This window comes from Pseudomonas sp. D3-27, from assembly GCF_051132165.1.
GTDB lineage: Bacteria > Pseudomonadota > Gammaproteobacteria > Pseudomonadales > Pseudomonadaceae > Aquipseudomonas.
On the sequence record NZ_CP071667.1, the window covers coordinates 3,138,952 to 3,254,294 of the forward strand.

78 protein-coding genes and 1 pseudogene (2 of these 79 only partly in view) are annotated in these 115,343 nt (G+C 61.7%); 34 read left to right on the forward strand and 45 right to left on the reverse strand.

The window, feature by feature from the left end; genetic code table 11:
• Positions 1 to 462 carry the 3' portion of a TIM barrel protein gene (locus tag J3P92_RS14235; RefSeq protein ID WP_434647729.1) on the forward strand. 330 nt of this gene lie to the left of the window's left edge, so only the last 462 of its 792 coding nucleotides appear in the window; the start codon falls outside the window, past its left edge; the stop codon is at positions 460 to 462.
• 59 nt (positions 463 to 521) lie between these two features.
• Positions 522 to 1,448 (forward strand): sugar ABC transporter substrate-binding protein, encoded by a 927-nt coding sequence (locus J3P92_RS14240; protein WP_420763727.1) that lies wholly within the window; start codon positions 522 to 524, stop codon positions 1,446 to 1,448.
• Positions 1,449 to 1,602: 154 nt separating this feature from the next.
• Here the strand turns inward: J3P92_RS14240 and J3P92_RS14245 are convergent, their stop codons facing one another.
• Together J3P92_RS14245 and J3P92_RS14250 are read right to left on the reverse strand one after the other, a co-directional pair.
• A complete protein-coding gene (locus J3P92_RS14245) occupies positions 1,603 to 3,033 on the reverse strand; it encodes a diaminobutyrate--2-oxoglutarate transaminase (protein ID WP_420763726.1) in 1,431 nt (476 codons plus the stop codon).
• 48 nt (positions 3,034 to 3,081) lie between these two features.
• The gene (locus J3P92_RS14250) at positions 3,082 to 3,285 is read right to left on the reverse strand and encodes an MbtH family protein (RefSeq protein WP_420763725.1); all 204 of its coding nucleotides are present in this window, start codon (positions 3,283 to 3,285) and stop codon (positions 3,082 to 3,084) included.
• A 199-nt stretch (positions 3,286 to 3,484) separates the two neighbouring features.
• On the opposite strand from J3P92_RS14250, the gene fhuF reads away from it, so the two are divergent.
• The gene (gene fhuF, locus J3P92_RS14255; protein WP_434606037.1) at positions 3,485 to 4,213 is read left to right on the forward strand and encodes a siderophore-iron reductase FhuF; all 729 of its coding nucleotides are present in this window, start codon (positions 3,485 to 3,487) and stop codon (positions 4,211 to 4,213) included.
• 18 nt (positions 4,214 to 4,231) lie between these two features.
• Here fhuF and J3P92_RS14260 read toward each other — a convergent pair whose 3' ends face one another.
• From J3P92_RS14260 to J3P92_RS14305, 10 genes are all read right to left on the reverse strand, one after another.
• Positions 4,232 to 5,875 (reverse strand): cyclic peptide export ABC transporter, encoded by a 1,644-nt coding sequence (locus tag J3P92_RS14260; RefSeq protein WP_420763723.1) that lies wholly within the window; start codon positions 5,873 to 5,875, stop codon positions 4,232 to 4,234.
• A complete protein-coding gene (locus tag J3P92_RS14265) occupies positions 5,872 to 9,654 on the reverse strand; it encodes a non-ribosomal peptide synthetase (protein WP_434647733.1) in 3,783 nt (1,260 codons plus the stop codon). The genes J3P92_RS14260 and J3P92_RS14265 overlap by 4 nt, the downstream gene beginning before the upstream one ends.
• The gene (locus J3P92_RS14270; RefSeq protein WP_434647736.1) at positions 9,651 to 18,668 is read right to left on the reverse strand and encodes an amino acid adenylation domain-containing protein; all 9,018 of its coding nucleotides are present in this window, start codon (positions 18,666 to 18,668) and stop codon (positions 9,651 to 9,653) included. Before J3P92_RS14270 ends, J3P92_RS14265 begins: the two co-directional genes overlap by 4 nt.
• An 11-nt stretch (positions 18,669 to 18,679) precedes the next feature.
• Positions 18,680 to 28,144, reverse strand: a complete 9,465-nt coding sequence (locus J3P92_RS14275) for an amino acid adenylation domain-containing protein (RefSeq protein WP_434647739.1) — start codon at positions 28,142 to 28,144, stop codon at positions 18,680 to 18,682.
• A gap of 41 nt (positions 28,145 to 28,185) precedes the next feature.
• On the reverse strand, positions 28,186 to 33,000 hold the full coding sequence (locus J3P92_RS14280) for an amino acid adenylation domain-containing protein (RefSeq protein ID WP_434647741.1): 4,815 nt from the start codon (positions 32,998 to 33,000) through the stop codon (positions 28,186 to 28,188).
• A gap of 70 nt (positions 33,001 to 33,070) precedes the next feature.
• Positions 33,071 to 34,024, reverse strand: a complete 954-nt coding sequence (locus tag J3P92_RS14285; RefSeq protein ID WP_434564112.1) for a TauD/TfdA family dioxygenase — start codon at positions 34,022 to 34,024, stop codon at positions 33,071 to 33,073.
• Positions 34,025 to 34,181: 157 nt separating this feature from the next.
• Positions 34,182 to 35,111, reverse strand: a complete 930-nt coding sequence (locus tag J3P92_RS14290) for an iron-siderophore ABC transporter substrate-binding protein (protein ID WP_434647744.1) — start codon at positions 35,109 to 35,111, stop codon at positions 34,182 to 34,184.
• A 63-nt stretch (positions 35,112 to 35,174) separates the two neighbouring features.
• Complete coding sequence (locus J3P92_RS14295) at positions 35,175 to 36,224, reverse strand: FecCD family ABC transporter permease (RefSeq protein ID WP_420763717.1); 1,050 nt, start codon at positions 36,222 to 36,224, stop codon at positions 35,175 to 35,177.
• Positions 36,221 to 37,204 carry a FecCD family ABC transporter permease gene (locus tag J3P92_RS14300; RefSeq protein WP_434647747.1) on the reverse strand — a complete coding sequence of 328 codons (984 nt, stop codon included), beginning with the start codon at positions 37,202 to 37,204 and terminating at the stop codon, positions 36,221 to 36,223. Before J3P92_RS14300 ends, J3P92_RS14295 begins: the two co-directional genes overlap by 4 nt.
• Positions 37,201 to 38,004, reverse strand: coding sequence for an ABC transporter ATP-binding protein (locus J3P92_RS14305; protein ID WP_420763715.1), 804 nt, complete (start codon positions 38,002 to 38,004; stop codon positions 37,201 to 37,203). The genes J3P92_RS14300 and J3P92_RS14305 overlap by 4 nt, the downstream gene beginning before the upstream one ends.
• A 289-nt stretch (positions 38,005 to 38,293) precedes the next feature.
• Here J3P92_RS14305 and J3P92_RS14310 point away from each other — a divergent pair, with 289 nt between their 5' ends.
• Positions 38,294 to 40,504: a TonB-dependent siderophore receptor gene (locus J3P92_RS14310; RefSeq protein ID WP_434647750.1), complete on the forward strand. Its 2,211-nt coding sequence runs from the start codon at positions 38,294 to 38,296 to the stop codon at positions 40,502 to 40,504.
• Positions 40,505 to 40,697: 193 nt separating this feature from the next.
• Entirely contained in the window at positions 40,698 to 41,912 is a 1,215-nt protein-coding gene (locus J3P92_RS14315) for a multidrug effflux MFS transporter (RefSeq protein WP_434559181.1), read from the forward strand.
• 7 nt (positions 41,913 to 41,919) lie between these two features.
• On the opposite strand, the gene fabF is transcribed toward J3P92_RS14315, so the two are convergent.
• From fabF to J3P92_RS14330, 3 genes are read right to left on the reverse strand one after another with little or no spacing between them, the layout of a single operon-like run.
• Positions 41,920 to 43,218: a beta-ketoacyl-ACP synthase II gene (fabF, locus tag J3P92_RS14320; RefSeq protein WP_434647752.1), complete on the reverse strand. Its 1,299-nt coding sequence runs from the start codon at positions 43,216 to 43,218 to the stop codon at positions 41,920 to 41,922.
• A complete protein-coding gene (locus J3P92_RS14325; protein ID WP_434647755.1) occupies positions 43,215 to 46,277 on the reverse strand; it encodes an efflux RND transporter permease subunit in 3,063 nt (1,020 codons plus the stop codon). The genes fabF and J3P92_RS14325 overlap by 4 nt, the downstream gene beginning before the upstream one ends.
• Positions 46,274 to 47,383, reverse strand: coding sequence for an efflux RND transporter periplasmic adaptor subunit (locus J3P92_RS14330; RefSeq protein WP_434647758.1), 1,110 nt, complete (start codon positions 47,381 to 47,383; stop codon positions 46,274 to 46,276). The genes J3P92_RS14325 and J3P92_RS14330 overlap by 4 nt, the downstream gene beginning before the upstream one ends.
• Positions 47,384 to 47,594: 211 nt before the next feature.
• On the opposite strand from J3P92_RS14330, the gene J3P92_RS14335 reads away from it, so the two are divergent.
• The gene (locus J3P92_RS14335; RefSeq protein WP_434647760.1) at positions 47,595 to 49,055 is read left to right on the forward strand and encodes an efflux transporter outer membrane subunit; all 1,461 of its coding nucleotides are present in this window, start codon (positions 47,595 to 47,597) and stop codon (positions 49,053 to 49,055) included.
• A 53-nt stretch (positions 49,056 to 49,108) separates the two neighbouring features.
• On the opposite strand, the gene J3P92_RS14340 is transcribed toward J3P92_RS14335, so the two are convergent.
• Positions 49,109 to 49,729, reverse strand: a complete 621-nt coding sequence (locus tag J3P92_RS14340) for a TetR/AcrR family transcriptional regulator (RefSeq protein ID WP_434647763.1) — start codon at positions 49,727 to 49,729, stop codon at positions 49,109 to 49,111.
• 88 nt (positions 49,730 to 49,817) lie between these two features.
• Positions 49,818 to 50,774, reverse strand: coding sequence for a threonine dehydratase (locus J3P92_RS14345; protein ID WP_434647766.1), 957 nt, complete (start codon positions 50,772 to 50,774; stop codon positions 49,818 to 49,820).
• Positions 50,775 to 50,877: 103 nt separating this feature from the next.
• Between J3P92_RS14345 and J3P92_RS14350 the strand changes: the two genes are divergently transcribed.
• The 3 genes from J3P92_RS14350 (at position 50,878) to J3P92_RS14360 (ending at position 53,775) form a co-directional block, all read left to right on the forward strand.
• On the forward strand, positions 50,878 to 51,690 hold the full coding sequence (locus J3P92_RS14350) for a helix-turn-helix transcriptional regulator (protein WP_434647769.1): 813 nt from the start codon (positions 50,878 to 50,880) through the stop codon (positions 51,688 to 51,690).
• A gap of 168 nt (positions 51,691 to 51,858) precedes the next feature.
• Positions 51,859 to 52,818: a response regulator gene (locus tag J3P92_RS14355; protein ID WP_434651126.1), complete on the forward strand. Its 960-nt coding sequence runs from the start codon at positions 51,859 to 51,861 to the stop codon at positions 52,816 to 52,818.
• A 3-nt stretch (positions 52,819 to 52,821) separates the two neighbouring features.
• Entirely contained in the window at positions 52,822 to 53,775 is a 954-nt protein-coding gene (locus J3P92_RS14360; RefSeq protein ID WP_434606072.1) for a diguanylate cyclase, read from the forward strand.
• Positions 53,776 to 53,898: 123 nt separating this feature from the next.
• Here J3P92_RS14360 and J3P92_RS14365 read toward each other — a convergent pair whose 3' ends face one another.
• A complete protein-coding gene (locus J3P92_RS14365; protein ID WP_420763703.1) occupies positions 53,899 to 54,324 on the reverse strand; it encodes a VOC family protein in 426 nt (141 codons plus the stop codon).
• Positions 54,325 to 54,440: 116 nt separating this feature from the next.
• Between J3P92_RS14365 and J3P92_RS14370 the strand changes: the two genes are divergently transcribed.
• Positions 54,441 to 55,367 (forward strand): LysR substrate-binding domain-containing protein, encoded by a 927-nt coding sequence (locus J3P92_RS14370; protein ID WP_434647772.1) that lies wholly within the window; start codon positions 54,441 to 54,443, stop codon positions 55,365 to 55,367.
• 12 nt (positions 55,368 to 55,379) lie between these two features.
• On the opposite strand, the gene J3P92_RS14375 is transcribed toward J3P92_RS14370, so the two are convergent.
• From J3P92_RS14375 to J3P92_RS14390, 4 genes are all read right to left on the reverse strand, one after another.
• Complete coding sequence (locus J3P92_RS14375) at positions 55,380 to 56,228, reverse strand: ureidoglycolate lyase (protein WP_434647775.1); 849 nt, start codon at positions 56,226 to 56,228, stop codon at positions 55,380 to 55,382.
• A gap of 25 nt (positions 56,229 to 56,253) precedes the next feature.
• Complete coding sequence (locus J3P92_RS14380) at positions 56,254 to 56,994, reverse strand: SDR family oxidoreductase (RefSeq protein ID WP_434559201.1); 741 nt, start codon at positions 56,992 to 56,994, stop codon at positions 56,254 to 56,256.
• Positions 56,991 to 58,373, reverse strand: coding sequence for an MFS transporter (locus tag J3P92_RS14385; RefSeq protein ID WP_434647777.1), 1,383 nt, complete (start codon positions 58,371 to 58,373; stop codon positions 56,991 to 56,993). The genes J3P92_RS14380 and J3P92_RS14385 overlap by 4 nt, the downstream gene beginning before the upstream one ends.
• Positions 58,374 to 58,618: 245 nt before the next feature.
• Positions 58,619 to 59,557, reverse strand: a complete 939-nt coding sequence (locus J3P92_RS14390; protein ID WP_434559205.1) for a LysR family transcriptional regulator — start codon at positions 59,555 to 59,557, stop codon at positions 58,619 to 58,621.
• A 114-nt stretch (positions 59,558 to 59,671) separates the two neighbouring features.
• Between J3P92_RS14390 and J3P92_RS14395 the strand changes: the two genes are divergently transcribed.
• Positions 59,672 to 60,853, forward strand: coding sequence for a fumarylacetoacetate hydrolase family protein (locus J3P92_RS14395; RefSeq protein WP_434647780.1), 1,182 nt, complete (start codon positions 59,672 to 59,674; stop codon positions 60,851 to 60,853).
• Between the two features lie 46 nt (positions 60,854 to 60,899).
• The gene (locus J3P92_RS14400) at positions 60,900 to 62,684 is read left to right on the forward strand and encodes an IlvD/Edd family dehydratase (RefSeq protein ID WP_434559209.1); all 1,785 of its coding nucleotides are present in this window, start codon (positions 60,900 to 60,902) and stop codon (positions 62,682 to 62,684) included.
• 57 nt (positions 62,685 to 62,741) lie between these two features.
• Here the strand turns inward: J3P92_RS14400 and J3P92_RS14405 are convergent, their stop codons facing one another.
• Entirely contained in the window at positions 62,742 to 64,478 is a 1,737-nt protein-coding gene (locus tag J3P92_RS14405) for an OPT family oligopeptide transporter (protein ID WP_434606085.1), read from the reverse strand.
• Between the two features lie 228 nt (positions 64,479 to 64,706).
• Here J3P92_RS14405 and J3P92_RS14410 point away from each other — a divergent pair, with 228 nt between their 5' ends.
• The 4 genes from J3P92_RS14410 to J3P92_RS14425 all read left to right on the forward strand — a co-directional run bounded on the left by J3P92_RS14410 (position 64,707) and on the right by J3P92_RS14425 (position 68,194).
• Positions 64,707 to 65,477: a substrate-binding periplasmic protein gene (locus J3P92_RS14410; RefSeq protein WP_434606088.1), complete on the forward strand. Its 771-nt coding sequence runs from the start codon at positions 64,707 to 64,709 to the stop codon at positions 65,475 to 65,477.
• Position 65,478: 1 nt separating this feature from the next.
• Positions 65,479 to 66,822: a GGDEF domain-containing protein gene (locus J3P92_RS14415; RefSeq protein ID WP_434647783.1), complete on the forward strand. Its 1,344-nt coding sequence runs from the start codon at positions 65,479 to 65,481 to the stop codon at positions 66,820 to 66,822.
• 23 nt (positions 66,823 to 66,845) lie between these two features.
• Entirely contained in the window at positions 66,846 to 67,580 is a 735-nt protein-coding gene (locus J3P92_RS14420; protein ID WP_434647786.1) for a substrate-binding periplasmic protein, read from the forward strand.
• An 83-nt stretch (positions 67,581 to 67,663) separates the two neighbouring features.
• The gene (locus tag J3P92_RS14425; protein ID WP_434647789.1) at positions 67,664 to 68,194 is read left to right on the forward strand and encodes a cupin domain-containing protein; all 531 of its coding nucleotides are present in this window, start codon (positions 67,664 to 67,666) and stop codon (positions 68,192 to 68,194) included.
• Between the two features lie 23 nt (positions 68,195 to 68,217).
• Here the strand turns inward: J3P92_RS14425 and J3P92_RS14430 are convergent, their stop codons facing one another.
• The 8 genes from J3P92_RS14430 to J3P92_RS14465 all read right to left on the reverse strand — a co-directional run bounded on the left by J3P92_RS14430 (position 68,218) and on the right by J3P92_RS14465 (position 78,245).
• Complete coding sequence (locus J3P92_RS14430; RefSeq protein WP_434711734.1) at positions 68,218 to 69,126, reverse strand: hypothetical protein; 909 nt, start codon at positions 69,124 to 69,126, stop codon at positions 68,218 to 68,220.
• Positions 69,123 to 69,818 carry a hypothetical protein gene (locus J3P92_RS14435; RefSeq protein ID WP_434647794.1) on the reverse strand — a complete coding sequence of 232 codons (696 nt, stop codon included), beginning with the start codon at positions 69,816 to 69,818 and terminating at the stop codon, positions 69,123 to 69,125. Before J3P92_RS14435 ends, J3P92_RS14430 begins: the two co-directional genes overlap by 4 nt.
• Positions 69,819 to 69,938: 120 nt before the next feature.
• Positions 69,939 to 72,005 (reverse strand): maltose alpha-D-glucosyltransferase, encoded by a 2,067-nt coding sequence (gene treS / locus J3P92_RS14440; RefSeq protein ID WP_434647797.1) that lies wholly within the window; start codon positions 72,003 to 72,005, stop codon positions 69,939 to 69,941.
• 180 nt (positions 72,006 to 72,185) lie between these two features.
• Positions 72,186 to 73,439 carry a lipase family protein gene (locus J3P92_RS14445; RefSeq protein ID WP_434647800.1) on the reverse strand — a complete coding sequence of 418 codons (1,254 nt, stop codon included), beginning with the start codon at positions 73,437 to 73,439 and terminating at the stop codon, positions 72,186 to 72,188.
• Positions 73,436 to 74,419: an alpha/beta hydrolase gene (locus J3P92_RS14450; RefSeq protein WP_434647802.1), complete on the reverse strand. Its 984-nt coding sequence runs from the start codon at positions 74,417 to 74,419 to the stop codon at positions 73,436 to 73,438. The genes J3P92_RS14445 and J3P92_RS14450 overlap by 4 nt, the downstream gene beginning before the upstream one ends.
• Complete coding sequence (locus tag J3P92_RS14455; RefSeq protein ID WP_434647804.1) at positions 74,416 to 75,444, reverse strand: phosphoglycerate dehydrogenase; 1,029 nt, start codon at positions 75,442 to 75,444, stop codon at positions 74,416 to 74,418. Before J3P92_RS14455 ends, J3P92_RS14450 begins: the two co-directional genes overlap by 4 nt.
• Positions 75,445 to 75,474: 30 nt before the next feature.
• Positions 75,475 to 76,872 (reverse strand): OprD family outer membrane porin, encoded by a 1,398-nt coding sequence (locus J3P92_RS14460; protein ID WP_434647807.1) that lies wholly within the window; start codon positions 76,870 to 76,872, stop codon positions 75,475 to 75,477.
• 83 nt (positions 76,873 to 76,955) lie between these two features.
• The gene (locus tag J3P92_RS14465; RefSeq protein WP_434651128.1) at positions 76,956 to 78,245 is read right to left on the reverse strand and encodes a CitMHS family transporter; all 1,290 of its coding nucleotides are present in this window, start codon (positions 78,243 to 78,245) and stop codon (positions 76,956 to 76,958) included.
• A gap of 259 nt (positions 78,246 to 78,504) precedes the next feature.
• On the opposite strand from J3P92_RS14465, the gene J3P92_RS14470 reads away from it, so the two are divergent.
• Complete coding sequence (locus J3P92_RS14470; RefSeq protein ID WP_434559231.1) at positions 78,505 to 79,710, forward strand: citrate synthase; 1,206 nt, start codon at positions 78,505 to 78,507, stop codon at positions 79,708 to 79,710.
• Positions 79,711 to 79,751: 41 nt separating this feature from the next.
• Here the strand turns inward: J3P92_RS14470 and J3P92_RS14475 are convergent, their stop codons facing one another.
• The 3 genes from J3P92_RS14475 to J3P92_RS14485 all read right to left on the reverse strand — a co-directional run bounded on the left by J3P92_RS14475 (position 79,752) and on the right by J3P92_RS14485 (position 82,921).
• Positions 79,752 to 81,125 carry an MmgE/PrpD family protein gene (locus tag J3P92_RS14475; RefSeq protein WP_434647809.1) on the reverse strand — a complete coding sequence of 458 codons (1,374 nt, stop codon included), beginning with the start codon at positions 81,123 to 81,125 and terminating at the stop codon, positions 79,752 to 79,754.
• 75 nt (positions 81,126 to 81,200) lie between these two features.
• Positions 81,201 to 81,509, reverse strand: coding sequence for a DUF4387 domain-containing protein (locus tag J3P92_RS14480; protein ID WP_420763680.1), 309 nt, complete (start codon positions 81,507 to 81,509; stop codon positions 81,201 to 81,203).
• The gene (locus tag J3P92_RS14485; RefSeq protein ID WP_434647812.1) at positions 81,506 to 82,921 is read right to left on the reverse strand and encodes an acyclic terpene utilization AtuA family protein; all 1,416 of its coding nucleotides are present in this window, start codon (positions 82,919 to 82,921) and stop codon (positions 81,506 to 81,508) included. Before J3P92_RS14485 ends, J3P92_RS14480 begins: the two co-directional genes overlap by 4 nt.
• A 405-nt stretch (positions 82,922 to 83,326) precedes the next feature.
• Here J3P92_RS14485 and J3P92_RS14490 point away from each other — a divergent pair, with 405 nt between their 5' ends.
• Positions 83,327 to 83,680, forward strand: a complete 354-nt coding sequence (locus tag J3P92_RS14490; protein ID WP_420763678.1) for a hypothetical protein — start codon at positions 83,327 to 83,329, stop codon at positions 83,678 to 83,680.
• 19 nt (positions 83,681 to 83,699) lie between these two features.
• Here the strand turns inward: J3P92_RS14490 and J3P92_RS14495 are convergent, their stop codons facing one another.
• Positions 83,700 to 84,575, reverse strand: coding sequence for a LysR family transcriptional regulator (locus tag J3P92_RS14495; RefSeq protein WP_434606115.1), 876 nt, complete (start codon positions 84,573 to 84,575; stop codon positions 83,700 to 83,702).
• Between the two features lie 117 nt (positions 84,576 to 84,692).
• Here J3P92_RS14495 and J3P92_RS14500 point away from each other — a divergent pair, with 117 nt between their 5' ends.
• The 3 genes from J3P92_RS14500 to J3P92_RS14510 all read left to right on the forward strand — a co-directional run bounded on the left by J3P92_RS14500 (position 84,693) and on the right by J3P92_RS14510 (position 88,865).
• A complete protein-coding gene (locus tag J3P92_RS14500; protein WP_434559239.1) occupies positions 84,693 to 85,562 on the forward strand; it encodes an NmrA/HSCARG family protein in 870 nt (289 codons plus the stop codon).
• A gap of 113 nt (positions 85,563 to 85,675) precedes the next feature.
• Positions 85,676 to 87,037, forward strand: coding sequence for a chromate efflux transporter (chrA, locus tag J3P92_RS14505; protein ID WP_434647815.1), 1,362 nt, complete (start codon positions 85,676 to 85,678; stop codon positions 87,035 to 87,037).
• Positions 87,038 to 87,308: 271 nt separating this feature from the next.
• Positions 87,309 to 88,865, forward strand: a complete 1,557-nt coding sequence (locus J3P92_RS14510) for a TerC family protein (RefSeq protein ID WP_434647817.1) — start codon at positions 87,309 to 87,311, stop codon at positions 88,863 to 88,865.
• Between the two features lie 93 nt (positions 88,866 to 88,958).
• Here the strand turns inward: J3P92_RS14510 and J3P92_RS14515 are convergent, their stop codons facing one another.
• Positions 88,959 to 89,861 (reverse strand): LysR substrate-binding domain-containing protein, encoded by a 903-nt coding sequence (locus J3P92_RS14515; RefSeq protein ID WP_434651129.1) that lies wholly within the window; start codon positions 89,859 to 89,861, stop codon positions 88,959 to 88,961.
• 27 nt (positions 89,862 to 89,888) lie between these two features.
• Positions 89,889 to 90,461: a TetR/AcrR family transcriptional regulator gene (locus tag J3P92_RS14520; protein ID WP_434559245.1), complete on the reverse strand. Its 573-nt coding sequence runs from the start codon at positions 90,459 to 90,461 to the stop codon at positions 89,889 to 89,891.
• A 116-nt stretch (positions 90,462 to 90,577) separates the two neighbouring features.
• Between J3P92_RS14520 and J3P92_RS14525 the strand changes: the two genes are divergently transcribed.
• Positions 90,578 to 92,014, forward strand: coding sequence for an amidase (locus J3P92_RS14525; protein ID WP_434647819.1), 1,437 nt, complete (start codon positions 90,578 to 90,580; stop codon positions 92,012 to 92,014).
• A 101-nt stretch (positions 92,015 to 92,115) separates the two neighbouring features.
• Here J3P92_RS14525 and J3P92_RS14530 read toward each other — a convergent pair whose 3' ends face one another.
• The 3 genes from J3P92_RS14530 to J3P92_RS14540 all read right to left on the reverse strand — a co-directional run bounded on the left by J3P92_RS14530 (position 92,116) and on the right by J3P92_RS14540 (position 93,456).
• Positions 92,116 to 92,523, reverse strand: a complete 408-nt coding sequence (locus J3P92_RS14530; protein ID WP_420763671.1) for a VOC family protein — start codon at positions 92,521 to 92,523, stop codon at positions 92,116 to 92,118.
• 23 nt (positions 92,524 to 92,546) lie between these two features.
• Positions 92,547 to 92,972, reverse strand: a complete 426-nt coding sequence (locus J3P92_RS14535; protein WP_434647822.1) for a YciI family protein — start codon at positions 92,970 to 92,972, stop codon at positions 92,547 to 92,549.
• A gap of 97 nt (positions 92,973 to 93,069) precedes the next feature.
• Positions 93,070 to 93,456: a hypothetical protein gene (locus tag J3P92_RS14540; RefSeq protein WP_434711736.1), complete on the reverse strand. Its 387-nt coding sequence runs from the start codon at positions 93,454 to 93,456 to the stop codon at positions 93,070 to 93,072.
• A gap of 210 nt (positions 93,457 to 93,666) precedes the next feature.
• Here J3P92_RS14540 and J3P92_RS14545 point away from each other — a divergent pair, with 210 nt between their 5' ends.
• Positions 93,667 to 94,614 (forward strand): glycosyltransferase family 2 protein, encoded by a 948-nt coding sequence (locus J3P92_RS14545; protein WP_434647828.1) that lies wholly within the window; start codon positions 93,667 to 93,669, stop codon positions 94,612 to 94,614.
• Between the two features lie 25 nt (positions 94,615 to 94,639).
• Positions 94,640 to 95,476: an NAD-dependent epimerase/dehydratase family protein gene (locus J3P92_RS14550; protein ID WP_434647831.1), complete on the forward strand. Its 837-nt coding sequence runs from the start codon at positions 94,640 to 94,642 to the stop codon at positions 95,474 to 95,476.
• On the opposite strand, the gene J3P92_RS14555 is transcribed toward J3P92_RS14550, so the two are convergent.
• The 4 genes and pseudogenes from J3P92_RS14555 to J3P92_RS14570 form a co-directional block, all read right to left on the reverse strand.
• Positions 95,443 to 97,602, reverse strand: coding sequence for a glycosyltransferase (locus tag J3P92_RS14555; RefSeq protein ID WP_434647834.1), 2,160 nt, complete (start codon positions 97,600 to 97,602; stop codon positions 95,443 to 95,445). The genes J3P92_RS14550 and J3P92_RS14555 overlap by 34 nt on opposite strands.
• Positions 97,595 to 98,281, reverse strand: coding sequence for a 2OG-Fe(II) oxygenase (locus J3P92_RS14560; RefSeq protein WP_434647836.1), 687 nt, complete (start codon positions 98,279 to 98,281; stop codon positions 97,595 to 97,597). The genes J3P92_RS14555 and J3P92_RS14560 overlap by 8 nt, the downstream gene beginning before the upstream one ends.
• Positions 98,275 to 99,711 (reverse strand): polysaccharide pyruvyl transferase family protein, encoded by a 1,437-nt coding sequence (locus J3P92_RS14565; RefSeq protein ID WP_434651131.1) that lies wholly within the window; start codon positions 99,709 to 99,711, stop codon positions 98,275 to 98,277. The genes J3P92_RS14560 and J3P92_RS14565 overlap by 7 nt, the downstream gene beginning before the upstream one ends.
• A 30-nt stretch (positions 99,712 to 99,741) precedes the next feature.
• Positions 99,742 to 100,998: pseudogene (locus J3P92_RS14570) on the reverse strand (ABC transporter ATP-binding protein); the annotation flags it as partial.
• Between the two features lie 181 nt (positions 100,999 to 101,179).
• Between J3P92_RS14570 and J3P92_RS14575 the strand changes: the two are divergent.
• The 10 genes from J3P92_RS14575 (at position 101,180) to J3P92_RS14620 (ending at position 114,482) form a co-directional block, all read left to right on the forward strand.
• Positions 101,180 to 101,998, forward strand: coding sequence for an ABC transporter permease (locus tag J3P92_RS14575; protein WP_420763665.1), 819 nt, complete (start codon positions 101,180 to 101,182; stop codon positions 101,996 to 101,998).
• 122 nt (positions 101,999 to 102,120) lie between these two features.
• Positions 102,121 to 104,595, forward strand: a complete 2,475-nt coding sequence (locus J3P92_RS14580) for a glycosyltransferase (protein ID WP_434647840.1) — start codon at positions 102,121 to 102,123, stop codon at positions 104,593 to 104,595.
• Positions 104,596 to 104,882: 287 nt separating this feature from the next.
• The gene (locus J3P92_RS14585) at positions 104,883 to 107,192 is read left to right on the forward strand and encodes a phospholipid carrier-dependent glycosyltransferase (protein ID WP_434647843.1); all 2,310 of its coding nucleotides are present in this window, start codon (positions 104,883 to 104,885) and stop codon (positions 107,190 to 107,192) included.
• Between the two features lie 12 nt (positions 107,193 to 107,204).
• Positions 107,205 to 108,227 carry a glycosyltransferase family 2 protein gene (locus J3P92_RS14590; protein ID WP_434647844.1) on the forward strand — a complete coding sequence of 341 codons (1,023 nt, stop codon included), beginning with the start codon at positions 107,205 to 107,207 and terminating at the stop codon, positions 108,225 to 108,227.
• Positions 108,228 to 108,319: 92 nt separating this feature from the next.
• Complete coding sequence (locus J3P92_RS14595) at positions 108,320 to 109,006, forward strand: class I SAM-dependent methyltransferase (protein ID WP_434647846.1); 687 nt, start codon at positions 108,320 to 108,322, stop codon at positions 109,004 to 109,006.
• Positions 109,003 to 109,404, forward strand: coding sequence for a GtrA family protein (locus J3P92_RS14600; protein ID WP_434647848.1), 402 nt, complete (start codon positions 109,003 to 109,005; stop codon positions 109,402 to 109,404). Before J3P92_RS14595 ends, J3P92_RS14600 begins: the two co-directional genes overlap by 4 nt.
• Before the next feature lie 3 nt (positions 109,405 to 109,407).
• Complete coding sequence (locus J3P92_RS14605) at positions 109,408 to 110,682, forward strand: NAD-dependent epimerase/dehydratase family protein (protein ID WP_434647849.1); 1,275 nt, start codon at positions 109,408 to 109,410, stop codon at positions 110,680 to 110,682.
• A complete protein-coding gene (locus J3P92_RS14610; protein ID WP_434647851.1) occupies positions 110,672 to 112,258 on the forward strand; it encodes an FAD-dependent oxidoreductase in 1,587 nt (528 codons plus the stop codon). Before J3P92_RS14605 ends, J3P92_RS14610 begins: the two co-directional genes overlap by 11 nt.
• The gene (gene wecB / locus J3P92_RS14615; protein WP_434647854.1) at positions 112,255 to 113,364 is read left to right on the forward strand and encodes a non-hydrolyzing UDP-N-acetylglucosamine 2-epimerase; all 1,110 of its coding nucleotides are present in this window, start codon (positions 112,255 to 112,257) and stop codon (positions 113,362 to 113,364) included. Before J3P92_RS14610 ends, wecB begins: the two co-directional genes overlap by 4 nt.
• Entirely contained in the window at positions 113,355 to 114,482 is a 1,128-nt protein-coding gene (locus J3P92_RS14620) for a glycosyl transferase (protein WP_434647857.1), read from the forward strand. The genes wecB and J3P92_RS14620 overlap by 10 nt, the downstream gene beginning before the upstream one ends.
• Before the next feature lie 66 nt (positions 114,483 to 114,548).
• Here J3P92_RS14620 and J3P92_RS14625 read toward each other — a convergent pair whose 3' ends face one another.
• On the reverse strand, positions 114,549 to 115,343 hold the 3' portion of the coding sequence (locus J3P92_RS14625) for a LysR substrate-binding domain-containing protein (protein ID WP_420763655.1). 123 nt of this gene lie beyond the right edge of the window; only the last 795 of its 918 coding nucleotides appear in the window; the start codon falls outside the window, past its right edge; the stop codon is at positions 114,549 to 114,551.

A 115,343-nucleotide genomic window follows, 5' to 3' on the forward strand; every position in this document is an offset into this window, starting at 1 on the left:
GTGACCCAGGCCACCGGCCGCATGTGGTTGAGCGCCTGCAAGACCCTGGAAAAAATCGCCCGCCTGGGGGAAGACGCCGGCCGTGTGTTCCTGCTGGAAAACCTGAACACCGAAGTCGACCATCCGGGCACGCCTTTCGCTCGCGCCGACGACACCCTGGCGCTGATCGAAGCCGTAGGCAGCCCGCATCTGAAAATGAACCTGGACCTCTATCACGCGCAGATCGGCGAAGGAAACCTGACCGAACTGATCCAGCGCGCCGGCGGCGCCATCGGTGAAATCCAAGTCGCCGATGTGCCTGGCCGCATGGAGCCCGGCACTGGCGAAATCAATTATCCGGCGATTGCCAGGGCGTTGTCCGGCATGGGATACAGCGGTGTAGTCGGCCTCGAAGGTTGGGCCAGCGGAGACAGCGAGCGGGCGCTTGAGCGATTCAGGCGGGCCTTCACGCTGGATGGGTAAGGCCCGTGCAGAACATTTATTGATGACGTTCACTCCATAACAACAAAAGGAAAACCATCATGCGTCGTTGCACACTGCTGTTCGCCACGCTGCTCCTGCTCTTCAGCCAATGGGCCGCCGCCGACTATCGCATCGGCGTCAGCATCGCCAGGGTCGACGATAACTTCATGACCTATGTGCGTAACGGCCTGGACGAGGCCGCCAAGAAGGACAACGTCCAGATCCAGTTCGAGGACGCCCAGGGCGATGTGGTTCGCCAGCTCAACCAGGTCCAGGGCTTCATCAACCAGAAAGTGGACGCGGTCATCGTCCTGCCGGTCGACACCTCCGCCACCGCCAATATCACCCGTGCCGCAGTCGAGGCGAAGACGCCACTGGTCTACGTCAATCGGCACCCGGACGAGCGTACGCTGCCCAAAGGGGTGGTCACGGTGGCGTCCAATGACATCGAGGCTGGCCAATTGCAGATGCGTTACCTCGCCGAAAAGCTCGGCGGCAAAGGCAACCTGGCGATCATCATGGGTGACCTCGCGCAAAACGCTACCCACGACCGCACCGAAGGGGTCAAGCAAGTGCTCAAGGACTTTCCCGGCATCAAGATCGTCGAGCAGCAGAGTGCCGAGTGGCAACGCAACAAGAGCATGGACCTGACCAGCAACTGGTTGCTCGCCGGCAGCCGGTTCGATGCCATCGTCGCCAACAATGACGAGATGGCCATCGGTGCGGCCATGGCCTTGCAACAATCCGGCAAGGCCAAGGGCGAGGTTGCGATTGTCGGAATTGACGGCTTGCCGGACGGCCTGGCGGCGATCAAGCGCGGGATGCTAGTCGCCTCGGTATTCCAGGACCCTAAGGCCCAGGCGACCAGCGCGGTGCAGGCAGCCATCAAGATGATCAAGGGCGAGCCGGTCGAGACAGAAGTCTGGGTGCCCTTCCAGTTGATCAAGCCTGAACAACTGGCGGTGTTCGAGCAGCGTTACAAGTAGCAGTAATCACCTGAGAAAAATGATGGCTCCGTGGCGAGGGAGCTTGCTCCCGCTCGGTTGCGTAGCAGCCGCAAGATTTTGGGGCCGCTGCGCCCGAAGCGTCGGACCGACCCAGCGGGAGCAAGCTCCCTCGCCACGAGTGAACAGCGCTGGATCAAGCGATGTGCAACGCTCGGCCCTTGGTCTCGGCGAGGGCGTTGTTCAATGCAACACGGAACAGTTCGACCAGCACATCAATCTCGTCGGCCTGGATGATCAGCGGCGGCAGGAATCGCACCACGGCGCCGTGACGCCCGCCCAGTTCCAGGATGACACCCAGGCGCAGGCATTGGCGCTGGATGGCCTGGGCCAATGCGGTGTCCGCCGGAGGAACACGGCTGTCGCTCGGGGTGTCGCTGACGACTTCCACGCCCACCATCAACCCCCGACCGCGCACCTGGCCCAGGCAAGGGTAGTCGCCCTGCAACTGGCGCAGTTGCTCCATCAGGCGCTGCCCCATGGCATCGGCATGTTCTGGCAGGTTTTCGCTGATGATATGGCGCAATGTCGCGGCACCTGCAGCCATCGCCATCTGGTTGCCACGGAACGTGCCGGCATGGGAACCGGGCTTCCAGGTGTCCAGCTCTTCGCGATAGACCATCACCGCCAGTGGCAGGCCGCCACCGATGGCTTTGGACAGCACCAGAATGTCTGGCTCGATATCGGCATGCTGGAAAGCGAACAGCTTGCCGGTACGACCCAGGCCGGTCTGCACTTCGTCGATGATCAGGGCCACGCCGTACTTGCGAGTCAATTGGCGCAAGCCCTGGAGCCAGCGTACCGGTGCCGGGATCACCCCGCCCTCGCCCTGCACCACCTCCACGACCACTGCCGCCGGCGGCAACACGCCCGATTCCGGGTCGCTCAGCAGTTGTTCGATGAAGTGCAGCCCGGCATCGATGCCAGCTTCACCACCGATGCCGAACGGACAACGGTAGTCGTAAGGGTACGGCAGGAATTGCACGTCGGCCATCAGCGAGCCCAGCGCCTGTTTCGGCCCCAGGTTGCCCATCAGGCTCAATGTCCCCAGGGTCATGCCATGATAGCCGCCGGAGAACGTCAGGATCGGCTTACGCCCGGTGGCGATTCTCGCCAGTTTCAGGGCCGCCTCGATGCCATCTGCACCCGTCGGCCCGCAAAACTGTATGCGCGCGTGACGCGCGAAGTTTTCCGGCATGGCATTGAAAAGGTCCTCGACAAAGCGATCCTTGACCGGCGTCGTCAGGTCCAGGGTGTGCAAGGGCAAGCCGGAATCGAGCGTCTGGCGCATCGCCGCAATGGCCACCGGGTGGTTATGGCCCAGCGCCAAGGTTCCCGCGCCGGCGAGACAGTCCATGAACAATTGCCCCTGCGTGTCGCGAACATAAAGGCCGTGAGCCTCTTGCAGGGCCAGCGGGATGCGTCGCGGGTATGAACGCGCATTCGATTCCCGGGCCGCCTGGCGTTGCAGGTACGGATTGGTATTCAGTTCGCGAGGCGCCTGTTGGCGGAACTGCTCCAGCGTGAAGGTGGCGCTGGATGATGAGCGGGGCTGGACACTTTCCATTTTGACTCCCTGAGATGAGAACGCTGTCGTGGGCGATCAGCCCTGTCCTTATGCCTGCATTGCCTGGCGCAGGCTCAGTGGGCGCATGTCGGTCCAGACTTTCTCGATGTAGGCCAGGCACTCTTCCTTGCTGCCCTGCATGTCTACGGTGCGCCAGCCATCGGGCACACTGCGGTAGTCCGGCCAGATCGAGTACTGCTCCTCTTCGTTGACGACAACCAGAAACCGCGTATCCGGGCTATCCAAACTCATTGCTTGCTCCTTGACTGGCATGACGGGAAAGATCGCTACGATACAATACTAATAGTATCGATTCTCATTAATATTTTATAAATCTTACATGGCTTGCCTGCTTCAACACCCACGAGCAGTCGCAAGACGGTGGTGCGCTGTTTATACTTCGCCCCTTCTGGACGATAACGTCTCTCAATTCGCGGTCACGGATGAGTCAATGATTCCCAGCCTTGCTCCGCTGTTCACCGGGCCGCTCGCGGCCTTCGAAGAAAAACTGCAACTGCGCAGCCACTCGCCCACCGTTCTGTCGGTGGAACTGTTCTTCCAGCGCGAGACGTTCAGTCAGTTCGTCGACGAGCTGCTGGCGCGCTACAAGACCGATGAACGCCTGGCCCTGGTGTCGCTGTGGTCCAAGTGGTATTTCAGTACCTTCCTCGCGCCGGTGATGGGCGCCAACCTGTTGCTGCAACGGGACCTGCCAGTCGCTCTGAACGATGTTGGGTTGAAACTCGGCGACGACGCCAGGCCACAGGCCTTACATGTTCGCGACGCCGGGCAACCACTGCCCGAATGCACAGCCTTTGAACGGTTCCATACGCTGGTCGAACAACACCTGGAACCGGTCATCGACACGCTGGCCAGTGTCAGCCGCGCATCGCCCCGCTTGTTCTGGAGCAATGCCGGCAACACCTTCGAATTCGTCACCACGCGGATCGACCTGCATCCGCTGGCCAATCCCGAGAGCACCCTGCCCGCCCGGCAAATCCTCACTGCCCGCCTGCGCCCCGATGGTCGGCGCAACCCGCTGTTCGCCCCCGTGCGTTACCACGATATCGGCGAGGAAGAGCCGCAGCGCCTGCGGCGAATCTGCTGCATTCGGTATCGCCTTCCCAGCGTCGGCTATTGCAGCAGTTGCCCCCTCGATGAATGCAAGCGGCAGCATTGAAGCGTCTGATCGCGCCGATCATTTTGCCAATTGAAAGGGATTCTCCGTCGCCCGGTCGTAATCGACGAGGTGGCCGTAGTCGAGACGATAGACCCGGTCCGCCACGTCGAAATAACGGTCGTCATGAGTGATCGCGATGACCGTCTTGCCGGCCGCTTTGAGCTCGGGCAGCAATTCGTTGTAGAACACATGGCGGAACACCGGGTCCTGGTCGGCCGCCCACTCGTCCAGCAGGAACACTTCACGGCCTTCCATCATCAGCAACAGTAAGGCCAGGCGCTTGCGCTGGCCCTGGGACAACGCGGTGGTGGACAGGCGTCCAGCGGCGAATTCAACCTTGTGGGCCAGCCCCAGGCGCTCCAGATAATGGTCCACCCGAGCCTCCAGCCCTTCATGGTCGCCCGCCTCGCCCAACACATCGGCGAACAGATAGAAGTCGGCAAAGATCGCGGCGAAGTGCTCGCGATGCCATTCGCTGGTGCTGGCATCGAGCACCACGCCGTTGAGTGAAACTTCCCCGCAAGCGGGCACATAGAGCCCGGTCAGCAGCTTGGCCAGGGTCGACTTGCCACTGCCGTTGCCCCCCACAATGAAGATCAACTCGCCGCGCCGGATCGTCAGGTCGATCGGTCCCAATTCAAAGGCAAATTCCTCGTTCTTGCCGGCATACCGGTAATGCACGTTCGACAGACGCAGATCACGAAACGGCTGCGCTGCTTGCGCGGACGCCTTGAACTCTACCGTCTCGCCCAGTGCCAGGGCATCAATGGCCTGTAAAGCGACATGACCACGAATGACAGCGGGAATAGCGTCGAGGATCATCGAGATCGGCGTGCGCAGGAACATGATCGCCAAGACGTAGCCCACCACCACCTGCTGGCTCAGCAATCCCAGCCCCTGGCCGAGGAAAAACAGCGTGCCGATCAGCACGAACACCAGCAACGTCGTCCAGTTCAGGTTGACGGCCCATAAGGTGTCAGCGCGTACCGATGCGTCCAGCGACGCCCGGGCGATGGGTTCGAGCTTGCGTTGATAGAGCAAATGCCGACGCTCCCGGCTCAGGCCCAGTTCGCAACGCCCCTGGATGGCGGCTTCGAACTGCTCGGTGAGTTGGTCGTCCTGCTGCCGGACCGCCTGCATCAAGGTCTTGACCTTGCGCCCGAGCAGCACGTCGAGGCCGACGCCAGCGGCGATTACTGCCAGCGTCAGGCCGAAGAACGGCAGGCTCAACCACGCCATATAGGCCAGCCCCGCCAACAGCAGCAAGCCGTTGTACAAGGAAATCGGCAATTGCTTGAAGGCCGTGGCGACGGTGGTCACGTCCTTGGTCAGGGCGTTGTAGATGCGTGGGCTGCCCAACCGTTCGATGCGTTCCAGCGCGGTGCCCAGCACCTTGCCCACCAGCCGCAAGCGCAGCTGGTACACCAGCCGATGGCCGATCTGCACCAGCAGCCATTGCGCGGTGACCCCGCTGATGAACAACAGCACCAGCAGGCCACCGAACAGCAGCAAGCCCTGGCCGAGGTCATTGAGACCTTGTTCCAGGCAGCGGTTGATGTAGCCGATCAGGCCGATACTGGTGGCCGCGCTCAGGGCACTGCTCAGCACCGCTAGGAAAATGCGCCATCGCGCGTTGTGCAGCAGTTCTCTCAATAACATCATGGGACCGACACCACCTTGGCAGAGGTTTGCAACAGTAAAGGCAGCAGGTTTTCGACCAGTCGCGGCTCGCCGAGCATCTCATGATGCCCCACGTCCAGCGTCCACTGGCTAACCGGTTGGCGCGCGTGGACTTGCCATTGTGCGCGCAAGTCGCCGTGGGCATTGCCGCGCCACAACCAGACTGGCACGTCAACGGTTGGCAAGGCCTGCTCGTACAAACGGGTCTTGATCGCGCGATATCGCGCCATCAGCGCCAGCAGTTCACCATCCGCCGCTTTCCATTGCAGGTGCCCGCGCACCTGTTCATCGTCGAGCAGCCGGGCGACACCCTCGGCATAGTCGAGGCCGGCCAACAGGCCCGTCAACCGTTCCCGTAGCGACTCGCCGATCGGCTGGCCGTGGCTGCGGCAATAAAACGCGAAATCGGCAATCAACTGGCCCGCTTCGTCGCCCTCGCCGGCCAGGCTGCGCTGAGCATCGTGATCGAGCAACACCAGGCCTTCGACGCTGAAGCCGCTGGCTTGCAGATGCGGCACCAGCAACAAGGCCAGGCGCGCGGCCAGGCTCCAGCCCAACAACACCATCGGTCGCTGTTTGAGCTGGACCGGGATACTCGCCACGTATTGCTGCAACAGCGCATCCATATCGCCGTGGGCCCAGTCATTTTCAAGGGCGGCCAGGCCAAAGACGGCCACTTCGCCGCGCAGGTTTTCCACTAGCGGCTGGTAAGCCTGCAGGTGCCCTTGCGCACCATGCACCGCCAGCAAGGCCGGTGCGTGCGGATCGGCGTCGCTCAAGATCTTAAAGGGGCCGCTGCCGATATCGTCCAGGTCCTGCACCAGATCACGCACCGTATGCCGCTCGAACAACAGATTGGTCGGCAGGTTGAGGCCCAACCGTTCACGGATCAGCGACACCACTTTGATCGCCGCCAGCGAATGCCCGCCAACGTTGAAGAAATTGTCCGTTACGCCGAGGTCATCGACCCCCAGCACGTCACACCAGATCGCAAGGACCACCGTCTCCAGCTCCCCCTCCGGCTTCACCCGCGTATTCTGCAATCGCTGCCGGGCCCGTTCGAGCAGGTGCTTACGATCGAGCTTGCCGTTGCTGTTCAGAGGCATGGCCTTCAACGCAAAGATTCCGCTGGGCAGCATGTAATCCGGCAATTGACGAGCCAAGCTGGCGCGCAACGGATCCGTCCCCTGGAACTGAACATCGTCCGTGACTACAAATGCCAGCAACCGCCCGAGATCGCCTTCGCCATCCAGCAGCACAGCGGCTTGCAAGACGCCCGGCTGGGCGAGCATCGCCTGCTCGACCTCCGCCAGCTCAAGGCGAAACCCACGAATTTTCACCTGCTGGTCATTGCGCCCCAGAATGCGCAGGGCCCCATCGGCCTGGCGTAAGACCAAGTCACCGGTGCGGTACAGGCGATTGCCGCTGGCAGGATCTACACCGAAGGCCTCGCCACCGACATTGCCGACGTATCCCCTGCCGACACTGGCGCCACTGATGTACAACTCGCCAGCCTGGCCGGGCGGCACTGGCCGTTGCTGCTCGTCAAGCAGATGAATACGGTTGGCACCCAACACTTGATTCAACGCACAACCAGTCACGCCCTGCGCAAGATCAATGGCTCGCCACAACACCCCGACGGTGGTTTCGGTCGGGCCATAGTGGTTATACAGTCGGCAGGCCGGCTCGGCCTGGGCCAAGCGTGTCAGCAACGCCTCGCCAATCGGTTCCCCGCCCAATACCAGCACCTGGCGAGGCAGTACGCCGACGGCTTGCTCGCCCATCAAGGCTTCGAGGTGCGATGGGACGATTTTCAGCACGTCGAGGGGATAACGCCTTAGCTCCTCGGCAAAGGCCTGGGCGTCGGTCACCGTCGACTGCGCCAGCACATGCACACAACCGCCCTGCAGCCACGCCGGGAACAACACGGTATTGCCCAGGTCCGCGAGCAGCGACGACACCAACCCATAATGCCCGCCCTCGGGCAGTTGCAGTGCACGGGTTACTTGGGTGACGTAATGGCGCAATTGCCCTTGTTCGATCTGCACCCCTTTTGGCTTGCCGCTGGTGCCCGAGGTGTAGAGCACGTAGGCCAGGTCTTGCGCGGTGCCGGAGTGCGATGTAGCTGACACAAGCCCGTTGCTTGCCTGGGACCAGCACAGCGTCCGGGCCGACGTGTCAGGCAAGAGGCCCTCCAAGTGCAGGAGCAACGCAGGTTGGGCGTCATCGAGTACCGCAGCCAGCCGCAGCGGCGGCTGTTGGGGATCCAAAGGCAGATACGCGGCACCGACCTTGAAACAAGCGAGCATCGCAACCAGCATCTGCGCGCCGCGTGGCAGATACAGCCCCACCACGTCGCCGCGGCCCACGCCCGCCTGATCCAGGCTGCCGGCGACGCGGTCACTCAAGGCATCGAGTTCAGCGTATGAGAGAAATTGGTCGGCATACCGCAGCGCCGGGCGATCCGGGTGTGCCTGGGCGTGCCGGCGCAGGGCAACGATGATGTCAAGGTCCGCTCCGAGGTCAGGACGCGGCGAGGACACCAGCGACTCCTCGGGCAGACACGCATCCATGCTATCGATAAGCTCATTGGGCGACTGCATCAGTTGGCCGAGCCAATGCTTGACACGCTTGAGCAGCGCCTGCATCTGCTCCTCGCGATACACCCCGCAATCATACGCCAACGCCAGCTCGCCATTGCCCTGGGTGTGGAGGGTCATCTGAAGTTGCAGCTCGATCGGCGTGTCAAACGAGAGCCACTGCAACGCGTCCGGTTGCGGCACTTGCAGAACCTGCAATCCTGCCTGGAAACTGGCTCGCCACTCTGGCAACAACTGCGCCTGGCCGACGTATTCCTGCCAGTCGACGGCACTCTCCAGTTGCCGGGCCATTTGCCGGGCCAGGTTGACCAGGGTGCTGTGCTCGGACATTTGCATCACCATCGGCAACGTCTGTTCGAACACACCAAACGCGCCGGTCAGTTCCTCGTAGTTATCTCGAGGGTCATGCTGCAAACCCAGTTGGCCCTGCCGTTGGCCATTGAGCCTGCCGAGCAATGAGCCCCAGGCCGCCAAGACCAACTGCTCCTCAGCGATACCTTCCTGCTCGGCCAGGGCGGTCAGCCCCGTCACCTCGCTTTGCGCCAACTCCTGACGGACGACGGCATGACGGCCACTGGCGATGCCATAACGTTCGACCAGGCGCATGCCCGGGATGTCCTGCAAGGCCAGGTTGCGCCAGAACTGTGCGCCCTGCTCAGCGTCTTCATCCAGTTGCAGGCCGTTGATCCACTCGACGTAGTCCACGTACTGCATGGGCTCGTCATCCAGCGGCGCGGCGCGGCCCAGCAAATGCTCGCGCAACTGGACCAGGCTGCGCGCGTCCAGCGAGTAGGCCGGGACCGCCAGCAACAATTGATCATCGAGCAGCCAAGCCAGCACGTCGGGCTGTTCGGCCTGGCAGCGACGCCGCGCCTCTTCCAGCCAATCCTGCTCATCGTGACCGTCGGTTGCGCGCCCCTGGCGCCAGTCAAGGCGCAATGCCTGAGGTTCGATCACCCTTTGGCGCAGCCCGGTGGCGCCCAGTGGCCGCTCATAGCGCAAGCGCAGCGCTTGATGCTGCGCCAGGCTGTCGCGCAAGCGTTGCTCGACGATGCCTTCGGGAACGCCTGTCAGCACCATGCGCACCCAGCGCCAGGCGTGTGGGTTGGCCTGGGCCAGTTGTTTCTGCTGGGGTGAAAGCGTGAGTCCAAGGTCCATCATGGGGTCAACTCTTCAAGTGTCTCTTCGGTCTGCGCCGGCGCGGCCATGACTTGGTGGCGGGCATAGATTTCCCCCATGGCGACGACGATTTTGCGCTCGCCCTCGAACGGATCCCGAGCATGGGCCGCTAGCATGTTATCGAGCATCACCACGTCGCCCTGTTGCCAGTCGAAGCGCACGGCACAACGGTCGTAGGCGGCATTGATGGCATCGATAGCCGCTGGTTCGAGCTCCGAGCCGTCCCCATAAAACACTTGCCTGGGCATTGCCGATTCGCCGTCGCGCAGGAATTGCTCGCGAACATCCTCATCGAGCAATGCCGGGTGGTACAGCTGGATCTGGTTGAAGAAGCTTTCTTCGCCCGTCAACGGGTGCAGGATCACCGCCGGGCACACCTGCCGGGTGTGCAGGTCATTGGCGCCGCGCCACTGGAACTCGATGTTGCTCTCACGACAGATCCGCTCGACGTCGGCTCGGTCCTCGGTCTGGAAGAAGTGCTGCCAACTAACGTCCAGGCTGGTGCTGAAATTGCGCACGTACATTAGTTGTTTGCTTCGTAGGTTCGCCTGCAACCACGTCGGCAATTCGCGGTAGACCTGGCGACTGTCAACGATTGGCGTCGCGCCCCCGGACGTCGCGGGCGTCTCGCAGTAGAACCACTGCCGACGTGGCCAGCGGTGCTGATGCGCGCTTTCGTTATGGAACAGGATCATCCGGTCCTTGGGGTATGGCGTGGACTTGTAGATGTTCTTGCCGCCTTCCTCTTTCGGCAGGTCACCGTATTGCCCGTACAGCTGCGGGCACAGCGCCTGGCAGAACGCCTCGAAATCCGCCGGCGTCGGCAGGTCGAAGCCACGGAACAGGATGCCGCCATGCTCGCGTAACCAGTGCTCGACCTTGTCGCGGTTGGCTTGCGCCCAGATGGCCGGGGCCAGTTCGCGGTCACGCAACGAAACCAGCAACGGGAATGCCGAGTCCGCTCGTAGCGGCCGGGCCTCGATGGGCTCACGGGTAGCCGCCGATCCGCCCTGGCGCATCTTGCCCAATTTGCTCATTTTGCGTTGCAGCGGGTTGTCCGTGGACATTGCAGCAGCTCCCTTCACAGTCGGCATCAAGGTATCGATAGGGGTTTGCGGCGCGGCGAGCGCGCGCTCCAGCAGTAACTCGAAAGCATCGCGCAAGCGTTCGATGGTGGCCGGACGGAACAGGCTGGTGCGGTACACCCAGCGCAGGCTGAGCGCGTCGCGGTCTTCGCTGGCGAACAGCGCCATGTCGAACTTGGAGTGGTGCTGCTCGCCCGTCAACGGCTCGACCTGCAGATCGCCCAGTTGGCGCTGCTGACGCGGCGTGTTGTCGAGCACGAAGAGTGTCTGCAACAGTGGATGCACATTGGCCACCCGCGGCAATTCCAGGCACTCGACCACGCGTTCGAACGGCGTGTCCTGCCAGGCGAATGCTTGCAGGCATAACTCGCGGACTTGCATGGCCTGCTCATGGAAGCTCAGTTCCGGTTGCACGCGGATGCGCAAGGCCAGCAGGTTGACGAAGAAGCCGATCAGCGATTCGGTGGCCGGATGGTCGCGGTTCGCCACGTCCGTTCCAATCACCAGGTCGCGGCCTTGTGTCTCACGTTGCAGCACGGCTGCATAACACGTCAGCAGCACCATGAACGGCGACGTGCCGCTGTCCTGGGCAAAGGTTTTCAACCGGCCCACCGTGGCGGGCGACAATTGGAAATCCACCGCCGCCCCGGCACCGCTATCACGCTCCGGACGCGGGAAATCGAATGGCAATGGCACCTGCGCGGGAATCCCCGCCAGGGTCCTTCGCCAGAACTCCAAGCCTTCCCGTTGACGCAACTGGACCGCCGCCGAACCTTGCCAAACGGCGTAGTCGACGTATTGGATCGGCAGCGCTTCCTGGGTTGGCAGCACGCCGGTGCTGTAGGCCTCGTAACCTTCGATCAGCTCATCGACCAACACCGCGCCGGACCAACCGTCGGAGGCAATGTGGTGCATGACCATTTGCAGTACATGCTCCTGTTCGCCGAGGCGATACAGGACCACCCGAAGGGGCGCTTCGCTGCCGAGGTCGAACGGTCGCAGCGCCATGTCCCGGGCATCGAGTGACCACTTCGATTCGCTCGACGCCAGGCGTTGCAAAGCCACCGCCAATTGCGGGTGGATTCGCTGGCGCAACTCGCCGCCGCACTGGTGATAGGTGGTGCGCAGGATGGCATGTCGATTCACCAACCGTTGCAACGAACGCTCCAGGGCTTGGTTATCCAGTTCCCCACGCAAGCGCACGTTGCTACTCATGTTGAAGCTGCTGTCGACCTCATCCAGTTGTTGCATCAACCAGACCCGTTGCTGCGCCGAGGACAAGGGTTGATCGATGCCTTGGTCAACCACCGGAATCGTCACCGACGCCAGATCCTGCTCAGCGGCGAGGCCCTCGATTCGCTCGGCCAGTCGCGCCAGCACCGGTGTTTCGAACAGCCAGCGCAATGGCACCTCGAAGCCCTGTTCCCGCAGGCGCCCGCGTACCTGGGCCGCCATCAGGGAGTGCCCACCCAATTGGAAGAAATGTCCGTCGGGTGGGACGTCCCGCACGTTCAGCACCGAGGCCCAGATCTGCGCCAGCATCCCCTCGCCGGCCGACAGCGGGCGCCCGGTTGCTGGCGCGCTGCCGACAACCGATTGCAAGCGCGGCAGTTGTCTGCGATCGACCTTGCCATTGCTGTTGAGCGGCAGTTGCTCAAGCGCCTGCAGGTGCGTCGGCACCATGTAGACCGGCAAGCGCGCCTGCAAATAGTCTCGAACAGCTGCCTCACCAGGTGCATCGTCAGGATTCGCCACCCAGAATCCGGCCAACTGCTCGCCTTGCACGGCCACCACCGTTTGCAGCACTTGAGGATGGCTGAGCAGGACGGCTTCGATTTCCCCCAGTTCGATGCGATAGCCACGCAACTTGATCTGGTCGTCGGTGCGTCCGAGGTAGTACAGCTGGCCGTCGGGCTGCCAGCGCGCCAGATCGCCGGTGCGGTACAAGCGACCACCGTTACCGAACGGGTCGGCAATGAAGCGCTCAGCGGTCAGCCCCGGCTGCCCGGCATAACCCCGGGCCAGTCCGTCACCGGCGATATAGAGTTCACCGACGCAGCCTGGCGGCACTTCACACAGGTATTCATCGAGAACATGGCAGCGGGTGTTGAGCAACGGCCGGCCTATCGGGGCGACGGGCAATTGAAGTGTGTCGATCGGCGTCTGGGTCGACCACACCGTGGTCTCGGTCGGGCCGTAGACATTGATCAAGCGCGCCACGTGCTGCTTCAGCTCGCTGGCCAGCTCCTTCGGCACCGCCTCGCCGCCGGCCAGGGCCACTCGCCCTTCCAACACCCGGCGATCGCCTTGCAACAACATCGCCCAGGTGGCGGGCGTGGCCTGGATCAGGTCAACGGACCGTTCGTCAATCAAGCGTGCAAGCAGCAGCGGATCCTGGCGCTCGTCCTCGTCCGCCAGGACCACCGAGCCGCCACGCACCAGCGGCAGGCAGAGCTCCAGGCCACAAATGTCGAAAGTGACAGTGGTCAAGGCCAGGTAACGCTGCACGTTATCCAAGGGCAGCGCCTGCTCCATGGCGAGCAGGAAATTGGAAAAGTTACCGCGGCTGATCTGCACGCCCTTGGGTTGCCCGGTCGACCCCGAGGTGTAGAGGGTGTAGGCCAGTTGCCCGAGGTGCGTCGCCAATCCAGGCGCCTGGGCGGGAAATTGCGCCAATGGCAGATCTGCCCACAGGCAAACACGTAGGTCGGCAGGCCAATCCCCTGTCGTCGAATCGCAAAGCAGCATATGTGGCTGCGCCCGGTTGAGCACTTGCGCCTGGCGGGCCGGTGGATGGGCGCGGTCGAGTGGCAAATAGGCGGCACCGGCCTTCTGGATGCCCAACATGCACACCAACAGGCGTTCATCCCGAGGCAGGCAGAAGGCAACCAACGATTCAGGCCCGACGCCCTGGGCCAGCAACCAATGAGCCAAGCGGTTAGCCTGGGCCTCCAGCGCGGCATAGCTCAATTGGCGGTCGGCGCAATAGACGGCGATGCACTCGGGATGCACAGCGGCTTGCACTTCGAAACGCGTCACCCAATCCGCTTCGCCGTGCAAGGGCAACGACTTCCCGGCAGTCGCCAACGTCGCAACCGAACGCAGCGGGATTTCCAGCAGGCGCGCATCAAGATCCTGGCCCGACAGGCTGGCGAGCAATGCCTGGTAATCCTCTACCAACCGGCGAGTGATGTCGGGCCGCAACAATGCGGTCGCGTATTCGACGATCAAACCGGTGCTGGCCTCGGCACCGCGACCCTGGGTGAACAGGTTGAACGTCAGGTCGAATTTGGCGCTCACCACGCCACCCGGCAGCGCCAAAGCCTGGGCACTGATGCCGGGCAGGTTCAGGCTGCGGGAATCCTGATGGTCGACCTGATAGTTGAACATCGTCTGGAACAGCGGCGTGCGATCCAGGCTGCGCTCTACATCCAGCACTTCCAATAACTGCTCGAACGGCAGCGATTGATGGGCCAGGTCCTCATTCAGCGTGCTGTCCAGTGCCTGGACGAATGCTTGCAGGCTCTGGCGGCCGTCGATCCGGACACGGTGGGCCAGGGTGTTGACGAACAACCCGACTAACGCCTGGCTCTGGACTGACTCACGCCCCGCCACCGGCAAGCCGATGGCGAAATCACTGCGCCCGCCGTGGCGCCAGAGCAGCAACTGATAGGCCGCGAAATACAGCACGAACGGCGTGACGCCTAGCACCCTCGCCCGCGCCTCGACCGCAGTGCTCAGCGAACCGGGCAGCACATATTCATCTCGCGCTCCACCGAACGCCTGCACCGCCGGCCGCGTGGATTGCTCAGGCAGCTCCAGCGGCTCGTTGCCCAGGCCTTCCAGGCGTTGTTGCCAATAGGCCAACGAATCCTTGCCATACGCGCCATCCAAGCGCTCTCGATGCGCCTTGATCAACGGCAGCAAAGCGCTTGCCGCCGGTAGGGTCTGATCTTGATAAAGCGCTGCCAGATCCTGGACGAGCAAGCCCATCGACCAACCGTCCACGGCAATGTGGTGCACGTTGAACAGCAGGCGATAGTCGCCAGGCGCCACACAAAACACATCGATGGCCAGCAGCGGACCTCGCGTGAGATCGAACACCCGCTTGGCGGCACTGGCAATGGCCGCGTCCTGTTCCGAGTCACTCAGGGCGCCGATGTCATGGACGTTGAAGATCGGTGCAGCCGTATCGTCCAGCCGCTGCCAGACTTGCCCGTGCTCTTCGAAAAAACGGCAGCGCAATGCGTCATGCCGGGTCACCAGCGCCTGACAGGCGCGTTGCAGGCGGGGCACATCCAGGTCGCCGCGCAAGGCCAACAGTTGGGTAACGTTGTAGGCGGTTTCAGCCGGGTCGAATTGCTGCATGAACCACACCCGTTGCTGGGCATGGGACAGAGCCTGCGGTTGCGCCGCGTCCTCGCACGGCGCCACGGCATCAGCGACCGGTGCGACGATCGGTGCGAGCACCTTGGCCAGTTGCCGAGGGGTCGGGTTTTCCAGCAATTGCCGGGGCATCAGGCGCAAGTCGGCCTGACGCAAGCGCGCGATCAACTGCAAGCTGAGGATCGAGTCGCCGCCCATGGCAAAGAAATCGGCGTCCGGCCCCAGGCCAGGTTGTCCGAGCAACTCGCGAAAAGCCGTCAGAACCGCAAGCAATGCCGGCTCGGCGCGGCAGTCGATGCACAGGGCCATGGCCGCCAGGGTCGGATGCTGCAGCACGTCCCGCGGTTCCAGCTTGAGCCCTTCCCGGGATGCCAGGCCGATCAATTGCAGGCTGAGAATCGAATCCCCGCCCAGAGCGAAAAAATCGTCCGCGCGGCCAACTGGCGCGCAGCCGAGGATCTGGCACCACAGTTGCGCCAATCGTTGTTCGGTCGCTCCGCTGGGCTGCTCGGTGGCTTCGGCGGCCGGCTCATCGATCGTCGGCTCAGGCAATGCACGTCGGTCCAGCTTGCCATTGGCAGTCAGCGGCAAAGCGTCCAGCGCCAACCAATGGGCCGGCACCATGTGTTCCGGAAGTTGCCGCTTGGCCTCGGCTTGCAGCGCCGCCAGCGCTTGGGTTGTCATCGAGGGGCTGACATACGCCACCAGTTGCGTCCGCCCTTTTACTTCACAAGCCAGCACGGCGCCTTCGCGAACCTGAGGCTGGGCGTTGAGCCAGGCGCTGACTTCGCCCGGTTCGACGCGGAACCCGCGGATCTTAGCTTGATCGTCCTGACGTCCGAGAAACACCAGGCGCCCGTCGCGATCCAGGCGAACCCGGTCGCCGCTGCGATAAAAGCGTTGGCCCTGGGCCGTGACGCCGAACGCACGTGCTGTCAACTCAGGCTGGCCGAGATAGCCTTGGGCAACCTGGGGACCACCAATCAGCAGCTCACCGGCGACACCCAGCGGTACGCACCGATTTTGACCATCGACGATGCGCAACTCACAGCCGGACAGCGGCTGGCCCAGCGGCAGATACTGACCCGCTACGAACGCCTCGGAGTCCAGAATTTCACCGCAGACCACGCCGACAGTCGTTTCCGACGGGCCATAGTGATTGAAGATACGGAGTTGCGGCGCCAGTTCACGCACCTTGGCGAATAACGCCTGGTCGAACCCCTCGCCACCAAGAATCAACAGCTCCTTGGGCAACACGCGACGGGCGTCGTCCAACGCCAGCAAACCGCGCAGGTGCGAAGGGGCGATCTTCAGGCAATCCGCCGGATGTTGGTCGAGAAAATCGGCCCAGCCGGGCGGGTCGAAGGCCAACGACGCCGGTGGCAATACCAGCGTGTCGCCTGCGTTGAGCGCGGCGAAAACAGAGGTCAAGCCGAGGTCGGCGGCGACCGTTGCCAAGGTCGCCCAGCGGCTACCCGATTTGGCTTGCAAGCATTGACCGACGGCATTGGCGTAATGGGCGAGGTTGGCATGCGTGACCTGAACGCCTTTCGGCTGGCCGGTCGAGCCCGACGTGTAGATCAGGTAGGCAGGCAACTGAGGCTGGCTGAGGCTTTCGTACTGGTGGACGTTCGCGTTGAGCGACCAATCGTCGGCGCTCAGCACCAGGCATGGGATGCCCACGCCGGTCTCGGGTGCTTGCGTCAATGTCAGCCACAGGCTCGCGCCGCTGTCGTGCAACAGTTGTGCGAGTCGCCGGGCTGGTTGCGCCGGGTCGAGAAACAGACAGGTGGCGCCACGCTGCCAGCACGCCAGGGTCGCCAGCACTTGTTCGGCACAGCGCGGCATGCACAGCGCGACCACCTGACCCGGCCCAACGCCCTGCGCGGCCAGCCGTGCGGCCATCGAGCGACTGGCCGCGCCGAGCGTGGCGTAATCGATGCTCTGCTCCACACTGCACAACGCCACGGCATTCGGCGTGTGCGTGGCCCAATGCAGCACCTGCTGGTCCAACGGCAACGTGATCGCGCCCAGGACCGGGCCGCGCACTTCACTCGGCGTGGAAACCAGTTGCAGGTCCGACAACCGCCGCTGCGGATGAGCCGAGCCCTCGTGGAAGATCGCCAGCAAGTCGTCGAGCATTTGCTCGACCGTGGCCGTGTCGAACAATTCGTCGCTGTATTCCAGTTCGCAACGCAGCCGCGCGTCGGCGGTACGGACCATGCGCAACGTCAAGTCGAAACGCGCGTGGCGTTGCGGCGGGTCGAGTACCTCCACCGCCACGCCGGGCAAGGCCAGGGTGCGGCTTTCGGGCAGATCGACCTGGACGAACATGACCTGGAACAACGGGCTCGAACGGGGACGTTCAAGGTTTTCGAGGACGTTTTCGAAGGGCAACTGCTGATGGTCGAACGCCGCCGCAACGGTGTCGCGGGTGCGCTGCAACGCGCTGCTGAAGTCCGGATTGCCTTGAAGGCGCTGGCGAATCACCAGGGTATTGAGTAACGGCCCGATCAACGATGCCAGTTCCGGACGGTCACGTTGGGCAATCGAGGTGCCCAGGCACAGATCAGTCTCGCCGCTATAGCGCGACAGCAGGCAGGTGAATGCCGTCAGGCCATAAATATACAACGTCACGCCATGATTGCGGATCGCGGTTTCGACTGCCGTGGTCAGTTGCGGCGGGAGCTCCCGGGTCAGGACCGCGCCACTGTGGCGACGTTGTGTGGGCGTGGGGCGCGGACGGTCCAGTGGCAACGCCATCGGCGCCGGTGCATCGGCCAGTTGGTCGCGCCAGAAATCGATATGCTGCCGGCAGCTATCGCTGTCCAGCCACTCACGTTCCCATGCGGCGTAATCGGCGTACTGGATACTCAGTTCAGCTAACGCGGCAGGCTCGTTCGAAGCGAGTGCCCGGTAAGCCTCGGCCAGTTCCAGGGTCAGTTGTTGGGCCGACCAGGCGTCATAGGCGACGTGGTGAATGGTGAAAAAAAGCCAGGTGCAATGCTCCTGGGCATCGCTGAATGCCTTCCAGCGCCAAGGCATCGACTGCGCCAGGTCGAAGGGCTCGGCGAGTTGGCGGGCATATTCATCGGCACACCATTGCTCGTGCTCGGATGCGGCGATGGTCAACCGTTCGACGCCCGGCAAGTGCACCTGTTGTGGCTCGCAATGGGGCTGCAACTGTCCGCTGGTGTCAGGGCTGTAGCGCGTGCGCAGGATCTGGTGGCGGTCGACCACCTGCTGCATCGCCTGTTGCAAACGCGCGCCATCCAGGCGCCCATCGAAGCGCAGCACCGAGCACAGGTTATAAAGGGCCCGGCTGCTCAGGGCTTCAGCCGACAGGAAGCGCCGTTGCGCCTGCGCCAGCGGCCTGTGTTCGCCTTCGCCGAGCAGAGCGGGGACGATCGGCAGGCGCCAGCTGTCGATGCCCTTCTCGGACAGGCGTTGGCGAAAGACCTTTTTCTTCTCCGCGGGCAAGGATGCCAGCCGCTGCGCAATCTCCAGGAAAGCTTGTTGCGTCATCGTACTCATCCTTACATTTCCATCTCGGCCAACAGGCGCTGCATTTCGTCCAGGGCTTCGTCGGTCGAAGGCCCCTGGGGTTTTTCAATCTGCTCGGCGAGCGCGGCGATTGTGGGGTTCTGGAACAGGCTGCGCAGTTCGAGCTTGACGCCAAAACGGCTCTCGACCTGAGTCATCAAACGCATGGCCAACAACGAATGTCCGCCCAGCTCGAAGAAGCTGCTGAACACGCCAACCTGCGGCAACGCCAGCAGGTCCTGCCAGATGCCCGCCAACTGCCGCTCCAGCTCGCTGCGCGGCGCCACTCCCTGGATCGCCACAGGCTGTGGTGCCGGCAAGGCCTTGCGGTCGATCTTTCCATTGGCGTTGAGGGCCAGACGTGGCTGCTCGATGAAGCCAGCCGGGATCATGTAGGCCGGGAGCACGCCTTCCAGATACCGACGCAACGCCGCCTGATCGACCGGGCTCGGTGTCTGCAGCCAGGCAAACAGGCTCTGGCTGCACGGATCGATCATCACCACCGCTTCTTCCACGCCTGGGTAACGGCGCAGCAGCGATTCGATTTCACCGGGCTCGATACGGAAACCGCGCACCTTGACCTGAAAATCGCCGCGACCTACATAGGCCAGCCGCCCGTCGTTGCGGCGGCGTACCAAGTCGCCGGTGCGGTACATGCGGCTACCGGGTTCGCCTGCATAGGGATCCGGCAAATACGCCGCCGCCGTGGTGGCCGGCGCATGCTGATACCCTCGCGTGACGCCGGAGCCGGCGATATACAGCTCACCCGTCGCGCCGAGCGGCACCGGGCGGAGCATGTCGTCGAGCACGTAGCAGAGCGTGTTGAGCAACGGCGCGCCGATGTCGGCGACGCCGGACGGCACCTCCTGCAACGCCTGGGTGGTCGACCAGACGGTGGTTTCCGTCGGGCCGTAGGCGTTGATCAGCGCCACGCCACGACCGCGCAGTTCGTTCACCAGCTCACCGGGCACCGCCTCGCCACCGATCAGGCCACGCAGCGGCGGCCAATCGGCCTGGCCGGTTTCCAGCAGGATCTGCCATCCAGCGGGGGTAGCCTGGAATACCGTCGCCCGGCGCAGCAGCGCGAACAGTTGATGCCCGTCGATCACCTGCTCGCGGCGCGCCAGCAGGATGGCCGCGCCGTTGACCAGCGGCAGGAACAGCTCCGGCTTGCACATATCGAAGGCGTACGTGGTGCTGGCGAGCCAAACATCCTCGGCGCCAAGCGGCAGCAAGCGATCGAGGCCTGCCAGCAGATTGCTCAGGTTACCGCGGCTGACCTGCACGCCTTTCGGTGTGCCGGTGGAGCCCGAGGTATAGATCACGTAGGCGCGCTGCTGTGGATCGATCGGCAATGCAAGGTTGGCGTCGCTGCAATTGTCCAGCGCCAACCCGTCGAGCAGGAAGTGGTTGACGCCGCCCAAGGCCCCGGCGCAAAGGCTTTCAGTAAGCACCATGGCCGCACGCGCATGCCGGATGATTAAGCCCAGGCGCTCGCCCGGCTGCTGCGGATCCAGTGGCAGGTACGCCGCACCGGCCTTGTGGACCGCCAACAGGGTTGGCAGCAGCCATGGACCGCGAGTCAGACAGACCGCAACCAGGTCATCCGTGCCGACACCTTGCGCGCGCAGCCACTGGGCCAGGCGATTGCTGATGGCGTTGAGTTGCGCATAGGTCAGTTGCTGGTCCTGGCAATCCACCGCCAGCGCTTCAGGTGTCAGGACGACCTGCTGTTCGAAACGGGCGATGACGTCCACCACTGGCGTCGAGGATTGCGCCGGACGGTTCCAAGGACGCTGGGCCAAGGCGTGGTCGGCATTGGCCAGGTCGATGTCCCAGAGGCGCGCTTCGGGTTGTTCCAACATGCCTTCAAGCAGGTAGCGGAACTCATCGGCATAACGATGCGCGGTGTGCGCCAGGAACAGGTCGGTGTTGTATTCCAGCACGCATTGCCACTCCTCGCCCTGCTGCTCGATGTGCAGGCCGATGTCCACCAGGGCACTGTCGCTTTCAACGTTGAGTCGCTGTACGGGCAAGCCGGCGAAGTATTGCTCGGTCGTTGCGTTGGCATCGCGTTGGATCAGGTTGAACAACGCCTGGAACAGCGGCGTGTGGCTGAGATCGCGGCGTACTTGCAGGGCTTCCACCAGGCGCTCGAAAGGCACGTCGGCGTGCTGTTGCGCCGCCAGGTGCGTGGTTTGCAACTGCTGCCAGAACTGTTCGACCGATTGTTGCGGATCGAGATGGCTGCGCAGGACCTGAGTGGTGGCGAAATAGCCGATCAGGTTGTCGGTATGAGCCTGATGGCGATGGGCGACCGGCAAGCCAATCCAGATTTCACGTTGGCCCGAGTGCCTGGCCAGCAAGGTTTTCCAGGCGGCCAGCAACGGTGCAAAAGCGGTCAGGCCACGGCGCTGCGCCGTCTCGCGCAGGCGCTTGACCAGCCTAGCCGACAGGTTGAAGCGCAGACGCTGGCCCTTGTAGCCCTGCTCGGCGGGCCGAGGCATGTCGGTCGGCAGGTTCAGCACCGGCGGCTCGCCCGCCAGGGTACGGCGCCAATAGTCAAGTTGCGACTCGATCTGCGCCTGCCCCGCCGGGCTCTGCCAACTGGCCGCGATGTCGGAAAACTGCAACGGCAACGCTGGCAGACAAGCGTCACGCCTTTCCAGCAAAGCCTGGTAGATCACTTGCAGTTCATTGAAGAGAATCTCCAGCGAACGCGCGTCAGCGATGATGTGATGCAAGGTCACCTGCAGCACGCTGCGATCCTGGCCCTGGTACACACGCACCCGCCACAGCGGCGGCGCTGTGAGATCGAATGAATGCTGCGCCTCCTGGCTGAGCTTCTGGGCGAAGCCGCTCGAATGCTCATCGACTTCCAGCGGTTCGAAGCTCAGCGGCACCGCCACAAGGTCTTCGATATGCTGGCGTGCGCCGTCGGCGGTGTCGCTGAACACCGTCCGCAGACTGTGTTGGCGAGCCTCCAGTTGCGCCAGCGCCTGCTCCAGCAAATCGGGTTGTAGGATGCCATCCAGGCGCAGCGCCAAGGACAGGTGGTAGGCCTGGGTATCGCCCTGTAAACGGTCAAGGAACCACAAGCGTTGCTGAGTGAAATGCAACGGCGCCAAGGGTTCTGCGAACGGGCGCAAGATGCGATCAGCCTCGGTGCTCGCCTGGGCCAAAATGGCGGCCAAGTCCCGTAGCACCGGTTGTTCGAACACGCTGCGCAATGGCAGGCGGCGGCCATGCTGTTCGGCGATTCGCGCCACCAGCCGCGCCGCCAACAGCGAGTGTCCGCCGAGGGCAAAGAAGTTGTCGTCGGCGCCAATGTCGGTGCATTCCAGCAGCTCTTCCCAGAGGCCGGCCAGGGTTTGTTCCCACTCGCTCGACAGCGCGCCCTGCTGGCCGTCACGCTGTTGCGGCGCCGGCAAGGCCTTGCGGTCGACTTTGCCGCTGGGGCTCAACGGCAAGGTGTCGAGGCGAACGAACTGGCCGGGCAACATGTAGTCCGGCAATTGGGCGCCGAGGCTGGCGCGCAGCGTCGTTTCGTCCAGCGTATCGCCAGCGTAGTAGCCCACCAGCCGCGCCGAGTCACCGCTGCCCAGCAGCACCACGGCCGCCTCGCGGACCCCGGGGACGCGGGACAACAGCGCTTCGATTTCCCCCAGTTCGATACGGAAACCCCGCAGCTTGACCTGGAAATCCAGGCGCCCGAGGTAATCCAGGCTGCCGTTGCCATTGCGTCGAACCCGGTCGCCGGTGCGGTACATGCGCGCGCCAGCCACGAAAGGGTCCGGCAGGAACGCGGCGGCGGTCAGGCGCGCGGCAGCGAAATAGCCGCGACCCAAGTTGGCCCCCGCGAGGTACAGCTCACCTGGCACGCCGGCAGCCACCGGTTGCAAGTCAGCGTCGAGCACGTATGCGGCGGTGTTCGCCACCGGTTGCCCGATCGGCACCTCGACCGCGCTTTCTTCGCCACCGCGCACTTCGAAGGTGCTGTAGACGGTCGCTTCAGTCGGCCCGTAGCCGTTGATGACCTTGGCACCCCTGCCCTCGATGGCTTCGGCCAACGCGCACGGCAAGGCTTCGCCACCGGAGATGGCACGCACGCCCCGCCAGCTGCGGGAGGTATGCGCCACGAGCATTCGCCAGGTGGCCGGCGTGGCCTGCATGACGGTGGGTTGTCCGCCTATCAGCAACTGATCGATCGCTTGCGGGTCCCGCGCCTGCTCTCGATCGGCCAGCAGGATGCTGGCGCCATGGGCCAAGGGCAGGAGCAACTCGACAATGGCAATGTCAAAGGTCGCGGTGGTCAAGGCCAGGACCCGGTCCCGGGCCGTCATTGGCAGGACCTGCTCGACGGCCAGCATCAGGTTCATCAGGTTGCCACGGCTGATCGCCACCCCTTTGGGCTGGCCGGTGGAACCCGAGGTGTACAGCACGTAGGCGAGTTGACCGGGGTTGCAGTCCACAGGCTTGCGCGTACCGGTCGCCCCACTGGCGTCGATGTCCAGCAGCGGCAGGCCGGGGTTCCACTGCGCCAACACGCCGAGGCTCGCGGCGGTGCCCAGGCACAACGTGGGCTGCGCCGCCTGGAGAATGTAGCGGCCGCGTTCCGGCGGCGTGTCCTCGGCCAACGGCACATACGCTGCCCCGGCCTTGAGGACCGCCAGCATGGCCATGGGCAGGCGAGCGTCGCGCGGCAGGCTCAACGCTACGCGGTCTTCGACACCGACACCCTGGACCTGCAACCTCGTTGCGAGTGCCTCGGCGGCTTGGTCCAATTCGGCGTACGTCATTTGTTGATTGCCTGCCACGACGGCAATCGCCTCGGGCTGGCGCGCAACCTGAAGCGCGAAGGCGTCAAGGATGTCTTGCTGACCGGCCAGGGCGCGCCCATCGATCCGCGCCAGGGCCCGTTCAGCGGGCTGCCATGTCAACTCACCCAGCGGCCGCCCGGCCTGTTGGATCACCGCATCGAGCAAGGCCAGGTACTGCTCGGCCATGCCTCGCACCGTCTGCTCGCGGAACAGGTCGCTGCTGTATTGCAAACTCAGGTTAATCCCGTGTTCGCTGTCGCGCACGTCCAGGTGCAGATCGCACAAGGCGCTCTCCGGGCGGTTGTCCAGCGGCTCGGCGATGACGTCAGTGAGTTCGAAACGCTCCAGAGCGTTGCCCGGGAAGTAATTGAACATGACCTGGAATAGCGGGTTGTAGCTCACCTGCCGGACCACTCCCAACTGTTCGATCAAGTAATCGAACGGCAAGTCCTGGTGGGACTGGACCGAAACCGACAATGCCTGCAATTCGCTCATCAGTTGCAGCGGGCTGCGCTCGCCGGAGATTTTCTTGCGGTACACCAATGTGTTGACGAAGCAACCCACCAGCGGCTGCAACGCCGCATGGTGCCGGTTGGCCGCCGGTACACCGACCAGGATGTCGTTTTCTCCGCTGCGACTGCGCAACAGCAGTTGGAAAGCGGTCAGCATCGGGATGAAGTTGCTCCAGCCATGGCGAGCGCTGAAGGTCCTGAGCCGCGCCGCCAGGTCGTCGGGCAAGCGACGCTCGACACGTCCACCGGCCTGGCTCGCCTGGGCGGGACGAGGGAAATCGGCCGCCAGGTCGAGCACCGGCAGCTCGCCGGCCAGTTGCTCGCGCCAGTAGGCCAGCTCTTGCTCGCACGCCTTGCTGCCCATCCACTGGCGTTGCCACACGGCGTAGTCGGCGTATTGCATTGCCGGGGCGGGCCGTGGGGTCGCGACGCCCTTGCGACGATTGCGGTACTGCTCGCAGAGGCCGTCGATGATCAATTGCAAGGACCAGCCATCGGCAACGATGTGGTGGCAATTCAACGACAGGACAAACGCCTCCGGCGCCAGGCGATACAGCCTGGCGCGCAACAGCGGCGCCGCGTCGAGGGCGAACGGTGTCATGGCGTCCAGGCGTAGCCGTTCGTGCAGCGCGTCTTCGCTCGCCACATCGATGACCGGCAACTCAATTTCGCTGTGCGCCAGGACAACCTGGCTCGGCCCTTGGGCCGCGCCGATGAACCCGGTGCGCAGCACCTCGTGCTGGTCGAGGACCGCTTGCAACGCCGCGTGCAGGTCAGCGACGTACAGCTCGCCAGTCAGGCGCACGGCGCCGGCCAGGTTGTACGCCGGGCTGTCGGGGTCGAGTTGTTGCAGGAACCACAACCGTTGCTGGGCAAACGAGAGCGGCAGCGTTTCCGGGCGCGGCAGCAAGGTCGGCGACGGCTTTACCGCGCCAGCCTGGTTCTCCAGCCAATCCGCCATGGCGGTAATGGTCGGACGCTCGAAGACCACGCGCAACGGCAAATCCTTGCCGCTGAGCTTACCGATCAGGCCGATCAACTGGGTCGCCAGCAGCGAATGGCCGCCCAGCTCGAAGAAGTTGTCCTCGACACCCACCTGGTCCAGGCCGAGCACGCTTTGCCAGGCTTGCACCAACTGGCCTTGCAACTCGCTGCTCGGCGCCACATAGCGGGCCTGGCTTTGCGCGGCAAAATCCGGGGAGGGCAACGACTTGCGGTCGATCTTGCCGTTGCCGTTGAGCGGGAAACGCTCCAGGAATACGAATGCGCTCGGGATCATGTAGGCCGGGAGATTGCCCAGTACATGCTCGCGCAACATCTCGATGCTGCAGGCGTCATTGGCCACGACGTAAGCCACCAGTACCTTGGCGCGTTGCTGGTCGTCACGGGCCACGACCACGGCTTCGCGCACGCCGGGGTAATGGGTCAGGCATGCCTCGATCTCGTCCAGCTCGATGCGGTGGCCGCGAATCTTGACTTGATGGTCGGTGCGTCCGACGTATTCCAGGTCGCCGTTGGGCAGGAAGCGCGCCAGGTCACCGGTGCGGTACAGGCGTGAACCGTCGTTGGCGATCGGGTCCGGCAGGAACACCGCCGCCGTACGCGCAGGGTCGGCCATGTAACCGCGCCCGACGCCGACACCGGCAACGAAGATCTCCCCGACCGCGCCGACCGGTATCGGCTGCAGATCGGCGTTGAGCAGGTACAAGCGATTGTTCAGCGTGGCGCGGCCGATCGGTACGTTGATGCGCTGTTCCGGCAGGCGCTCGAGCAGCGGATGAAAGGCCACGTCATCGGAGCACTCAGCCGGCCCGTAGGCATTCATCAGCGGGATCGCCGGGTAGCGCTCGAACCAGCGACGCGCCAAGGCCGGCGGCAAGGCCTCGCCCGTGGCAAGCACCCAGCGCAGGGGGGACGTTTCCAATCCAGCGTCCAGCAGGCTTTGCATCAAGGACGGCACCGCTTCGAGGATGCTGATGCCGTGCCGCCCGATGGCCGAGGCCAATGCCTCGGGGTCCTGCACCACGCAGTCGCCGAGGATCACGGTGCGGGCTCCGAGCACCAGGCCGGCGAGGGTCTGCCAGACTGAGATGTCAAAGCACTGCGGCGCGGTCTGGGCAATCACATCGTTCGCATCGAGCCCCAGCCCCGGCAATTTACCGAGAATGTTATTGAGCATGCCCGCCTGCGCCACCATCGCGCCCTTCGGCGTGCCAGTGGAGCCAGAAGTGAAGATGCAGTATGCCAATGATGTGCCGTGCACCGTGATGTCGAGGTTATCGTCGCTATAGCTGCCCAGCACCGAAGGGTCGTAGCGAACGGCCTTGGGTCGGTGCATGAGCAGGTCGAGGGCCTGCATCGCCAGCTCGCCCTGCCCTGCGCTATGGATCAGCAACGGCGTGCGGCTCTGGCGCAGCACTTGGGCCAGGCGCTGCGCCGGGTTGCGCGGATCGAGCGGCAGCCAACCGGCACCGGCCTTCAGCGTGGCGACAATCATCACCACCAGATCCAGGCCCCGCTCGTCGAACACCGCGATCAGGTCGTCGCTGCCCACACCCTGGGCGCGCAAGTGCCGAGCCAGTCGGTTAGCGGCGCGGTTCAGCTGATCGAACGTCAGGCTTTGCTCGCCATGGACAACGGCGACACGCTCTGGCGTCTGGCGCACCTGTTGCTGGAATCGCTCAATGTATAAGGGTTGCAGCAGTTGCTCGTCCGCCGCCAGGCCACCGCCGGCCCAAACCTCGTGCTGGTGAGTGACTTCGCTTTCATCCAGCATCGCCAAATGATGCAAGGGCGTGCCGGCGTCTGCGCCGAGGGCATCGCCCATGTTCAACAGCAAGGTGCGGAAATGCCGCAGCATCTGCTCGATTTCTTCGCGCAGGAACCAGTCGGTTTGATAGGTCAACTGCAGGTGCAGGCGCTCGCCCGGCACGATTACCACAGTGACCGGGTAGTTGGTGTGGGTGCGGTTGGCCATGTCGCTGATCAGGTAATCCAACTGGCCCTGGCGCAAGTCGGCGGCAATGGGCGCGTTCTCGAACACGAACAGGCTCTGGAACAAGTCCTGTCGCTGAACGTCGCTCCAGCGCTGGATGTCGGCCAGGGAAACACTTTCGTGTTCGCGCAGGCTCAGGTTTTCGGTCTGCAAGGCTTTCAGCCACGGGCCGAGCTTATCCTCCGGACCACAGCTCCAGCGCAGCGGCAAGCTATTGATGAACAGGCCGACGATGCTTTCCATGCCTTGCAGGTGCACCGGGCGGCCAGCGACGGTGATGCCCATTACCAAGTCGCGATCACCACTGTAGCGCCCGAGCAATAGCGCCCAGGCGCCTTGCACCAGGGTGTTGAGGGTCAGGCCGTGCTGCGCCGCGACGTTCTGCAACGCCTGGGTCTGCCCGGGCTCCAGGAGTTCGACACAGTCTTCGACCGGTTCGGCAGCACCTTGGATGCGACCGACATGACCAAAGCCAAACTCGTTGGGCGTATCGAAGCCCGCCAGTCGCTGTTGCCAGAAGGCTTGGTGATCTTCCGGTTTCTGGGTTTCCAGCCACCGGATGAAGTCGCGATACGGGCGCGGTGTCGGCAGGCTCAGTCGGCGCCCTTCCCGGGCGGCGCGGTAGCCGTTGAGGAAGTCCATCATGATGATCGAGAAGCACCAGGCATCCATGAGGATGTGGTGGTAGCTGCGCACGAACTGGTAGGTGTCGGGCGCCAGTTTGTACAGCCTGACCCGCATCAGTGGCGCCTTGGTGAAGTCCAGGCCTTCGGCACGCTCCGCGCTGAGCAATTGCTCGAGGCGGTCCTGCTGCTCGCCTTCGCTCAGATGCGACCAATCTTCATAGGTGATCGGTAATTCGACCTGCTTGTGCACCACCTGCATCGGGCGTTTCTGCTGCTTCCAGACGAACGATGTGCGCAGCAGTTCATGGCGCTCCACCACCTGCGCCCAGGCCTGGCGGAAGGCCGCGAGGTCCAGGTCCGGCATGACCATGACATGGCGATATTGGAGCAGATACATGCCCTTGCCAGGGTGCATCAGGCTGTGAAACAGCAGTCCTTGCTGCATGGGAGCCAGCGGGTAAATAGCTTCGATATTGCGCGAAACAGCTTTGACCTTGTCGTTCATGCTGACGGTATCCGAACCTGTAATTAGGGGGCGCAGGGGGTTCACTGCTCAAGTTGTTCGAGCAACCCCAAAAATTCATCGTCGGACAGGCCCGAGTCGGCGAAATCCGAAGCCGTGGCGCGGCCCGCCGTAGGGGCCTGACAGTGATCCAGCAAGGTGCTGAGTCGCTGCTGGAATTGCCGCGCCAGTTCGTTCACCAACACCTGATCGTGGACCTGCGGCGCATAACGCCATTCGACGTGTAGCTGGCCTTCATTGACGAGCGCCGTCACGTCCAGCCAATGGGTGCGGCAGGTGCTGGCGGCGCGCATGCCGGGGCACATCGGCCGCGCCAGGCGCCAGAGGCTCGATGCGCCGATCCACTGATCGACACGCCCCAGGTAGTTGAACGTCAGCAGCGTGACGGCACCCAGGCCGTGGGCCGGATCCTGGCGCAGCAGGCCGTAGCCGATGCCTTGTTCGGGGACGCGGCGCAGGGCTTCCTTGGCCGCGATGATCGAGGATTCCAAATCCCAGGAAGTATCGATGGCCAATGGATATCGGCTGGTGTGCCAACCGATGGAGCGCGACAGCTCGGGGCCTTGCTCCCAGCCACTACGACCGTGGCTTTCCAGCTCCAGGGTGACGCGCTCGCGCCCCTGCCATTGGCCGATGACACCGGCCAACGCGGCCACCAGCAGATCCTGGACCTGCGTGCTGTAGGCCGAGTGACAATCGCCCAACAGCAATTGTGTTTGCTCGACCGACAGTTGCATGTCCAGTGTCCGGCTTTCGCCGTATGTATTGGGCTGTTGAGGAGCGCTATGTTCGGCGGCTACCTGCTCATGCCAGTAGCCAACCTGGGCCAGGACGGCGGGCTCGCGGCGATGCTGCTGCAAGGCCTCGCTCCATGCGTGGAAACCCGCCGACACGGCAGGCAACGCGGCGTTCGGTTGCAAGTAGAGGCTTTCCAATTCCTCCAGCAGCACTTGCCAGGACACGGCATCGACCAGCAAGTGATGCGCCGTGCATAGCAGCTCACGGCTCTGGGAGAAATACACCCAGCGGATCAAAGGCGCCTTGCCCAAATCAAAGCCTTGTTGCCAGCGCTGCAACAGCGCTTCGTCCAAGGGTTGGTCTTCGATGTGGAACAACCCGTCGAGCTGGCCCGAGGAAAACGCCTGGTAGCGTTGTTGCCAACCCTGCTCCGACGTTTCAAATATCAGGCGCAAGCTGGCATGACGTTGTAACAGTGCGCCAACAGCCTGGATGAACCGCGCCTGTTCCAATGGTGCGTTCAATGCCAGAAGCAAGGATTGGTTCCAATGCTCGGGCTCGGTTTGCTCCTGGGCGAAAAACCATTGCTGGATCGGCGTCAGGGCGAACGCTGTGACAGGTTCGAGCACGGCCGGCGTAGCGCCCGTCTCCACCGCGCCAAGATCAACCACCTGCTCGGCCCAACCGCGCACGGTTGGGAACTCGAAAATCTGCTTGGGCTTGAGCTGCAGCCCGTGCTGCTTGGCCCGGGCGATGATCTGCAAGCTCAGGATCGAGTCTCCCCCGACACTGAAGAAATTGTCATCGACCCTCAGGTCGGGGTTATTGAGAATCTCACGAGCGATATCGAGCAGACGCTGTTCGAGGTTGCGCTGTGGCGTCTGCACCACTCGGGCCAAGGCGCGTACGCTCTGTTCGGCAAACAGCTGCTTTGGCGTCATCAGGATATGTTGCTGGCGGGCCAAGGCAATGATCTGCAGGCCGAGGATCGAATCGCCGCCCAAGGCGAAGAAGTTGTCATCGGGGCCGAGGTCGGGGTTGCCGAGCAGCCCGCGCCAGATATCCAGCAACGCGCTTTCAACCGCATTCAGAGGTTCCTCGATGGGAGACGTCGTCTGCGCGGTGGCCGGCGCTTGCCCGGCCAAATGCTGCAATGCCTTGCGATCGACTTTTCCGTTGGGCAACAAGGCAAACCCATCGAGGCAATGCCACTGGGACGGTTGCATATAGTCCGGCAGTTGCGCTTGCAGGGCGGCCTGAATATCAGGCAACGCGGCCAATGGTGCGACCAGGAACGCCACCAAGCGGTTGCCCGTCAGGGGCGATGGGTTGTTCAGCACCTGTACGTCGCCGACCTGCGGCATCGCCCGCAGCCGTGCCGCAACCTCTGCCGGCTCGACCCGATACCCGCGGATCTTGACCTGCTCATCGAGCCGACCGAGAAACTCCATCTGCCCCCGATGATTGAGCCGCACCCGGTCACCGGTGCGATAGCCATGGGCACCGAAGCGGGCGTGGTCTGAATCGTTGGCGCTGAGGTAACCCAGCGCAACCGTTTTGCCCTGCACGCAAAGTTCGCCGCTGACACCGATCGGCAACAGACGGCCCTCGGGCGAACGCACGCTGACCTGGACATTGGGCAGCGGTCGTCCCAGCGGTGCCGCGCCATCGATATCGACCTCATGAGTCAACACCCCGACGGTGGTTTCACTGGGGCCGTAGTGGTTGACGATACGCAGGTCCGGCATCAATGCCCGCAAGCGCGAAACCAGCTCATGGCCCAGGGCTTCGCCACCGGTGACCAGGCATCGGCGCGGCAATAGGCGCTGGGGATCGTTGGCGACCAGCAAGGCGTTGAGGTGTGAAGGCACAATTTTAAGCAGGTCCACGGGATCTCGCTCAAGCACGGCCGCCAGCTCCTCGGCGTCGAATGACAGTTCCTCAGCCAATAGCCGCAGGCGACGGCCGCTGAGCAACGCACCGAACAAGGCCGTGTGCCCCAAGTCGGTGGCGCAGCTGGCGAGACTTGCCAGACTGGCATCGGCGGACAGATCCAGGCGTTCCAGGCACCCGACCACGTAATGGATCAGGTTGCCCTGGCTGACCATCACCCCCTTCGGCCGTCCCGTGGAGCCGGAGGTGTAGACGACGTAGGCCGACCTTTCAGCGGGCAAGGACGCGCGCAACGGCGATTCACCCGACAACGCCTCAGTTGGCAACGACAGCCACCGCACCGTTTCAGGCAGCCACTCGGGACGCTGGCCCTCGCCGACCCAGACCTTGGGCGTGCCATCCTGGCAGATGTCCTGCAAACGCGACTGCGGCCACTGCGGATCGAGGGCCAGGTAGGTGGCGCCGCACTGCCAGGCGGCGAGCATGTGCATCACCAGCTCGCGGCTGCGGGGCAAGCATAAGGCGATGCGTGCGCCCTCCAGATTCGCGCCTGCTTGCAAGCGCTCGCCACGGGCGACCACTGCACGGCCCAATTCGGCATAGCTGAGCGTGCCCTGTTCGTCTTGCAGGGCAATTGACTCGGGCTTTCGAACGCACTGCTGGACGAACGCCTGCCAGGCGTTGCTGACCGGGACCGGCAGGTCCTCGCCAGAGAGCAAGGATTGCTGCGCCGGTGCCAGCCAGTCGAGCTGGGCAAACGGTACGTCCGGCTGTTCGATGACCGCGTGGACCAACGCAACGAACTGTTCGCAAAAACGTTGGACTGTTTCGTGGCGGTACAAGGCCTTGCTGTAACGCCACCGGCACAGGAAGCCGTCTTCCTCGTCGATCATGACCATGTTCAGCTCATGGGCCGCGCCACGCTGCTCCGACAGCAGACGGTCGACGTACTGCTCGAACGGCGCGATGCGCTCCTTGTTGAGGGTGAACATGTGCTGAAACAGCGGCGCCCTGCCCATCTGCCGGGGCAGATCCAACTGTTTGACGAGGCGCGAGAACGGATAATGACGGTGCTGCAAGGTTTGTTTGACGTTGGCGTCCACCTGCCTGGCCCAATCGCCGCCGGACAGCTCGCGCTGCAAACGACAGCGGACCGGCAACGGGTTGACCAGGTAGCCCGGCAGATTGACGTGCTCGCGGCGCAGGCGCCAACCGCTGGGAGTGCCCAGCACAAAGTCATCCTGGCCGGACAGCACGCCGAGAAACTGCTGGAACAAAGAGAACCAACAGATATAAGGCGTCACGCCCCATTGACGGGCCACGGCACGAATTCTGGCCGTGGTGGCCCGGTCGAAACGAAACGACAGCTCCCCGCCTTGGAATGCCTGATTGCTGCCGTAGTGAAAATCGGTCGGTAGCTCCAGTGCCGGGGCGCCTTCCAATTGCGCCTGCCACCAGGCCAGCTCCATCGGTTCGGCAGCTTCGCTGCGTATGTGCAATTCGCTGCAATAGTCGCGATAGGCATCTGGATTCACAGCGGGCAATGCTTGCTCGTTGATCAGCGCGAACAGTTCATTGAGCACGATGTAGAACGTGGCCAGGTCAGCGGCGATGTGATGAATTACCAGCAGCACGGTGTGCTCGACATCATCGGCGTGAACGTTGCTCAACAGGACGACCCGACTGACGTCGCCGGCTTCCAAGTCGAAAGGCTTATCGGCCCACTCGGTGACGCGCTGCTGCAACGCCTGCCTGTCGGCCGCCTGCAGCGCGATGCGCTCCAGCGGCCGGACTCGCTCGCGGTCGCTCCACTGCAACAGGTCGCCATTGCGCTCGGCATAGGCGGTGCACAGCATGGGATAGCGTCGCTGCACCGTTTCCCAGGCGCCTTGCAGGCGTCGGGGCAAGTCGTCGGTGACGAACTGCGCCTTGATGCGCCCTGCGTAAGCGATGTTATAGGCGCAGCTGTCCGGCTCCAGTCGTTGCAAGAACCAGAGCGCCTGCTCGTTATCCGTCAGCGGGCGCGCTTCAAAATAATCGGGGTGCCGGGCCAGCCATTGCAGCACGTCGGCGCCGTGCGCCGTCAGTTCGCTTGCCAGTTCATCGTCCAACGCCCTAGGTGATCCGGGGGTGATGACCAATTGGCCTTCGACTTTCGATAGGCGAATCCCACGCAGCCAGCAGCGATGCATCAAGCGATCGAGCATTTGATGTCCTTCATTTTGCTTGTTCTGAATGAGCCGCCCCATGTGACGGCTGTCTGCAAGAGCGTCTAGCTCAGTTCGCGGAAGCAGGCTCGGCCATGGCGACCACGACCTTTCGCGCGCCCTGGAATGTCGAACGGCCATGGGCCACCAGCATGTTGTCGAGCATCAGCACGTCACCGGCTTGCCAGGGAAAGCTCACCTGGCAGCGCTGCAATACGGCACGGACATGCTCCAGGGCATCAAGCTCGATAGGCGAGCCATCACCGTAGAAAACGTTACGTGGCACGCCCTCTTCGCCGACGATGGAAATCAGCGTCTCGCGCACGGGTGCGGCGAGATTGGAGATATGGAACAGATGCGCCTGGTTGAACCACACCCACTCCCCAGTCACCGGGTGCTGGGCCACGGCCTGGCAGATCTGGCGGGTGGACAGCTCGCCGTCCTCTTTCCACTGGAACTGGATCTGGTTGGCGCGGCAGAAATGTTCGACTTGTGAACGGTCTTCCGTGCTGAACGCCTGTTGCCAGGGCAAGTCGAGGCCGTTGCCATAGTTGCGCACGTACATCAGGCGCTTCTCGGCGAAACGCTGACGTATGGCGGGGTCGAGTTGCTGGTAGACCTTGCGGCTGTCGGCAATGGGGGTTTCACCGCCCACCGCAGAGGCCTGCATGCAGTGGAACCAGATTTTCATTGGCCAGTTAAGCGAGTAGGACTGCTCGTTGTGTAGAGGGATCACTTGGTGGGCCGGGTACTCGGTCGACGTGTAGACCCGGTTGTTGAGCTTGGTGCGCGGCGTTGAGGCGTAGTCGTAGGTCAGCAGTTCATGACCGAAACCGCGGGCAAATGCTTCAAAGTCCGCTTCGCCATTGAACACAAAGCCACGAAACAGGATGCCGCCCGCTCGCGGTAACTGCGCCTCGACTGCTTGCAGGATCTGCGCCCGGCTGTCCTGCCACGCAGCCCCCGCGCCTGGCGCGTGGAAGATAAATGGCAAGGTCTGTTCGTCGCCCGGTACGCCTTCCATGGGTTGAACCTGTGCACGCGCCAAACCAGTTTCCATTTGTGATCCCTCGCCATTCCGATGAGCGTGTTTTTTCGAGAGCACAAACTATTACAAACGAGTAACAACTGCAATAGAGAATCATTGTCATTAATGACGTTTGTATGACAATCGACACAAATCATTTGGCCTGAAGCATGCTCTCCCGCTCAGCGATATGGGACATCAACAGGTAGGCGGAACCCAGCAAGCCCTGCATCGTATCGGCATAGCGGCTGCGGTTCAGGTACAGAAACTGGCGGTTCTTCACCGCAAACAGGTTCTGCCATTGCGGCGACTGGCGAAACGCAGCCGTGCTCGCTTCCGAATCGAGCAGTTCTTCGTATGTGTCGATAATGAAATCACTGTCGAAGTCGCCGATTCGCTCCAGGCTGTAGGGCACGTTCTGGCGCGCTTCGCGATAGGCGGCGACACGGCCCAGGCCGAAATCCTTGATGACGTCATCCATCCCGCCACGGCCGATCAACTGGAAACCATCGGTATAGACCTCGAGCGTCGTGACCGTGATCCGCGAAGGGTCCTTGACCCGCTTCTTGAACTCGCTGACGACCCATTCGTATTCATGGAGCATTTCTTCGTAACGCTGCTGCTTGCCGACCAGCTCGGCGAGCTGCCTGGCGTAGGTCTTGATGTCGCTTTCCCGGGAGGGCAGCAGCACGACCGGTGCGATTTTGCTGAGCTTTTCCTTTAGGTCCGCGTGATAAGACAGGCCGACAATCAGGTCAGGCTTCAGGGCGGCGATGGCTTCCAGGTCAGGAGATTGGTGCGAGCCGATGTATTGAATGCCCGTCACGTCGAAGCGCTCTTGGGCACCGCGAAACAGCACGTCCGAAAACAGCTTCTTCCTGCCTGTCGATCCGCAGGGCTTGATACCCAATTCGAGCAACTGATCGGTCAGGCTGAAATCGTGCAGGGAGACAATGCAGTGGGGTGAAACAGGCACCTCGATACGACCGAAACTGTTCTCGAACACTTTGGTTTCGGCCGCGCCAGCGTGCATCGACATCAATGCAAACGGCACGCAAAGCATGCCAAACAACCTCTTGAACACTTCTCTCATCCCTACCCGCACGCGTTTGCCTCCGATAATTTCAAGATAAGCGCCGCTGTGTTTTCAGCGACTGCGTTGACGCGCCAACAATATGATCAGATAAGGTGCGCCGATAATTGCAACCACCAGCCCCGCCGGTAATTGCAGCGGTGGGAACAGCCCCCTGCCCAGTGTATCCCCCGCCAGTACCAGCAATGCCCCCATCAACGCCGACAAAGGCATCAGCGCACCGTGGCGATCGCCTGCCAGTTGGCGCGCCAGGTGCGGCGCCACCAGCCCGACGAAAGTCATGGTGCCGACGTTCGCCACGGCGGCCGCTGTCAGCATGACACTGCACAGCAATAGGAAAGCCATGACACCCGTGACGTTCAGGCCCCGGCTGAGCGCGACTTTTTCGCCCAACTGCAACAGGTTTAATTGACGGTGAAAAAACAGCAAGGGAACCCCCGCGAGCAACAGCCAGGTGCCGAGGCTGTGAACCTGCGGCCAACCGGCCCGGTGCAAGCTGCCGCCCAGCCACATCAGGGCCGACTCGACCTGGTCGATGTTGCCGTAGGTGATCAGTAAATCGGCTACTGCACTGAGCATCGCGGTGAGCCCAACGCCGACAAGGATCAACCGCAGCGGCGAAATCCCCTGGCGCCACGACAGCAGCGCGACGAAGAATGCCACGGCCAACCCGCCCGCCAGTGCCGCCAATGGATAGAGCTCAAGGGGCAACAGCGTGGGCCAGAGCACAATGATCAGCAGCATCGTCACACTGGCGCCCGACTCCACGCCCACCAGCCCCGGCGCCGCCAGCGGATTGCGCGTCAACGACTGCATCAACAGGCCGGCCAGCGACATGGCCATGCCGGCGAGGATCGCCAGGGCCACACGTGGCAGTCGCAATTCCCAAAGCAGATTGCGCGTCGTCGAGTCGACCTGTTCAGGCGCCCACAGCGCTTGCCAGGCCTGGACAACCCCCAACGAATAACTGCCGACAGTCAACGCGTACAACGATAAGGCAACCAATGCGAACATCAGGGCCAGCACCGAAATCACGTCGATGGGCCGGGCCACCCAAGGCAGTAATGGAAGTGCCCTGGGCAAGATCAGCCCAACGCGCGTCATTTGACTTTCCTCAACACCAACGCGACGAAAATCGGCCCGCCGATCAGTGCCGTGACAATCCCGGTGTTCAGCTCAAAGGGCCGCACAACGGTTCGTGCGGCAATGTCCGCCAGGATCAGCAGCAACGCGCCGAGCAGCGGCGCGGCCAGCAATAGCCGTCGATAATCATCGCCAAACAACAGCCGCGCCGCATGGGGCACCACCAACCCGACAAAACCGATCGGTCCCGCCAGCGCCACGGCGCATCCTGACAGCAGCACCACGGAAGCCAGCCCGAACAGGCGCATTTTCAACAAGTTGACGCCCATGCCGGCCGCGGCCTGCGGACCGAGCCGATGGGTGTTCAAGGCCCGGACATTGACCAGGCACAAGACCATGCCCAACACCACATAAGGCCAGACCCATGCCTGCATCGAGCCTCCGGTCACGCCGATCGACCCGGTGAGCCAGCGGCGAAGGCTGTCGAGCCCCTGCTGGTCGAGCAACAGCAGGATTGACGTGATGGCGCTGAACAACGCCGCGATCATCGCGCCGGACAAGGTCAGTCGAATCGGGTTATGGCCCCTGCCCGCCAGCAGCAGGACACCAATGGCTGCCACCAGGGCACCGCTGAAAGCAAACAATGGGATCATCGACAGGTCGTGACCGGGCAGCACCAGCAAGCCGAACACCACGAATAATGCCGCGCCGCTGTTGATGCCGAGAATGCCGGGGTCGGCCAGGGGGTTGTCACCTACCGCCTGCATGATCACTCCCGCCAGGCCAAGGCTGGCGCCCACCAGCATGGCAACCAGCAAGCGTGGCAGGCGGCTGCCACGGATGACGCTCTGATCGGCGTTGTCCGGTGCATACGCCACCAGTGCCTGCCAGGCCTCGTTCCAAGGGATGCTCTTGGCGCCAACCGCCAGGTGCAGCAGCGCGGCCAAGGCGATGGCAACCAGCAGGCCCAGCCACACCGGTATTCGCAAACCGTGACTCACATCGCCTCCCGTACAGCCGATGGCTGGCTACGGGTGGTTTGCGGAACACACAGCGGGTCGCCCGAATAAGGGTCGGTGATGATGTGCGCGTCCAGGTCGAAGACCGCCTTGAGATTCTCACGGGTAAAGACTTCAGCGGGCGCGCCCTGGGCCAGCAAGCGGCCTTCACGCATCATCACCAGGTGATCGGCATAACGCGCGGCCTGGTTGAGATCGTGAAGCACGGCGACGACGGTCTTGCCTTGCTCGCGCAGGTCCACCAGCAGTTCGAGCAAGGTGATCTGATGAGCGATATCGAGAAACGTCGTGGGCTCGTCCAACAGGATCACTGGGGTGTCCTGGGCCAAGGTCATGGCAATCCAGCAGCGCTGCAGTTGTCCACCCGACAGGGTGGCCAACGAGCGATCGAGCAACGGTGCGATGCCCGCCAGTTCGATGGCACGGTCGATTGCCTGCTGATCCTGTTCGGACCATTGCCGCCACCAGCTCTGCCAGGGGAAACGTCCCTGCATCACAAGCTCTCGCACGCTCATGCCGGCCGGTGACGTAGTGCGCTGGGGCAACAACGCCATGCGCTGCGCCAGCGCCCGGCGCGAATACTGCCCCAGAGCCTTGCCGGACAGGTGCACCTCACCCGCGCTTGGGCGCAGCATATGTGCCAGCACATTCAAGAGTGTGGTCTTGCCACAGCCGTTGGCCCCGATCAACGCCGTGAAGCAGCCTTCGGGAATGTCCAGGCTGACACCGTTGAGAATCTGTTGCTCGCCATAGCTCAGCCGCACATTGCTGGCTTTCAGCATGACCGTCCCTCCACCGCCCAAGAGGGCCTGATCGAATCGTCCATCGTACAGATCCCGCGCATTCGTTTCCCGGTAACAACGCCGGAAAACCCACCGCAGGCTGAAAAGTGCGGCACAGAATATGTCGAAACTAAAATAAATTCCCTACAAGCCTGACAATATTAATGCAAACCCTTATCATTCACAGTCAGATTATGGCCAGTAGACACTAACTTCGCTCGCCTGCCCTGCCGCCGGACCGGGACGATAGGCTTGCGAAGATCAATAACAATCCTCAAGGACTTCCTCGATGCTCGTAAGAAAAACAACAGTTGGCACCGAAAAACGTTACGTCTCGCGTCATCCAGCGTTTCACTTGAGCACTCTGGCCCTGGCTTTGGGGAGCATCTTTTCAGCACAGGCGTTCGCCGCACAAGAAGAGGCTGCAGCCAACGCTCCTCTTCAACTCGGCGAAATCAACATCAATGCCGCCGCCGTGGAAAACCCCACGGCGCCGCTGGCCGGCAAAGTCGCCCTGCGCAACGGCAGTGCCACCAAGTCCAACGCGGCCATCACTGAAACGCCGCAATCGGTGTCCGTGGTCACCGCCGATGAAATGCGCGATCGCAAGTCCGACACCATGGCGGACGCCCTCAGCTACACCCCGGGCTTCACCAGCCAACCGAGCAGCTTCAACCGCACCTCGGACCGGTTCCGCATTCGCGGCTTCGACGTCGAATCCGCCACTGGCGGCTCCCTGCGCGACGGCATGCGCCTGCAAAACAACTCCTACGATGGCGTCCAGGACCCGTATGGGTTGGAGCGCGTGGAAGTTATCCGCGGCGCGGCGTCGGTGCTGTACGGCCAACTGTCGCCAGGCGGCTTCGTCAACGGTGTCAGCAAGCGCCCGACCGAAACCCCGCTGCATGAGTTGGGGCTGCAATATGGCAACCATGATCGCAAGCAACTGACCGCCGACTTCAGCGGCCCGCTCGGTGACAGCGAGGTCCTCACCTACCGCCTGACCATGCTCAAGCGCGACAGCGACACCCAGCAGGATTACGTCAACGACGACAAGCTCTACATCGCCCCGGCCCTGACCTGGCGCCCTGATGAAGACACGTCCCTGACCCTGCTCTCGTTCTATCAGAAGAGCGACACGCGTTTCTCCGCCCCGCTGCCCTATCAATTGGTCAAAGGCGTAGGCAACGGCCCCTTCACCATCGGCCGCCACGATTTCATCGGCGAACCCGACTACGACGACATGAACGGCGAGATGTCCGCCATCGGTTATGAGTTCGAACACCGGTTTGATGAACACACCCGTATCAGCAACAAGTTGCGTTACTACGAAGCGGATGTGAAGTGGAAATACATGCAGATTCGGACAGGGAATCCAGTCAATACAGCAGCCGCCACGGGCGTTTTGGGTCGTCAGTACAGTGATCGGCGGGAGCGCTCCCGGGCGTTGGCCAGCGACACCAACATCGAGACGCGTTGGAACATTGGCGGGATTGAAAACACCTTCCTGGTGGGTGCCGATACCTACGACGCGTCATACGACTCGCATAACTTCCGAGCCAACTCGACCTCTATCAATATTGGTGACTACAACTACGGTCAGCCAGTGGTGGTGGACAAGAGCCGGAACCGCGACCGCGGTTCACAGATCGATACCTTCCAGACAGGTATCTACCTGCAAGACCAGATCAAGTTCGACGATCATTGGCTATTGCTGCTCGGCGGTCGCCACGATTGGGCAGATCAGGATCAGGAAGGCTTCGCCACCGGCGAGAAGCTGAGCCAGAACGACGAATCCACCACTTGGCGCGCCGGCCTGGTGTACCAGGCGGACAACGGCCTGGCACCTTACATCAGCTACAGCGAATCATTCTTCCCAGTTGCGGTGGCCGACGCGCCTGGCCAGACATTCAAGCCTACAGAAGGCAAGCAGTACGAAATCGGCATCCGCTACCAACCTCCGGGCAGCAATACACTGTTGAGCGCAGCGGTTTATGAACTGACGCAGGAAAACGTCTTGAAGCGCGACCTGGCTGGCCTCAATCCCCAGCAGATTGGCGAGCAGCGCTCCCGTGGGCTGGAACTCGAAGCCAAGTCCGACATCACGCCTCAACTGACGGTCATCGCGACGTACGCCTACACCGATGCGCGCATCACCAAAAGCGTAATCCAGAGCGAAGTGGGTCAGCGCAGCGAAGATACGCCTTACCACCAAGCCGCGCTGTGGGCCGACTACAACTTCGCCCGTTTCGGCGTACCGCAGCTGAAAATCGGCGGCGGCGCGCGCTACAAGGGAACCACCCAAGCTTCGGGCATCGATTCGCAAATGCCTGCCTACACGCTGTTCGATGCAATGGCCAGCTACCAGATCGACAAGAACTGGGACATCGCCCTCAACGCCAACAACGTGACGAACAAAAAATACACTTATTGCGAATTTGCCATCTGCCGCTACGGCGACGAGCGCGAGTTGGTGACCTCCGTCAACTTCCGCTGGTAAATACCCCTGACTCGGTCGGCGCCGACAGGTGTCGACCGAGTCATTTCAGCTGTATAAACTTTTGTAAGCCCTCTCGAATCCCCTCATCGCACCCATCCCCCTAAATTTTCCATTGACCTTGACGCCCTAGATGATGATCGTCATATTACGATCATCATAAGCCAGACAAAACCGGCCAAGAGGGGGTTGATCCATGAAAACCGCAGATGCATCAGCGATTGTGCAGACGCAGCCACTCGCATCGAGCCCAGCCCTGACCGGCCGAATCGTCGCACTGCTCGCCGGCCTCGCGGCCATCGGCATGCTCTCCACCAATATCATCCTCCCTGCGTTCCCGGTCATCGGTGATGACCTCGGGGTGACCGCTCGCGAACTGGGCCTGACGCTCTCCAGTTACTTCGTCACCTTTGCCCTGGGTCAGTTGGTGGTCGGGCCGTTGGCTGACCGTTATGGACGGCAGAAACTGGTGCTGGGCGGACTGTCGGTGTTCATAGTCGGCACCGTCATCGGCGGCCTCGCCACCACCCTTGAGGTACTGATTGCCGGCCGCGTCGTTCAAGCACTGGGCGTGTGCGCGGCCTCGGTGCTGTCGCGGGCCATCGCACGGGATCTGTTCGAAGGCGAGACACTGGCCCGCGCCCTGTCATTGACGATGGTCGCCACGGCCGCTGCGCCAGGTTTTTCACCCTTGGCGGGCAGCGTGCTGTCCGTCACGCTCGGATGGCGCGCCATCTTCATCCTGGTGGGATTGGCCGCCGTGGTGCTGGCGTTCTTCTATGTACGCGATCTTGGCGAAACCCATCCCGCCGACCGCCGGGCGCCGCACTCTACCGGCAGTGTGGTGCGCGCTTACGCCAGGCTGATGGTGGACAAGCGTTTCATCCTCCCTGCCCTGTCGATGAGCCTGTTGCTCAGCGGTCTGTTCGCGTCATTCGCCGCTGCCCCGGCCATTCTCATGAAAGGCATCGGCCTGACGTCCCTGCAGGCCGGCCTGTATTTCGCATCAACGGTGTTTGTGGTGTTCGCCGCCGGCCTGGCCGCTCCTCGCCTGGCCCGACGTTTTGGCCCAGGTAACACCGCCCTGCTGGGCATTGCCTGCGCCATGATCGGCGGTGGTTTGCTCATCGTGGGGCCGGCCAGCCCGGGGCTTGGCTGGTATGCGGTGTCGATGGTGACGTTCCTGTGGGGCATGGGCCTGGCGAACCCCTTGGGCACGGCGATCACCATGGGACCTTTCGGCAAAGAGGCCGGGATGGCCTCGGCGCTGCTGGGTTTTCTCTCCATGGGTGCGGCAGCGTTGACCACCTGGCTCGCCGCCGTGCTGAGCTTTTCACCCATCGCCACACTGGGCGCGATACAGGCGTTGACCTGCCTGGTCGCGCTGGTGCTGTTCCGCTTGCGCCGCTGACGCGGCGTCAATCGTCCCAACGACGGAATAACACGCTGGCATTGACGCCACCAAAACCGAACCCATTCGACAGTGCATGGGTGATCGGCATTTTCCGGGCCTTCAGGCCAACCAGATCGAGGCCGTTGGCTGCCTCGTCGGGATGCATCAGGTTCAGCGTCGGCGGCACGATCTGATCACGCAGCGCCAATACCGTGAAGATCGCCTCGATGCCGCCGGCCGCGCCCAACAAGTGGCCAGTGGCTGATTTGGTAGAAGTGATCGCCACGCCTGCGCCCGCGCCGCCGTTCGTGCCAAAAACCGCGCGGATCGCCGCCAGCTCACCGGCATCACCCACCTGGGTGGACGTCGCGTGGGCATTGATGTGCTGCACCTCGCTGGGGTTGAGACCCGCCTGGCGCAACGCTTGCTCCATGGCGCGGCGGGCTCCGTTGCCATCCTCCGGGCCCGCGGTCAGGTGGTAGGCATCGGCGCTGGTGCCATACCCCACCAATTCCGCCAGGGGCTTGGCACCCCGGGCCAGGGCGTGTTCCAGCGACTCGATCACCAGCAACCCGGCGCCTTCGGCCATGACGAAGCCGTCGCGCTCCCGATCGAACGGCCGCGAGGCCTCTTGTGGACGCTCGGCAAATCCCGTGGACAGTGCCCGCGCCGCCGCGAAGCAGCCCAACGTCACGCGGTCGATCGCCGCCTCGGTACCGCCGCAGATGGCAATGTCCGCCTCGCCACTCTTGATCAGCCGGGCGGCATCGCCAATGGCTTGTACGCCGGCAGCACAAGCGGTAACCGGCGCACCTAGCGGCCCTTTGAAACCATGCCGGATGGACACCTGCCCGGCCGCCATGTTGGCCAGGAAAGCCGGCGCGGTGAACGGCGACAGTCGACGTGGACCGCGAGCATCGGTGGTGCGCACCGCATCGGCAATCGTGGCGAAACCACCCACGCCCGAAGAAATGATCGTGGCAGTCCGCTCCTGATGGACGGGATCAACGGGATGCCAGCCCGCCTGCTCCAGGGCTTCGTGAGCCGCCACCAGGGCGAACTCGATGAAGCGGTCCATCTTCTTGCGATCCTTGGGCGCGATGAGGCGCTCCGGGTCGTAACCGGCGATACCGTCCTCTTCCAAGGTCGGCACTTGCCCCCCCACGGCGACGCCGGTCCCGTCGGTGACGTCGGCGGACAGGTTGCGAATGCCGGATTGCCCGGCCAGCAAGCGCTGCCAGACCTCTTCCACCCCGCAGCCCAGCGGGCCGACGATGCCTACGCCAGTGATGACGATGCGTTTTTGACCTTCGAGATTTTTCATGAAGCCCTCTTCGTATCAGGACGGATCTTGAACCAGATGGAATACATCGCCGGCAGGAACACCAGCGTCATGATGGTGCCGACGAACGTGCCGCCGATCAGGGTGTAGGCCAGCGTGCCCCAGAACACCGAATGTGTCAGGGGGATGAATGCCAGGATTGCCGCCAGTGCCGTGAGCAACACCGGCCGTGCACGCTGCACCGTGGCCTCGATCACCGCATGGAACGGATCCAGCCCTTCGTTGGCGTTGTGATGGATTTGCCCGATCAGGATCAGCGTATTGCGCATGAGAATGCCCGACAGGGCGATCAGGCCGACCAATGCATTGATACCAAATGGCTGATTGAAGATCAGCAATGTCGGCACGACGCCGATCAGCCCCAGTGGCGCCGTCAAGAACACCATGATCATCGCCGAGATCGAGCGCACTTGCAGGATGATGATCAGCAACGTCAAGGCGACCATGATCGGCACCAGCGGCACGATGGCCTTGCCGGCCTTGCCCGACTCCTCGATGGCGCCCGCCTGCTCGATCCGGTAGCCGGCGGGCAACGTGTCGATGACCGGTTGCAGTTGCTTGATGATCGCGCTGGAGACGTCCGGTGGCTGCAGGCCTTCGGCAATATCGCCGCGCACCGTCATGGTCGGCGTGCGATCACGACGGCGCAGGATCGGATCTTCCATGCGCACATCCACCTCGCCGACCTGGGACAGCGGAATGCGCTGGCCTGTCGCGCCCACTAGGGTGAAACCTTCGATCCGCGCGGGGTCGAGGCGGATGTCACCGGCGGCGCGGCCGATCACCTGCACCGAACGGATGTCCTCGCGCACTGCCGTGATCGGCACGCCGCTGAGCAGGAATTGCAATTGCTGGGCAACCGCATTGGACGTCAGCCCCACCGCTTGCAAGCGGTCCTGGTCGAGATTGAAATGCAGCGTCGGCACCAAGGGTCCCCAGTCGGTGTTGACGGTCCTCATCATCGGGCTCGCCTGCATGATGCCCTGGACCTGACTGGCGATCTCGCGCAGCTTCGTCGAATCAGGGCCCATCACACGATACGCCACGGGGAACGGTGAATACGGGCCGAACACCAATTGAGTGACCCGCACCCGCGCCTCGGGAGCCAGCCCCTCGGCGATCGCTTCGCGGAGACGGAACTTGAGGGCTTCGCGTGCTTGCTGGCTGTCCGTCAGCACGACAATCTTGGCAAATGACGGATCGGGAAGTTCCGGCGCCATCGCCAGGTAGAAACGCGGCGCGCCTTGGCCGATGTAGGCGGTGACGATCCGGGCCTCTTCCTGTTGTTGCAGCCAGGCCTCGACCCTGGCGGTGGTGGCGCTGGTTTGCTCGATGGAGGTGCCGTACGGCATCTGCACTTCCACCAGCACCTCGGGCCGATCCGAGGTCGGAAAGAACTGTTTTTTCACCAGGCCCATGCCGAGGATCGCCAGCACGAATGTCGCGATCACCGTACCGGCCACCCACCATTTACGAGCGATGACTCGCGTCAGCACTCGGCGGAAACGGTTGTAGTGCCGCGTGTTGTAGATGGCCGCGTGCCCGCCTTCGACCTGCTTGATGTCGGGCAACAATTTCACGCCCAGGTACGGTGTGAATGCCACCGCGACCACCCAGGAAGCAATCAGCGCGATGCCGACGATCCAGAACATGTTGCTGGTGTATTCGCCAGCGGTCGATTGCGCGAAGCCGTTGGGCATGAAGCCGATGGCGGTCACCAGCGTGCCGGACAACATCGGTGCGGCCGTGTGGCTCCAGGCATACGCGCTGGCCTTGATCCGGTCGTAGCCCTCCTCCATTTTCACCACCATCATTTCAATGGCGATGATCGCATCGTCCACCAGCAAACCGAGCGCGAGGATCAGGGAGCCGAGGGTGATTCGGTCGAAATTCTTGCCGGTGGCGGCCATGACCACGAACACCACGGCCAACGTCAACGGCACGGCCGCCGCGACCACGACACCCACGCGCCAGCCCATGCTGAGGAAACAGACAATCATCACTACCAGCAGCGCGACGAAGAACTTGACCATGAACTCGCCGACCGCCGAGTCGATATTGACCGATTGATCGGTAACCTTGGTCAGCGCCATGCCCAGCGGCATGTCTTGGTTGATCTTGCTGATCTGCGTATCCAAGGCCTTGCCCAGGTCCAGGCCATTCCAGCCCTCGCGCATGATCACGCCCAATAACAGCGCCTCTTCGCCACCGTTGCGCACCAGGAACGTGGCGGGGTCTTCATAGCCGCGCTCGACAGTCGCCACGTCCGACAGCTTCAGCGAGCGCCCCTGTACCACGACCGGCGTGTCGCGAATCTTCTGCAGCTTGTCGAAAGCGCCATCCAGGCGCAGGAACACCTGCGGCCCGACGGTTTCGATGGAGCCGGCGGGCGTGAGCATGTTCTGGCTGTTGAGGGCGGTAAAGATATCCTGGGGCGACACACCCAAGGTCGCCAAGCGATCGTGGGAAAAGGACACGAAGATCCGTTCGGCCTGCTCGCCGATGATATTGATCTTCTTCACGCCTGGCACATGCAGCAGTTGTTGGCGCAGCGCTTCGGCATCACGCACCAGCCGTCGTTGCGGCTCGCCTTTGGCTTTCAGGGCGAACAAGGCGAAGGTCACGTCGGAAAATTCATCATTGACCATCGGCCCTATAACCCCGGGCGGCAGTTTGATCGCCTCGTCAGCCAGCTTCTTGCGCGCCTGGTAGAACTCTTCCTGCACTTGCGACGGCGGCGTCCGATCGACCAGCGACACCATCGTGAACGCAAGGCCGGGACGGGTATAGGTTTCCGTGCGGTCGTACCACTTCAATTCTTGCAGGCGTTTTTCCAGCGGTTCGGCGACCTGGTCTTGCATTTCCTGGGCTGTCGCGCCTGGCCAGGCGGTGATGACCGTCAGTTGCTTTACCGTGAAGGGTGGGTCTTCCGCGCGGCCGAGCTGGAAAAAAGCGAGGACACCCGCAACGGCGATCAGCAACAGCAGGAATACCGTGATGGAACGCTCGCGGACGGCGAGCGCGGAGAGGTTGAAGCTCATGGGCGACTCCCCGCAACCTTCACGTCTTGCGGTTGCGCAAGACGCACTGCCTCGCCCTCGTGCAGCAGATGGGCGCCGAGCGCAACGATCTGCTCGCCCATTTTCAGCTCGCCCAAGACCTGCGCGGCGTCGTCGCTCAAGCCGACGACCTTCACCGGACGCCAGGCGACTGTCGCCGGTTCGCCCGTGATGACCCAGACACCACTGCCTTTGCCCGAGTCGAAAATGGCAGCGATCGGAACTTGCAGTGCCTGTTCCGTCCGAGGCCCCGCGGCGACCCGGAGCGTGACCGTGGAACCCAGCGGTGCGCTGGCCAGCGCGCCCTCCAACACGTAACGCGCCTCGAAGGTGCGCGTTACAGGGTCGGCGGAATCCGACAGCAACCTCAGCTTCGCATTGACCGCCTCGCTGGCATTGCCGTACAGCGTCGCCTGGGCGACTGACCCCGACGTCGGCCGCAGGGTTTCAGGCAGTTGCACTACGGCTTCGCGCTGGCCTGCCCGGGCCAGTCGAACCACGATTTGTCCAAGAGCGACAACTTGCCCGGGCTCGGCGAGCGTTTCCATCACAACGCCATCGGCGTCGGCGAGCAGCACGGCATAACCAGAAGCGTTGCGGGCAACGTCAGCCTGGGCCTGGGCCGCGCTGAGTTGCGCCCTTGCGGTATCGGCGGCGGCCTTGATCTGGTCGTAGCCCGAGGCGGAAATAGCGCCGGCAGCGACAAGGTCTCGGTAACGAGCCTCGTCATCGGCGGTCTGCTTCGCCCTCGCCCGAGCGGCGGCGACGGCCTCCTGTTGTGCTCGCGCTTGCAGCCCCAGGTCGACAGGGTCCAGGCGCATCAGTGGCTGGCCGCGCTTGACCGTCTGGCCGGTGTCGACCAGCCGCTCGAGGACCTTGCCCGACACGCGAAAGCCCAGGTCGCTCTGGACCCTGGCCGTGACCACGCCGGTAAACGAACGCGACCGGTCGGGCGAACCCAAAACTTGCGCGACCCTCACTATGGGCGCAAGCGTGCGTGGATCTTTCTCGGTGGATGACTCGCCACACGCCGTCAGGACGAGAGGCAGCAAGCAAGCGGCAAGGGTGACAGGTCGGCGCCGGAGCATAAGGTCCCTTTTCATGAGCGGACAGGATGGAAGGCGCATTCTCATTCGAGTGACCATATCTGTCAATCGTCACGACCCATGCACTATGACCGTCAGCCTTCAAGCCGTGTTGCGCTTAACAATTGTCCGTTAGCCCTGCCTGGAAGCCAATTGACAGCGTGTGACCATTTTATGATATGGTCACAATCCGCATCGACTCGAGGAATTTTCCATGCCACCCTTGCGCCCCCTGGCTTTTTTTCTGAGCACCGGCTTGTTGACAGGTTGCGCGGTCGGCCCGGACTACCATCGTCCCGCAGTCCCACTTTCGAGTCGTTACATAGGCCAGCCTCTGGTCGAACAGCGGTCCTCGAGCGTTCGGGCCGACTCGATTGTCTGGTGGGAAGCGTTTGGTGATCCAAACCTCACGGTGTTTGTCACCAAGGCCCTTGAACAAAACCTGGACTTGGCGCAGGCATCGGCGCGCGTGATGCAGGCACGGGCCGGACTGGGCGCAGCGAACGCCGCTTTGCTGCCCTCGGGAAATATCAGTGGCCAGGCCGCGCGCGCCTACCAGTCGGTGGAGACCCCGCTCGGCCAGGTGCTCGATTCAACGCCTGGCTATGATCGATACGGAAGTTCCTACGAACTCAACCTCGGCGCCAGTTGGGAGATAGATGCCTTCGGCGGCCTGCGGCGTGGACGCGAAGCAGCGCTGGCGGACTACCAGGCGTCCGAGGCCGGTGCGGTCGCCACGCGCTTGGCGGTCACCGCGCAGGTCGCCGACACCTACATCACCGTTCGTGGACTGCAGGCCCGGCTGGACATTGCAAACCGACAGGTCAGGACGCAGCAAGACCTGCTGGAAAAAGTCCAATTGCTGTACAACAAAGGCCTCGCCGCCAGCTATCAGGTTCGCCAGACCGAGGGGCAACTGGCACAAGTCCAGGCAACGTTACCGGTCCTGCAGACCGGCCTGGATGCCGCGATGAACGCCTTGGATGTCATGCTCGGCACTCCGCCCGGCACCCATCGGCCGCTATTGGCCGAGCGCCGCGACATTCCCCTCGCCCCACAAATAACCACAACCGGAACGCCGGCGGACCTGCTGCGTCGCCGGCCAGACCTGATCGTCGCCGAGCGTCACCTTGCGGCCTCCAATGCGCGCATCGGCGAGGCCGTCGCCGAGTACTATCCAAAGTTCTCCCTCAGCGCCTTGCTCGGCAGCGCCACGGCGGTGTCCGGCGGTAACTTGTTCAGTGGCGGCGCCAGCCAATCGGCGGGCGTGCTGGGGCTGCGCTGGAGGCTCTTCGATTTTGGCCGCATCAACGCCCGGATCGACGAGGCCAAGGGCGAGGAAGCCGAAGCGTTGGCTGCTTATCGCCAGTCCGTGCTGCGCGCCACTGAAGACGTCGAAAACGCCTTTAGCGCGCTGGTCAATCGCGAAACCCAGGCGACCACCCTCACCCAAGGCGAAACGTCTTTGAACCAGGCCCGTCAATCGGCCTTCGTCGCCTACCAGAAAGGCACCGCCAGCCTGATCGACGTGCTCAACGCCGACGAGACGTTGCTGCAGGCATCCGATGCCCGAGCGCAGGCTCGAACGGAATCAGCACGGGCAGCGGTCGCGGCATTCCGTTCGCTTGGCGGTGGTTGGCAAGCTCCCGAGGAAGGAGCTGTGGCGGCAAGGTGAACATTTTTAGAAATGGTCACTAAATAGCGGCAAGAGCGGCCATCAGCCAAAGCTCAGGGCATCAGGCTACGCAGGATGAGATTGGTCGTGAGCGTGGGGGCTTCCTCGACGAAGTCGAGGTTGTATTGCAGCAGCAAGGGGTTGACGAACGGCCGCAAGGCCAGGTGGATGGCCTCCACCGTTTCGTCCAGAGGCGTGCGTCGTTCAAACTCGCCGAGCTCACGCCCTTGGCGGATAATCTCCAGCACGAAGCTCTTGATCCGTTCGTTATACGCCTGGGAACTGGGCCAGCGCTCCGAAGCCGAGAAAGCCGCGATATCGTAGAGCTTGCGGTCGTTGAAAAACAGGTTCACGCCCGTGACCACTAATGTTTTGACCAGCCTGCGCAAGCGCTCCGTTGCCGTCAGCCCGTCTATGTTGATCGCCTCTTCCACCGCCGCGACGATCGTCGACAGGCAGTTGGCGCAGATGGCTTCGCCGATCGCCTGCTTGGAATCGAAGAACTTGTAGATGTACGCCTTGGAGAAGCCGATAGCCTTGGCCAGGTCGGAAACCGTGGTCTTGCCAAAGCCGTACTGGCTGAAATGTTCATGGGCGGCCGCGATGATCTGGTCACGAATGTCGTGATCGGCGGGTCCACGGGCGCTGGGTGGTGCAATGGATGGCTGGTTCATCGGGGCAGCTTACGCATCCCGACGACCGTTGACAACTTATGACCAAACCTGGATTTAGTCACAATCCCATCGCCCTGTCGTCTCTTGACTACCCGATTACGCGGGCATACACCGATCGATCGATATTACCGCCGGACAAAATCACCCCGACCTTCTTCCCTTCCATCTTCCCGCGCTCCTGGATAAGCGCCGCCAACGCCGCCGCGCCGGCACCTTCGGCCAGGTTGTGGGTGTCGGTGTAATAGACGCGCATGGCCTCGGCAATTTCCTGGTCGCTGACCGCTACGATGCGCGCCGCGCCAGCGCCGTAGATGGCGAAGGCCTGCGCAATCGGCTTGCGCACGGCGAGGCCGTCGGCAAAGGTATCGGCCGAGGCGGTTTCGCGGATTTCACCCGCTTCAAATGACAGTTTCGCCGCCGTCGCCTCGGTGGACACCACGCCCACGACCTGGCTTTGCAAGCCCAGGGCATCACGGGCAGCGATGACCGCGCAGATCCCGGAGCCGCAGCCAATGGGCACGTAGACGGTGTCCAGGTCAGGCACGGCCTTGAACAGCTCGAGCGCGTAGGTAGCGACGCCTCTGACCAGCTCGGTATGAAACGGCGGTACGAGATAGAGTCCCTGGGTCTGCGCCAGGCGTGCCGCTTCTTCACGGGCCTCATCGAAATCGCGACCGTATTCGATCACTTCGCCACCGAAGCCGCGCATGGCGTCGTTCTTCTCGACCGAGTTTCCCTCCGGCACCACGATCAATGACCGCAGCCCCGCCGCGCTGGCCGCCAGCGCCTGGCTCTGGCCATGGTTGCCACGGGTCGCGGTGACAATGCCTTTCGTTCGCGGATGCTCACGCTTGAGCCAATCCATGAATGTGATGCCGCCGCGGACCTTGAACGCGCCCGTGGGGGTATGATTTTCGTGCTTGACCCACACCGTGCAACCGAGACGTTGCGACAGCAAGGGCCAGGCGTACTGGGCCGTGGCGGGCATGACCTGGTAGACCTGGCGAGCCGCTTGTTCGATATCGTCGAGAGTCAGTGCGTACATGATGGGTCTCCTTGGGTTTCGGCCAGTCTAGCCAGGGACGCCGAAGCCGGGCTTTCAAAAAACTGACCTGACTTTTGTCCCCTCGCTTCACTACTATGGGTAGATGAGCCATCGAAACCGCCCACAGCCACCGCGCCCGATTGAATCGACCCGTCGCGTCGAGGCCGGCCCGTGGCTCATCGAACTGCTCCCCGGTAGCGCCTATTCGGCTCGATACGTTGCAACCCAGCCGGTCATCGGCTTTGCCTTCGACAGCCAGCGAGGCCTGCATGCCATTGGCAGCGACCGGGTGCAGCCGTTCTACGCCAAGCCCAACGGCCTGGCGTTCGTGCCAGCCCAGTGCGACGTGTATTCGGAGTCACCCGTTGGCGGCGAATACCTGCGTCTGGTGCGCACTGACGGCGTCGTGCTGCCTGGAGATCATGCGTTCAACAATCGCGTCGACCCACGCGCCAGCGCCCTCGCGCAACGCATGCGCAAGGCGTTGCTGCACGCTTCGGTCGAAGATGATTGGCAAGCCTGGGCCGTGGCGCTGGCCGAGCGCGTGACGCCGGGCGAACATTCTTGCGCAACGCTCCAGGGCTCCATGACCGACAGCCGGATGCGCCTGCTCGACGAGTTCATCGATGCCGGCCTCGATCAACCGCTGGGCGTCTCGGCAATGGCGCAGTTGCTGGGATTGTCCGAAGGTTATTTCATGCGCGCCTTCAAGTTCGCGACGGGCAAAAGCCCCCACGCTTACCTGATCGACCGCCGCCTCGCCAAAGCCCGGGCGTTGATACGCGACTCATCGGCGACGTTGGCACAAATCGCCCACGCCTGCGGTTTCAGCTCCCAGGCGCACATGACAACAACGTTCAAGCAGCGCCTAGGGGTGAGCCCGGCGCAGTTGCGCCAGATGACGAGTGGCGTTTGACGCCCTTGACTTAATGGTCCAGTTTTTAAAAGAAGCCAAGACAGCATCCCGTTCATTGATCAGAGGGCCACTGCCGCCTATGAATGAGGCACGAAGGAACTCCCCCGCTATTCGTCGTTGGACACCCCAGTGCCGTTGATCCCTCTGGTTGTGTGCGATGACTCCACCATGGCGCGCAAGCAAGTGTTGCGTGCGCTGCCGCAAGACTGGCCGGTTTCAGTCACCGAGGCGGTCAATGGCCGCCAGGCCATGGATGCCATACGTCAGGGCCTCGGCCATGTGGTGCTGCTCGACCTGACCATGCCGGAAATGGATGGATACCAGGTCCTGAGCGCGTTGCGCGCCGAAGGCCTCCAGGCGCAGGTCATCGTGATTTCCGGTGACATCCAGGATGAGGCCGTGCGCCGCGTCCTTGAGCTGGGCGCGTTGGCCTTCCTGAAAAAACCGTTCGATGAAAACGAACTGCGCCAGACCCTCAATCGCGTGGGGCTGTTGAGCCAGCCCGGTCAGGCGCCGCCGCAGAACCGAGCGACACCGAACACGGCCATCAGCTTCCAGGACGCGTTCCGCGAAACGGTCAACGTTGCCATCGGCCAGGCAGCCGCCCTGATTGCCAAGGTGCTGGGGGTTTTCGTGCAACTGCCGGTGCCGAACGTCAACGTGCTCGAAGTCGGCGAATTGCACATGGCCTTGAACGACGTCGGCGGTTCCCAGCAACTCACGGCCATCTGTCAGGGGTTTATCGGCAGCGGCATTGCCGGCGAAGCCCTGCTGATTTTCCATGATTCGGAAATCGCCGATATCGCCCAATTGATGCAGCGCGAAAGCGCCGACTATTCAGACCTGGAGATGCTGGTGGACCTTTCGAGCATCCTGATCGGTGCGTGCCTGAGCAGCATCGCCGAGCAGATCGATGTGGTGTTCTCCCAAGGTCATCCGCAGGTCCTCGGCCAGCATGCGGCCATCGAGGAATTGATCCGGGCAAACCGCGTCCATTGGAAAAAAACCCTCGCGGTGGAGATCAGCTACGGCCTCGAAGGCCAGGATATCCGCTTCGACCTGTTACTGCTGTTCACGGAGGATTCCATCGAGCGGCTGACCCACAAACTCGCCTACCTGATGAGCTGAGCCATGACCGACTCCATCGATCTGAACGAATTCCACTGGTTGCTGGCCATCGTTCAGAGCATCGACGTCGGCGTGGTGGTGCTCGACCGTGAGTACCGCGTTCAGGTCTGGAACACCTTCATGGAGAACCGCTCCGGCGTCCAACCCAAGGACGCCCAGAACCGGAATTTCTTCAGCCTGTTCCCGGAAATCGACCGCCAATGGTTCAGCCGCAAGGTGGAAAGCGTCGCGACCCTGGGCACCCCCGCCTTCACGGTCTGGGAGCAGCGCCCGTACCTGATGCGCTTCAAGAGCTACCAACCGATCACCGGCCAGGAAGAGTTCATGTACCAGAACACCACCTTGCTGCCGCTGCGCTCGCCTGACAACCGAATCAACCATATCTGCCTGGTGATCTATGACGTCACCGACGTCGCGACCAATCGCCATCAGATCCAGGCCGCCAATGCACAACTGCAGTTGCTCTCCAGCACCGATCGCCTGACCGGCCTCTATAATCGCGGTCATTGGGAAGGCACCCTGAAAGCCGCCTACGCCCGCCATCAGCGCTATGGCAACGCCCTGAGCCTGGTGATGCTGGACATCGATCATTTCAAGCAGGTCAACGACACCTACGGCCACCAGGCCGGCGACAAGGTGATCGAACAGGTTGCCGCGCTATTGCACGAGCACGTACGCGAGTCCGACGTGGCCGGGCGCTACGGGGGCGAAGAGTTCGGCGTGGTGCTGTCGGACACCGACCAGGCCGGCGCACGGATTTTCGCAGAGCGCCTGCGCAAGGCTGTCGAACAATTGTTGGTGCAGTACAACGGCCAGGAGATTCGGTTCACCATCAGCCTGGGCGTGGCCGACCTGAGCACGCCGGCGAACGACCACGCCGAGCTGATCGCCCGGGCCGACCAGGCGTTGTATACATCGAAGAAGACAGGGCGCAATCGCGTGACGGTGCACGGCTAAGGACGGCACCGAACCCTGTGGGAGCGAGCCTGCTCGCGAAGGCGTCGGCACATCCAACATCGCTGCAAACTGATCCAACGCTTTCGCGAGCAAGCTCGCTCCCACAGGGTCATGCGCATGCCGTTATTTGGCGAACAACTGACTCATGTCCTTGAACGCCTTGAACTCCAGCGCATTGCCGCAAGGGTCGAACAGGAACATCGTCGCCTGTTCGCCCACCTGCCCCTTGAAACGCACGTAGGGCTCGATCACGAATTGAGTGCCGAAGGATTTCAGTCGCTCGGCCAGCGCTTCCCATTCAGCCCACCCCAATACCACGCCAAAATGAGGCACCGGCACATCGTGCCCATCCACGGCGTTGCTGTGCACGCTTTCCTGGGACGCGGTCTTGGGGTGCTCGTGGATCACCAATTGGTGACCGTAGAAATTGAAATCGACCCACTGTTCACTGGAGCGGCCCTCCTCCAACCCAAACACTTGGCCGTAAAAAGTACGGGCTGCCGCAAGGTCATAGACCGGAATTGCTAAATGGAAAGGCGAGACGCTCATCGGGACTCCAAAGATTCAATCATGGGATACGCAACCGCGCATTTGCCCATCGTAGGCGCAGGAACCGAACAATAAAATCAATATAAATTTCTTAGAAAGACCATTAATCTTTATCAATGATCAAAGAACTCAAGACCCTCATTGCCGTCGCGCGCGAAGGCACCTTCGCCGCAGCCGGGCACAAGATCGGCCTCACCCAGGCGGCGGTCAGTGCGCAGATCCAGCGCCTGGAAGCCGAGTTGGGCTTCGAGCTATTCGACCGCAAGGGGCGCACGGCCCACCTCAACAAGCGGGGCCACCAGGTTCTCCTGCAAGCCCAGGAACTGCTTCGCCTTTACGAGAGTCTCGGCTCCGCCACCCCCGGGCTTCCCGCCAGCGTGCTGGTGAACATCGGCGCGATCGCCTCGGTCCAGCGCTCGTACCTGCCGGACGCTCTCGCCAGGTTTCACCAGCAATGCCCGCAGTGCCGCACACGCATCGTGCCGGGCCTGTCGGTGGAATTGATCAATCTGGTGGACGCCGGTGAAATCGACATGGCCGTGATGATCCGCCCGCCGTTCTCGCTGCAAAGCGATCTGCGCTGGACCACCCTGGCATTGGAGCCTTATCGGCTGATCATTCCCCGTGCAATGCCCGGCGAGGATTGGGCGGCGCTGCTGTCCAGCCAACCCTTCATCCGTTATGACCGGTCCTCGTTCGGCGGCAGGCAGGTCGATCGTTTCCTGCGGCAGATGCATTTCACCCTGCGGGAAGTGTGCGAACTGGATGAACTGGACGCGATCATCAAGCTGGTGGAAAAAGGCGTCGGTGTCGCCCTGGTGCCGCAGACGTCAGCCCATCAGCCGTGGCCCAAAGGCGTGCGGGCCCTAGACCTGGGGCCACACACGTTTCATCGGGACATCGGCCTGATCCATCGGTCGCGACAGAGCCTGGCCGACCCCGTTGCGATTCTTGCGGAGCTGGTCATCGAGCAGGCAGGCACGCCCGCAAGCGCGTCAGGTGTCGCAGACCCGAATAGGATTGGCGGCACTACTTACCCTTGAACGCTTCCCGGATCAATCCGCCTGCACGGTCACCTGACGCTGCTCACCCAATCCTGCAATCCCGAGGCGCATGGTCTGGCCCGGCCGCAGGAACACCGGGTTGGGCTTGATGCCCAGCCCGACACCCGGCGGCGTGCCGGTCGAAATGACGTCGCCCGGTTGCAGGCTCATGCACCGGCTGAGGTAGGCGATCAGTTGCGGCACGCTGAAGATCAGCGTCCGGGTGTTGCCGTTCTGATAGCGATGCCCGTCGACTTCCAACCACAGCTCCAGCGTATGCGGGTCTGGGATCTCATCCTTGGTCACCAGCCACGGCCCGAGAGGGCCGAAGGTGTCGAAGCCTTTGCCTTTGTCCCAGGTGCCGCCACGTTCGAGCTGCCATTCGCGCTCCGACACGTCGTTGATGACGCAATATCCGGCGACGTGCTCCAGGGCATTCGCTTCGTCGATGTAGCGCCCGCCTTTGCCGATGACCACGCCCAGCTCGACTTCCCAGTCGGTCTTGAGCGAGCCGCGGGGGATCTGGATATCGTCATTCGGCCCGCAAATGGCACTGGTCCATTTGTTGAAGATGATCGGCTCTTTCGGCACCTCCATGTTCGATTCGGCGGCATGGTCGGCGTAGTTCAAACCGATGCAGATGAACTTGCCGACCTGCCCGACGCACGGGCCGATCCGAGGCTGGCCGGTCACCACCGGCAAGCTGCGCGGGTCGATGGCCGCGAGTCTGGCCAGGCCTTCCGGCTCCAGGGCGTTGCCGGCGATGTCCGGCACATGGCCCGACAGGTCGCGGACCTGATGGTCGTCATCCAGCAGCCCGGGCTTTTCCGAACCTTTTTCGCCGTATCGCAACAGTTTCATGAAGTGCTCCTGTTCAAGTGAAAACTCAAAGGCTCATGCCGCCATCGATCACGTGCACCGCTCCCGTGGTGTAGGCGGACGCGTCACTGCCCAGGTACAGCGCCAGTTGCGCGATTTCCTGAGTGTTGCCAATGCGCCCCATGGGCTGACGGTCGAGAAACTGCCGGTAGACCTGTTGCACATCGACACCCTGCTGCGCGGCCTGGTCGGCAATGCGCTGGCGCAGCGATGGTGAATCCACGGTGCCGGGGCAGATCGCGTTGCAGCGGATCCCCTGGCTGACGAAGTCGATGGCGACAGATTTGGTCAGCCCCACCACCGCTGCCTTGCTGGCAGCGTAGGCGAAACGATTGGGCACGCCTTTGACACTGGACGCCACCGACGACATGTTGATGATCGACCCGCCACCCCGCGCCAGCATGCCTGGCAGGAACGCACGGATCATCCGGTACATGGCCGTGACGTTGAGGTCCATCGAACGCACCCAGGCCGCTTCGTCGCAGTCCAGGATGTTGCCGCTGTGCACGTAGCCGGCGCAGTTGAAGAGCACGTCCAGGCCGCCGATCCAGTCGCGGACAGCCTCGATGGCGCTGGCCGAGGTGACATCCAGGGTGACCGCCGTCACCCCTTCGATGCCCGCCAATGCGCGCGTATCGATGTCACTGGCAAACACCTCGGCCCCGGCCTGGGCGAAGGCCACCGCGCTGGCGAGGCCGATACCCTGCCCGGCCGCCGACACCAGCACCCGTTTGTTCTGCAGGCTCATGCGGTCTCCAGTTGCGTTGCCGGGACCGCGCTTTTTGGTGCCCTGGCGAGCATCGAGGCCGGAATGGCCAGGATCAGCCCGCCACTGACCAACAGGCACAGGGCCAGGACATAGGTACCATTGTTGATATTACCGGTAAGCGTCTCGGCCACGGCGGTGATCATCGATCCGGTGAAGCCCGACAGGTTGCCGATGGCGTTGATCATGCCGATCCCGGCAGCGGCAGCGACGCCCGACAACACGGTGCCCGGCAGGGTCCAGAAGATCGGCATAAGGCTGAGGATCCCCGAAGCGGAGACGCTGAGGAACAGCACCGACAGCACCAGGTTATCGGCGAAGAACGCACTGAGGATCAGCCCGGCGCCACCGATGAAGGCTGGAATCGCCGCGTGAAGGCGCCGCTCACCGGTGCGGTTGGAGTGCCGGGCGTTGAGCAGCATCGCCACGACGGCCACCGAATAAGGGATGGCGGTGAGCAAACCGATGTGCAGGCTGTTGGTGATGCCGGTGCTCTTGATGATCGAAGGCATCCAGAATGCCAGGCCATAGAAGCCGGTGTTGAAGGTCAGCAAAATCAACACCAGCAACCACACCCGAGGGTTGAAAAACACCTCGCTCAAGCGCGACGCCTTGCCCTGGTTGTCGGTTTGCAGGTTGGCCTTGAGCATGGCTTTTTCTGCTGCCGACAGCCACTTGGCCTTGTCGATGTTGTCGGCCAGGCAGACGATTACCACGAAAGCCATGATGATCGAAGGAATGCCCTCGATGATCAGCATCCATTGCCAGCCCGACAGGCCCTGCACGCCCTGCATGCTATTCATCAGCCAGCCGGACAAGATCCCGCCGAGGGTCAGGCTGACCGGCAAGGCCAACAGGAACCCGGACATCACCCGGCTCTGCCGGTGGGTCGGAAACCAGTAATTGAGGTAAAGGATCACGCCCGGGAAAAAGCCCGCTTCACAGATACCCAGCAGGAAACGCAGCACATAGAACATAGTGCTCGATTCGATATGGAAGAACGCCGCCAGCGGCACAGTGTAGGCCACCGCCATGGAGATCACCGCCCAGCTGAGCATGATCCGGGCGATCCAGAACCGCGCGCCAAAGCGATGCAGCAACAGGTTGCTGGGGACTTCGAACAGGAAATAGCCCCAGAAAAACATACTGGCGCCCAAGGCATAGACCGTGTTGCTGAATTGCAGCTCGTTGAGCATGTCGAGCTTGGCGAAACCGATGTTCACCCGGTCGAGGTAGGCCGCCATGTAGCACAACAGCAGGACAGGCAGGATTCGCCAGATGACCTTGCGGTAGGTCCGGTCCTCGAAATCGAGTCCGCCGGCGGAAGCCTGGGCGGGCGAATGCTCGGAGATGGTTTGCATGAGGTAACCCCTGATTGTTTTTATTGGGTCACGTCGAATGAGCGAGTCATCCGGCGATTGAACGAGGACTCTACTGTCGGGAAACGATTCTTTCCCAATGGCATTTTTGGATTAGTTGATAACCCAGTGTTATCAGAAATCGTAGGGGGCTACTGCGTAGCCCAGCGGGAGCAAGCTCCCTCGCCACGGGTTCAGCGCAAGCAGGCTGTGTGGGAGCGAGCTTGCTCGCGATGGCGGCGGCACGTTCAACCACTCAAGCGGGCGTTGTCCTTGAGGATCTCGGCGAACTCCAGGGCCGCGCCCACCAGCGGCTCGTCCTTGCGGGTGAGAATGCCGTAGTCTTGGGGCACCAGGTGCAGCGGTGTGTCGAGGGTCTTGAGCTGGCCGCTTTCGAGCAACGGGTCGACCATGGCGTTGGGCAACATGCCGATCATGGGCCCACGTTGCAGGACCTGGAGGAAAGTCTGCATCGAAATCGTGTCGATGGTGTTGCGCGGCATCCCCACACCAGCTTCGGCGAAGGCCAGCTCCATGCGGGCGCGAATCGGCGTGCCGACCGGATAGAGAATCCACGGCAGGTCCACCAGTTGCTGCAAGGATGTCGGCCCGGCGTTGGCCAGCGGATGGCGATCGTTGACCACGATGCAGAACGGTTCGGGGGCAAGGGGCTGGAAGTCGTAGCGCTGCTGCTGGCTTTGATCGGTGAAACGCGCCACGGCCAGGTCGAGCTTCTTTTCTTCGAGCATCTTCATCAGATGATTACTGGTTTGCTCCACCACTTCGATGGACAGCAAGGGCCAGCGCTGCTTGATCTGCAGGATCGCCTCGGGCAACGCCACCGCCGTCGCGGCAAAAATACCGCCGACCTTCAAGTAACCGTGGCCACCTTCTCGCAGGCTGCTGATCTGTTCGACGAACGAACGGGCGTCATTCAGGGCTATTTGCGCGTAGCGCAGCACGTGCTCGCCCAGGGCGGTGGGCGGCATGCTGCGCGGTCGACGCTCGAACAGGGCGAAGCCGAGCAGGCTCTCGATTTCCTTGAGCATTTTGCTCACGGCCGGCTGGCTGAGGTTCATCTGCTCGGCCGCCAAATGCATGTTGCAGGTGCGTCCCAGCGTGTCGATCAACAGCAGATGACGAAATTTGAGCCAGCCGCAAAAGCTGGAAAAGGACAGATCGGACATGGGCATTCCTCGGCGGCGCAATAACCAGGCGTTATCGGATACTGAATATATCTCATTGGAGTTCATCGACAACGGGCCCTAGCGTGAAGGCTTTACGAACCAGGAAGCCTGTCCATGTCGCTATTGCTTACTCCCGAGAACACCCTGCCGGTCGATGGCGTGGCCGGCACGTTGATTGGTCGCGCCTGGGTCCCGGGGCGGATCGCCGGGCCTTCGCCCATCGTGCTGCGCAGCGACGGGGTGTTCGACCTCTCGGATCGATTCGCGACCCTTAGCGACCTACTGGAAACACCCTCGCCCCTGGCGACGGTAAGAGAGACGCCTGGCACCTTCATCGCCACCCTCGAAGCACTCTTGGCCAACACCGGCCCCCACGCCGACCCGGCCAAGCCGTTCCTGTTGCCGCCGCTGGACTTACAAGTGATCAAGGCGGCCGGCGTGACGTTCGCGGCGAGCATGATCGAGCGGGTCATCGAGGAACAGGCCGGCGGCGACGCGGCCCGCGCCGAAGCCGTGCGCGCCACGGTCCACGGCGTGATCGGCGACAACCTGCGCTCGATCGTGCCGGGTTCCGAGCAAGCGATGCGCCTCAAGGCGTACCTCATCGAACAAGGTATGTGGTCGCAGTATTTGGAAGTGGGCATCGGCCCGGACGCGGAAATTTTCACCAAGGCGCCGGTGCTGGCCGCCGTGGGCAGTGGCAGCCAGATCGGCATTCATCCCGCCTCACAATGGAACAACCCGGAGCCGGAAGTAGTGCTGGCGGTGGACAGCCGAGGCCGGATCCACGGCGCGACCCTGGGCAACGACGTCAACCTGCGGGACATCGAAGGCCGCAGTGCGCTGTTGTTGAGCAAGGCCAAGGACAACAACGCCTCGTGCGCCATCGGGCCGTTCATTCGCCTGTTCGACGAGCAGTTCAGCCTGGACGATGTGCGCGCCTGCGAAGTCGATCTGCACGTACAAGGCGAAGACGGTTACCGGCTGCACGGTTGCAGCTCCATGAGCCAGATCAGCCGCGATCCGCAGGACCTGGCAGGCCAGACACTCAACGCCAACCATCAATACCCCGATGGCTTCCTGCTGTTTCTCGGTACGCTGTTCGCCCCCACCGAGGACCGTGATCATGCCGGCAGCGGTTTCACCCACAAACTCGGCGACCGCGTCAGTATCAGCAGCCCGCTACTGGGCAGCCTGCATAATCAGGTGACCCATAGCTGCGACGCGGCACCGTGGACCTTCGGCGTCGGCGCCCTGTTGCGTAATCTCGCCGCACGGGGGCTGCTCGATCGCTGAGCCCGACTGATCGTCGATTCACCCAATTACAAGAGAGAAATGAATCATGAGTGACACGCCAAAACGCCGCCTGCGCAGCGAGCAATGGTTCAACGACCCGGCCCACGCGGACATGACCGCGCTGTATGTCGAACGCTACATGAACTACGGCATGACCCGCGAAGAGCTGCAATCGGGCCGCCCCATCATCGGCATCGCCCAGACCGGCAGCGACCTGACGCCCTGCAACCGCCATCACCTGGAACTGGCGCAACGGGTCAAGGCCGGGATCCGCGACGCCGGTGGCATTCCGATGGAATTCCCGGTGCACCCCATCGCCGAACAGTCGCGTCGCCCCACGGCGGCCCTGGACCGAAACCTGGCGTATCTGGGCCTGGTGGAAATCCTCCACGGTTATCCCCTGGACGGCGTTGTGCTCACCACGGGTTGCGACAAGACCACCCCCGCCTGCCTGATGGCGGCAGCCACCACCGACCTGCCGTCCATCGTGCTGTCCGGCGGGCCGATGCTCGACGGTCGTCACAAGGGCGAGCTGATCGGCTCCGGCACAGTGCTGTGGCACGCTCGCAACCTGATGGCCGCTGGCGAGATCAACTACGAAGGTTTCATGGAAATGACCACGGCGGCCTCGCCCTCCGTGGGCCACTGCAACACCATGGGCACCGCCCTGTCGATGAATGCCCTGGCCGAAGCCCTGGGCATGTCGTTACCCGGTTGCGCAAGCATTCCGGCGCCGTACCGCGAGCGCGGGCAGATGGCCTACGCCACTGGCAAGCGCATCTGCGAACTGGTGCGCCAGGACGTGCGCCCTTCCCAGATCATGACGCGTGAAGCCTTCGAAAACGCCATCGCCGTCGCCTCGGCACTCGGCGCATCGAGCAACTGCCCGCCGCACCTGATCGCCATCGCCCGGCACATGGGCGTCGAGTTGAGCCTGGACGACTGGCAAAAAATCGGCGAGGACGTGCCGCTGTTGGTCAACTGCATGCCCGCTGGCAAATACCTGGGCGAAGGCTTCCACCGCGCGGGCGGCGTGCCGGCAGTCATGCACGAATTGCAAAAGGCCGGCCGCCTGCATGAGAACTGCGCCACGGTCAGCGGCAAGACCATCGGCGAGATCGTCAGCGGCAGCCTGACCTGCGACGCCGACGTCATCCACCCCTTCGACACCCCACTCAAGCACCGCGCCGGTTTCATCGTGCTCAGCGGCAACTTTTTCGACAGCGCGATCATGAAGATGTCGGTGGTGGGCGAAGCGTTCCGCAAGACTTACCTGTCCGAACCCGGCGCCGAGAACAGCTTCGAAGCGCGGGCCATCGTATTTGAGGGGCCGGAGGACTACCACGCACGCATCGACGACCCGGCGCTGGACATCGACGAGCGCTGCATCCTGGTCATCCGCGGCGCTGGCACCGTGGGCTATCCCGGCAGCGCCGAGGTGGTGAACATGGCTCCGCCCGCCGCGCTGATCAAGCGCGGCATTGACTCCCTGCCGTGCCTGGGCGATGGTCGCCAGAGCGGCACCTCGGCGAGCCCGTCGATCCTCAACATGTCCCCGGAAGCGGCCGTTGGCGGCGGCCTGGCGCTGCTACAGACCAATGACCGGCTGAAAGTCGACCTGAACACCCGCACCGTGAACCTGCTGGTGGACGACGCCGAGATGGAGCGGCGCCGCCGCGCCTGGACGCCAAACTTCCCGCCGTCGCAAACGCCTTGGCAGGAACTGTACCGGCAACTGGTCGGCCAGCTTTCCACGGGCGGTTGCCTGGAGCCGGCCACGTTGCACCTGAGGGTGATCGCCCGCAGTGGTGAGCCGCGACATTCACACTGACTCGGCGCCACCCACCGCTTCCAGTGGCGAGCGAGCTTGCTTCCTCGCCACGGGGGCTCACAGATTACCGAGCATCTCCCACAACGAAGCCCCCACCCCGGTAATGCTCTCCCCGGCAATCAACCCCGCCGCCGCCGTGATGGCGAAGCGTTCGGTGAGGCTCGGCCAGCGGCAGCTCACCAGCCAGGTCAGCACGGCGCCAAGGGCCATCATCAGCGACACCGAGGCCGGCAGGACAAACGCCAGGCCCAGGGCAGCCGTGCTGGGCAGGTAGCGGGCGCGATGGGCCGGCAGCAGGCTGTCGAGGATGCCCAGCAGCAAACCGACGGCGCCGCCGATGAAGATCGCCCAGCGGATGCTCACCGACAACGAGTCCAGGCCATGGGTCAGGGTTTGCGCCACGGCCTTCCAGGTGGCGACGGCCGGGGCCGGCCATTCTTCGGTGAGCAGCATGGTTTGCGGGTCGGGGATCAACGCCAGGTAAGCGAGCACGCCGACGATGCTGCCGATGAAAATCCCCAGCGTCTGGGCCAGCAGTTGCTTGCGCGGCGTCGCGCCGATCGCCCGGCCGACCTTGAAATCATTCATCAGGTCCGTGCATTGCCCCGCCGAACCGCCGGCGGTGTTGGCGCTCATCAAGTTGATCGGCACCTGCCCCGGTGCAACGATGCCGAAGCTCAGCTGGGACAGTTGCCCAATGGCGCCAATGGGAGGAATTCCGGTGGCGCCGACCACCCGGGCTGCCACCGCCGCCAGGCAAATGGCCAAGGGAATGGTCAGCAACGCCATCCAGGGATTGATGCCGAACAACATGGCTTGCAAGCTGACCACCAAGACGATTGCCAGCAGAAATCCAACGGCGGGCCCAGCCTTGGGCACCGCCCAGGACGCCGCGCCGCTGGCCTTGGTTGAGCGGTGCAGCGACCACAAGCGGATCGCCAGGGAAGCCAGGGTCGCGCAAACCATCAGGCTCACGCCCGGCCACAGCAGCCATTCCACTAGCACGGCGAATTGCGGGCCGCTGCTGCCGGGCGGCAAGTGCACGAGGCCATTTTCCAACAGCCACGGCGCCAACCCACCCCACGCCAACAGCGCGCCGAGCAACAGGGTCAGGCCGACACGGATGCCGATGATGCCGCCAAATCCCACCAGCAATAGCGACGGATCCGCGGTAAATGTCAGCCGCTCCAGTTGGGCGCTCGGCGACCAGCGCGGGATGGCCCAGACAAAGGTATCGACCCACTTGGCGAACCCGGACAGCACGGCTGCGCCGAGCAGCACCTTGAGGCGCGTCGCGGCTTCGTGGCCGTGATTGTAGATATGCAACAAGGTCTCCAGGGTCGCCATGCCCTCGGGAAACCTCAGCGCCTTGTCGTTGAGCAACGAGGGCCGCAGGTACCAGGCAATCCAGATACCCAGGAAACTCACCGAAAATACCCACGCGACCATGGGCAACGCGTCGAGTTGCTGGCCGGTCAGCAAGGTGTACGCCGGGATCGGCGCCACCAGCCCGCCGGAAATGATCGATGCCGCGGCCGACGCCACGGTCTGGTTGATGTTGCTCTCGTGGAGCGTCCAGGGCAGCCGGCCGGAGGATCGCTTGGCCAGGCCCTGCCAGATGCCGTAGCCCACCAGCAAGGCGATGATCGACATGTTGAACGACCAGCCGATCTTCAATCCCGCATAGACATTGGAGGGCGTCAGCAAAATACCCAGCACGATCCCGGTGATTACCGCGCGTGGGCTGAACTCGCGCTCTACGGGGCGCACGTGGGAGGTCGAGGTTGGATCCATGCGAATTCCTTATCGGCAGAAAACAGCGCGTTCACCCGGGCGATGACCTAACAAGTGAGCGTTGTATTGACGGAAGGTTCACCGGCGCGTCCTGGCGTCCGCGTGATAGAGCGGTCGCCCGGAAGATGCGTAGCTGCGCTCAAGCAACACCCTCACCCAGCCGATAACCTGGATGACGAAGGCCCTCAGGCCTCGCCAGGCTCTGCTGGCTGCATAGGGTGATGATCAATGGCTTCGCTGCTTAACCGCTTACTGATGTGTGGCGCCCTGATGCTCCTGGTTGCAGGTGGATCGGCGTTGGCCATCGCGGCTGAGCCGCCACTGCGCATCGTCACCGAGGAGTTGCCGCCCTACAACATGACGCAGGACGGCCGGGTGACCGGCATGAGCACCGAAGTGGTCGAGGCTGTGCTCAAGGAGATCGGCGTCGAAGCGTCGATCCAGCCCATGCCTTGGGCGCGGGCCTATGAACTGGCGCTCAATGAAAGCAATGTGTTGATCTATTCCATCGTGCGCACCCCGGCGCGCGAATCGCTGTTCCAGTGGATCGGCGCCATCGCCCCGACCCAGTGGTATATCTATTCACTGGCCGAGCGGCCGGTGAAACTCGACTCCCTGGCCGATGCCCATGGGCACCAGATCGCTACCGTCAATCAGGATGTGGGCGAGCAGTTTCTCGTCTCGAAGGGCTTCCGCATCGGCGAAGAACTTCAGTCCAGCACCAAATATGAACACAATTACCGCAAGCTCAAGGTCGACCACGTGGAGCTGTGGATTTCCAACGAGCTCAACGCGCTGTACCTGACCCGTCAGAACGGCGAAGACCCGGACAAAGTATTGATCAAGTCGCTGGCGCTGCCCGAACTGAGCAGTGCCGACGGCCTGAGTATGGCGTTCAGCCGCAACACGCCGCCGCAGACCGTCGAAAAATTCCGCGCAGGCCTGCAAGCCATACGTCGCAACGGCGTCTACGATGCCATCGCGCGCAAGTGGTTATGAGATGGACAGCCATCTCACACCCCCACCCTCTCAACGGGCACAGGCCAAGACCCTCAGCTCCCTGGGCCGGCGCCTGGTCCTGGCGACCCTGCTGTTCTGCCTGTTTTTCACAGTGGCGATGGTCACCTGGCGCACCTGGCTGGCCTGGGAAAGCAACCTGACGGACATGAATGCCGAGCTGGGGCTGATCGACCAGGTTTTCCGCGACACCTTGGCTCATGCGATCTGGGAGATGGACCGCGACTCCCTGGACAAACAGCTTGCCAGCGTCGCCAAGGCCGCGCCGGTCGGACGCGTGGCGCTGAATGTCCTGCGGCCCGGCCGGTCGCCGGAAATCATCGAGCTCAATCGCTACACCACCGGTAACGAAGGGGTAGCACCGGTATTGCACCGCGAGCTCATCGCGCAGCCTTATCTCGGCGCCCACGAAAAAGTCGGCGAGCTCATCATCGAAGGCGATAACCAACTGCTGTGGCAGCGCCTGTGGGGCGAAGCACGCAGCATCGTCATCACCCAGATCATCCAATCCATGCTGCTGGCGGGCCTGGTCATGACCATGTTCAATCGGCTGGTGACGATCCACGTGGTGCATATCGCCCGGCATCTGGGCGAGCTCGAGCCACAAACACTCAAGCACCACCTCAAGCTGCAGCGTTCGGTGGATCGCCAGGACGAGTTGAGCCTGCTCGAATCCCAGGTCAATGAACTCCAGGACAATCTCCACGCCCACCTGGAGCGCCAGCGTTCGGACGAGCTGGCGATCGCCGCCAGCCGCGACCAACTGGTCGAGCTGGTCGAGGCGCGCACCGCTGAGCTCAAGGCCGCCAACCAGGCCCTCGAAGCCTTGTCCCGTCACGACGCCTTGACGGGCCTGGCCAACCGTCGCCATTTCGACGAGCTGAAGGAAGTCGAGTTTCGCCGCGCCATGCGCCACAAGACGCCGCTTGCGGTGCTGATGTGCGACGTCGATTTCTTCAAGATCTACAACGATACCTATGGCCATATGAACGGCGACCAATGCCTGCAACAGATCGCTGAAACCCTGCGCGAGGTCTTCGGCCGCTCTGGCGAGCTGACCGCACGGGTCGGTGGCGAGGAATTTGTCGTCCTGCTGCCCAATATCGACGCAGGGCAGGCCTGGGAGGCGGCCCAACGCTTGCGTGGCGCCCTGGCCGAACGCCAACTGCCCCACAGCGGCTCATCGATCTCCCGATTCGTCACCCTGAGCATCGGCGTCGCCGAGCTGGACCCCGAGGCCATGGATCATTTCGACCAATTGATGCAACGCGCCGACCAGGCGCTGTACCGGGCCAAGCACCAGGGCCGCAACTGCGCGTCCCTCTAATCATCGCCAAAACCGAGGTCTGTATGCGCCACTCATTGATGCTCTGTTCATGGGTATTCCTGGCCTTGAACAGCCTTCAAAGCCAGGCCGAAACCATCGAGGTCGTGACCGAGGACTCGTTGTATGCCTATCTGCGCGACGAGAAATTGGTCGGCCCCGGTATCCATATCGCCGCCGATACCTTGAAGCAGGCCGACCTCGACGATTTCCACATGGCCCTCTACCCCTGGGCGCGGGCCTATGAAATGGCGCTGCGCGAGCCCAACGTGCTGATCTTCCCGCTGGATCGCACCCCGGCCCGTGAACAGCTGTTCAAGTGGGTCGGTGAAATCCATCGCTCCACCAGCCGGCTCTACAAGCTGCGCGACACGGCCTCCATCGCCATTGGCACCCTGGAAGAGGCCAAGCAGTACAGCATCGGCGTGGTACGAAATGACGCCAAGCAGGTTTATCTGCAAGGTCGTGGCTTCAGCCGACTGGTCGTTTCAGCGAATAACCACGATAACTTCCAGAAACTGTTGAACCGTCAGGTCCAGCTCGTGCCGATGCCGGAGAACACCGCGCGCCTGATGAGCCAGGATGCCCGGATTGACTTCAATCTGCTGGAGGAGGTCTACGCGCTGGATGAGCAGCCCCATCGGGTTTACCTGGCGTTCAGCCTGAGCACACCCGACGAGACGGTCGCCAAGGCACAACGCGCTTTCGAACAGCTCAAGGCTTCGGGTGAAGTGGAGCGGATCATGAAGGAAAAGCGCTGACGGGCGGCACCGGTCAGCGACGTTGAACTCTCCCATCGAAGGCACCGTCTAGCCCATAAAGGCAAAGATTTGAAGGTTCTTCGATGAGCACGTTCAACGCACTCCCGGATTCAATCCAGACCTTGTTGCTGGAACGCAACGATTGGGTACCCAACAACCCACGCCTGCCGGTGATCATTTACCGTGATGCGGTCGCGACCCATACCGACGATCTGGCCGCCCGCCTGGAGCAGACTTTCCACGCCAACGGCTGGCCACCGCAATGGCGTTACGGGATCTACGACTTTCACCACTATCACACTGAAGGCCACGAAGTGCTCGGTGTTGCCAGCGGCAAGGCTCGCTTGATGATCGGTGGCCCCAACGGCCAAGTCATCGACGTCAAGGCCGGTGATGCGCTGCTTCTCCCCGCCGGCACCGGGCATTGCAACCTGGGCTCCAGCGAGGACTTCCTGGTGGTCGGCGCGTATCCACCCGGCCAGCAGGCCGACATCTGCCGCGAAGCGCCGAGCGAGGCGCAACTGGCAAACATCGAAGGGTTGCCGTTTCCGGATCGGGATCCGGTGCAGGGTGCCAACGGCGGCGTCAGCCGGTTTTGGACGGACCAACGCTGACATCTGGCCGAACATGTGAGCGGTCAGCGGCCGTATACCTGGCGCAACTGCTCCTGAGTCAACGCGTCTTCGAACGGTACCGGCACTGATTTCACCGCGCCGTAGAGGTTGCGGTAGCGCCAGTAATTCCCATTGTTGGCCAACTGATAACCGCGCTCGACTACACGCTGCCCATCAAGCACATAGCGCAGGGTTTCCTGGGCCGCTTCCGGCGGCGCCGGCAACATCAGGTCGGCAGCCAGCACACGCATCGACTCATCGATACATTCGTCGAGCGCCGTCGTCACTTGCGCCAGGTCCAGCGAGCCGTCGTCGACACAACGCTTGCCGCAACGCCGGATCGGCTGGCTGGAGACTTCAATGCGCATGCGATACAACGCCGAACCGGCGATGTCCTGGACTTGCACCTGATTGATCAATACGAAGCTGCCACGATCAGGCGTCAGCATCAGCTTGGGCTCGATCACCAGGCGGGCACTGATGTCTCCCGCGCCCTGCTTGAGACCCGCTGCCAGCGAAGCCTGCTGGAAACGCTGTTGCAGGCGCTCCTGCAACGGCACGCCGGCAAGCAGGTCCGCCAACGGCCTGGACTCCTTCGCGGCGGTTTGTTCGGCATCGCGTTGCAAGCTACCGCTGCCCATCTGGGTATTGATCAGGCTGGCAACCAGCAAACCGGCAAGCCCAGCAGCGTTGCCGGAACTGGCGACCAGGTTATGACTCGACGAAGCAGCCTTCTGTGCGGCCTCGGCGTCCACCACGGTACTGGCGCCGACAAACGCCTGGGGCAGTTGCAGGTCAACCTTCACCCCGTGGGTCTGGACATAGGACACCGCGTCCGGCGTTTTGAAACCGGCCGGCGGGGCTGGCTTCTGCGCGCAACCCGCCACCATCAGCAAGGCCATCGAGCCGAGCGCTATCAACCCGCGCATCATTGTTCGAACGGTGTGATCATTTGCTGGCGACTCGTGTCCATCGCCTGGTAAAAGGCGTTGGTCAGATTGGCGTAGTTCGGTTCGTCCCACTCGCCCTGGGCTGCCTGCACAACGGAGAAAGGCTTGAACCACAGGAGCCGGTTGTCGGCCAGATCGACCACCATGCCCTGCCCGCCCACCTGCGCCATCGGGACGCTGGTCGGCACGATGCTGTAATAGCTGCGGGTAGCGCCCGTTCCCATCACGTTCACCAGCAGCAGGCGATCGACACCGTAGGTGGCCTTGATCGGCGTCAGGTCACGGGTGGTGTAGCCTTCGCGGAAACTGACTTCCTTGTATTTAGTCAGGTCCACCGGCTCGTTGATGCGCTTGGCCTTGTAACCCTTGGCCTGCAATTTGGCCACGATGGCGTCCGGCAAGGTGTTGAGGTCGCGTACTTGCCATTTTTCAACGTTATCGCTGAGCTTGCTGTTGACGCCTTTATTGATGGCCAGGTCCAGCAACCCCTGATTGCCGGTCAGCGCCAGCACCGGCTCCGGCACCACGTTGATCGCCACGCCAATGGTCGGCTCCTTGGCGTCCCAGAATTGATGGTCCAGCGGTACCGGCGGTTGAACGTGGGCGCAACCGGTGAGGGTCAGGCAGGCAAGAACGGTCAGTGTCGCGAGGGTGCGAAGCGTACGAAAAGACATGTATCAAGTCCCTATGATTAAAATCGATGCTGCTCATATCGGCAGCTGCGGCATTAACAATAGTGGCATATTGATATTTATCTTTTCAATCTTCCTCACAGATCAAAGACTTCGACTGCCTCAGATCATCGGCGAACTGCTCACCACCCGCAACGCCAGCCCCTCGAACGCGTCCAAGGTAATGGTGAACTCGCCTTCCGACGTGAGATCCCCTTCGACTCGCTCATTGATGATGTCCACCACCGGTCCCGGCGCGATATCTGGCAGATGGAGGGTTTCAGTGATGGGCGTCGAGCCGAAATTCAGCGCGGTGATCTGCGTGCCTTTGCCGGCCGGCAGTTCATGGACCATGATCAGCAACCCTGGATGCTCAACGTCCGGAATCAATATCTGGCGACTCGCGGCGATGTCGTAGGCCCGGCGCGCGGCCAGGATTCTGCGCAGTTGCGAGGCGAACGAATCCGGATCCTTCAATTGGCTCGGCAGGCTGCCATACAACGTCCTGGCGCGGGGCATTTGCCCGGCAGACATCGGCGCTTGCGGGTTGAGGTCTACAAGGTCGTAGGCGCCGCGATGGATCCAGCGCGTGTCGCCGTCGCGCATCAAATGCTCGACCTGCTCCGCCGGCAACGGCAATGCCCCCACCAGATCCCAGCCTGACAAGGCGAACACGCCCGGCTGCATGGCGTTGAACATCACCAGCAGTAGATGCACCTGGCGAATCTGCTGGATATCGGCGGCGGTGATGGCATCGAGGTCGCGGATGCCCAGCGCGGCGGTGATGATGCTGGCCGTGGTGCAGGACACGCCGTTGGTCACGAACCTCAAGTTGTAAGGCGCATGTTCACCGGACAGGCGCTCATACATCTGCTCGCGAATGTGCTCGCGCAAGATGTTGCCGGGAAACGTCTGGCCTTGGTAGAGGTAGGTGTCATGGGCGTGCAGCGTCCAGAAGTGCACCAACTCAAGGGTCAATTCGTCGTGGTTTTGCAGCGCGTGGATCAGCGACCCCGGATCGATGCCAAAGGCGTGCATCTGGCGCAGCATCAAGCGCAGGAATTCGGTATCGCCCATCAGCAAGGCATGCTGGTAGGCCGGTCGCGTGATGAAGTCATAGGACAGGTCCGCCCCGCCGTGGGACATGGCGGCGATGTCATCCAACGTCAGGTTCAATTCCTGGAAACTGAAACCCCCTGCCTTGCGAATCGCACCGCCGAGCAGCTGGTTACCGGTGATCGACAGCGGGTGGCTCTCGGACCATGCAGTGCCATCGAGCTTGCGCTCGACGCCCAGGAAACCGTTGGCGTCCAGGCGCAGGATCTTCGCCCCCATGCAATCGATGGCGTGCAGCGCATCGCCAATGATCATCTGTTGCGCGGCAAAGCTTGGATCAAGCCAGTTCAGCGACGGCTGCCCTTCCTTGAAGTAATGCAGGTAGACCCAACGCCGCGGCTTGCCATCCACACCCATGACGACGGGGGTTGCGCTCCAGTCGGTTTCCTTGACGCCGGGTTCGAAGAAGATCACCCGCTGCAACTGGCCGACGATGTAGTGCTTGTCGCGCAGGGCGTCCACCTGCTGCGCGGTGAGATTCTGCGCGTCGCGCCCCTCCTCGACTTCAGGCAACAGCGGCCAGTCTTCCTCGCGGATCTCCACCATGTGGTAGAGGCCTGGATAGTCGTCGTAGGCCATCTCCGCCAGGCGGAAATCCGCGCCCTTGCCGGTGTGGGACGGGATGACGTCGTCGATGACCACGGCATTGTGGGCAGCGGCCATGCGTGTCAATGCCTGCAACTGGGCCTCGGTGCCCAGTTCCGGGTCGATGTCGAAGCTGATGCGGTCGAAGTTGCCGTCGATCGTCGGCGTAAATTCAGTGCCGTGCAGGCCTCCGGACCTTTTCAAGGGGCCGTTGTGGATGCCCTGGATGCCGATCTTCGACAGCGCATGCCACAAGGTTTCATCCCCCAGCGCTTCGAGCACCGTGCCATCTTCCCGGGTGACGATGGAGGCCGGGTACGCGGTGAACCAAACGGAGGATAGCGCGCAGGCGTCACGGGGCCGGGTGTGTGCGAAGGGCTGTTGCCACAGGCGCCCTTGTCCCGAGTAAAGCTTGGCCCGCTGCCTCGCCGCCTTGAGCATCGATTGCTCCACCAGCCAGTCGACATGGTTTTTCTCAGCCATCGTCATGAAAACAATCACCCGTCATAAGGAAAAATTGGCCCGGCGCCTGGTATCCAGGGCGCCGCTTATGACTCATATGAGGCCGTGGCCTGGCAATCGTTGCATTGGGACGGTTCGCGAGATGGCAAACCCGCCAAAACCGTGGAGAGGGAGCAACTTCCCTCGCCACATAGGTCTATTCAGCACTCAGTCGTCGTTGAACAGCGCTCCTTCGTCTCTCTCCCCCGGCGGACCAGGTCTTTGCAAGGTGGCGCAATTCGAACCATCGCCCTGCCCATCGAGTCGGGCCCTGACGAATGCGAAGGCATCTTCCAGCGAACCGTGCAACACCCCGTCATGCCCCAGGCCTTCATAGGTGCGCCAAGTGACGGGGTTGCCGGCGGCGCACAACGCCGCCGCGACCGCGTACTGCCGCTCTGGCGTGATCGTCTGATCTGCCTGGCCGGTGGCGATGAACAACGCAAACGCAATCGAAGCCTGCGGCATGTCGGTGGACGGGATGCGCGCTGCGTTCAATGCCTCGGGGGTGATTGTCAACAGCTCTGCAAACGAACCGATCCGCAACGCCTTGGATTTGAGCGCAATGTCACGGGTACAGCCCTGCCGGGCGACGTCCAGCAATTGGAGGCCCTTGGCGGTCAGGATGGTTTCGATTGGCGGTCCGTCTTCGCGCAGGCCACCGGACGCCAGGACCAGGAACACGGTGTTGGTTTGGCGTGGCGGCAGCGCAATGGGGCCTTGGGGAAACGTGCTGTTCGGCGCCGTGAGTATCGCCCCCAGGATAGGCAGTTCGGGTGCGTAGGTTGTTGCAAGTATCGCCGCGCCCAACGCCGCCCCGCCGCCCTGGGATTGCCCGGCGAGGAACGTGCGAGGGGCGATCAGCCCTGGTCTGATGGCGCGGGCAGCGCGAATCGAGTCGAGAACGGAACGTCCCTCGGCTTGCCAGAATGTATAGGGATGCGGCCCCGGCCCGCCCAGTCCTTGGTAGTCAGTCACGACCACCGCGAACCCTCGCGCCAGCCAACGATTGATGTACGCCGCGTCACGGTCGCGCAGCCCGTTCCAGGAGGGCGCGCACGCATCGGCGATCCCCAGCGTACCGTGGGCCCAGGCCAGCAGCGGCCAGCCTTCGGCGGGGGGATTGCCCGCCGGCAGGTATAACGCGCCGCTGACCGGAACGAGGCCGGAATGCCAGCGTTCGTCAACCGAACTGTAGAGCAGGCGTATCGCCTGCGCGGCGGCAGGCATTAGTGCCTGCACTGGCATGCGCTCGTTTCGCAGCAGCGTACCCGGCGATTCGGGCATTGCCTCAGGCCAGCGATAAAACGCCGACAACTGCACATCCCCGGCAACGGGCCCGACAGGCAGCGTACCGGCGGCCATGCCAACGGATGCCGCGACGCAGGCCCATGCAAAGGCCGCGATTCGGAAAACATTCATGGGAGGTTCGCCTGGTTGGAAAGCGCCTTGCGCAACGCGTTGCCCTGAGCAGCGAGTACGTTGCGCGCGATGGGCGCCACTTCGTTGAAACGGATAAAACCGTGGGTCATGTTCGCCAGGACTTGCAGGCTCGCCGTCACGCCTGCGTTCTTCAGCCGCTGTGCCAACGCTCGGTTCTCATCCAGCAGCGGGTCCAGCTCGCCAACGACCAATCGCGTCGGCGGCAGGTCCGTCAGGTCAGCCGTGATTGGCTGCACCCGCCAATCGTCCTCATCATCGGCCAGATAGCTGGCCCAATAGGCGCTCATGGTTTCGACCGACAGATTCTGCCCTGCGTATCCGCCCAACCGTTGCCACGAGTTGGAGGTCATGTCCCGCGAGTAGCTGCCGTAGAACAGCAACAGCTGGCGCAGCGCATCGATCCCCGCGTCACGCAGCGCAATGGCCGCGCCCAGGGCCAGGTTCGCGCCCGCCGAATCGCCGCCCAGGGCATAGCCGCGCACCGGGCAGTCGGTGATTGCCCCGAGCTTGATGACACGGCTGACGATCGCTACCACCTCGTTGAACGCCACGGGAAAGCGATGCTCCGGCGACAACGCGTAGTCGATGGAGAGCACCGCCAGGCCACTGTCGCGAACCAACTGACGCAGCGGCGCGTCCCAGCCGGCCAGCGAACCATGGCGAAATCCGCCGCCATGGCAGTAGAACATCAAGCAAGGCGTCTCATCGCCCTCCGGCCAATAAAGCTTGCAGGGAACCGTTCGGCCGTTGACGCAAAAGCCCAGCGTGCGCTCGTAGCTCAGGGGCACGCTGCGGTGCGCCGCCCACGCATTGATCCGCTCCAACTGGCCCCGGACGCTCTGCACATCGCCCTGGACGATCGGAAGCAGGCCCTGTTGGCGCAGCGACGTCGCCACCGCGAGCAAGTCGGGATGAACCGGCGGGCGTGAGTCCGGCGACGGGTTTTCGCTACGACTCATGGCCACACCTGCGCGCCGGCGGGTCGTCGTCCGTCCGCGATGACGCAATGGGCGGGCGGGCTGCGCCCTTGCAGGACGGCCACCGCGCACTGGGCGGCAATCAGGTTGGTGCGATTGAGCCCCTCGACCGTGGAGGCCCCGACGTGGGGCGTCACGACCACGTTCGGCAGTTGGATCAATCGTTCGGTCACAGGTAAAAGCGTGGGGTCAGACTCGCTTTCGAAGACATCGAGCCCCGCCCCTGCCAACCGGTTCTCCCGCAGCGCGCAGAGCAGATCCGCATCGCGCACCAACCCGCCCCTCGCGGTGTTGATCAACACCGAGGACCCCTTCATCAGTCTCAATGCGTGCTCGTCGATCAACCCTTGGGTTTGAGGATTGAGAGGCGCATGAAGGGTGACGAAATCGCTTTCCTCGAGCAGCGTTTCCAGACCAACGAATTTACCGTAGGCGATACCGCCGAGCTGTGTTTTGTGAGGATCAGGGGTAAAAATCAACGGTATTACTTCAAACCCGGACAAGCGCTGCAGAACGCCCCGGCCGATCCGCCCCATCCCGACGACGCCCACCGTCTTGCGGTACAAATCGCCCCCCAGGGGGATCGACCAATCCCCTGCGGACAATCCCGATTGGCAGCGTTTGAGTTGGCGGCACACAGCGAGCATCAATGCCACGGTGTGGTCGGCGACGCTTGCGTCGTTGCCGCCGATCGCGATGGTCGCGACCTTCCCCGCCGCTACCACCGCCGCCGTATCAACCCGTTCGTAACCCACACCGCGACGGGCGATGACCTGCAAGCGCGGGAGCGAGCCCAACAGGCTGGACGTGATAGTCGCGTGCCCGACGATCCAGCCATCAGCGTCCTTCAAGATGTCGGTCAGTTGCTGTTCACTCAGGTCGCCGTCCGCTTGCCCGGGCGCCAGGTCGGCGACGACTACATCACAGCCGCGGCTCTCCAGGAAGTCGGTCGCCATGGCATCGAAGAATCGCTGTGTGACCACTATTTTATGACGAGGTGTAGACATCTCGAGCCTCTCGATAGAGCGGTTGAACTTCTAAAATGCGTAGTCCAGATAGACCCGCGCTTCCGAACCGCTCACCACGTTATCGGGTTGAGCGGAAACCAGTGCGACGAAGTCCTGGTTAATCCGGTAGTTGATATAAATCAGGCCCACGGAAAGTCCTGCGTATTCTTTTTCGTCAAAGCGATAGTAGAGGCGATATTCATTTTGTCGCTCGGTCACGTCGGTGCGTCGACCGCTGAACGGGTCGGTCGCGTCAAACTCACCTTGTTTATAAATAGTCATGACCTTGAAACCATCCAGCGAAGCGCCCAATAAAGAATGCCCGCTCAAGTCATATTCGGCGCCAATCTGCCAGGTTCGCTCACCGTCGTTATTGAAATCATTGCCGGAGCGTGTCCAGGCATCCATCCGGCCGTCAACATTATCGCCGTGGTCGAAGTAGGCATAACCCAGTTGCCCGTTGCTCAACTTTGCCTGGGTCTCGGAAAAAGAAAGACCCAGGCGAAGTTTATCGAGCAATAAACCCAGGTTGATATTCAACCATGTCGCGTCATCATCGTAAGCCGCCTCACCCGCCTCCCAGTCACGCTCCCAGATTCGCCCGGCTTTCTGGAACTCATAATATTGGGTGTCCAATACCACACCGGCTTTGTCGCCCAGCGGCGCTTTTAATGTCAGCCCATAACGGGTGTTTTCATTGAAGTCCCGCGCCACCCCGTGGGCGTAACCCAGCTCGACAGCTTTCAAGTCGTAATTGATGCCGTAGGTATACAGATCCTTGATTTCCTCGCCCGTCTGGCTCAGCAGGTGCTCGAAGTCTTCCCTGTCCCGAGGCGAGGTGCGGTTGATGTAGGCGGTTTCGAACCCCAACGTGCCAGGAAGCGGACCGATCCCCATCTCGGTGAAGTTCAAATGGGCGCGGCCTCCCTGGTAGGAGCCGGGCACGATCCGAGTGTCCAGCGTGACCAACGTTCCGGCGTCGAACCGCCCCCGACCTACTTGGGAATCGGCATTCCAGCCGTTGCCCTCGTAACGCAACTTGAAATAACTCTGTCCAACTTTGGCAAAGCCCCCGTTGGTGCCGTCAGTATCGTCGAACAGGTCTCGGCCATTGTCTTTTGAATCGATCATTGCCACGCCATACAAAGAGGCATCAATCCCTACAACCCCGGCCCAATAACTGGAGTTGTAATCCAGGATCGCACCGACGCCTGTGCCACCCAGCTCGGCACCGTCCGGAAAACCGCCAAAGCGATCTTCGATCAAATCGTTGGCGATACGCGTATTGATATAGACCGAACGAAGATAAGCATTCAACTTCCCTTCATGCTGGAACCTGTCAGGATCACTGATGGTTGCCGAAAGGCAAACTTCAGACATTAACAATGTCGACAGGAACGTCATAGCGACGGCGTTAATCGATTTCATCGACCACCTCTCTATTATTTTTATTTTGACGTGAGCAGACGCGAACTGGCGTCCTTTGAACTTCGGCGCAGCGAACTAATTAATTAATAAATCGCCCGGGTAATAACTGCCGTTACAATCAGGACAACGCTGCTGCCGATCGCCCAGAGCAGGCAATAGCGTTGCATGTCGCCCATGTCGCGCTTGATGATTCCACTGATGAGATAGACCGCTGCAACCAATGGGCTCAATGCATGCACCGGCTGCCCCAGCACCGACGCGCGAGCGATATGCATCGGGTCGATGCCATATTCGGCAGCCGCCGCCCCCAGCACCGGCAAGATACCGAAGAAAAACGCGTCATTGGACAGCAGGAAATTGAGCGGCAAGGCCACCAGTGCAGTAATGATGCTGAAGTATTGGCCACCGCCGTCGGGAATCAGCTGGACGATCTTTCCTGACATGGCATCAACCATCCCGGTGCCGGACAAGATGCCGGTGAACGCACCTGAGGCAAATATCAGCGCGATGACCATCAGCACACTTTCCGAGTGAGCCGCGACTCTAGCCTTCTGCTCCGCCAAGCGTGGATAGTTGATCAGCAGCGCCAGGGAAAAACCCACCATCATCAGCAACGGCAAGGGTGCCAGCCCTGTGGCCATGGAGTACATGAGCCCCGCGGTAAGCACCAGGTTGACCCAGAAGAGTTTCGGCCGATGGGTTTCGGCGTGTACGGTCGGCAAAGCGACCTCCTGCGGTGCGGCGTCCTGGGTGCCGGGCGTCCATCCCAAGCGGCGCCGCTCCTTTCGGCCTATCCAGAACGCCACGGCAAACGCATAGGCAACCCCCACCAGCATCGCCGGCACCAGCCCCAGGAACATTTCTGCCACATCAAGGTGAAGGGCGCTGGCGGCGCGGGCGATCGGTCCTCCCCAAGGAATCAGATTGACCACGGTGTTCGTCAGCAAAAGCATCAATGCCAGGATCAGCGGGTTCATCCCCAGCCGCAGGTAAAGCGGCAGGAACGCCGTCGTGACGATCAGCACAGTCGTTGCGCCATCGCCGTCGAAGGAGATGACGGTGGCCAGTAATGCAGTGCCCAGTACGACTTTAAGAGGATCATTTCCTACATGGCGCAGGATTTTCCTCACGGCGGGTTCGAAGAGCCCGGCGTCGAACATGATCGCGAAATACAGGATTGCAAACATCAGCATCAACGCGGTGGGCGCAACTTGCTTGACGCCGTTCATCACCATCGCGCCCAGTTCCGGTCCTGCCCCACTGGCCAGCCCGAAGGCAACCGGAATAAGGATGAGTGCCGTCACAGCAGAAAGTCGTTTGCTTATGATCAAGGCCATAAACGTGACGACCATTGCGAAACCTAACCAAGCCATGCGTTTCACCTTTTCGTTTTTATTGTTATCGATGCATCGAAAAATCAATGTGAACAACTCTTGCGCAGCCGAAATCTACATAGGGGCTGAAACGCTGTAAATCTTGATTTTTTTCGTCAACATCCCGGCTTAATCGGGCCTATCCCGCCATCGGTCGTCTAAAAAACATGTGTTGAAATTTATCCACCAATACACATTGACGACCTGACTGCATATCTAATAAACATGTACGACTTCCAATCACCCGAGTGGGCCCGTCATGCCAGAACAAGAAGGCCTTTACCTCTCGGCAGACGAGGCAGCCGCCCTGCTCCGGATCAGCCTGCCGACGTTGTACGCCTACGTCAGTCGCAAGAATATCCGCTCCATCAAAATCGCCGGGACGCCCAAGCGTCGCTATTGGGCCGAGGATATTCAGCGGCTGGTGAAGGTCCCGGCGGCGGAGAAACCCGTGGCGAAGCGCTCATCGCCCTCGGACAGTGCGATTACGCTGATCACCGACGATGGGCTGTTTTATCGTGGCCATGACGTCGTCGAGCTCGCGGACCGGGCCACCGTCGAAGAGGTGGCCGAGCTGATCTGGCAGGTGCCTTCGGCGTTCGGCGATTCGCTGCCTCGAACCCCGAAGGACAGCGCCAAGCTGTTGCAGATTTACGAGCACATGTCTGCCCAGGAAAAAGCCATCGCGCTTTTCCCCTTGGTCCAGCGAGAGAATCCCAAAGCGTTCGACCTTTCCCCGGACAGCTACGCCCGTACAGGCGCCGATGTCGTGAGGTGGTTTGCCGCGTTGGTCGTGGGGGCGACCGAACCGAGTACGCAACCCCTGCATGAGTTCATCACCCAGTCGTGCGGCGCCCCGCCGGCCCACGCCGATCTGATCCGGCGCCTGTTGATCCTCAGTATCGACCATGAGCTGGATCACACCACCCACAGCGTCCGCGTCGCCGCCACCACCGGCGCCACTCCGTACTACGCGGTCATCGCTGCACTCGCCGCCGCACGGGGCCATAAAATCGCCTATGGCAGGAATGAAGCCGCCAGTCGGATGATCGAAGAGATTTGTACCGCCGTGGACCCTACGCGACCGATCTTGCAGCGCTACAACCAGGACGGACACATTGTCGGGTTCGGTCCCAATGTCCACTCGATCAACGACCCGCGTGCCAGCAATCTTTTGGCGGCGCTCACGGCTGCCTTTGATGGCGACAGTGAGTTCATCAAGCTGCAAAAAGCCTTCTCGGTGGCCTCGGAGCTCGTGGCGTACCCACCGGAATTCATTCTCATGGTGAGCTTCATCGGCAGGAAACTGGGATTGCGAGGGCAGGAAATTTCATTGGGAGGCGTAGGTCGATCCATCGGCTGGATCGCCCACGCCAGCGAGCAATACAACCAACACCACGAGGGCCGCCCTCGCGCTCGCTACACCGGGACGCTGCCAACGGCGACCGATACCGGACGCCGCTGATTGGGGCATTCGTTGGCGATGCCATTGGGGCGCTGGCGACCCTAGGAGGCAACCATCGCCGCAAACAATGTCTCGAACTCGGTTTGATGCTCGAGCCCCGCCACGAACCCAAGCACCGCAGCCTGTGCCGATGCATCGAGATGAGGCATCGCCATGCGCCGGAACTTGCGCTCGAAGTCGCTATCGGTCATTGGCGTTTCGACCGAACCGGGACCGGTGATCATCTCGCTCACGACCAGCTCGCCGCATTTCAGGGTTACGCAAACACGGTTGGCAAGGTGCCGCGGAAACAGCGCGGTGAGCGCCGGATCTTCGACGACGCTGACTTTCTCCATCAAGGCAATCACTGCGGGATCGGCGATCTTTTCTGCGGCGTACGAGCCGACCGTGATATCGCCATCGAGCAAGGCCCGGGCGACGTTGTAAGGCAGGCTGTGGTCAGCCGTTTCGCGGGTTTTCGGCAGCCATTTCTCTGGGGTATCGGCGAGTACCCGACGGTTGAATTCAGACGTTTCGATTGAAATGGCGGCAATGTCCTGCACACCGTCAATCCGCTTGCGGATATCCAGCGCGGCCCAGACGGCCGTGTGCAATTCGCCATTGGTGGGAAACGTCTTGGTCAGCGAGCGCCGTATCGCGTAGTCGCCGTTGCCGGGCGTGCCGAAACGACTGATATCCAGGTCGAACGGTCCGCTAATCTGTTTGAAGAAGCCCATCTCGCCTTCGAAGATCGGCGACGGCCCGGTCATGCCATGGCGCGCCAGTTGCGCTGCGAAAATCGCGTTGCGAGCGGCATTGGCCGCGGAACAGCCCTTCCAGTCGGACAACGACCCGCTGCGCACTTGCCGCATCGCCAAATGCCCGCTCAGGGCGATGTTGATCGCTTGCTCGGTCTGCGCCACGTCCAGCTTCATCAAGTTGGAAGCCGCCGCCGCCATCGCGACGTTGATGTAGTTCACGTGGTCCCAGCCACGCTTGTTCAGGCTCGCCACATCCTGCAAGCGCATTTGGATCTCATATGCCAGGACGATGGCCGAGACCAACTCAGCCCCGGATGCGTTTTCGGCTTGCGCCACCGCCAGGCAGGCCGGGATGTTATCGCTCGGATGGCCGGGCTCCAGGCCCATGTAGCCATCGTTGTAGTCCAGGAAACGAACCATCAAGCCGTTGGCGAAAGCTGCGATTTCCGTCGTTGTTCTGAGGTTGGTGCCGAATACGCTGGATGATTGCGCCGTGTTTGCAGCGGCGTAACAGAGGGCAGCCTTGACCGGGTCACTCCCGTAGGCGCCCAGTATGCACGCCAGGCTGTCGATGAAACGCTGGCGTACCAGTTTGATGATGTCTTCGGGCAGGCGTTGGCTACGAAATTCATGGGCATATCGCGCAAGGCGCATCGCAACGGTCGGGTCCGTCATAGTTACCTCGGGTAAACAGGGGGTCGGTCCTCGTCCATGAGGCACACAAATCAAGGCTCGAGCGGGCGCCCGGCCTCAGTCGACGATCACGTCAAGCAGACGGACGTATTGCTGGCCGGCGTGCATGTCGCGCTCGACCATTCCGCCCTGGGGCGTCGCACGGGGATAGGAGATCTTGACCATTTCCAGATCCGGCACCGGGATCCGCTTGACCCGTTCCGGGTCGGTGCCGTAGAGCGTTGCGAATTGAGCCGGCGAGAGTGCCGCGCAATTGGAATAACGTTCGAAATTCTCGCGTCCGTTGAAAAAGATATCGAACGTAACCCAGAACGGCCCCGCTTGTTTGGATCGGACGTGCCGGCATACATCACGCAACTTAGTCATTGTGCAAGTTCCTTCACAGCTATTGGGGTGTCCGACAGATCAATCCACTTCAAACGAACCAATTCAAGGGGATTCTCAAGTTGCACCACGTGATTCAACTTGAACTCGAATATTTGCCCGCGAGGTATATCGGCCGGTGTAAAGGCAAACCCATAGGAAGGCAACTCCTTACCCATCACGCTTGGATAATGGAAGAAGTACGGATTACACGCCTGGGCGATGGTATTGGCCATTTCCTGCGTTGCAGCCGTGGCGACAAACAACATCCCTATTTCCGGTGGCGGTAACGTTCCGGCTGCGGGTTTGACACCGGTCACGCCATTCCACCCGTACATGCGCAGGGAAATATGAAACTCGCCCAACTCTTCAGCAGGAATCGACTGACGTGTTCTCTTATATAGCGCGTCCAGCAAACGGTCATGAAAACCATCGATGTCCTTGAGCACATCGGGGTCCTGAATGCCCACCAGCATGATGGTTTGGTACAAACCGGCGGCAGCGCCTTCCAACTTCATGGTGTAAGGCATCGGCTCCCATTGCGAGCCTTCTACCCGAACAGCGCGCCCATTCAAATCGGTGTAGCGCGCCTGGGCCACGTTCAAGATTCCGCCGGGCTCCAACAACCGGAACGGGTCACTGTTTTCGTAGAGCATATGGGCCGATACGCTATGGGGCGTGCACTGGTTGTCCAGGCTCAACGGCTCGACTTCGAAGCCGTTCGCGTCAACACTGAGCAGGATCCCCGACCCTAGCGTCGGGTTGACGGCGCATTGCACGCCGCATTCACCTGTCTTGCCGGCATGCCAGGACGGCCCCCATGGCGCGCCTTTCCAAATGGGATAGCAGCCTATGACGGCTGTGTCGGTCGAACGGCCGGCCAATATGATATCGGCGCCCGCATCCAGCGCGGCGAGGAAGGGTTCAACCCCTAGGGCAGCGACAATGTGCTCACAGGCGTCCACTGTCGCGTCGTCCAACTCGGCGTGGGGCGGCAATGGTTTGATACGACCTTCAGCGTTCAGCTTTTTAATGGTTTGCTTGTCTTGCTCACAATAAATGAGCGCAATCTTTGGTGACACACCCAACTCCCCGGCAATTTCCAAGGCAATATCACGCGTCCAATCAAGATTCAGATCGCCGCCCGCCTGCCCCGAAGTCCCGACAATAATCGGCACGCCGGATTGGGCCTGGGCCTTCATCAGAATAGTCAGGTCGCGCTTGACCGCGCCTCGGTTATTCTTCGATTTGCCAAGGGCAAGATAAGCCGCGCCGCTGTCGGTTGAACCCGCGTCCGTGGCAATTACTTGGGCCCCCGCCGCCAGCCCATAAGCAATTTCTTCTTCTCGTACACCCGCTCCCAATGAACCACAGGGGACAATCACTTTTACACAACCTTCAAATAACTGCTTCATGACACCCTCTTCTTGGCGACTCAGTGCGCCAATAATAGGGGCTGCAATTACGTTGACAAGTGGACAGATTTTGTCCATATAGCCCTGCGAATTAATGCTCTCGGAAGGCTACCGCAAGATAACTTTTGATGATTAATCGTGTTTATCCTGCATAACTAACGAAGAAAAAAATCAAGTACAAATATCTGTTCGAAGGCGCTCGAAGCGCACATGGCAACACGTTCAAAACGGCCGTTTGTCCCGCCCGTGGCTCTTCCCAGCCATCGCTTCAAGGGACGGGAAAAAGCGCGACATGACGCCCTCCGTGACGTCAACAATCCGTCACCAAAAACCTTCCTATAAAAACTTTTATATGAAGCGCCATTTTTCCGACAGATGGCACTGATGTCCCATTGCTGAAGATTTGTGAGCGGGCTCATCATCCGCCGCATGATCGCTGTGCGTTCAGGCGCTAAAACCGCGCTGACACAGGACGTAACCAACCGCATCGCTCGCTGGAGCAACATTAGGATGATGACTGTCTATTTTCTTGTCATGAGGATCTGTAGTGGCATGGAAGGCTGTGTGGAAGAGCGAAACCCCGGGCCGACCTATGCATCCAGACAGATGTGTATTGAAAGCGCGCAAGTCATGGCACCGCGCAAAGGCGTGAAATACAAATGCCGCAGCGAGCGGTTATGGGTCTCCGACGAAGTGCAGAGCCCGGGCGGTTACGACGCGGTCGTTTCAACCAAGGTCAAGGAACAGCCCTTACCTTGAGTGGGCGCAAACCGCTCCGTTATCCTTCCAGTGTCAATGACATATCCGGGTAACGGGCGCACAGGAAGTCCACAAACGCGCGAACCTTCGGCGCGGCCAGGCGCCTGGAGGTGTGCAGGACCCACAACTGTCGCTCGGCGCTTGCGACCATCCCCCACTGGACCAACTCGCCGCGGGCCAATTGATTCCAGGCAATCGATTTCGGAAGCAGCGCGGCGCCCCCACCGGCGACCGCGGCGTCGCGAATCATCAGGTAGGAAGAGAACCACAGCTTGGGGATGGGCTCCAGGATCAAGCGCCCATCATCGAGATTCCAGTGGGTCGGCTGGAAATTGGAAGGCACGATACTGGGGACAGGCCTGACCGCTCCGGGTTCAGGCTTGGCCACGCCAGGCGCGGCCACGACCACCAACCGGTCCTTGGCGAAGCAACGTCCGACGAGATTGCTGTCCGGGCTTGGGTTGACTCGGATGGCGACGTCGAATTGTTCCTCGACGAGATCCACCAGGCGGTCCTCCGCCCGCACATCGATCGTCACCTGCGGATAGGCCGCGCAGAAATCCGCGCCAATGCGCCCCATCGTCAATTGGGAAAACAGGACCGGCGCCGCCACCCGCAAGCGTCCGTTAGGCGTCGACACGCCTTCCTGGGTCGCCGTCATGGCTTCGATCACCTCCCCCAGCGGCCCTTCGGTCCGGGCAATCAGCATTTCGCCGGCTTCGGTAAGCTTGAGGCCACGGGCGCTACGCTCGATCAGCCTGACGCCCAGCTGTTCCTCCAATTCGGCGATGCGCCGCGACAAGGTGGCTTTCGACCGGCCGCTCGCGCGGCTTGCCTTGCCCAATCCTTCGTTGGTGGCGACCAGCGCGAAATCAATGAGCGCATTCAGGTTCATGTTGTTCCATTTTTGAAACGAGGTGTTTGCATTATGGCGCCTTCGTTTTATCCCTGCAACGCCCTATCGTCTGGTCACTGCAATGCCATTCCTTGATATCAGCGACAGGAGATTCACATGAGCATCTTGATCACCGGCGCCACGGGCACCATCGGTTCTCTCATCACCACACGACTTGCCGAGAAAGGCGCCGAAGCGAAGGCCCTGGTGCGTCAGCCCGGCAAGCGCGACTTCCCGGTTGGCGTGACGGAAGTCGTTGGCGACCTGACCGACGTAGCCTCGATGCGCGCCGCGCTCGCGTCAGTACGCACGTTGTTCCTACTCAACGCCGTCACGCCGGACGAAGTGACACAGGCCTTGATCACACTCAACCTGGCGCGTGAAGCCGGTATCGAGCGCATCGTCTACCTGTCGGTGATACATGCCGACAGGTTCACCAATGTCCCGCATTTCACCGGCAAGCATACGGTGGAGCGCATGCTCGAAAGCCTCGACATGCCGGCGACCATCCTGCGTCCGGCGTATTTCATGCAGAACGAGCTCATGGTCCGGCAGACCATCCAGGACTATGGCGTATACCCGATGCCGATCGGCTCGGCCGGGGTCTCGATGATCGATGCGCGAGACATCGCCGACATCGCCGTCGCCGAATTGCTGCGACGCGACCGGGCTCCCGCTGCCCTCGAACGGCTCACGCTGGAACTGGTCGGCCCCCGGGCCCTGACTGGCGCAGCCGTGGCGCAAACCTGGGGTTCGGCGTTGGGCCGGGAGGTGGTTTATGGCGGTGACGACGTGGCCGCCTTCGAAACCCAGATGGCGTCGTTCGGCCCTGGCTGGCTGGCCTACGACATGCGCCTGATGATGGCCGGTATCCAGGCGTTCGGCATGCAAGCCGAGGCAGGAACGGTGGAGCGACTCCAAGCCATTCTGGGCCGTCCGTTGCGCAGCTATGAAGACTTCGTTCGCGAGGCCGTCGGCGGCGCTTGAATGACCGCTGCCGGTGGGAGGCGATGACCTTTCACCGGCTTGCGACAAATAGCTTTCAATTTCATATGCAGCCGATACTGTAGCGGCACCCTCATTTTTCCAAGCTATCGCCCATGAACCCCAAGCTTGCCGAATCTGCCCTTGAAAATGATCCTGCGAGACCTGAACCGATCAGCTTGCGCGTCGCCTTCTGGTTCTGGCTGAAGCTGGGCTTCATCAGCTTCGGCGGCCCAGCGGGACAGATTTCGATCATGCATCAGGAGTTGGTCGAGCGACGGCGCTGGATCTCCGAGCGACGCTTTCTTCATGCCCTCAACTATTGCATGTTGCTTCCCGGGCCGGAGGCCCAGCAGTTGGCAACCTACATCGGCTGGCTATTGCATCGGACCTGGGGCGGCGTAATCGCCGGCGCCCTGTTTGTATTGCCCTCTCTTTTCATCCTGATCGCCTTGTCCTGGGTGTACATCGCCTTTGGTGAAGTTCCGGTAGTGGCTGGCCTGTTCTACGGGATCAAGCCAGCAGTGACCGCGATCGTCGTGCAGGCGGCGCATCGAATCGGCTCCAGGGCGTTGAAGAATAATTGGCTTTGGGCCATCGCCGCCGCCTCGTTCACGGCGATCTTCGCTTTCAATGTTCCGTTCCCGCTGATTGTGCTGGGTGCGGCGCTGATCGGTTACATCGGTGGCCGCCTGGCACCAGGAAAATTCCAGGTTGGTGGGCACAGCGCCGCCAACAAGTCATTCGGCCCGGCCCTGATCGATGACGAGACACCCACGCCCGAGCATGCCCGGTTCAGTTGGCCAAGGCTGGCATTGCTGGGATTGATTGGCGCCTTGCTGTGGGCCTTGCCAATGGCCGCCCTGACCGCGCTGTTTGGTTGGGAAGGCACGCTGACCCAGATGAGTTGGTTCTTTACCAAGGCCGCGCTGCTGACCTTCGGTGGTGCGTATGCGGTGCTTCCCTATGTTTACCAAGGCGCGGTCAGCCATTACGGCTGGTTGACTCCGACCCAAATGATCGACGGCCTTGCGCTCGGCGAAACCACCCCCGGGCCGCTGATCATGGTCGTGGCTTTCGTAGGTTTCATCGGGGCGTATGTCTCGCAAGTGTTTGGCGCCGATCAAGTGTTCCTGGCCGGTGCCGTTGCGGCAGCGTTGGTGACGTGGTTCACTTTCCTGCCCTCCTTCCTGTTCATTCTCGCGGGCGGGCCGTTGGTGGAATCGACTCACAACGCGCTCAAGTTCACCGCGCCGCTGACCGCCATCACCGCGGCGGTGGTCGGGGTCATCCTCAACCTGGCGTGTTTCTTTGGTTACCACGTGCTCTGGCCAACCGGGTTCAGCGGCAGCCTCGACTGGCCTTCGGCGTTGATAGCGATCGGGGCGGCGATTGCGTTGTTTCGCTTCAAGCGGGGCGTGATCCAGGTATTGCTCGGCTGTGGGCTTGTTGGCTTGGCCGTGCACTTATTTCGCTAGATTGATGTTGGCCCGACCCGCCATGAAAATCCCACGGTTTGCTGCGCTTCGCCGTTGCTTCGTCAGATCCTGTAATAAATCGTCTCGTGGGAAACGCTGGAAACCATTGTAGGATTTCTTCCCCATTTAACCTCAGGTCTGTATGAAAACCCTTCAGGAACCTCCCAGTCGCCGTTCAACGAACAACCGCCTCTCCCCCGTCGCCGCGCCCTGGGCAGGCTCGTCGCAGCCTCTTGCCCTCGCACTGACCGGTCGAGGGAGCAAATAAACCATGGAATGGATCGCTGACCCCACGGCCTGGCTGGGCCTACTGACGTTGATCGTGCTGGAGCTGGTGCTCGGCATCGATAACCTTGTCTTCATCGCCATCCTGGCCGATAAACTTCCCCCCGAACAACGCGACCGTGCCCGTGTCATCGGCTTGTCCCTGGCATTGCTGATGCGCCTGGGCCTGCTGGCGAGCATTTCGTGGATGGTGACCCTGACCAACCCGCTGTTCGAAATCTTCGGCAAGACGTTCTCGGGCCGAGACTTGATCATGCTGTTCGGCGGTGTGTTCCTGTTGTTCAAGGCAACCATGGAACTGCATGAGCGCCTCGAAGGCCACGTGGCGCAACGCTCCGGCAATGCTGCCTATGCGTTGTTCTGGCCCATCGTCGCGCAGATCGTGGTGCTGGACGCGGTTTTTTCCCTGGATGCGGTGATTACCGCCGTGGGCATGGTGGAGCACCTGTCGGTCATGATGATCGCGGTGATTTTCTCCATCGGCTTGATGATGATCGCGAGCAAGCCGCTGACCCACTTCGTCAACAGTCATCCGACCGTCATCATGCTCTGCCTGGGCTTCCTGATGATGATTGGCTTCAGCCTCACCGCCGAAGGATTGGGCTTCCACATTCCGAAGGGCTATCTGTACGCCGCGATTGGCTTCTCGATCCTGATCGAATTGTTCAACCAGTTGGCACGCTCGCGGCGCAAGAAAAGCCTGCAGGGTCTGCGGCCGATGCGCGAGCGTACCGCCCACGCGGTGATGCGCTTGCTGGGAGGCCAGAAGCTCGGCCCCGACGAAGTCGGCGAGGAAATAGCCGACATGTTGGCCGGCGAAGAACCCGAACAGGTTTTCCATCGACGGGAACGGGTGATGATCAGTGGCGTGCTGCAATTGGCGGAGCGCCCGATACGCAGCGTGATGACTCATCGCGCGCAGATCGATCACCTTGACCTGGCGAACACTGCGCAAGAAATCCGTACGACACTGATGCATTCGTCGTATTCACGCTTGCCGTTGATCCGCGAAGGTCGCGTGGACGAACCCCTGGGCTTCGTCCACAAGAAAGAGCTGCTTAAGGAAATGCTGGCGGGCAACCCGCCGAATCTGGAAACCATGGCGCGCAAGGCCATCAACCTGCTGGACAGTTTCACGATCCTCAACGCACTGGAACAAATGCGCAAGGAGTCAACCCACATCGCCTTCGTGGTGAACGAGTTCGGTGATTTCGTCGGTCTGTTGACGATGACTGACATTCTCGAGTCCATCGCCGGGGAACTGCCCGATGCCAGTGAAATCGAGGGTCCGAACATCGTTGCCCAGGAGGGAGGTTTTTTGGTCAGCGGCGCCCTGAATCTCAGCCAGGTCCGCGAACATATCGGCTTCCAGGCGAAAGCGACGGAGGACTACCAAACGCTCGCCGGCTTGGTGATGAGCTTGCTGGACCGTCTGCCCATCATCGGCGATAGCCTGCGTTGGGAGCAATGGAGCATGACGGTCGTCGAGGTGGAAGAGCGGCGGGTGACCCGGGTGTTGTTACGCGTCGAGGACCAGGGCTGACCTGATTGTCCGGGACCAGCAGCCGGGGCCGGCGGCCGCGAAGCGCATACCATGGCCGTTCGGTAGCCAGGGTACGCGCTGCAGCGCTGTCGCTCACTCGCTGATGTAACGCTCTAAACGCGCCACCAGGAATGCCCTCAACACCTGGACCGCCGGCGTCAGCGAGGTCCGGTGGGCGCACACCAGTTGCAGCGGCGCGGGCTGGCCATAGTCCGGCGGGAAGATTTCCACCAGGCGCCCGCTGCGGATATCGTCCATCACATCGAGCTTGGATTTGTAGACGACGCCAAGTCCCGACACCCCCCAACGCCTGACGATGTCAGCGTCATCGCTGATGCGGTTGCCCAGCACCTGGACGGTTTCCACCCCCTGCGGCGTCTGGAAACTCCAGCGTTCGAAGGTCTGCTCGCCCATCACATAACGAAGGCAATTATGCCTGCTCAGCTCGCCGGGCGTTTCTGGGCGGCCATGGCGTGCAATGTAGTCGGGCGAGGCACACACCGTCCGTCTGTTGGACGGCGCGAGCGCCAGGGACACGAGACTTGAATCAGCCAACTGGCCATAACGAATGCTCGCGTCCAGGTGTTCGGTAAACAGATCAGCCACCTGGTCGCTGACGCGCAACTGCAACAGGACCTTGGGATGCAACTGCTGGAACTCATCCAGCCATGGCAGAAGCAGGTTGCGGCCGATGTCCGAGGGCATGGACAAGCGCAGCGTCCCGGAAATTTCATCGCGCCCCTGGGCCAGGGCAAGCTCCCCATTTTCCAAGGCCTCCAGCGCCTGCCGCGCGTGGCTCAGGTACCGCTCGCCGTCATCCGACAAACGCAGCCGCCTGGTGGACCGTACGAACAACCTCACCCCCAGGCTGGCCTCGAGTCGTTGCACCGCGACGCTGGCCAATGCCGGAGAGATGTCCAGCAACCGTGCTGCCGCTGAAAAGCTTCCGGCATCCGTCGTGGTCACGAATACCTGGAGATCATCGACTCGAATGATTCTTTTCACGCTGTCATGTCTCTCGGTTTATCCAGCAATTTTTTTCCGAACCATCGTCATGAGGTTTGCGCCGACGTCCTCGATGCTTTTGTTCTGCGCAACGACCTGGGCCCCTTCCATCAGGTACGTGAGCTCCATTGCCACTTCGTCCGGCTCGGGCAGGCCAGCCTCTTCACAGAGCGCGACCAATCGCAAGAACTGACGCTTTTTATGTTCCTCGATCAGAACGCGGGCGGGATTGGCCGGCTCGGGTATTTCCGCCAGCGAATTGGTGAATGGACAGCCCCTGTATGACGACGCCGAAAGGTCGTGGGCGATGAACTCGGCAAACCCGAGAATCTGCGCCTTGGGATCGTCGATGTGTTGCGCCGACAGCGCCTCGAAGACCTCGGCATATTTCTCGACGAGCAAACGTAGCCATTCAAGCACCAGCGCGTCTTTCGAATCGAAATGCCGGTACACCGTCATCTTGGTCGACTTGGCCTTCGCCGCGATGGCATCCACCGTCACCCGACTGATGCCCTCGCTGAAAAACAGCGCCTCGGCAGCATCGAGAATCCTTTCTTTGGGGGCTAACTGGGGAATACGTTCGGGCCGCATGATGCTCTCCGCTTGACATCGATACTCGACGGTATCTTACTATACCAATCAGTATCACTCGATACCGACGAGTAAATCATAACGCTTTTGCCAGGCAATTGGCTCGGAGAAATGTGATGAAAAGCGCTGAATACGCCGAATACGATGCACTGGGCCTGGCTGAGCTGATCGCCAACGGTCACGTCACCCAAGATGAAGTCCGGGCCGCGGCCTTGTCCGCTATCGAACAGCTCAACCCGAAAATCAATGGGCTGGTAGAGGTTTGGGAAACTGAACCCGAGGCTCCGTCCGGGCCGTTCCAGGGCGTGCCGTTCCTGGTCAAGGACCTCGGACTGACCGCCAAAGGGCGTCTGAATGAGCTGGGCAGTCGCTTGGCCGCCGGATGCATCGCCGACGAAGACTCCACCCTGATGACGCGCTTGCGCCAAGCGGGACTGGTGACCCTCGGCAGGACCAACACGCCGGAACTGGCGGTCAGCACCACCACCGAAGCCGTATTTTCAGGGCCGACACGCAACCCGTGGGATCTGAGTCGCAGCGCAGGCGGGTCAAGCGGTGGTTCGGCCGCCGCTGTAGCCGCCGGCCTCGTACCGGCGGCGCACGCCACCGATGGCGGCGGCTCTATCCGCGTACCCGCCGCCGCCACCGGACTGTTCGGGCTCAAGCCCAGCCGGGGCAGGATTGCGATGGGCCCGGCGGTGGACGAAGTATGGGCCGGGCTTGCGGTGCACGGTGTCGTCAGTCGAACCGTGCGTGACAGCGCTGCTTTACTGGATGCCATCGAGGGCGCCGCCCTGGGTGATCCCTTTGAGATCCCCAGACCGCAGCAGCCCTATCTATCCGAATTGAATCGCGCCCCCGGGTCACTGCGCATCGGCCTGCTCCCGCATCCGCTGAACGGCACTCGCTGCGCCGAGCCGGTCGCGACAGCAACTCGCCAGGTTGCCGCCCAGCTCGAAGGCCTGGGGCACCGTGTGGAAGAGATCCGCCTGGACATCGGCCTGAGCTGGGACGCCTTCGTTGAAATGAATGCCCGCTTCTGGTCAGCCAACACCGCAGCCTGGATCAATGCCATCGCAGCGGCAACCGGCCGGCCCGTCGATGACAGCACACTGGAGCCCGCCACGCTTTCGCTGCATCGAATGGGCAGTGAACTCACTGCCATCGATCTGCTTGGGGCCATGCATTCAAGGAACCTCGTCACTCGCAGCATGGGCAGCTTTTTCTGCAACTTCGACATCTTGATGAGCCCGACACTGCCAGCGCTGCCTCCTGCCATTGGCCACTATAACGAAGGCCAGGAGTTCCTAGATGGCAGGGGCTGGATGGATCGGGTCTTCAGCCATTCGCCGTTCACCGCATTGGCAAACGTGACGGGGTCCCCTGCCATGTCCATGCCACTGGCGTTCGATCCGCATACCGGCCTGCCAATCGGCATGCAGTTCTCGGCGGGTTTTGGTCGGGAAGACAGGTTGCTGCGTCTGGCGGGACAACTGGAGGGTGTGTTGCCTTGGGCTGGACGCAAACCCGAGGTTTGGGCTGGGAAGCTTTGACGCGGGGGGCTTACACCACGACGGCTTCAACTTGAAAACATAAAGTCCGCACAGCAAAAACCACTCATTCGAGTGGTTTTTTTGGCTGTACGCGACCCGGATTATTTCCGCCCTTCGAAATTGACCATCCAGGCCACTCCGAAACGGTCTTCGAACATCGCAAAACGTTCCGCCCAGAATGTCTGCGCCAATGGCATTTGTACCTGGCCGCCCTCGCTCAAGCCTTTGAAGAGTCGCTCAGCCTCCTGCGCGCTGTCGACGTTGAGGGAAACCGACACGCCCTGCGGCTTGCTGAACGGCTGGCAAGGCGGGCAGTCGGAAGCCATCAGGCTGAAATCGCCGACCGTCAGGCAGGCGTGCATGATCAGGTTTGGGTCCTTGGGCATGCCCACGTCCTCTGGCGCGTCGGCGAAGGACATGGAAAACAGTTCGCCGCCAAGCACCTCCTTGTACAACGCAAAGGCTTCCTTGCAGCGGCCGTCGAAGGTCAGGTACGGAATGATTTTCATGGTGCTTTTCTCCTGTCACCGTTTCATTGTTGACCAGACATCTGAGCCCGCAAGCGATCTTCCTGCTCGCGCAACTCGGGGGTAAAGGACTCGCCAAATTCCTCGGCTTCGAAGATCTGGCGAATCTCGATTTCACTGTCGCTGACCATCGGGTTCGGGCAACGCTTGACCCAGTCGATGGCCTCCTGCAATGAATTGACCTGGAAGATCCAGAAACCGGCGATCAGCTCCCTGGTTCCAGCGAAGGGGCCCTTGACGACGCTCCGGTCCTTACCGGAAAAGCGCACGCGCACGCCCTGGGCACTGGGATGCAGGCCTTCACCGGCGAGCATCACCCCGGCCTTGACCAACTCTTCGTTGTAAGCGCCCATGGCGGCCAGCAGTTGCGCGCTGGGCATTTCCCCGGCTTCCGATTCCGGGCTGGCCTTGACGATAACCATAAATCGCATGCTCGAATCTCCTTAGAGTAGAGGACTGTTGAGCCGTCCGTGAGAGGGCTCCATGACTAATCGAATGGGGGCAGGCGAAATCGACAAGGTCGCTCGATTATTTTTCAGATGGCTTATGCAGACCGCTGGAGCATCTTCGCCAAGCGCGACGCTCGAACCTGGCAAGGCCCCGGGCCTGGGCCCGGAATTGCCATATGTGCGGTGTATCGCAGCAGATCGTCACTTCTTGATCGCTATCAGCAGGTCGAAAAGCAACTGCGCGACGGGCGACAATGTTCGCCCGCGACGTGATATCAGCCCCAAGGTCCGGCTGATCGCCGGATCCATCAGCGGGCGCGTGCTTGACTTCACAGAACGACCGGGGCCGGACATCGCGATTGGCCAGGGCCTGGTCGATCAGAAAGCGGTTGCCGCTGCCTTGCGCCAGGCTGATGTAGTCCACCTCGGTCAGGTCGTCCCACGTCAGCGATTCACGTTCGGTCAATCGAGACCTCGGCGACTTCCAGAAAAGCACGATCAAGTGGGCGGTGCTGCTTTCGCTTCTGATGACGGGCTTGTCGTTGCTTACCGGGGCGATAAGCCTGTTTACCTGACGGCCCAAGACGAAACTGGTCGAAGTTAATGGAACTGCTATCGTCAATAAAGACCTGAGTAGTTGCGATCTATTTCGTATCCAGGTCTTCATGGAGTGATGATGTCAGAAGCAGTGGAACTGCTCGCTATAGATGAATGGGCCAAGCCATCGCCACACAGCGAGTGTGACGTGATTATCGTCAACTACAATGCCGGCAACCTTTTGCGGGCGAGTGTCAGGTCGGCGTTTGCGGCCGGTGCCTCCAAGGTGATCGTGGTGGACAACGACTCCCACGATGACAGCTTGATGCTGCTTGCGCGAATCGACGCTGCGACCGGCTCGCTTCAGATTGTCCGTAATGCCACCAACCTCGGCTTCGCTGCGGCGTGCAACCAAGGTGCCCGCCTGTCGGAGGCGTCCAATCTGCTTTTCCTGAACCCGGACACCGAGCTCGCCGCCGATGCCATAGACCGCATGCTGCAGGCACTGCGCAGCTCACCGGGGATCGGCATGGTCGGCGGCTTCCTGTGCAATCCGGACGGCAGCGAGCAAGCGGGTGGGCGCAGGGTGTTTCCAACGCCCAGGCGAGCTTTCATGCGGGCCTTCGGCCTTTCGCGACTCTCGGCCCTTTTCCCATCGGTGCTGTCCGATTTTTTACTGCACAAGGAGCCGCTGCCCCGCGTTCCCGTTGCCGTCGAGGCCATTTCCGGGGCTTGCATGCTGGTCAAGCGCGAAGCGATCGAAAGCGTCGGGCTTTGGGATGAGGATTATTTTCTTCATTGCGAGGACTTGGATTGGTGCATGCGGTTCCATCAGGCCGGCTGGCGCGTTCTGTTCGTGCCGGATGCCCGGGTGATGCACGTCTTCGGCGGCTGCAGCCGTCACCGTCCCTATTTCGTCGAGTGGCACAAACACCTGGGGTTCCTGCGTTTCTATCGCAAGTTTTTCCGTCGCAAGTACCCAACCGTCCTATGGGTCAGCGTGATCATCGGGGTCTGGCTTCGATTCGGCCTGGTGGTGCTTCGCCACGCGACTAACCGGCTTGGACAAACCTGGAATCCACGGTAAGAGAGCTCAAGTGCGGATAGGACTATTGGGCGGCTCCAGCTTCCTGGGCGAGCGCGCATTGCCATTGCTGACACAGGCCGGCCACTCGACGACATCATTCACCCGAAGCCCGCCAAAGCCGCCCTGCCCCGGTGTGACGTGGCGAAAAACCGGCGACTGGCACGGACTGACGCTGGACACTTTCCTATCCTTTGCTCCTCTTTGGGTGTTGCCCGATTATCTAGAGCGTCTTGCCAGCACCGGCGTCAAACGTGTTGTCGCCCTGTCCTCCACGAGCCGCTTTGCCAAGCAAGCATCGCCTGACGTTCGGGAGAAGGACGTCGCGCAACGCTTGATAAACGCAGAAGAACAGTTGGAACAGTGGGCGACCGAACGGCGGATCGAATGGGTGGTTCTGCGACCGACCCTGATCTATGGCTTTGGCGCCGACAAGAATATTTCAGAGATAGCGCGCTTCATTCAACGCTTTGGATTTTTCCCGCTCATTGGCGGCGCGACTGGGTTGCGCCAACCGGTGCATGGTGCGGACGTAATCCAGGCGTGCCTGGGCGCCTTGAGCGTGCCGGGGCTGCCCAGTGGCGCCTACAACCTTTCGGGAGGAGAAACGCTGCCTTACCACACGATGGTGGGCCGGATATTCCAGGCCATGGGACGCCCGGCGCGAACATTGCCTCTTCCCGCCGGAGCAGTGAGCCTGGGCGTTTCGATCCTGCGCTGCCTGCCCCGCTACCGACACCTTTCAAGCGCATTGGTGGCGCGGATGAATCAGGACCTGGTGTTTGACCACTCGAATGCCCGTGATCGGCTTGGCTTTGCTCCCAGGGCATTTCATTTGATGGATGAGGACTTGCCTGGGCGATGAACATGGGCCTGCCAAGCGCCCCATTTGCTTTCGTAGTACGCCTGGTTCTTATCCCAAAGGGCTTGGTACTCACCACTGGCGATCAGCTTCCTGAAGGACGCCTGCCCGTAGTGATGAACGAACGCATCTTCGGCACAGACGGTGCGATAGCCCGCCGCCTGCACGCGACGGCTGTAGTCGTCGTCTTCGAACATTCCGATACCGAATGCTTCATCCAGATACCCCACCTCGTCGAGGATGCCTCGGCGAAATGCCACACAGAACATTGCGAGCATCGGGATATCGAACGACTGTCCTGTGTGAGCTTGGGTGTGACGGTCTGCAAACGCCTGCATGTGTTGAATATCGGTGTAGGAAATTTCAATTTTCGCTTCGTTTCCGACCGTGTTCGTGACCGGCCCGACCAAGCCGATGCTCGAATCCCTCAAATGCATGACCAACGGATCCAGCCAGCCGTCAGGCACTACCGTGTCGTTATTGAGCAGCAGCAACACGTCACCATCGGCTTCGCGCAAGCCCTGATTGTTGGCCGCGGCAAAGCCCCGATTGTCAGGATTGAGGATGACTTTTGTCGTCGGCACCTCTCGACTCAGGCGCTCCAGATACTCCCTCGTGCCGTCCTCCGAGCCGTTGTCGACGACGATGAGCTGGTAGTTGGGCCAGGCGGTATTGCGCAAAATACTGTTTACGCATTGAACCGTCAGGTTGAGGTTGTTGTACGTCACCACGACGATGGAGACTTTTTCGTACAGCCCGACAATAGCCTGTTGCATGCTGTTGTAGCGGTCCTTCCAATCGTTGGCCCGGGCGAGTTCCACACGTCGCTTGAACAGGGCCAGGTCGCGCTCGGCCAAGGCCCGTTCGATCTGCTCGATGAACTCATCGACACCGGTTGCGAAGTACAGCAGGTCTTCATAAAGGCTCATCTCCGCCAGTGGCGTGGAGATCACCGGTTTGCCTGCGCTGATGTACTCATAGAATTTCACCGGATCAACCGCATGCGTCACGTTATAGAGCCTGAAGGGAATCAGGCAGGCATCGAAATGATCCAGGTAAAGCGGCATTTGCGAGTAAGGCTTGCGGCCCAGCAATTGCACATTGGGCTTGTGCTCCAGGCCCGCCATGTCCTCGACGAAAACGTCTCCCACCAGAATGAAATTCCACCCTGGGCGCCTGTCCGCCAACGCCGCCAGCAATGGGTAATCGAGCCATTGCGCCAGGGCGCCGTAGTACCCGATAACCGGGCCGCAAAGCCCGCTCAGCACATCGTTGCTAAAACAGTGCTGGCGAAAAAAAGCGAAATCCACGGCATTTCGCACCAGCACGCAACGAGGGTTATGGGCGGACCATTTCTGGTGTAGCAGCGCGGCGGAAACAGTGACGACGTCCGCCTGGGCGATCAAGGTCTTTTCCTCGTCCAGCAGCTGTTCGCCGATGTTCGGGAAACCATCCCAGTCATCCATGCAATCGTAGAGGACGCGCCAGCCACGTTCGGCACGCAGGCTGAGCACCACGGGACTCCAGTAGGCTATATGCACCACTGTGAGCGCGGTCCTGATGCGCATATCGGCAATCAGCGCAGCCAAGGCACCTGATAACGCCTGATGATTTTCAGGTGTCACTGTTTTTTCGTAATACGCCTCTTGCGCCCCTCGTTGCAGTGCAACTTCAAAGACATTGGGCGCCACTGACGTCAACCGATAGGGCTCTCCCTGCTCCGGCACACTGGAGGGGACGATGTAGAAAACCCGATGACCATGGCTCGCAAACTGACTCATCAACTGCTGGGGTCGCTGGAAGCGTGCGGCCCAATCGATGTTGGCGAAGCAGAGAATATCCAGGCGCCCTTGAGTGGCGAAATCCGGTTGCGCCTCAACGTTCGGCAACGGCTCCGGTGCCGCCGGGTAGACGAGTGCGGCGGCGGGTTCGGGAAGTTCCTGCGTTGCTGCGCCAAAACCATAACGCATCACACGGAAAAGCGAGCGCAGTGGCCGGGTGAAACGCCACGAACGGGTGTTTTGCAGGAACTCGACTTTTGCCAAGGCAGTGTCGCGCTCATTGATGGCCGCGTCTCTTTGGGCCAACGCGGCGTCGCGGTCGATCAAGGTTCGGTCGAGCTCAAGCACGTGGGTACCCATGCAGCGGTGTGTTGTCGCCGGGCGGCCACATGGAACTGACTGACCCTGGTCGATAGAACGTAGCCGTCAGGCTACGGCGGGAAGCATGGCAACCGCTCACCACGGGAGTGACCGCATGCCAGGAATTATCCGAGCGCACCAGAACCGCCGAATTGCCCACCAGCGGTTCAATCTCGGCCGCCACGGCGGTGGGATCGTTGCGATGCAGGATGTTCAGGCAACCGCCGTCGTTGCGGTCCCAGGACTCGTTGAAATACAGGATATGGGTGACCAGTTTATCCGGCAGGTCCGGATGGGCCCCGAGGCTCGCACCGGGACCGTAATGAAAAACGTTGACCTCCATGGGCACGGTACGCAGATCGATCCCGGTCATTTCCGACATGGCTTCTCGATAGCCGGCCGAGCCGAGATCCCGCGCCAGCCGCAACCACGCTTCGCTCAGCTCCTGCGGGAAGGCAATCGCGTTGGTGCCCATGCCCACCAGGGCGCGGGCCTCGTAGTCATAGTTTTTTTCGCCACCATATCCGCTCACGGTCTTGAAATGATCGTGGGGAAAGGATGCCGCCAACGCCGTTGCATCCTCGGCCGAATACAGGCCGTCAATTTGCGCCCATGAGTACGGGTGAGCTTTGAGCGCCGCACGCGTGAGACGAGAGATATCTAGCATTGTCTGTTCCTGTTCGCTGTCAGGTTTCTGATACCACGGGCGATGGAACGCAGTGGCGCGGTCATTCGGAACGAATTGGAATTCTGCAGCTCAAGCATCCTGGCGTCACTGAGGGCCAACTGCTGGCTGAGCTGGACTATCCGATGTTGCTGGGCCAGGTCCTGCGCAGCGAGGTCTGGCGCCGGCTCGATGATGCCCGGCTCCGGTACGATGTGGCTTGCCGTCGACTCAACCGCCAACGGTTCATGTCCCTGGACGGCGGCTTCGAGCAGATTGGGCAGGTGCTGCATAAACGCGCCCAATGCAGGTTGGGATGAGGTTTTACCCTGGCGAATGATCGTCGCGACCCGATCCCAGTGCTCGACCAACCGATCCGCCGCCTCGAGCGCCGCCGGCGATGGACGGGTCTTGCCGACGCGCGAAACGAACCATTGCGGGTCGATCGTCCCAGCCTCCGGCAAGGCATGAAGCGAGTCGAACCCCGCCAGTGCCGTGTACTTGCCCGTGGTCAGGTCCGCCGAGCAAAACACCGGGACGCCAAACGCCAGGGCGGTGATCGCCAAGTGGTAGCTATGGCCGATCACCGCTTGCGCCTGGCTGATAATCTCTGCCATCAGCAACGGTTCTGGCCAGACCGCCAAGGTAATGGCCCCGGGCAGGCGCGCGGCAATGACGGACGGATCGTCACCCAACACCGGACCTATCGGCACCACCAGGAACTGATAATCCTGGAACGCCTCGGGGTGGTCTTCGAACAGTTTTACGAAGGACTCCACCACGTGGATGGCGTGGATCACGATGTAGGGCCCCGTCAGCCCAGCGCTCTCGCGCAGGCGAATGAACTCAGCGCAGGGCTGCTGCTCGTCGATCAAGCGGGGCAAGCCGAACGCGGTATCGGGCAGCACCTCGATCTCGGCGCGCTGGGTGAGCGCGCCAAGGGTGTCGCGCGTCAGTGAATCACGAACCCTCACGTACTGGCTTTGCTCCAGGGCCATCGTCAACAATGGCCTGGCCCAATCGGGGACACCGTTGCAGTGCATCCCGGGGGCGTTCCAGATCACCGGAATCGCGTGCTGCAGCGCGATCAGCGCAGGCGTCAGCCAATAGCCGGTCGGGTGATGAATATCGGGCGTTGTCGGACCATAGCCGTGGGCAACGACTTTATCGAATCGAATCAGGAAACCGCCGCCGATCAAGACGCCATCCAGGCGGGCCGCGACATGGGGAAGCTCCGTCAGCGACGTTACCGCGTAGGGCCACTCAGGTGGTTTCTTTTCATGGTAGGAAAACCGATGCAGCTCGACTCGACCCAAGCGCTGGGCCAACTCCGCCTCGGCAATGATCGGAAACAGCAGGTCGCCGTAATTCTCGACATCAAAAGTGCCACATATAGCAACCTGCCATGTGTGCTCGTCCGGGTGTTCCGTCATCGTTTCCTCTCCTTGAGTCCGACAAGCCTCGGCAAGCGTCTCAGCCGCTCGCGAGCCGACCCGCTGCAATCCCAGGTCGACCATGCCCAGAAAATTCCTGTGGTTTGGCAACATATCGAACGCTAATGGCGCGACCTGTTTCTCGATCAACTGCGAGGTCTCTTCCGTGGCGCCGTGCAACAGCTTGAGGGTGACATGATAGCGTCCCTCGGCGAGGTTGGCCGGGAAGCGCACCGTGATCGCCGACCGCCGCCAGCCGTTTTCGGCCGGGCCCGGTGACAGCGCGAAGTTGCCGCCGCCAATCACCAGCAGCCTTGCCTCCTGCACAGTGAAACTGATGTTGGGTTGCGTGATCGATTCATGCAGCACCACCTCGACGCGGATCTCGATGTCATCGCCATACAGGTAACTGGAGCAAGGCTGTTGGGTATTGGTGAAGCAGGCAGCGCTGATGTGCCCCTCTTCGGTCCCGAAGGCGATCCCCTCCTGGCCACCCATGAACGGCTTGCGCGTCACCTGTGTGGCACCGCCACTGGCCCAGCGCCGCTGCTCATCACGCATGTCGAGCAAGTGCAACTCGGCCATTTCATCGGGCGATCCGCTGGCGACGACCCGCCCGCCGCGCAGATAGATCACCCGGTGGCAGAAGCGCTTGACCATGCTCATGTCATGGGAGACGAACAGCAGCGTCGTGCCTTTGGCCGCCAGCTCTTCGAGCCGATTCAGGCATTTGAATTGAAAGGATGCATCGCCGACGGAAAGAGCCTCATCGACGATCAGGATCTCCGGCTCCACACAAACCGAAACGGCGAAAGCGAGCCTCACCAGCATCCCGCTGGAGTAGATCTTGGTGGGCTGGTCGATAAAGTCGCCGATGTTGGCGAAGGCGATGATGTCTTCGAACCGAGCGTCGATCTCCGCGCGACTCAAGCCCAGCACCGCCGCATTCACATAGACGTTTTCGCGGCCGGTGAACTCCGGGTTGAAACCGGACCCCAGCTCAAGCAACGCCGCAATCCGGCCATGCCCGCGGACGCTTCCCCGGGTCGGCGTCAACGTTCCGCAGATCAGTTGCAACAGGGTGGATTTGCCACTGCCGTTACGGCCGATGATGCCGACGGTCTCCCCCTTGGCGATGGTCAGGGAAACATCGTCCAGGGCCCAGAACTCGCGGTAGAAACGCTTCCTGCCGCGCACCAGCATCTGCAACAGACGGTCCTTGGGCGCCTCGTAAATCTGATAACACTTGCTCAGGTTCTCGGCACTGATGGCCACTTCAAACGACATCGGCAAAACCCTTCCATGAATCACGACCCTATTGCGGCGCTACTGAATCCGTCCTTCGCTGGGTGCTACGAATGAGTTAAGCACAGATGGAATAAAAAACTTCGAATGAAGCCGATTTGGTCTAACCTTCATGAGACCCAACCCAAGGAGCAATTGATATTGTCTTGAGGACCAAGCACCCATGCAGTCGTTCAGTATTTCTCCTGCCGCCATGATCAAGAGCGTCTTGATCAATCGGATCCTCATCTACGTGTTGATCCGCCGGGAAGTGACCGGTCGTTACAAAGGTTCGATGCTCGGTATCCTTTGGTCGTTCTTCACGCCGGTTTTCATGCTCGTGGTCTATACCTTCGTGTTCAGTGTCGTCTTCAAGGCTCGGTGGTCCGGCGGCGGCGAATCCAAAAGTGAATTTGCCCTGGTGCTGTTCGCCGGCCTGCTGGTTTTCAACCTGTTCTCCGAATGCCTGACCCGCGCGCCGGGCCTGGTGCTGGCCAATACCAATTACGTCAAGAAGATCGTGTTCCCATTGGAAACCCTGCCCCTCGTATCGCTCGGCGCAGCGCTGTTCCACATGGCTATCAGCGTGCTGGCATGGCTGCTTTTTTATGTGCTTCTGTTCGGCCTTCCCCCGATAACCGCGCTGCTGCTGCCATTGGTGCTGTTGCCGCTGATATTGCTGACGCTGGGTATCTCCTGGTTTCTCGCCTCGATAAGCGTTTACCTGCGCGATATCGGTCAGTTCATCGGCATCGTCGTCACCGCGATGCTGTTCCTGTCGCCGATCTTCTACCCTCGCTCGACGCTTCCGCAAAACTACCAGGTCGCCTTGCAGGCAAACCCGCTGACGCTGCCGGTGGAGATGGTTCGCGACGTGTTGTTCTGGGGCAGGCCGCCGCAATGGGAACAATGGGCCACTTACTCGGCAGTCGCCGTGCTGATTGCCTGCGTCGGGTTTGCGTGGTTCCAGAGGACACGCAAAGGCTTCGCCGATGTCATTTGAGCGGGTTGGCGTGGCGCGCTGCCCAGCAACCGCTATGATGATTCGTGGCGCGACTGGAGGCTGGGCGCGGCTGGTAATTGAAGTCGACGACGATCCTGAAACACTTGGGGTGCGTTGCCGTAATGACCAAAGGACTCGAAAAACGCATGGACCAGATCAACCGTCTTGTTGATTGCATTGACCAACTGTCTCGCTCAACACAATCCAGATCCATTGAAGCCCAGCAGTTGGTCAAGGAAATCGAGAACCGAGATCGGCTTATCAGACAACTGCGTCTTGGTTCACAAGCGCTTCGCACACGCCTGGCGCTCCAGGAAGGCAAGACCGGGCGCTTGCGTGAGCAACTGCGAGTGGCCGAGCAGCGCCTCAAAGAGACCGAGGCACTGCTGCGGACAAAACACAGCGAGGCGGTCGCGCTTTCCGATTGGGCGGTGGACCTGCGCGCCCAGTTGGCTGCGAAACAGGCTGAGCTGTTCAAGCTTTCGGACTGGGGCAACGCCATCGAACGCGCCCCCCTGCGTTACTCCATACGCAAGCAGCTTTATCGGATATCCCGCCGGGTCTATGCCTGGTTGCCCCTCACCGCGCACCAGAAAAGCAAGCTGGCGCATCGGCTTCGAAGCTGGTTGAAACGCCCCAAGGCGACGCCGGGCGAGCCCGCGACAGCCACCAGCCTGATCCCGCTGCAATCGCTGCCACCGCCCGTAGACCTTGCCATACCGTCGAGCCACGGCCAGCCCACGATCCTGATGTTCGGGGTGATCGACTGGCACTTTCGCATCCAGCGTCCGCAAAACCTTGCCAAGGAGCTGGCCAGGGCCGGACAGACCACTTTTTATATTTCCAACAACTTCATCGACGATGATGCCCCGGGCTTCGAAGCAGAACCCTTGGCAGGCTCCGACCGGCTGTTCCAGATCCGTTTCAAGGTGCGCGGCGCGCCGGCCATCTATCACGCCCCACCGTCCGCCGCCGCGATCCACCAGTTGTGCCAAGGCCTGGCGATGCTGCTGGAATCGGCGAATCTCGGCGCCGTGGATTGCATCGTCCAGCACGCCTACTGGTTCCCCATGGCGAGGCGTGTCCCCAACGCCACGCTGGTCTATGACTGCATGGACCACCACGAAGGCTTCGGCAATGTCGCCCAGGAATTGCTCGACCTTGAGATTGCCTTGATGCGCAGGGCGGACCTGTTGGTGGCGACCTCCGACTGGATAGAACAACACGGCAAACGGGAAAACGGCAACGTCAAGGTGATCCGCAACGCCTGCGAGTTCAGCTTCTTCAGGCAGCGTCCCGACAAGGTCTATCAGGACACCGCGAACAGGAAGATCATTGGCTATTACGGCGTCATTGCCGAATGGTTCGATCTGGACCTGGTCAAGCAAGTCGCCCGGACGTTTGCGCAACACTTGATACTGTTGATCGGCAGCGACACCGTCCAGGCAAGGAAATACTTCAAATCCTGCCCGAACGTGGTCTTTGAAGGCGAAGTACCCTATGCCTCCCTGCCCTACTACCTGCACGCCATGGACGTGTGCCTGCTTCCGTTCAAGGTCATGCCGCTGACCCTCGCCACCAACCCGGTCAAGGTCTATGAGTACCTGAGTGCGGGCAAACCGGTGGTGTCGGTAAAACTGCCGGAGTTGAGTCAGTTCGGCGAACTGGTCTGGACGGTTGAACAGCCAACGCAGTTCATCTCGGCCGTCCGCAACGTCCTGGATGCGCTGCCGGAGGCCGGCGCCACGCGACAGGCGCGCCAATCCTTCGCCCAGGGCCAGACCTGGCAGCATCGAGCCGCCAGCCTGCGCCAGGCCATCGCGACGTTGCCATTGCCCAAGGTCAGCGTCGTGGTGTTGACCTACAACAACCTTGAACTGACCAAGGCCTGCCTCGACAGCCTGCTGACCCAAAGCCAATACCCGAACCTTGAGATCATCGTCGTCGACAATCACTCCAGCGACCAGACCCCGACCTACCTCACGGCCTGGGCCGACGGCCATCCTGACCGGATCGTCATCCTGAACTCCGAGAACAAGGGGTTCGCCGCGGGCAACAACCTGGGCCTCGCGGCGGCCACTGGCGATTATCTGGTCATCCTGAACAACGACACAGTCGTCACCGCCGGCTGGGTCAGGGGCTTGATCCGCCATCTGCGGGACAACAAGGAAATCGGCATCATCGGCCCGATCACCAACAACATCGGCAATGAAGCCAAGGTCGGCACCCACTATGAGCGAATAGAGGACATGCCCGCCGAAGCCGCGCGACTGACCCGCGCCCGCATGGGCGAGTGGTTCGAAATCAACACCCTGGCGTTTTTCTGCGTGATGCTTCCACGCTCGACCTACGAGCAGATAGGCGGTCTCTGCGAAGAATATGGCCTGGGGTTCTTCGAGGATGACGATTACTGCCGCCGCGTGCAGCGCCGTGGCATGCGCGCGGCCTGTGCCGAAGACGTCTTTGTCCACCATCACCTGTCCGCCTCGTTCAACGCCTTGGGTGCCAGTAAAAAACAGGCACTTTTCGAGAAGAACCGGGCGATCTACGAGAGCAAGTGGGGCACCTGGGTCCCCCACAGGTACCGAGATGCATAGCAGACGTTGGCTCGTAATTGCTGGCTCAAGAAGTCAGAGGAATCTATGGCGAGGGAGCTTGCTCCCGCTGGGCTGTGCGGCAGTCCCTTTTCATGAGTGCTTCGCACTCAAGCGAGAGCAAGCTCCCTCGCCACGGATTTTGGGCAGCCCTGAATGAGTAATGTTGTCCCTTCAGCCGAGACGATATTTTGCCGAGATACAGCCTGAAATACGCAATGGTGTTGGTGGTTCTGTTGGCCAGTGCGGCGGTAGGCGCGTACGGTTTTTCGACGCTTGAGCTGGCGCCCATGAACAGCGCCACCCGGACGATATTGCTGTCGGTGGCAAGCCTGGCCGCCCTCACCGTCTTCACTCGCAAGTCACCGTTTATCCTCTGCCTGGGTTTGCTGGCGTGCTTGTCCGTCATTTGTGGGCAGGCAGGGCCGGTGATCGTCGTCGCGGTCTTCGGTTTGTCTGCTGCTGTGCTCGGCAGGTGGATGCTCAGCCGGCACCTTGCGACCGATTGGAGCGTCCACCTGCTGGTGGGAGCGGGTACGCTCGGGACGTTCACGGGCTTGGCGGCCTATTGGCCGATCAATTACCCCGGACTGTATGGCGCGCTGCTGTCATTGCCGCTTTTACTGGGGCACAAACATGCCATGTCGATAGGTCGCGAACTGCTGGGGCACATCCAGGCCTTCCGCACGGCACAAACCTCTATCCAAACGGCGCTCGACGTACTGATCTGCGGCTTCGCCTGCCTCTACGTCTTGGTGGCCTTCATGCCGGAGGTCGGTCACGACGCATTGGCCATGCACCTCTTCGTTCCATCACAACTGGCGCAGCGGCATCAATGGTCGTTCGACGCGAGCACCTATGTCTGGGCGGTCATGCCGATGCTGGCCGACTGGATCTACAGCATTGTCTATCTGCTCGCCGGCGAAACGGCGTCACGCTTGAGCAACTGTGCATTCACCCTATTGGTGACCTGGCAGATCCACAACATGACGCTCTGGGCCGGAGGCTCTGCCTCCAGTGCTCGCTGGGCAAGCCTGATTTTTCTCTCGACGCCTCTCGCCTTTGCCGAGAGCAGCAGCCTGCACATCGAGTCGGCATGGACCGCCTTCCTGCTGGCCGGGACCCTGGCGATCCTGAAGGTCTCAAGCTTCACACCCAAGCCTGGGGAGCGCTTGTCGCAATTGCTCCTGGCCGGCCTCCTGCTGGGCTTCGCCATGGCGGCCAAGGCCGTGACCCTGAGCGTCCTGCCGGTCCTGCTGGTGGTTCTCTTGTGGCAGTACAAGGCCTGGGCGATCCAAGGCATCGTCAAAACGCTGCTGCTGGGCAGCGCTGGCCTGATACTGGCCGGTGCGACCCCTTACGTCTCGGCCGGGTATTTGACTGGCAATCCGGTGTTTCCGTTTTTCAATGCCATTTTCCATTCGCCGCTCTGGCCGAACATCAACTTCGAGCCGCCAGCCACTTTCGGCACTGGGATGACCTGGGACACCCTCTATCGAATGGTCTTTGACTCGCCCGAGTTCATTGAGGGGCGAGTCGGAGCGGCAGGCTTCCAGTGGCTGTTGCTGCCCACGGCCGCCCTCGCCGTGCTGTTGAGCGGCAGCCGCAAAGCCCTGTGCATTCTCCTGGTGGGTGCTGGCGCGATGTTCATGACGTTTCAATCGACGGCTTATCTGCGTTACGTGTTCCCCTCTTTCGCGCTGTTCTCGGTGATCCTCGCGCTGCCGTTTTCCCACGACAAGACCTTCCCACGCAGCCTCGCCATCGGGGCCGGTGTCTTGTTGATCCTGACCAATACCCGTTTCATCCAGGCCGCGACTTACTACGGCGAAATCAAACCCTCTGCATTGTTGAGCCAGGCAGGTCGAGAGAGGTATCTGCAGGAACGCTTGCCCATCCGGAAAATGGTCGACACCGTCAACGCCTTGAACACCAGCTATCAGCCCGTGGCGGTCTTTGCGGCTCCGTTGATGGCGGGCCTGCGCAGCGATGCCCTTTACGCGTCTTGGTACAACCTGAAGTGGAAAGGTGAGTTCGAGACAGCGACGTCTCCATCGGAACTTGCACGGCGCTTGCGCCAGCGCCAGGTCAACTGGTTGATCATCGACCTCAAGTCAGTTCCCCAGGCGCGACTCGATCTTCTGCGCAATGTGTCCACGTCATACGCCCGACTGGGTGACCTGGACCTGCGCAAACTCAACGTCTCGCACGTCGAGCACCTGCTCAACCCGGCGCTGTCCAGCCTCGAGGGATGGAACCTGACGTCGCCTTCGAGCTATGACCCGTCGCGCAAGATCCTCACGGTCGACGTGAAGACGCCTGCAACACAGCGGGTCGAAGTGACACCAGGGCTGACGTACATCAACGGCGTGTCTGCGCGCTGCGCAACGACAGCCACCACGGGAAGAATCCAGGCCAATTGGATGGATGCCAAAGGTGACTTCATTGCCGCCAGCATCGAGACGTTTGAATGCACCGAGCAATGGGAGACCCATGAGATGAATGTCGTTGCCCCCGCGAATGCCACGTCCGTGATCATTTATGCGTCCGGCCATACAGACACTCCCCTGGAGTTCAAGTCACTATCATTCAGGCAATAACGGGCGATATCGATGAATTCAAAAACAGCGCTTTTCACGGACGAACAACGCGTCGCCGTCGTCATCCCCAGCTATCGGGTCACCGCGCACATCCTCGGCGTCATAGACGCCATAGGGCCGGAGGTGTGGCGCATCTATGTCATCGACGATGCCTGCCCGGACGATTCAGGCGCGCACGTACTGGCGTCCTGTAACGACCCTCGGGTCAAGGTGCTGCCCCACCACGTCAACAAAGGCGTGGGCGGCGCGGTCATGACCGGCTACCGGGCCGCCCTCGCCGACGGTGCGAGCATCATCGTCAAAGTCGACGGCGACGGCCAGATGGACCCGGCCCTGATCCCACTGTTCATCGAACCGATCCTCGCCGGTGAAGCCGACTACACCAAGGGCAACCGGTTTTTCAATCTGGAGGAAGTCCAGTCGATGCCGCGGCTTCGCCTGTTTGGCAACGCCATATTGTCGCTGATGGCCAAACTGTCGACGGGTTACTGGGACCTGTTCGACCCCACCAACGGCTACACGGCGATTCACCGCGACGTCGCCAGGCTGCTGCCCCTGGACAAGGTCAGCGAGCGCTATTTCTTCGAGACGGACATCCTGTTCCGCCTGAACACCGTGCGCGCCGTGGTGGTGGATATTCCAATGGAGGCCCGATATGGCGACGAAGTCAGCCACCTCAAGATCTCGAAAATCATTGGCGAGTTCCTGTTCAAAAATCTGCGCAACTTCACCAAGCGCGTGCTCTATAACTACTACTTGCGCGACATGTCCCTGGCTTCGATCGAGTTGCCGATCGGGATCCTGATGTTCTTGTTCGGCATCCTCTTCGGCGGTTACCACTGGTTCGATTCGGCGCAGAACGGCGTTGCGACACCCGCCGGAACCGTGATGCTCAGCGCATTGCCCATGCTCATGGGGTTGCAATTGATCATGGCGTTCCTCGGTTACGACATCGCCTCGGTGCCTAGCAGGCCACGACATTCCAGGCGTAGTAAAGCCACATCACTGCGGGAAGAAAACTCATTAAAGCGCTAAGGGATTTTCTATCGGACCCGTCGCTCAAGGCACTGGATGTCGATGGCATCGAGCGCCTTGATCTTCACGGCAAAGTACTGGCGCGCAAGCGGATGCTGCGCGAAGTGTTCGTGGAGTTCCACCACACGTTTCATCGCCTGGCAGCGCGCTACTTCAAAGTCGAGGGCCTTGAAGTGGAATTGGGCGCCGGCATCGCGCCCATGCGTGACTCATACCCCGAGGTACTGGCCACCGACGTTGTCTGCACCGAACAACTGGACATGGCACTCAATGCCGAGGCCATGAGCCTGGACGATCATTCGGTCAGGGCCTTTTACGGCCAAAACTGTTTTCACCATTTTCCTCATCCCGATCGGTTTTTCACCGAGTTGCAAAGGACCCTCAAGATTGGCGGCGGCGTCATTTTGATCGAGCCCTTCCACGGTCCCTTTGCCGCGTTTCTCTACAAGCGCCTGTTCAGGTCGGAAGGGTTCGACCGGCACTTCCCGTCCTGGGAAACGCCGTCGACCGGCCCCATGAACGGCGCCAACCAGGCCCTGAGCTACATCATCTTCGTACGCGACAGGCAAGCATTCGAACGCAAGTACCCTGGCCTGGAAATCGTCCATCAGGAGATATGCGGCAATTACCTGCGCTATTTGATTTCCGGAGGCCTGAACTTCCGCCAGTTATTGCCTGACGCACTGATCCCCGCGCTCAAAGTCATGGAGAAACTACTGCATCCGTTGCGACGGCTACTGGCGCTGCATCACATTGTGGTGCTCAGGAGATCGTCTTGACCTTTATCAAGTACGGCGCCATCCAACTCATCGCCTATGCCTTGGACATGGGCGCTTTCGTGCTGTTGGTCGCGCTATTCGAAGATCACCCCATCCTGGCCAACATCGCTGGCAAAGGCATCGCCGGCGTGTTCGCGTTTTTCTTGCATCGGCACTTCACGTTCCAGTCGTCCCATGGCAGCGCCAAGGCCCAAGCGGTGCGTTATTTCTCTTTGCTGGCCATCAATATCCCGGTCGCTTCGGTGCTGTTCAGCGTGGGGCTGTATTTCGTCGACAGCCCGGCCCCGGTGAAATTTGTCTGCGACGTGGTCTGCGTGGCCTTGACCTATTGGATCAGCAAACTGTTCGTTTTTCATTCCAATACGCGCACGCCCGCTGACCGAGCCGAGGGCATTTGAGGCATGAAACTGGTGATCACCGGCGCGACCGGCTACATCGGACAACGTTTGTCAGCCCTTGCGGCGGCAAGCGGGCACGAGGTCATTTGCGCCACCCGCCGGCCGTGCGCCGCCGCTCATGCCTGGCTTCCCTATGACCTGCGGGGCCCAGCCCCCGAATGCCCCGCCGGCACCCAGGCGCTGATCCACCTGGCTGCGGACACTGCCCACACCGACCCGGACGAAGAACTCAGAGCGGCCCAGGCGCTGATTCGTTGTGCCCGAAAAGGCTCGGCCAAGTTTGTTTTCATTTCCAGTCAAACCGCCGAGGCCGCGGCTCCCAGCGTTTATGGCCGGACGAAATGGCGCATTGAACGAGACGTGCTCGCCGCCGGCGGCACCGTGGTCCGCCCCGGCCAAGTCTATGGCGGGCCCGAACGTGGGCTCTTCGGCCTGTTGTGCGGGCTGGTTCGCCGAAGCCCGTTCATACCGGTCCTCCTGCCGGCGCCTCGGGTGCAACCCATTCATGTCGACGACCTCGCGGCCTCCATTCTGGCCGTTGTCGAGCGGGACGACATTCGTGCCGAAATCCTTAACCTGGGCGCCGCGCGACCGATTACCTTTGGCCACTTCCTGATGTCGATCGCGACGCACCGGGTCCGCGCCCCGCGCCTGCCCATCCCCGTACCGGTGGCATTGCTCAGGCTGTTGCGCCGGTCACTGGGGCAATCCTTGAGTACGAAACTGGGCCTGACGCGAATTTTCTCCCTGGTCCAACTGCCACCCATGGACAGCGAGCGCTCCCTGCAAGAAATAGGCATCCGGTTGCGTCCCCTTGCCCATGGCATGCACCGCTCCGGCCATGGACAACGTCGGGGCCTTCTCCGGGAAGCCGGGGTGCTCTTGAGTTATCTGCTCAAACGGCCCCCGCCAACAAGCTTGGTCATTCGCTACGCCAGGGCACTGGAGCACGCTGCCAAAACCCGACCCGTCGTCCACTCCTGCTTGTTGATGCGCTGGCCGATTCTACTGGCCCTGCTGGACGACCATGGCCCCCAGCAGTCATCCGATGGCCAGGAGCTGGCCTGGCGCCTGCAGGTGGCACTGGGTATCGCCGAAGCCAGCCCCCGGGGCGCGCAGGTGTTTCTCGGCGCCCAGCCACCGGGCCGACTGGTCGGGACGCTGGTTGCGCTGGGCGTGGCCGTGCTCAAGGCCCTGGCGTGGAAACTGGCGGCGCTGGCGTGCCGTCCCCTTGCCCGCCAACTGCTGCGTGAAAGTGAAGCCCACCGTGACGCCTGAATTCGATGTGATCATCGTCGGCAGTGGCCCGGCCGGGACTTCGGCTGCCTACCCGTTGGTCAAGGCGGGCCTGAAGGTCCTCATGGTCGATGCCCAGGCCGACATCGGCTCACCGGTACTACCGAGTCGCCCATTCCTCGACGCACGGGAAAACGACGAGCATCAATGGAAATGGATGATCGGCGAAAACTTCCACGCCCTGAACCAACAGGAGGCTGTGTCGCCCAAGCTGAAGACACCGACCCACGCCCATGTCTTCGATGGATTCAGCGCCGGCAACCGCATCGAGACCGACCACTTCAACGGCGTCGGCTCACTGGCAACGGGTGGCCTGTCCAATGCCTGGGGCTGCGGCGTGGCGACGCTTGGCGCCAGCGACTTTGCCGGGCTGCCCATCGATTATTCCGAGATGCAGGCGTCCTACGAAACGGTCGCGCGCCGGATCGGTATCAGTGGCCGAATCGACGATGACCTGTCGAGCTACTTCGGCCTCGATGAGTGGTCGCAACCGCCCCTGCCGCTGGACGCTTTGCACCAACGCCTGCTCGATCGATACGCGCGGCGCCGACCGGCGTTTCCTGAACTGGGGTTTCGCCTTGGCCGCTCCAGGGTCGCCGTGCTGAGCCAGCCCCTGGACGAGCGCAGGGCCTGCGACTTGTCTGGAAACTGTTTGTGGGGCTGTCACAACCAGGCCCTGTACAGCGCCTCGCAAGAGTTGGGAAAGCTCAAGCAGTACCCCGGCTTCCAGCATGTCCAGGGCTTTCTGGTGGACGACCTGCTGGGGCAGGACGGTTCATGGGTGATCAGTGATCGTCGTTCCGCCCGGCGTTTCTGCGCAACACGCCTGCTGCTGGCGGCCGGCACCCTGGCCTCGACCCGGCTCGCCCTCAAGCGCCTGAACCATTTGGCCCCGATACCATTGCTCTCATCGCCAACGGCGGCCTTTGTGCTATGGCTGCCCAGAATGCTCGGCACTCCAAGGGGGCCGACCTTTGGCCTGGGGCAGCTTTCGTTCGCCCTTGAGCTATCGGCCAATGCCACGGCCTTTGGCTCGACGTTCAGCACCACAGGCTTGCCGATGAGCGAGTTCGTCAGCCGGATACCCCTGGACAAACGCCACAGCATCGAACTGCTGAAGAACCTGCTCAGCGCCTGCCTGGTGGGGAACCTTTTCCTGCCGGGGCACTTGTCCCACAACACAGCGCGCTTGCGCCCCGATGGTTCGTTGAGCGTCACCGGCCAAATCCACCCTGAGCTGCCCCGGCTCATGAAGGCTGCCGAAGCAAAGCTGCGGCGGATCTACTGGAAAATGGGCGCGCTGATGATGCCCATGAGCTTCACCCCCGGCGGGCCCGGGGCCGATATTCATTACGCGGGAACCCTGCCCATGCACTCGGTGCCCAAGATCGGACAGACCGATAACCTGGGCGAAGTCGCGGGCCTTGGCGGCGTGCATATTGTCGACGGGGCCTGCCTGCCCAGCCTGACGGAAAAATCCCACACGCTGACGCTCATGGCCAACGCGGACCGGATAGCCCGCTCACTTGCCACAACGATAGGAAATCAGAAGGCATGACTCGTAAGGTACTTTGCATCGTCGGTACGCGCCCGGAAGCGATCAAGATGGCTCCCGTGATCAAGGCGCTGCAAGCCGAAAGGAATATCGTTTGCCGGGTGCTCGCCACCGCCCAGCACCGAGCCCTGTTGGACCAGGTACTGGAGGGCTTCGCAATCACAGCCGACCTGGACCTGGACATCATGCGGCCCGATCAGTCATTGGCAACATTGACCTCACGCTTGCTGCTTGAACTCGACGGCGTGCTGCAATCGGAAAAGCCGGATGTCGTGTTGGCGCAAGGTGATACGACCACGGTCATGTCCGCCGCACTGGCGTGTTTCTACTTGCGCATTCCCTTTGGCCATGTCGAAGCGGGCCTGCGGACCGGGGACATCTTCAATCCGTTCCCCGAAGAAGCCAACCGGGTGATCGCCGGCAAACTTACCCGCTGGCATTTCGCGCCAACCCAGCGCGCCGTCGACAACCTGCTATGCGAAGGCGTCGACGCCAGCGCCGTCACCCTGACGGGCAACACCGTGATCGATGCCTTGCTGATGACCGCGGCACAGGACTGCGACTTGGACGTCCCAGTGGACCCCGGCAAACGCCTGGTACTGGTCACCTCCCATCGCCGGGAGAACTTCGGCGAGCCGTTCCAGGATATCTGCCAGGCCCTCAAGCGCCTGGCCGAACGCAATCCAGGCATTCAAATACTCTATCCCGTCCACCCCAATCCAAACGTCAAGGATGTCGCGCACCGCCTGCTCGGCCAGACCCCGAACATCCTCCTCTGCGCACCTTTGGACTACGCGCCGTTCATCGCGGCCATGAAGCGCTCGTACTTGATCATCAGTGATTCGGGGGGCGTGCAGGAAGAAGCCCCGGCCCTGGGCAAACCGGTGCTGGTGCTGCGAGAGGAAACCGAGCGGCCGGAGGCGGTCGACCTCGGCGTGGTCAAGCTGGTGGGCGCCAACCGGACCACCATCGTCGAACAGGCACAGCGCCTGCTCGATGATCCCCAGGCCTATCAGAGCATGGCACGCGGGGTTTCTCCCTATGGCGACGGCAAGGCCGCAGCCCGCATCGTCGAAGTCTTGAGGCAGCACTTGCAGTCATGCGGATGATCTACCTGTCGCCGGTGCCATGGGCCAGCTTCAGCCAGCGCCCCCATCACTTCGTCGACTGGTATCACCACCGGACCGGGGCAACGGTGCTTTGGATCGATCCCTATCCGACGCGCTTGCCAACACTCGATGATTTCAGGCGCAAGCCACCTGTTGCCAACCCGCAAAACACCAACGCCCCTGCCTGGTTGCGGGTCTGCAAACCCCACAGTCTTCCCATCGAACCCCTTCCCGGCTCGGCGCTGGTGCTCAAGCGGCTGTGGCGCAACCTGTTCAGGGAGGTCATGGCATTTTCCGCAGAAAAGCCCTGCGTGGTGTGTATTGCAAAGCCTTCGGAACTGGCCTTGCAACTGTTGGCGCTCATCCCCGCAAGCCGTGCCGTCTACGATGCCATGGACGATTTTCCGGCCTTCTACCAGGGCCTGTCACGCAGGTCGATGGCACGTCGCCAGACGCAGCTCATCCAACGGGTGGATAAAGTGCTGGCATCGTCCAGCCCCCTTCGCGACAAGCTCCTGGGCATGACCGACCAGATAGAACTGGCCCTCAACGCCTGCGATATGCAGCGCCTGGCACCGGTCGAAAGCCTCGACCTGGGCCCCAAACAACAAGTGATCGGCTACGTCGGCACGCTGGGTCGTTGGTTCGATTGGGATCTGGTGATCGCGCTGGCCCAGGCCAACCCTGGAAACCGGATCAAACTGATCGGCCCCCTGTTCACTCCACCGCGTCGCGTCTTGCCCGCCAACATCGAACTACTCCCCGAGTGTTCCCATGCCGGTGCGATCGCCGCCATGGCCACGTTTTCGGTGGGTTTGATCCCGTTCAAGCTCAACCGCCTGACCGCTTCGGTCGACCCGATCAAATACTACGAGTACCGCGCCCTCGGCCTGCCCGTCCTCACCACCCGCTTCGGTGAAATGGCCTTGCGAGACAAGGAACCGGGGGTCTGGATCTTGGATGAAGACACGGACCTGCAAAAAGCCGCCACTGAAGCGCTTGCCAGTCGAAGCGACCGATCAGCCATTCAACAGTTTCGTGAGGCGCATCGTTGGGCGGTTCGTTTTTCTTCGATAAACCTCACCGGTTGCGCATTGGAAACGCCGCAAGCACCCTAAATGATCCGACTGTTACTGCCCTAAAGCCGTCGACCGCCACCGCCCAGGGGCAGTCTCCCTGACCCGTTAATACGCGAAGCCCTGCCCCAGCTCACTTTCCATCCACTCCAGGAAACGCCGGACGCGGGGGAAGCTCGAATGGGCTTTCGGGAATACCAGGTGGTGGGCAGCCACAGGCGCGCTGAGCGCCTCGGGCGCCACCTCGACCAGGCTGCCGGTCGCCAGATATTTTTGCGCCAGCAATGTGCTTTCCAAGGCGAACCCCAATCCATGACTGGCGGCCTCCAGCGACATGTACGACCGATCGAAACTCAAGGCGTAAGGCTTCTCCGGGCGCGCCAGGCCATGTTGCGCAAACCATTGCGGCCATTTGAGCAAAGTGGCTTCGGACAGCACCAGGTCGCAATTCAATAAATCGGACGCGCTGCGGATCGGACATTGTGCGAGCAGTTTCGGCGAAGCCAATACCGCGAAGGTTTCGTTCTGGACGGTGCGCACTTCATAACTGGGCCAGTTTGCAGTGCCGTGGCGGATGTCCACGTCAATCTTGTCCCGACTGAAATGCAGCGATTCGTAGGAGCACGAAAGGTTGATTTGGATGTCAGGGTTGCAGGCGCGGAACGCTTCCAGCCTCGGCATCAACCACAACAACCCGAAGCTGGGCGCCGAGTGCAGACGCAAACAGTCCAGGCTCACGTCGCTGGCCGCGCGCTCGGTGGCGACGGCCAGGCTGTGGAGGATCCCTGAAACCTCTTTCAGGTATTGCTCTCCCACGGGCGTGAGCGTTACGCCTCGCGCGGCACGCACAAACAACTGCCGGCCAATCATCGCTTCAAGTTTCGCCAATTGATGGCTGACCGC

Excerpts from the sequence above, each read along its gene's own strand:
- J3P92_RS14240 (WP_420763727.1), top strand. The coding sequence starts at position 522 with ATGCGTCGTTGCACACTGCTGTTCGCCACGCTGCTCCTGCTCTTCAGC.
- J3P92_RS14245 (WP_420763726.1), bottom strand. The coding sequence starts at position 3,033 with ATGGAAAGTGTCCAGCCCCGCTCATCATCCAGCGCCACCTTCACGCTG.
- J3P92_RS14250 (WP_420763725.1), bottom strand. The coding sequence starts at position 3,285 with ATGAGTTTGGATAGCCCGGATACGCGGTTTCTGGTTGTCGTCAACGAA.
- fhuF (WP_434606037.1), top strand. The coding sequence starts at position 3,485 with ATGATTCCCAGCCTTGCTCCGCTGTTCACCGGGCCGCTCGCGGCCTTC.
- J3P92_RS14260 (WP_420763723.1), bottom strand. The coding sequence starts at position 5,875 with ATGATGTTATTGAGAGAACTGCTGCACAACGCGCGATGGCGCATTTTC.
- J3P92_RS14265 (WP_434647733.1), bottom strand. The coding sequence starts at position 9,654 with ATGATGGACCTTGGACTCACGCTTTCACCCCAGCAGAAACAACTGGCC.
- J3P92_RS14270 (WP_434647736.1), bottom strand. The coding sequence starts at position 18,668 with ATGACGCAACAAGCTTTCCTGGAGATTGCGCAGCGGCTGGCATCCTTG.
- J3P92_RS14275 (WP_434647739.1), bottom strand. The coding sequence starts at position 28,144 with ATGAACGACAAGGTCAAAGCTGTTTCGCGCAATATCGAAGCTATTTAC.
- J3P92_RS14280 (WP_434647741.1), bottom strand. The coding sequence starts at position 33,000 with ATGCTCGATCGCTTGATGCATCGCTGCTGGCTGCGTGGGATTCGCCTA.
- J3P92_RS14285 (WP_434564112.1), bottom strand. The coding sequence starts at position 34,024 with ATGGAAGGCGTACCGGGCGACGAACAGACCTTGCCATTTATCTTCCAC.
- J3P92_RS14295 (WP_420763717.1), bottom strand. The coding sequence starts at position 36,224 with ATGACGCGCGTTGGGCTGATCTTGCCCAGGGCACTTCCATTACTGCCT.
- J3P92_RS14305 (WP_420763715.1), bottom strand. The coding sequence starts at position 38,004 with ATGCTGAAAGCCAGCAATGTGCGGCTGAGCTATGGCGAGCAACAGATT.
- J3P92_RS14310 (WP_434647750.1), top strand. The coding sequence starts at position 38,294 with ATGCTCGTAAGAAAAACAACAGTTGGCACCGAAAAACGTTACGTCTCG.
- J3P92_RS14315 (WP_434559181.1), top strand. The coding sequence starts at position 40,698 with ATGAAAACCGCAGATGCATCAGCGATTGTGCAGACGCAGCCACTCGCA.
- fabF (WP_434647752.1), bottom strand. The coding sequence starts at position 43,218 with ATGAAAAATCTCGAAGGTCAAAAACGCATCGTCATCACTGGCGTAGGC.
- J3P92_RS14325 (WP_434647755.1), bottom strand. The coding sequence starts at position 46,277 with ATGAGCTTCAACCTCTCCGCGCTCGCCGTCCGCGAGCGTTCCATCACG.
- J3P92_RS14330 (WP_434647758.1), bottom strand. The coding sequence starts at position 47,383 with ATGCTCCGGCGCCGACCTGTCACCCTTGCCGCTTGCTTGCTGCCTCTC.
- J3P92_RS14335 (WP_434647760.1), top strand. The coding sequence starts at position 47,595 with ATGCCACCCTTGCGCCCCCTGGCTTTTTTTCTGAGCACCGGCTTGTTG.
- J3P92_RS14340 (WP_434647763.1), bottom strand. The coding sequence starts at position 49,729 with ATGAACCAGCCATCCATTGCACCACCCAGCGCCCGTGGACCCGCCGAT.
- J3P92_RS14345 (WP_434647766.1), bottom strand. The coding sequence starts at position 50,774 with ATGTACGCACTGACTCTCGACGATATCGAACAAGCGGCTCGCCAGGTC.
- J3P92_RS14350 (WP_434647769.1), top strand. The coding sequence starts at position 50,878 with ATGAGCCATCGAAACCGCCCACAGCCACCGCGCCCGATTGAATCGACC.
- J3P92_RS14355 (WP_434651126.1), top strand. The coding sequence starts at position 51,859 with ATGGCGCGCAAGCAAGTGTTGCGTGCGCTGCCGCAAGACTGGCCGGTT.
- J3P92_RS14360 (WP_434606072.1), top strand. The coding sequence starts at position 52,822 with ATGACCGACTCCATCGATCTGAACGAATTCCACTGGTTGCTGGCCATC.
- J3P92_RS14365 (WP_420763703.1), bottom strand. The coding sequence starts at position 54,324 with ATGAGCGTCTCGCCTTTCCATTTAGCAATTCCGGTCTATGACCTTGCG.
- J3P92_RS14370 (WP_434647772.1), top strand. The coding sequence starts at position 54,441 with ATGATCAAAGAACTCAAGACCCTCATTGCCGTCGCGCGCGAAGGCACC.
- J3P92_RS14375 (WP_434647775.1), bottom strand. The coding sequence starts at position 56,228 with ATGAAACTGTTGCGATACGGCGAAAAAGGTTCGGAAAAGCCCGGGCTG.
- J3P92_RS14380 (WP_434559201.1), bottom strand. The coding sequence starts at position 56,994 with ATGAGCCTGCAGAACAAACGGGTGCTGGTGTCGGCGGCCGGGCAGGGT.
- J3P92_RS14385 (WP_434647777.1), bottom strand. The coding sequence starts at position 58,373 with ATGCAAACCATCTCCGAGCATTCGCCCGCCCAGGCTTCCGCCGGCGGA.
- J3P92_RS14390 (WP_434559205.1), bottom strand. The coding sequence starts at position 59,557 with ATGTCCGATCTGTCCTTTTCCAGCTTTTGCGGCTGGCTCAAATTTCGT.
- J3P92_RS14395 (WP_434647780.1), top strand. The coding sequence starts at position 59,672 with ATGTCGCTATTGCTTACTCCCGAGAACACCCTGCCGGTCGATGGCGTG.
- J3P92_RS14400 (WP_434559209.1), top strand. The coding sequence starts at position 60,900 with ATGAGTGACACGCCAAAACGCCGCCTGCGCAGCGAGCAATGGTTCAAC.
- J3P92_RS14405 (WP_434606085.1), bottom strand. The coding sequence starts at position 64,478 with ATGGATCCAACCTCGACCTCCCACGTGCGCCCCGTAGAGCGCGAGTTC.
- J3P92_RS14410 (WP_434606088.1), top strand. The coding sequence starts at position 64,707 with ATGGCTTCGCTGCTTAACCGCTTACTGATGTGTGGCGCCCTGATGCTC.
- J3P92_RS14415 (WP_434647783.1), top strand. The coding sequence starts at position 65,479 with ATGGACAGCCATCTCACACCCCCACCCTCTCAACGGGCACAGGCCAAG.
- J3P92_RS14420 (WP_434647786.1), top strand. The coding sequence starts at position 66,846 with ATGCGCCACTCATTGATGCTCTGTTCATGGGTATTCCTGGCCTTGAAC.
- J3P92_RS14425 (WP_434647789.1), top strand. The coding sequence starts at position 67,664 with ATGAGCACGTTCAACGCACTCCCGGATTCAATCCAGACCTTGTTGCTG.
- J3P92_RS14430 (WP_434711734.1), bottom strand. The coding sequence starts at position 69,126 with ATGATGCGCGGGTTGATAGCGCTCGGCTCGATGGCCTTGCTGATGGTG.
- J3P92_RS14435 (WP_434647794.1), bottom strand. The coding sequence starts at position 69,818 with ATGTCTTTTCGTACGCTTCGCACCCTCGCGACACTGACCGTTCTTGCC.
- treS (WP_434647797.1), bottom strand. The coding sequence starts at position 72,005 with ATGACGATGGCTGAGAAAAACCATGTCGACTGGCTGGTGGAGCAATCG.
- J3P92_RS14445 (WP_434647800.1), bottom strand. The coding sequence starts at position 73,439 with ATGAATGTTTTCCGAATCGCGGCCTTTGCATGGGCCTGCGTCGCGGCA.
- J3P92_RS14450 (WP_434647802.1), bottom strand. The coding sequence starts at position 74,419 with ATGAGTCGTAGCGAAAACCCGTCGCCGGACTCACGCCCGCCGGTTCAT.
- J3P92_RS14455 (WP_434647804.1), bottom strand. The coding sequence starts at position 75,444 with ATGTCTACACCTCGTCATAAAATAGTGGTCACACAGCGATTCTTCGAT.
- J3P92_RS14460 (WP_434647807.1), bottom strand. The coding sequence starts at position 76,872 with ATGAAATCGATTAACGCCGTCGCTATGACGTTCCTGTCGACATTGTTA.
- J3P92_RS14465 (WP_434651128.1), bottom strand. The coding sequence starts at position 78,245 with ATGGCTTGGTTAGGTTTCGCAATGGTCGTCACGTTTATGGCCTTGATC.
- J3P92_RS14470 (WP_434559231.1), top strand. The coding sequence starts at position 78,505 with ATGCCAGAACAAGAAGGCCTTTACCTCTCGGCAGACGAGGCAGCCGCC.
- J3P92_RS14475 (WP_434647809.1), bottom strand. The coding sequence starts at position 81,125 with ATGACGGACCCGACCGTTGCGATGCGCCTTGCGCGATATGCCCATGAA.
- J3P92_RS14480 (WP_420763680.1), bottom strand. The coding sequence starts at position 81,509 with ATGACTAAGTTGCGTGATGTATGCCGGCACGTCCGATCCAAACAAGCG.
- J3P92_RS14485 (WP_434647812.1), bottom strand. The coding sequence starts at position 82,921 with ATGAAGCAGTTATTTGAAGGTTGTGTAAAAGTGATTGTCCCCTGTGGT.
- J3P92_RS14495 (WP_434606115.1), bottom strand. The coding sequence starts at position 84,575 with ATGAACCTGAATGCGCTCATTGATTTCGCGCTGGTCGCCACCAACGAA.
- J3P92_RS14500 (WP_434559239.1), top strand. The coding sequence starts at position 84,693 with ATGAGCATCTTGATCACCGGCGCCACGGGCACCATCGGTTCTCTCATC.
- chrA (WP_434647815.1), top strand. The coding sequence starts at position 85,676 with ATGAACCCCAAGCTTGCCGAATCTGCCCTTGAAAATGATCCTGCGAGA.
- J3P92_RS14510 (WP_434647817.1), top strand. The coding sequence starts at position 87,309 with ATGGAATGGATCGCTGACCCCACGGCCTGGCTGGGCCTACTGACGTTG.
- J3P92_RS14520 (WP_434559245.1), bottom strand. The coding sequence starts at position 90,461 with ATGCGGCCCGAACGTATTCCCCAGTTAGCCCCCAAAGAAAGGATTCTC.
- J3P92_RS14525 (WP_434647819.1), top strand. The coding sequence starts at position 90,578 with ATGAAAAGCGCTGAATACGCCGAATACGATGCACTGGGCCTGGCTGAG.
- J3P92_RS14530 (WP_420763671.1), bottom strand. The coding sequence starts at position 92,523 with ATGAAAATCATTCCGTACCTGACCTTCGACGGCCGCTGCAAGGAAGCC.
- J3P92_RS14535 (WP_434647822.1), bottom strand. The coding sequence starts at position 92,972 with ATGCGATTTATGGTTATCGTCAAGGCCAGCCCGGAATCGGAAGCCGGG.
- J3P92_RS14545 (WP_434647828.1), top strand. The coding sequence starts at position 93,667 with ATGTCAGAAGCAGTGGAACTGCTCGCTATAGATGAATGGGCCAAGCCA.
- J3P92_RS14560 (WP_434647836.1), bottom strand. The coding sequence starts at position 98,281 with ATGCTAGATATCTCTCGTCTCACGCGTGCGGCGCTCAAAGCTCACCCG.
- J3P92_RS14565 (WP_434651131.1), bottom strand. The coding sequence starts at position 99,711 with ATGACGGAACACCCGGACGAGCACACATGGCAGGTTGCTATATGTGGC.
- J3P92_RS14575 (WP_420763665.1), top strand. The coding sequence starts at position 101,180 with ATGCAGTCGTTCAGTATTTCTCCTGCCGCCATGATCAAGAGCGTCTTG.
- J3P92_RS14580 (WP_434647840.1), top strand. The coding sequence starts at position 102,121 with ATGACCAAAGGACTCGAAAAACGCATGGACCAGATCAACCGTCTTGTT.
- J3P92_RS14585 (WP_434647843.1), top strand. The coding sequence starts at position 104,883 with ATGAACAGCGCCACCCGGACGATATTGCTGTCGGTGGCAAGCCTGGCC.
- J3P92_RS14590 (WP_434647844.1), top strand. The coding sequence starts at position 107,205 with ATGAATTCAAAAACAGCGCTTTTCACGGACGAACAACGCGTCGCCGTC.
- J3P92_RS14595 (WP_434647846.1), top strand. The coding sequence starts at position 108,320 with ATGCTGCGCGAAGTGTTCGTGGAGTTCCACCACACGTTTCATCGCCTG.
- J3P92_RS14605 (WP_434647849.1), top strand. The coding sequence starts at position 109,408 with ATGAAACTGGTGATCACCGGCGCGACCGGCTACATCGGACAACGTTTG.
- wecB (WP_434647854.1), top strand. The coding sequence starts at position 112,255 with ATGACTCGTAAGGTACTTTGCATCGTCGGTACGCGCCCGGAAGCGATC.
- J3P92_RS14620 (WP_434647857.1), top strand. The coding sequence starts at position 113,355 with ATGCGGATGATCTACCTGTCGCCGGTGCCATGGGCCAGCTTCAGCCAG.